Origin of the sequence: Citrobacter sp. wls710 (assembly GCF_005281115.1) — a bacterium.
GTDB classification, from domain to species: Bacteria; Pseudomonadota; Gammaproteobacteria; order Enterobacterales; family Enterobacteriaceae; genus Citrobacter; species Citrobacter werkmanii.
The window spans coordinates 1-114,405 of record NZ_SZXD01000003.1 but is presented as its reverse complement, the minus strand read 5'-3'; the positions used below and the strand labels follow the sequence as shown (position 1 = coordinate 114,405).

The following is a 114,405-nucleotide window of genomic DNA, read 5'->3' as shown; positions in this document are numbered from 1 at the left end:
AGGGCGGCGCGTTAGGTCTGTTTGGCTACGATCTTGGCAGAAGATTTGAATCGCTGCCCACGATTGCCACGCGCGATATTGCCCTGCCGGATATGGCCGTCGGCATTTACGACTGGGCGCTGATTGTCGATCATCAGTTGCAAACCGTATCCCTGCTCAGCCATACCGATGTCGAGGCGCGGCGGAAGTGGCTCGACGCACAACAACCGCCAACGCGTGAACCGTTTGCCTTAACCTCTGCGTGGCAATCCAATATGAGTCGCGCGCAGTATGGCGAAAAATTCCGCCAGGTACAGCGCTATCTGCACAGCGGCGACTGTTATCAGGTCAATCTCGCCCAGCGTTTTCAGGCGCATTATCAGGGCGATGAGTGGCTGGCATTTGTACGACTTAATCACGCTAATCGTGCGCCGTTTAGTGCGTTCATTCGTCTTGAGGAAGGCGCAATCCTCAGCCTTTCACCCGAACGGTTTATTCTGTTGGAAAACCAGCACATCCAGACGCGTCCTATTAAAGGGACGCTGCCAAGACGTGAAGATGCTGATGCCGATCGTGAGCAGGCCCAACTGCTGGCGAATTCACCAAAGGATCGTGCGGAAAACCTGATGATCGTGGATTTAATGCGCAATGATATCGGTCGCGTTGCCGTGCCGGGGTCGGTACAGGTTCCGGAGCTGTTTGTGGTCGAGCCGTTCCCTGCCGTTCATCATTTAGTCAGCACCATTACCGCACGTCTGCCAGAATCTTTGCACGCCAGCGACCTGCTGCGCGCCGCCTTCCCCGGCGGCTCCATTACCGGCGCGCCGAAGGTACGGGCGATGGAAATTATAGATGAGCTGGAGCCGCACAGACGTAATGCCTGGTGTGGCAGCATTGGTTACCTGAGCTTTTGCGGCAATATGGACACCAGCATCACCATTCGCACGCTGACGGCCACAAACGGACACATTTATTGTTCCGCAGGTGGTGGCATTGTGGCGGACAGTCAGGAAGACGCGGAGTATCAGGAAACATTTGATAAAGTGAATCGTATTTTGCACCAACTGGAGAATTGACACGTGGAATACAGCAGCCTGACGCTTGATGATTTTTTATCGCGCTTCCAACTCCTGCGCCCGCAGGTCAATCATGCCGCGTTAAACCAGCGTCAGGCGGCCGTACTGATCCCAGTCGTCCGCCGACCACAGCCGGGTCTGCTGCTAACCCAGCGATCCGTTCATCTACGCAAACATGCCGGCCAGGTCGCCTTTCCCGGCGGCGCGGTGGACAGCACCGATGCCTCGTTGATCGCCGCCGCCCTTCGCGAGGCGCATGAAGAAGTGGCAATTCCGCCGTCATGCGTTGAGGTGATCGGCGTCCTGCCGCCGGTCGACAGCGTCACCGGTTTCCAGGTTACCCCGGTCGTCGGCATTATCCCGCCTAATCTGCCGTATCGCGCCAGTGAAGATGAGGTTTCCGCGGTGTTTGAAATGCCGCTGGCGCAGGCTCTGCATTTAGGGCGTTACCATCCGCTTGATATTTATCGCCGTGGTGATTCACACCGCGTTTGGCTTTCCTGGTATGAGCAATATTTCGTCTGGGGAATGACCGCCGGAATAATTCGTGAGCTGGCTCTGCAAATTGGCGTCAAGCCCTGACTATACTTATCTTTACGCACGCCATAGACAACTTGAAACTCAGGTCACAACATTAGTAAAACCGCGGTTATCTATTAGTTTAATTCATGTGAATAGTTAAGCCGATCGCCGCGTTCCCTCTTACACTATGCGCAGTTATAACATCGTTACTGGAAAGCCCAGTCGCCCTGTAGGAGTATTATCGTGATTAGTCTATTCGACATGTTTAAGGTGGGGATTGGTCCCTCATCTTCCCATACCGTAGGGCCTATGAAGGCGGGTAAACAGTTCGTCGATGACCTGGTCGAAAAAGGATTACTGGACAGCGTTACTCGTGTTGCCGTCGACGTGTATGGTTCACTGTCGCTCACGGGTAAAGGTCACCACACCGATATCGCCATTATTATGGGTCTGGCAGGCAACGAGCCTGCTACCGTAGACATTGACAGCATTCCCGGATTTATCCGCGACGTAGAAACGCGTGGACGCCTGCTGCTTGCGCAGGGTCAACACGAAGTGGATTTCCCGCAGAATGACGGAATGCGTTTTCACAACGGCAACCTGCCACTGCATGAAAACGGCATGCAGATCCATGCGTACAATGGCGAAACCGTCATTTATAGCAAAACCTACTACTCAATCGGCGGTGGATTCATCGTTGATGAAGAACATTTTGGTCAGGATACCGCGGGCGAGGTCAGCGTCCCTTATCCGTTCAAATCCGCGACCGAAATGCTGGAATACTGCAACAGCACCGGCCTGTCTCTCTCTGGCATGGCGATGCAGAACGAACTTGCTCTGCACAGCAAAAAAGAGATTGAAGAGTACTTTGGCCATGTCTGGCAAACCATGCAGGCCTGTATCGATCGTGGGATGAACACCGAAGGTGTGCTGCCAGGTCCGCTACGCGTTCCGCGTCGCGCCTCTGCCCTGCGTCGTATGTTGGTCTCCAGCGACAAGCTCTCGAACGATCCGATGAACGTAATCGACTGGGTGAACATGTTTGCGCTGGCTGTTAACGAAGAAAACGCCGCGGGTGGTCGCGTTGTCACTGCGCCAACTAACGGTGCCTGCGGTATCGTACCTGCGGTCCTTGCTTATTACGATCATTTCATTGAGTCCGTCAGCCCGGATATCTACACCCGCTATTTCCTGGCGGCCGGTGCAATTGGCGCGCTGTACAAAATGAACGCCTCAATCTCCGGTGCAGAAGTAGGTTGTCAGGGTGAAGTGGGCGTGGCCTGCTCCATGGCGGCTGCCGGTCTGGCTGAACTGCTGGGTGCAAGTCCTGAACAGGTGTGTGTTGCGGCAGAAATCGGTATGGAGCATAACCTCGGTTTAACCTGTGACCCGGTTGCCGGTCAGGTTCAGGTTCCGTGCATCGAACGTAACGCCATTGCTTCCGTGAAAGCGATTAACGCCGCACGTATGGCAATGCGCCGTACCAGTGCGCCACGCGTCTCGCTGGATAAAGTCATTGAGACCATGTACGAAACGGGTAAAGATATGAACGCCAAATACCGCGAAACGTCACGTGGTGGTCTGGCAATCAAAGTTCAATGTGACTAATACTTAATTTTCGCCCATCTGCGACGGATGGGCGAATTTATCTCCCCTTCCTCGTCTACTGTAATTTTCCCCACTACACTTGCTCTGTTGCTTTTGGCTTTTGTGACCAACGGCTTATCGGGCGGCCCGCATGCATACAGCACAACGGATCATTAAAAACTATCGCCGGAATCGCTTAATTGTTTGCACACTATGTGCCCTACTGACGCTTATCCTCACTTTAACGGCCCGATTTATTTCGGAGCGTAATTTAAATCATCGGAATACCGTAACCTTTGCCAACCACGCCGTTGAAGAGTTGGATCATGTACTTTTGCCCCTACAGACCGGACGCGATGTGCTGTTGCCATTGATTGGTCTCCCCTGCTCAGTTGCGCGTTTACCGCTGAGCAAGCATGCTGCCAGGCTGCAAACGGTACGCTCTATCAGCCTTATTCAAAGCGGGATTCTGTATTGCTCCAGCATTTTTGGTTATCGCAATGTGCCTGTTCGTCAACTGGAGCCTGAATTACCCAGCCGGGAGCCGCAGCTGCTGCTGTCTACCGACCATTCGCTAATTAAAGGCAGCCCGATTCTGGCGCAATGGTATCCATCCTCTGCCGATGGTGAAGATGGCGTGCTGGAGATCGTTAATATTGATTTATTGTCGTCGATGCTGCTTGAACCCCAACCGCCACAAATCACCCATGCCAGCTTAAGCGTCGGCAATCGCCATCTGCTCTACGGACAAGGTGTTGTCGATACGCTACCTGAGCTAAAGAATGAAAAACGCTACCAGCTTTCATCACAGCATTTCCCGTTTACTATCAGCGTTACCGGTCCGGGCGCCAGCGAACTGGCGATTAAGCATCTGCCAACACAGCTGCCGCTGGCGGTGATCCTCAGTCTGTTAATGGGGTACCTGGCGTGGCTGGCAACCGCCAACAGAATGAGTTTCTCCTGGGAGATTAATCTGGCCCTTGCCGCCCGAGAATTCGAGCTGTTCTGCCAGCCGCTGCTCAATGCGCAAACGCAGCAATGCATGGGGGTGGAAATCCTTTTACGCTGGAATAATCCGCGTCAGGGTTGGATCTCTCCCGAAGTGTTTATTCCCATCGCCGAGGAGCACAACCTGATCGTGCCCCTGACGCGTCATGTCATCGCAGAAACCATTCAGCAGCGACACGTCTTCCCCATGAGCAGTCAGTTTCATATCGGGATCAATGTCGCCGCCAGCCATTTTCGCCATGGCACGCTGTTAAAAGATCTCAACCAGTATTGGTTTAGCCAGCATCCCATTCAGCAGTTAGTCATCGAACTTACCGAGCGAGATGCGTTACTGGATGTGGATTATCGGATTGTACGCGAGCTAAATCGCCTTGGCGTAAAACTGGCGATTGACGATTTTGGCACCGGCAACAGCTCGCTCTCCTGGCTGGAAAAACTCCGCCCAGATGTACTGAAAATTGATAAATCATTTACTTCTGCGATCGGTACCGATGCCGTGAACTCAACCGTTACAGACATCATCATCGCGCTGGGAAAAAGACTGAATATAGAACTGGTGGCAGAAGGGGTTGAAACGCAGGCGCAGGCACAGCATTTGCGCCGGCACGGTGTACATTTATTGCAAGGTTTTCTGTATGCGAAGCCAATGCCGCTACGAGATTTTCCGAAATGGCTGGCGGGCAGCACCCCGCCGCCCGCCCGGCATAACGGGCGACATAGTATGCCCGTTATGCCGTTTCGCTAGCCCGGTTACTCGTCTTCGTCGTGAGCGGGTTGTTCTTTAACAATGCGAACTAAATCCACACGATAGTCATTCGCTTCGACAATCGTAATGCTCAGCGGCGCAACCTCGATAACATCGCCGACGCGTGGAATATGACCGTTAGCCGCGATGACTAAACCTGCCACCGTCGCGATATCTTCGTCTTCATTCACCAGCGTATCCACGTCCAGCGCCTGTTGCAACGCATGCAGATCGGTACCGCCTTTCACCAACCAACCGCCTGCATCAGCAATAATTTCAGGCGTTTCATCGGCATCCGGGAACTCACCGGCGATAGCTTCTAATACGTCCAGCGGAGTAACCAACCCCTGCACGACACCAAATTCGTTAGTGACGATCACGAAACTGCCGCGGGCACGACGCAGAACACCTAACAGATTAATCGGGTCCAGCGTTTCCGGGACCACGATAGCCGGAGAAGCAGAGGCAATCGCCGCCACATCCACACCCTCTTCCAGCGCTACCAGCAGTTCTTTGGCACGGACGATACCGATAATTTCGTCCAGCTCACCGCGACATACCGGGAACAGGCTGTGCGGTGACGAAAGCAATTGCTCGCGAATTTCCGCTACACTCAGGTCCGCATCAACCCAGCTAATCTCGCCACGAGGCGTCATAATGCCACGTAATGAACGCGAGGCCAGGGAGAGTACGCCGTTGATCATATAGCGTTCTTCTTCCACGAATGCGCCTTCCGGAACGGGCACAGGTACTGGATTGTCGGATTCCATCTGCGCGCTGGCCTGACGTTTACCCCCCATCAGACGCAGGATTGCATCGGCAGTCCGCGCACGCAGCGGTAGTGCCGACTGGTGGCGAATAAAGTTACGACGCGCAATCTGGTTAAACAACTCGATAATGATCGAGAAGCCAATCGCCGCATACAGATAGCCTTTCGGAATGTGGAAGCCAAACCCTTCGGCAACCAGACTCAGACCAATCATCAACAGGAAGCTCAGACACAGCACCACCACCGTCGGATGTTGGTTCACAAATCGCGTCAACGGCTTGGACGCCAGCAGCATCACGGCCATAGCAATCACGACCGCCGCCATCATGACCGGCAGATGGTTGACCATACCGACCGCAGTAATCACCGCATCCAGCGAGAACACCGCATCGAGGATGACAATCTGCGTTACGACAACCCAAAAGCTCGCATACCCTTTCGTCTGCCCGGTATCATGTTCACGGTTTTCAAGCCGCTCATGCAGCTCTGTCGTAGCCTTGAACAAGAGGAAGATACCGCCCAGCAGCATAATCAGATCGCGCCCTGAGAACGCATAGTCCATTACCGTGAACAGCGGCTTTGTCAGCGTCACCATCCACGAAATCACGGACAACAAGCCCAGACGCATAATCAGTGCCAGTGATAAACCGATTAAACGCGCTTTATCTCGCTGTTTCGGCGGCAGCTTATCAGCCAGGATCGCAATGAAGACCAGGTTATCAATACCCAGAACAATTTCGAGAACGACAAGCGTGAGCAAACCCACCCAAATCTGCGGGTCCATTAATAATTCCATGACAAGCTCCTGCTTAAGGAATGACCAAACTGCGCGCTGAGGATCTCAGGCGTTAAAGCATTATGCAGAGAAAATTTGTGGCAAAAAGTGCCAATCTGACAGGCGCAAAGCGGCCTGAGGGTGAAATGACGTCGGTGACGATCCATATGGTGGGCTACTGCCCTATACTCCTGAGTAATTAAACAGATGCTAAACATAACAGAGACAACCGGTTTTTAGCAAAGATTTACCTTCCTTTGCAATAAGTTGTTTCGGAGATATTTTACCCTTCGAAATTTCTTTTCATCGGAAGTTAAATTACGGATCTTCATCACATAAAATATTTTTTTCGATATCTAAAATAATTCACGAAAATCATAGGTTTTTCTTTGTAACCCTTATCTGAATCGATTCGATTGCGGACGACGATTCAAATACATCTTCACGTTGATGTGTTAACGATAATAAAGGAGGTAGCAAGTGACCATTGCTATTGTAATAGGCACACATGGTTGGGCTGCAGAGCAGTTACTTAAGACAGCAGAGATGCTGTTAGGCGAGCAGGAAAACGTCGGCTGGATCGATTTCGTTCCAGGTGAAAATGCCGAAACGCTGATCGAAAAGTACAACGCTCAGTTGGCAAAACTCGATACCAGTAAAGGCGTGCTGTTTCTCGTTGACACATGGGGAGGCAGCCCGTTTAACGCTGCGAGCCGCATTGTCGTCGATAAAGAGCATTACGAAGTTATCGCCGGTGTGAACATTCCCATGCTGGTCGAGACCTTCATGGCGCGTGATGACAACCCGAGCTTCGATGAATTAGTGGCACTGGCCGTTGAAACCGGTAGCGAAGGCGTGAAAGCGCTGAAAGCGAAACCAGTGGAAAAAGCCGCTCCTGCCCCCGTTGCGGCACCCAAAGCAGCAGCACCGGCGAAACCGATGGGCCCCAACGATTATATGCAGATCGGCCTGGCGCGTATCGATGACCGTTTAATTCATGGTCAGGTAGCCACTCGCTGGACCAAAGAAACCAACGTAACGCGCATTATCGTCGTCAGCGATGAAGTTGCCGCCGATACCGTGCGTAAAACGTTGCTGACTCAGGTAGCACCTCCGGGTGTGACGGCGCATGTGGTTGATGTCGCGAAAATGATCCGCGTCTACAACAACCCGAAATATGCAGGCGAGCGTGTGATGCTGTTGTTCACCAACCCGACCGATGTGGAACGTATCGTTGAAGGTGGTGTGAAAATTACCTCTGTAAACATTGGCGGTATGGCTTTCCGTCAGGGTAAAACACAGGTAAACAACGCAATTTCTGTTGATGAAAAAGACATCGAAGCCTTCAAAAAACTCAACGAACGCGGTATTGAGCTCGAAGCGCGTAAAGTTTCAACCGATCAGAAACTGAAAATGATGGATTTGATTGCCAAGGCGAAATAATTCCCTGGCATTTACTTAGTTTTCACACTTAAGTCTGTATAGCAATAGGAGAAGTACAATGGAGATTACCACTCTTCAGATTGTGCTGGTGTTCATCGTCGCATGTATCGCGGGTATGGAGTCGGTACTCGATGAATTTCAGTTCCACCGTCCGTTGGTGGCCTGTACGCTTATTGGCGCCGTTCTCGGGGATATGAAAACCGGTATTATCATCGGTGGTACCCTGGAAATGATCGCCCTGGGCTGGATGAACATCGGTGCTGCGGTTGCACCAGATGCCGCACTGGCGTCAATTATCTCTACCGTTCTGGTTATCGCGGGTCACCAAAGTATTGGTGCCGGTATCGCGCTGGCTATCCCGCTGGCAGCAGCAGGCCAGGTTCTGACCATCATCGTTCGTACCATCACCGTAGCATTCCAGCACGCAGCGGATAAGGCAGCCGAAAACGGCAACCTGACGGCGCTCTCCTGGCTGCACGTATCCTCACTGTTCCTGCAGGCTATGCGTATCGCTATCCCGGCGGTAATCGTGGCGATTTCTGTAGGTACCAGTGAAGTTCAGAGCATGCTCAACGCCATTCCGGAAGTCGTCACCGGCGGCCTGAACATCGCAGGTGGCATGATCGTAGTGGTTGGTTATGCGATGGTCATCAATATGATGCGCGCGGGCTACCTGATGCCGTTCTTCTATCTCGGCTTCGTCACCGCGGCATTTACTAACTTCAACCTGGTTGCTCTGGGTGTGATTGGCGCTGTGATGGCAATCCTCTACATTCAGCTGAGCCCGAAATATAACCGCGTCGCCGGTGCGCCAGTTCAGGCAGCTGGTAACAACGATCTTGATAACGAACTGGACTAGCAGGTGAGCGAAATGGTTGATATGACTAAAACTACCACCGAGAAAAAACTCACTCCGAGTGACATTCGTGGCGTGTTCATTCGTTCTAACCTGTTTCAGGGTTCATGGAACTTCGAACGTATGCAGGCGCTGGGTTTTTGTTTCTCCATGGTACCGGCTATCCGCCGTTTGTACCCGGAAAACAACGATGCACGTAAGCAGGCTATTAAGCGTCACCTGGAATTCTTTAACACCCATCCGTACGTAGCCGCACCTGTGCTGGGCGTTACGCTGGCGATGGAAGAGCAGCGTGCCAACGGCGCAGAGATTGACGATGGTGCTATCAACGGTATCAAAGTGGGTCTGATGGGACCGCTGGCAGGCGTTGGCGATCCAATCTTCTGGGGTACCGTACGTCCGGTATTTGCCGCGCTTGGTGCAGGTATCGCGATGAGCGGCAGCCTGCTTGGGCCACTGCTGTTCTTCATCCTGTTTAACCTGGTGCGTCTGGCTACCCGTTACTACGGTGTGGCATACGGCTACCGTAAAGGTGTCGATATCGTTAAAGATATGGGCGGCGGCTTCCTGCAGAAACTGACTGAGGGGGCGTCAATCCTCGGCCTGTTTGTCATGGGGGCATTGGTTAACAAGTGGACGCACGTGAACATCCCGTTGGTGGTCTCCACTATCACCGGTCAGGATGGCCAGACTCGCGTTACCACCGTGCAGACTATCCTTGACCAGCTGATGCCGGGCCTGGTTCCTCTGCTGCTGACTTTCGCTTGTATGTGGCTACTGCGTAAGAAAGTGAACCCGCTGTGGATTATCGTTGGCTTCTTCGTCATCGGTATCGCGGGCTACGCTGTCGGCCTGCTCGGCCTGTAAGACTGTTGTACATCACCGGGGGCTTGCCCCCGGTTTTTCTATTTAGAGGGTTGAGGATTCATGACTATCACGGACCTGGTGCTGGTTCTTTTTATCTTTTCGCTGCTGGCGTATGCCATTTACGATCAGTTCATCATGCCCCGCCGTAATGGCCCTACTCTGCTGACGGTCGCCCTGCTTCCTCGCAGCCGTGTTGACAGTGTTATCTTCATTGGCCTGGTAGCTATTCTTATCTACAACAACGTCACTAGCCACGGGGCGCAATTCACCACATGGTTATTATGTGCACTGGTGTTGATGGGGTTGTATCTGTTCTGGATCCGTACGCCGAAAATCATCTTCAAGCAAAAAGGTTTTTTCTTTGCTAACGTCTGGATTGAATATAACCGCATTAAAGAGATGAATTTATCAGAAGACGGCGTGCTGGTGATGCAATTAGAACAGCGTAGATTGCTTGTTCGCGTACGAAATATAGACGATCTCGAAAAAATATATAAGCTTCTTATTTCAAATCAGTAAGTTAACAAGATAGCCTGAACTATGTTTTTCATATATTAATGAAAACAAAACATAGCTAAGGCTATATTACCCCGCCCGTAATGTTATTTATTTTAACGTTCTATTTATAAATAAATCTAAATGAAAATCGTTTTCAATTAAAAGTCAAATATTATTTCCCTGTTTCTTGTTTTATATTCTCAAAATATGTTAAGGTTGCGCCCGTCGTTGGGGAGTAGCCGATTTCCAGACTCCGGAAATGTACGTGTCAACATACTCGTTGAAAAACGTGGCGCGTACGGACTGAACATACAGTTTCAGTCAGGCGAGACCATAGGCACATCAACTGCAATGCATACCTGAATGGCACGATATATTTCGTGTTTTCAATCTGTATGCATGGTTACTGGGGGCAGTGATGTGTTTTATGGATACCCCGGTCAGGACGCTGTTATGAATCTCACCGCTACTGTACTTCTTGCTTTTGGCATGTCGATGGATGCTTTCGCTGCGTCAATTGGCAAAGGTGCCACCCTGCATAAACCCAAATTTTCTGAAGCGCTGCGCACCGGTCTTATTTTCGGCGCAGTTGAAACCCTGACCCCGCTGATTGGCTGGGGTATGGGTATGCTGGCCAGCAAATTTGTACTGGAGTGGAACCACTGGATCGCTTTCATTCTGCTGATTTTCTTAGGTGGGCGAATGATAATCGAAGGTTTTCGCGACAACGGTGATGAAGATGAAGAGCCGCAGCGCCGTCATGGATTCTGGCTGCTGGTCACCACCGCCATTGCCACCAGTCTCGATGCGATGGCCGTCGGGGTGGGTCTGGCATTCCTGCAGGTTAACATCATTGCGACTGCGCTGGCCATCGGCTGCGCCACGTTAATTATGTCCACGCTCGGCATGATGATCGGTCGTTTTATTGGTCCGATGCTGGGCAAACGAGCTGAAATTTTGGGCGGGGTGGTACTGATTGGTATCGGCGCCCAGATCCTCTGGGCACACTTCCACGCTTAATTCAGGCGCTGCCAGATATGAATACTAAAATCTGTCTGGCAGTCAAACTTCGTCTTTCCTGCCAGCGTTTCCCACACTTCCGGTTTTGCCCGCCAGGCGAACGGTGTCATTTGCAGTAATGCAACGGCTTCGCTGCCCTGGAGCTGCATCTGATAGCCCAGCGCAATACTCTGCTGCAGAACAAAACCTTCCAGCTGTTCGGTATGTGGCGCATGCAAACGCACCTCATCATAAATCAGCCCTTTCAGCTCCATTAAATGCCGCGGCCCTGGTGTGGCGGTGATTACCCATCCACCCGGTTTAACCACGCGAGCCAGCTCTTGCGCTTTACAGGGCGCGTAGATCCTGATGATGGCATCCATGGACGCATCGGCAAACGGCAAACGATGGCTGGAAGCCACGCAAAAGGTTACCTGCGGATAACGGCGGGCTGCGGCCTTAATCGCCACTTTAGAGACGTCGAGGCCAACGGTCTTGCCGCCAGTCAGCGTATCAGCAAAGGCATGGGTGTAATACCCTTCTCCACAGCCGATATCCAGAATCGCCGCGTTTTCTGAACCTGGCCTCTCTGTGAGCACCTTCACAATCGCGTCGCGCAGTGGTTGATAGTGTCCGGCATCAAGAAACGCCCGGCGCGCCTGCATCATCTCAGCGCTGTCACCCGGATCGCGCGACCGCTTATGCTGAACTGGCAGTAAGTTGACATACCCTTCTTTCGCCACGTCAAACTGGTGCCGCTCAGGGCAAATAAAACTGTTTTTCGTTTGAGTAAGAGGCTGGTGGCAAAGAGGACAGGAAAACGACATGACAACTCCGGCAGGTGATTTGAGGGCGCAAGTGTAACGCGAATTGCGCCCCGGGAAAATAACTTACAGCGCTGGCGAGGATCCACTGTCGCCATGCATCACCAGCAGATGATCGGAGTCGGCAGGCATGCCATCTGGCTTAACATTTTCCAGGCGCAGGACATCTCCCATAATCTGGCTGAATACCGGCGCGGAGACAGCCCCCCCGTAGTAAGCACCGTTTTGTGGATTATTAATAACCACGACTAACGCGAATTTCGGGTCACTCGCTGGCGCAACGCCTGCCGTATAGGCCACGTATTTATCAACATATTTACCATCATCACCGATTTTTTTCGCCGTCCCGGTCTTTACCGCAACCCGATAATCCCTGACCGCCGCCTTAGTTCCCCCACCGCCGGGTAACGCAACGCTTTCCATCATATGTTCAACCTGATGAACCAGTGCCTCCGGCATCACCCGCGTTCCTATTACCGGCGGATCAATACGCGTTATAGAAAGAGGCCGATAGATGCCAAAGCTACCGATAGTGGCGTAGACATGTGCCAACTGGAGCGGCGTCACCATCAGCCCATAACCGAATGCGAAGGTCGCGCGATCCAAATCGCTCCAGTAGCGGCGTTGGGGCATTAAACCACTGCTTTCACCAGTTAATCCCAACCCGGTTGGATCGCCAAAACCAAAACGCTTATAGGTATCCAGCAATTTCTGCACAGGCATAGCTAACGACAGGTGTGATACACCCGTATCGCTTGATTTCTGCAAAATGCCGGTAAGCGACAGCTCAGGGTAAAATCCGACGTCACGAATACGATGTCCGTCGACATTAAAAGGATGGGTATCAATTACGCTGTCCGGTTGCACAATCCCCTGCTGGAGCGCGGTCATAATCACCAGCGGCTTTACGGTTGAGCCGGGTTCAAAGGTGTCGCTAATGGCACGGTTACGAAAATCATCCAGTACCGCGCCGTCACGATTGTTGGGGTTAAAATCTGGGAAGCTTGCCATGGAGAGAATTTCGCCAGTAGCGATATTGACCAGTACAGCTGCCCCTGACTCCGCTTTATTCCACGTCACGGCATTATCCAGCGCGTCTTCGGTAACCGTCTGCAAACGCTCATCAATACTGAGTTGTAATTCGTGTGCAGGCACCGGCATTACTTCGGTGATATTTTCGATGACATGACCAAATTTGTCTTTACGGACCAGACGGGAGCCGGGTTTGCCCATCAACTGGCTATTGAAGCTTTTCTCCAGACCTTCAATACCCTGACCATCAATATTAGTGAAACCAATGAGATTAGCCGCAACATGTCCGGCGGGATAAAAGCGACGGGATTCTTCACGCAGATTGATCCCCGGAAGATTAAGGTTATCGACCCATTCAGCCTGCTGAGGTGAGATCTGGCGCGCCAGATAAATAAAGCGTCCCGCAGGATTACTGTTAACGCGCTCAGCCAGAGAACTGAGCGAAATGTTCAGAGTCTTTGCTAACGCCTGCCAACGTTCGTTGTAGCCCACGCCACCCTTGCTAATAATGGTTTTAGGATCTGCCCAGACGGCATTCACCGGGACACTTACTGCCAGCGGTCGCCCTTCTCTGTCGGTAATCATTCCGCGTGGCGAGGCTATAGTTACCTCGCGTAACGAACGCATGTCTTCCTGTTTTACCAGAGTTGTCGGCGTGACAATTTGTAGCCACGCCACCCGACCCAGCAGCAATCCCAGACTTAATAATATCGCCACACAAAGCAGGGCAAAACGTACGGGAGTAAAATTGCGCGCATCTATGTCGTTTTTCTTTTTCACCAGGACTCCCGCATGATAGTTTTTCAGGTGTCTGATTTAACGAGAAATGCTGCGAGAATGCGGGGAAAACTATGCTACGAACATCACGCCTTTGCAACAAAGCGCTAATGGATGGGCTTTCAGAAATATTTTGACGTAATTTGAATTAAAAAGCCCCGCATAAGCGAGGCTTTATATCTGAGATGGTTGCGCATGAGCGCATCAAATCAGTGGTGTCGATCAGATAGCTGTTACGTTAACAGCAGCCGGACCTTTCTGGCCGTCCTGAATTTCGAACTCAACGTTCTGGCCTTCAGCCAGAGTTTTGAAGCCGTTACCCTGGATAGCGGAGAAGTGTACGAACACGTCTTTGCTGCCATCAGCCGGAGTAATGAAGCCAAAACCTTTAGACTCGTTGAACCACTTAACTTGACCTTTAATCTTTGCCATTTGCAAAATTCCTTAGAGTATTTTCTTCGCCCGCGGGCATAACATAGATAAAACTGAGACATTACTGCTTGAGGCACTAATATAAGGTTCGGCAGAGAAGCGGTATTCAACGTCAACGTGTTTACTCAGGACTTCTTTACTGAAAATGCCACACATAAACAGAACTGTACCTCGTTTAACCCAAAACGTGTTATCACATACAACGTAAATAATGGCAAGCCATTTTTAAACGTGTCTCGATCGGTCGCACAAATCCTGTCTTTCATCAAACAACGACTGCACAGTTATGCGCCAGACCAAGCAGAGTTATATTGTCACCTCTCTCCCCTTGCCCCGTCAGGCTTGCACCGTCACAGGGACATTTCTACCATAGCTCAATAGCTTCGGTTGTTCCAGGTTATCTGTCACAGGGTCTGGCGGATATCATTTTTTATGCTTAGTAATGCATAAAATGTCACAAGCGTAAAAATGAGATCCGCCTTCTGTTTTTGCACTAAAATAATGAAAGAATGATGACAATGCACAAAAAAAGTAAGAGAAACGTTTCGCTGTTAATAAGACGATCGTTATCACAAAAATGACATAATCATATTTTTAACGTATGGGAAAATATATTTATAACAGACCGGACATAAGATATTAATTGGTTAGAGTATCTGAAAATACTCAGATTACAGGCGACTCCGGAACGCTAATTACGCGGGCAAAGCAGAAGAAAATGATCTGACATGTTGACGACAGGATGAAGTATCTGCGCACAGCATCAGCAGAGCTTCATCCTGACATACTGTTTTTAGCGCTCAGCTACCAGGCGGATGATATCATCATCGTCATCCTTCGCGGTGACCGCTGCAGGTTCTGCCGCTTTTTCTGGTTCGTTAGCTTCACAAAGGCGACGGAGTAATGCGTTCTGTCTTTTTTGCTGGTCTAACAATGCTTCAAGCAGTTCTATCTGCTCGTTAGTACGCGAACTTGCCCGATTAATGAAAAACCACAACACAAGCCCAACAACCAAAACCACCACCGATACCGCTAAAGACGCAAAACTCAACGCGCCAGAATTCAAAACTTCGTTCATTTCACCACCTCAATGTAGACAGCGTAGTTTACCACTGCCGCACAAGAAGGTAATCAACTGTTGTAAAAATGCGCTTACCAGGGAATAAATTTATTGATGGCACAAATACCGCTGAAAAATTGTACGTCCTGATCGCACATGATGTTAAACACCTGCGCCCACATCAATATGCATACCAGCACGACAACAATCAGTACCACCCAGCGTATTTTTTTCACTCCAGCTCCACTCTTCGACTCTACATCTTATGTCTATAAATTATCATGCGTTACCTAAACCCAGCGTTAACTGTAACGGCATTCCATCTTTTTAGGAATGATTGACTTGTTTCAGCCCATGTACAGGCTAATCTACTAATAACGAGAAAAGATAAGAGGTTGTAATGCGTCTGATAATCCGCGCTATTGTGTTGTTAGCTCTGGTTTGGATCGGTTTATTACTGAGCGGCTATGGAGTTTTGATTGGGAGTAAAGAGAATGCGGCCGGTCTGGGTCTGCAATGCCAATATCTGACCGCTCGCGGGACCAGCACCGCACAATATGTCCACACAAACAGCGGCCTTATTGGCCTTTCAGATTGCCCTGTATTACGCAAAAGTACTGTCGTTATCGATAACGGTTAAGATAGCGGTAGTACATTCTCTATGCTATTTACGCAAAATAGCGCTAATTTTATTCATTAAAAAACCCCAGGTACGCAATACCTGGGGTTTTGCACTTAGGCAATTTTTCTGATTAGAACGGATAGTCGTTATAGCCCATTTGTTCAGAAATCTTACGCGCTGCCGTATGCAGCATCGCCACATATTCGTGTAAACGTTCTTCCGAAAAGCGCAGCGTCGGGAATGAAATACTCAAGCCCGCGATCACCACGCCAAAACGGTCAAACACCGGAACACCGATGCAGCGCAGGCCTTCTTCCTGCTCTTCGTTATCTTCGCCGTACCCCTGTTCACGCACTTTATCTAACAGTACCAGCAATTCATCAGTATTCGTGATAGTACGGTCGGTGCTGCGTTTATACTCGATGCCGCCAAGAATTTCCTTCACTTCTTCGCGGTCACGCCATGCCAGAAGAACTTTACCAATAGCCGTGCTGTACAATGGGTTACGACGACCGACGCGGGAATACATACGCAGATTGTACATAGAGTCGATTTTATGAATGTAGACGATACTGTCTTCATCCAGCGCACCAAGGTGTACGGTCTCTTTGGTCAAACGTGAAAGTTCACGCATCTGGATGTCAGCACTACGGATCAGATCAACGTTTTGTAACGCGCGCGCACCCAGCTCGAATAATTTCAGGGTCAGAGAGTATTTCTCTGACTCTCCTTCTTGTGCCACATAACCCAGCGTTTTCATGGTCTGCAAAAAGCGATAAACGGTGCTTTTTGACATCATGACGCGTTGCGACAGCTCGGTAATACCAATTTCGCGCTCTTCACCCAGCGCCTGCAGAATGCCAAAAACTTTCAGCACGGAAGATACAGAATCGGGTTGCTTATCCAGATCTGCGATTGCCATTTATCACCCCTTTCGAGTGTTTTATAAAAATCAGAACCGGTTTTTATTATAATTTCACGTATCCCCCCTCGCAATCGCTCTTTGCTTACTTAGTTACAAATCTGCGACCTAACGCCTGAATATCAATGCTAAAATTATTATTCTCATCATAAATTCCGACAATATTGACTTCCTATGGAAAAAACTCAGACCGATGGTCTGCCATTGCCCCAGCGATATGGTGCAATTTTAACCATTGTTATTGGCATCTCTATGGCAGTACTCGACGGCGCAATAGCTAACGTGGCACTTCCGACGATTGCTACCGACCTTCAGGCTTCACCCGCCAGCTCAATCTGGATCGTTAACGCCTATCAAATCGCCATTGTCGTTTCACTGCTGTCACTCTCCTTTTTGGGTGATATGTTTGGCTATCGACGCATTTATAAGTGTGGTCTCGTCGTATTCCTGCTTGCATCGCTGTTCTGTGCTTTATCAGACTCGCTACAAATGCTAACTCTGGCCCGTGTGGCTCAGGGGTTTGGCGGTGCGGCGCTGATGAGTGTGAATACAGCTTTAATTAGACTTATTTATCCCCAGCGTCAGCTTGGCCGGGGGATGGGAATCAACTCCTTCATCGTGGCGGTCTCCTCAGCGGCAGGCCCCACCATTGCCGCGGCGATCCTCTCTATCTCGTCCTGGAAATGGCTGTTTCTGATTAACGTCCCGCTGGGGATTATTGCCCTGCTGCTGGCCATGCGCTTTCTGCCACCAAATTCATCCCGCAGCAATAAACCACGCTTTGACCTGCCCAGTGCGGTAATGAATGCCTTAACGTTTGGCTTGTTAATTACTGCCCTCAGTGGGTTCGCGCAAGGACAGTCGCTAAAACTGATTGGTGCCGAGCTTGTGGCGCTTATCGTGGTCGGTTTTTTCTTTATCCGCCGCCAGCTGGCGTTGCCGGTACCGTTATTACCGGTTGACCTGCTGCGTATTCCGCTGTTTTCACTCTCGATTTGCACGTCAATCTGTTCATTTAGCGCACAAATGCTGGCGATGGTTTCTCTGCCCTTCTTTCTACAAACCGTGCTCGGTCGTAGCGAAGTCGAAACAGGACTGCTACTGACCCCATGGCCGCTGGCAACCATGGTGATGGCGCCGCTGGCCGGATATCTTATCGAACGCGTCCACGCGGGATTGTTGGGTGCATTGGGTATGGGCGTGATGGCAAGCGGATTATTTGCACTGGTGCTACTGCCCTCTGCGCCCTCCGATTTTAATATTATCTGGCCGATGATATTGTGCGGCGCGGGTTTTGGTCTATTCCAGTCACCGAATAACCACACCATCATCACCTCTGCACCACGTGAACGCAGCGGCGGAGCAAGCGGGATGCTGGGGACCGCGCGATTGTTAGGACAAAGTACCGGCGCGGCGCTGGTGGCGTTAATGCTCAATCAGTTTGGTGACAGCGGAACACATATATCGCTGATAACCGCGGGTGTACTGGCAACGGCTGCCGCCATAGTGAGCGGCTTACGTATCACGCAGCCGCGCGTTCAGGCATAAAAAAAGCGCGTCTGGCGACGCGCTTCTTCTGGACTTCCGCAGGTTACTTCAGGTATTCCCCACTGCGCAGCGCTTCAATACGCTTATCCAACGGCGGGTGAGTCATAAACAGCTCACTCAATGATTTGGATTTACCGTTGATGCAGAACGCCATCATGCTGGTCGCTTCCTGCGGCTCATAGCTGGTTTTCAGACGCTGCAGCGCGGCGATCATCTTCTCACGGCCGACCAGTTTGGCAGAACCGGCATCCGCATGGAATTCACGGTGGCGTGAGAACCACATGGTAATAATGCTGGCCAGAATACCAAACACCAGTTCCAGCACCGTCGCCACCGCAAAGTAAATTAATGGGTTACCGTTGCTGCCCTCGCCCTCATCGCGGTTACCGCCCATAAATCCGGCGGCAATTTGCGCCAGAATACGGGAGATAAAGATAACGAAGGTGTTCACCACCCCCTGAATGAGGGTCATGGTCACCATATCGCCATTGGCAATGTGGCTGATCTCGTGCGCGATAACCGCTTCGGCTTCGTCCGGACTCATATTTTGCAACAGGCCAGTACTCACAGCCACCAGCGAAGCATCCCGGCGCGCACCGGTAGCAAACGCGTTAATATCTGGCGCATGGTAGATTGCAACCTGCGGCATAGCGATACCGGCCTGGCGGGCCTGATTCGCTACCGTATTCATCAGCCAGCGTTCTCTTTCATTACGGGGCTGTTCGATCACTTCCCCGCCAACGGACTTTAACGCCATCCATTTGGACATCAGCAGCGAAATGAAGGAACCACCAAAACCAAACAGCAGTGCCATGATCAACAAGCCTTGAACGCTGCTTGACTGAATCCCTGTCAGGCTCAATACCAGCCCGAAAACGACCATCACAGCCAGGTTCGTCAGCAGGAAGAGCGCGATTCGCATCATAATTTTCTTTTAACCTCAATTTAACAAAACGCACTATGCGATTACCCATATCGTATGGGTCTTATGGCTATTTTCAAGCATCCATAGGTGCTAAGTCACCAGAAAGACACAACTTTACATTTTATCGTATCAGACTGACGTCTTCATGCGCTTGTTAAAAAAACAGGCACAATTTCTTGTGCCTGTTGGAGGTTATTGACTGGTTGCGGGCTGTTCCGCTGGCTTGTCTTTTTCAAGATGCGCCAGGTCGAGCGCGATTTTTACCGTTTCATCCAGATACGGATCCGGCTCCTGGTAATCTTTGGGCAGATCGTCCAGTTTCTTCAGCAACGGTTTGCCTTCACGCTTAAACCGGTCGTTGATGCGCGCCAGACGCAGTGCATCATCTTCGTTATTCTCTTTCTCACGCTGAGCGTAATTCAGAGAAGCGATGCTGCGCTTATCCTTCATCGCATTGAATCGCGCAATGTCTTTCATGATGTACTGGAACTCAGGATCGTTCGCAATACGTGCATTGTGCTCTTTTAGCAATTCAGGTCCAAACGGCGTCAGGTTATCTGATTTAGTGTAGGTCGCAGCATCAATGCTATCCCACGGCAACGCGTTATCTTCAAACTTCTCACCGGTTTCAGTTTCTTCATTACCTGTCGGCATGATGATATCCGGCGTAACGCCCTTACGCTGCGTACTGCCACCATTTACACGGTAGAATTTCTGGATCGTGTACTGAACAGAACCCAGTGCTGGCCATTCCGGACGCAGCATCTGATCGTAAATACGGTTCAGAGAACGATACTGCTGTACGGTGCCCTTCCCAAAGGTCGGTTCACCGACGATCAACGCACGGCCATAATCCTGCATTGCCGCGGCAAAAATTTCCGATGCCGAGGCACTGAAGCGATCAACTAGCACCACCAGCGGACCTTTGTAATACACAACGCCGTCGGTATCGCTGTCTTCACGCACTTTGCCGTTATTGTCACGAACCTGAACCACCGGACCGGAAGGAATGAACAGACCGGAAAGCGAGACCGCTTCGGTCAGTGCGCCACCACCGTTGGTACGCAGATCGATAATCACGCTGCTGACATTCTGTTTTTCCAGTTTCTGCAGCTGAACTTTGACGTCATCCGTCAGGCCAACATAGAAGCCAGGAATATCCAGTACGCCGACCTTCTCTTTGCCAACGGTTTTCACGGACATTTTAACGGCGCGGTCTTCGAGACGAATGCGTTCACGCGTTAGCGTGACAATGCGCGTCTTGGTACCTTTACCAGCAGGCAGGATTTCGAGGCGAACTTTGCTGCCTTTAGGTCCTTTGATCAGCGCTACAACGTCATCCAGACGCCAGCCAATCACATCGACCATGCCTTTTCCGGTCTGGCCCACGCCGACAATACGGTCACCAACGCTTATCGCTTTGCTCTTGGCTGCCGGGCCGCCCGCCACCATGGAGTTAATGACGGTGTAGTCATCATCCATTTGCAGAACTGCGCCAATACCTTCCAGAGACAAGCTCATTTCAGTATTAAACTGTTCAGTGTTGCGCGGAGAAAGATAGTTAGTATGCGGGTCTATTTCACGAGCAAAAGCCGTCATCGCCAGTGAGAACACATCTTCACTGTTGGTCTGCGCCAAACGGCGAATGGCAAATTTATAGCGACGGGTCAGCGTTTCGCGAATTTCCGCATCGGTTTTACCGGTCAGCTTCAGGCTGAGTTCGTCAAATTTAACTTTGCCGTCCCACAGCGCATTAAGCTCTGCTTCGCTCTTCGGCCACGGAGCTTTGCTCCGGTCGAGGTTAAAGGTGTCGGTACCGGTGAAATCCATTGGACGAGCCAGTACGCTTAATGCGTACTGATAACGCTCAAATCGACGTTTTTGCGCCAGATTATAGAGATCGTAAAAGACATCCAGTTTACCGGTACGCAGTTCATCACCGAGGACAGTTTTCTTTTTTGCATACTGTTCGATATCGCTCGCCAACAGCACGTTATGGCTGTAGTCGAGCAGATTCAGATAGCGGTCAAAAATTTTTGCCGAAAACGCCTGATCCAGATCGAACTGGCGATAGTGTGAACGTGTAAAACGTGATGTTACACGTTCACTCACCGTCGCATGCTGGGTTTCTTCCTTTAAAACGGGGATTTGATCGGCACGCGTGATGTCTTCTACAGCAAGTGCCTGGCCTGCTAATGCAAGCAGACCAGCTAACGCAGTAAGCCTAAAAAAAGTGTTCATGCCAGGCCTGGCCTCCGTTTCAGAACACCAGGTGTTCTGCGCGTACAATCAAAGACATACCCGAATTCAGCTGTACACGGACGCCATCTTTGGTGATTTCTAATACGGTGGCATCCATCGCATTATTACCTGCTTTCACCTTCAAAGACTGCCCTACCGTCAGCACTGAAATATCAGATACCGGGGTATGCTGTTCTTCGCGAGGAGCACGCGGTGCTTTGGCTGCTGGTTTTTCAGCGCGAGGTTTACGTTCAGCCCCTTCTTTACGGCGCGGAGCAGGACGCGGCTTACGCTCGCGACGCGGTGCGTCTTCTTTTTCGCCGGCAGCAGCGGCCGCTTCGCGTTTTTTCGCCTGTTGCTCTGCACGTTGCGCCTGGACGCGAGCTTTAGCTTCTTCCAGCTGTTTGCGAGCATGTTCAACATGTTGCTCATCCAACTCACCACATGGGTTGCCGTCGAGATCAACACGCGTTGCGCCCAATTTTACGCCATACAGATAGCGCCAGCTGGAAGTATAGAGACGTAAGGCAGAACGGAGCTGTGTCTTGCTGAGGTTCATTTCCCCCTCAACACGCTCTACCAAATCCTGAAAAATGCCAATTTTCAGTGGGCGCGCTTCGCCTTCAGCACTAAAACACTGCGGGAAGCGTTCGGCCAGAAACGCGATGACTTCTTTACTGCTATTCAACTTAGGTTGATTTTCCATGAAATTTCCTGATTACAACGGACGTAGCCAACAAGCGCAGGCATGAACAGGCGACATTATAATGACGTCATCAGTAATTGCTACGTTATCCGTTGATTATCCTGCGACGCTCGCAAAGAATTTTTTGTAATCCGTCGTTGCAAGCACGGTTTCAAGCTGTGCCACAAGCGTACGCAGCCCCAGTTCGTCCTCTTCAGTGAAGCGACCAAACGCGGTGCTATCGATATCCAGCACGCCGATTATCTGATTTTCAACGGTGACAGGCAGAACGATTTCCGCATTGCTGGCGGCATCGCATGCGATGTGCCCGTCAAACGCGTGCACGTCTTCGATGCGCTGCACCTGATTGCGCGCCACCGCGGTACCGCATACGCCACGTCCTACCGGGATCCGCACACAGGCAATTTTGCCCTGGAAAGGACCAAGTACCAGAGTTTCGCCCTCAAGCAGGTAAAAACCGGCCCAGTTTACTTGTGCAAGACGCTCGTACAACAATGCGCTGGTATTTGCCAGCGTTGCCAGAAAACTGGTTTCACCTGCCATTAATGCCTGAAAATCACGGTTCAGATCCGTGTATAGCTCTGATTTGTTCATTATGTAATCACTTAGTTGTCTTACTTAAAACTGCAGCCTACTAAAATAAACATTAAATGCGTAAATGCTCAAGATCATTCCCGTCATGAGTTAAGATAACATTACTTCAACATTTTGATACGCGGTACATGGCCCTTACGACATCACGCATCACGCCCACTAAAAAAATCGCCATCAGATCCATCGGTGAGGCACTCCCGCGTGCACATTATCATCGTTGTCCTGAATGCGACCTGATTTTTAGCTTGCCTAAAATGCGCTCGCACCAAAGTGCATTCTGTCCACGCTGTCAGGCGAAAATCCGTGACGGGCGCGACTGGTCCTTAACGCGCCTGGCAGCAATGGCTGTCACCATGATGCTGCTGATGCCCTTCGCCTGGGGAGAACCGCTCTTACACATCTTTTTGCTCGGTGTACGCATTGACGCCAATGTGATGCAGGGTATCTGGCAAATGACCCGCCAGGGTGACCCTCTCACCGCATCCTTCGTGCTATTTTGCGTTGCGGGCGCGCCGATTATTCTCGTTACCTCAATCGCTTATCTGTGGTTTGGCAATATTCTCGGGATGAACCTACGCCCGGTGCTACTGATGCTGGAAAGGCTCAAAGAGTGGGTGATGCTTGATATCTATCTTGTGGGTATCGGCGTCGCGTCGATTAAAGTTCAGGACTATGCTTATTTGCAGCCTGGGGTGGGACTGTTTGCTTTTATTGCGCTGGTGATCCTCAGTATTTTGACGTTATCGCACCTCAACGTAGAACAGCTTTGGGACCGTTTTTACCCGCAAAGGCCTGCTCGTCGGCCCGATGAAAAGCTTCGCGTTTGCCTTGGTTGCCACTTTACAGGGTATCCGGATGCCCGCGGTCGCTGCCCTCGTTGCCATATACCGTTGCGCTGGCGCAGAAATCAAAGTATTCAAAAATGTTGGGCTGCTCTGCTGGCCTCGATTGTCCTGCTGCTGCCTGCTAACCTCCTGCCTATCTCGATTATTTATGTCAATGGCTCCCGGCAGGAAGACACGATCATGTCTGGCATACTGTCTCTGGCGAACAGTAATATCGGCGTGGCGGCGATCGTGTTTATTGCCAGTATTCTGGTGCCATTCACCAAAGTGATTGTGATGTTTACGTTGCTCATCAGCATTCATTTTAACTGTGAGCAAGGATTGCGTACCCGCATCAAACTGCTGCGCATAGTGACCTGGATTGGTCGCTGGTCAATGCTGGATCTTTTTGTTATCGCTCTAACTATGTCGCTGATTAATCGCGATCAGATACTTGCTTTTACTATGGGACCGGCTGCGTTTTATTTCGGCGCAGCGGTAATATTGACTATTCTTGCAGTGGAATGGCTGGACAGCCGCTTACTTTGGGATGCACATGAGTCAGGAAACGCCCGCTTCGCAGACTGAAGCGCAGATTAAAACAAAACGTCGTATCTCCCCGTTCTGGCTGCTGCCGTTCATCGCATTGATGATTGCAGGATGGCTTATCTGGGGAAGCTATGAAGATCGCGGGAATACCGTAACCATTGACTTTATGTCGGCGGACGGCATTGTACCTGGCCGTACCCCCGTTCGCTATCAGGGCGTCGAAGTGGGCACGGTGCAGGATATCAACCTCAGCAAAGACCTGCGCAAAATTGAAGTCCGCGTCAGCATCAAATCAAATATGAAAGATGCACTGCGCAAAGATACACAGTTCTGGCTGGTCACGCCGAAAGCGTCACTGGCGGGGGTTTCTGGCCTGGATGCGTTAGTTGGCGGCAACTATATCGGCATGATGCCCGGTACCGGCGAGCCAGAGGATCATTTCGTCGCGCTTGATACACAGCCCAAATACCGCCTGAACAACGGCGATTTGATGCTGCACCTGCGGGCCCCCGACCTCGGATCGCTTAACAGCGGCTCGCTGGTTTATTTCCGCAAAATCCCTGTAGGTCGGGTCTATGACTACACCATTAATCCAAATAATCAGGGCGTAACCATCGACGTGCTGATTGAACGCCGCTTTACCAATCTGGTGAAAAAAGGCAGTCGTTTCTGGAACGTATCAGGGGTCGATGCGGATGTCAGTCTCAGCGGCGCCAAAGTGAAGCTGGAGAGTCTGGCAGCGCTGGTTAATGGCGCCATTGCTTTTGATTCGCCGGAAGATTCGCAACCCGCCGTTGCCGACGATACGTTTGGTTTGTATCAGGATCTCGCGCACAGCCAGCGCGGCGTGATCGTGAAGCTCGATTTACCCAGCGGCGACGGACTTAAGGCTGGCTCAACCTCGCTGATGTATCAAGGACTGGAAGTCGGTCAACTGACCAAACTGGATTTAAATCCGGGCGGTAAAGTCACCGGCGAAATGACGGTCGATCCCAGCGTCGTAACGCTATTGCGTGACAACACGCGTATTGAATTACACAGTCCTAAATTATCGTTAAGCGATGCGAATCTCAGTTCGCTTCTGACGGGCAAAACATTCGAACTGATACCTGGCGAGGGCGAACCGCGTAACCAGTTTGCAGTGATTCCTGCAGAGCAATCCTTGTTACACGATCCGGGCGTCATGACGCTGACGCTGACCGCGCCGGAAAGTTACGGTATTGATGCCGGCCAACCGCTGATTCTTCACGGCGTACAGGTCGGTCAGGTGATTGAGCGCACGCTCTCCAGCAAAGGCGTTTCGTTTACCGTCGCCATCGAACCGCAGCATCGCGCGCTGGTACAAGGCGACAGTAAGTTCGTGGTCAACAGTCGGGTCGATGTCAAAGTTGGGCTTGATGGCGTGGAATTTCTTGGCGCCAGCGCCAGTGAGTGGATCAGCGGCGGCATTCGTATTTTGCCTGGTACAAAAGGTGAAATGAAAAAAAGCTACCCGCTGTATGCCAACCTGGAAAAAGCGATTGAGAACAGCCTGAGCGATCTGCCAACCACCACGGTCAGCCTGAGTGCCGAGACGCTGCCCGATGTGCAGGCCGGTTCGGTGGTCTTATATCGTAAATTCGAAGTCGGTGAAGTGATTAGCGTTCGTCCACGCGCCGATGCGTTTGATATCGATCTGCATATCAAGCCGGAATATCGCAACCTGCTGACCAGCAACAGTGTGTTCTGGGCCGAGGGCGGCGCCAAGGTTCAGCTTAACGGCAGCGGTTTAACCGTTCAGGCTTCTCCCCTGTCGCGAGCGCTTAAAGGCGCAATTAGCTTCGATAACCTGAGCGGCGCCAGCGCCAGCCAACGCAAAGGCGATAAGCGGATTCTGTATGCGTCAGAAACCGCTGCGCGTGCAGTGGGCGGCCAGATAACCCTGCACGCCTTCGATGCCGGTAAACTGGCGGCCGGTATGCCGATTCGCTACCTGGGAATCGATATTGGCCAGATCCAGACGCTAGAGCTGATCACTTCCCGTAATGAAGTTCAGGCCAAAGCGGTGCTGTATCCGGAGTACGTACAGACCTTTGCGCGTAGCGGCACACGCTTCTCCGTGATTACCCCACAAATCTCAGCCGCGGGCGTGGAGCATTTAGATACCATCTTACAGCCGTATATCAACGTTGAACCTGGCCGCGGTAACCCGCGCCGTGATTTTGAGCTGCAGGAAGCCACTATCACCGACTCTCGTTACCTCGATGGTCTGAGTATTGTGGTGGAAGCACCGGAAGCGGGTTCATTAAACATCGGTACGCCAGTTCTGTTCAGAGGTATTGAAGTCGGGACCGTCACCGGGTTGACGCTCGGCTCCCTTTCCGATCGCGTGATGATCGCTATGCGCATCAGCCAGCGCTATCAGCATCTGGTGCGTAACAACTCTGTATTCTGGCTGGCATCCGGCTACAGTCTCGACTTCGGCCTGACCGGCGGCGTCGTGAAGACCGGTACCTTTAATCAATTCATTCGCGGCGGTATCGCCTTCGCAACCCCGCCGGGTACGCCACTGGCCCCGAAAGCACAGGCTGGTAAACACTTCCTGTTGCAGGAAAGCGAACCGAAAGAGTGGCGTGAATGGGGAACCGCCCTGCCACGATAACCTCTCCCTTTGCTCCGGCGTACTCGCGCCGGAGCACTTATGCTACACTGCGCACCTGTTTTTTTGCCGGTGGTACCAAGTGGCTTATTTTCCCGACGCCTTTCTGACACAAATGCGTGAAGCAATGCCTTCCACGCTCTCATTCGATGATTTTCTCGCTGCCTGCCAGCGTCCGCTGCGCCGTAGCATCCGCGTCAATACGCTGAAAATCTCTGTTGCCGATTTCCTCACTCTGACAGCGCCATATAACTGGTCGCTCACCCCTGTTCCATGGTGTGCTGAAGGCTTCTGGATTGAACGCGATGATGAAACGTCACTGCCGCTCGGCAGCACCGCAGAACATTTAAGCGGCCTGTTTTATATTCAGGAAGCCAGCTCAATGTTGCCAGTCGCCGCGCTGTTTGCCGATGGCAATACGCCGGAACGCGTAATGGATGTCGCGGCAGCTCCCGGCTCCAAAACCACGCAAATTGCCGCCAAAATGAATAATCAGGGCGTGATTCTGGCGAATGAGTTTTCCGCCAGTCGCGTCAAAGTCCTGCATGCCAATATCAGCCGTTGCGGTATCAACAATGTCGCCCTGACCCATTTTGACGGGCGGGTATTTGGCGCGGCATTACCAGAAACATTCGATGCCATATTGCTGGATGCTCCATGTTCCGGCGAAGGTGTGGTACGTAAAGATCCCGATGCGCTGAAAAACTGGTCCATAGAAAGTAATCTGGAAATTGCCGCAACCCAGCGTGAGCTCCTCGACAGCGCATTTCACGCTCTGCGTCCCGGCGGCACATTGGTTTATTCAACCTGTACGCTAAACCGTGACGAAAACGAAGCCATTATGCAGTGGTTGATTGAAACCTACCCGGATGCCGTTGAATTTTTACCGCTGGGCGATTTATTCCCGGAGGCTGAACGCGCCCTGACGCCGGAAGGATTCCTGCATGTGTTCCCGCAGATCTACGATTGTGAAGGTTTCTTCGTCGCGCGTTTGCGCAAAACGGCCGCCATTCCTGCGCTACCCTCACCGAAATATAAAGTGGGTAACTTCCCGTTCAGCCCGCTGAAAGGACGTGAATCCGCGCTTGTTGCCCAGGCCGCTAACGCCTGCGGATTACAATGGGCAGATAATTTGCGCCTGTGGCAGCGCGATAAAGAGATCTGGTTATTTCCGACAGAGATTGAACCCCTGATTGGCAAAGTTCGCTTCTCACGACTCGGGGTTAAACTGGCTGAGACCCATAACAAAGGGTATCGTTGGCAGCATGAAGCCATCATCGCCCTCGCCGATCCAAGCCACAGCCATGCGTTCGAACTGAGCCTCGCCGAAGCGGAAGAGTGGTATCGCGGTAGAGATGTTTACCCGCAAACTTCACCCGCAACTGACGATGTGTTGGTTACGTTCCAGCATCAGCCGATTGGTCTGGCAAAACGTATTGGATCGCGATTGAAGAATAGCTATCCACGCGATCTTGTCCGGGATGGCAAACTCTTTACAGGATAACGCACGTTTTGACTGGCGCTTTTGCTAACGTTGACTACGCTGAAAAATGGACGGCCTAACTGGTCGTACCACAATCAGCAGATAAACGGAGAGCACGATGATGAAAACCAGTGTGCGCATTGGCGCTTTTGAGATCGACGACGCCGAGTTGCATGGCGAATCGCCGGGGGACCGAACGTTAACCATTCCATGTAAATCCGATCCGGATTTATGTATGCAACTGGACGCCTGGGATGCCGACACCAGCGTCCCGGCCCTTCTGAATGGAGAACACTCTGTTCTGTTCCGCGAGCACTACGATCGTAAGTCAGATGCCTGGATCATGCGCCTTGCCTGATTCAAAAAGAACCCGTCGCCAGACGGGTTATTTCTTGGTTAATTTCCCTCATCTATCAACATCTTCTACACTACAGGTATGGCTTTACCCTTTGAGGATGAAATGTTCACGCTGGTTCTTTTTGTGTGCTACCTTGACGGCGGTTGTGAAGATATCGTGGTTGATGTCTACAAAACTGAGCAGCAATGCCTTGTATCGATGGACGATCAGCGCATTCGTAACGGCGGATGTTTGCCTGCGGACGATTACATCGACAGCTTCTGGCGTCCAGCCCAGGAATACAGCGATTTCTGATTATTGCAATTGCACCAGCGTTAATTCGCCGCCAAATACCGCACCGGTATCAATATAGTGCAGATTGTCACGATCCAACCGATCCCGCAGTGGCGTATGACCAAACCAAAAGTGATCCGCGCCACGTATGCCGTTACCTTTGTTCATCAACCGCGTACGATCCCACAGCACCCGCTGTAAATCGACCTCTTTTTGCCACTGGTAATCATCATCCGGGTAATCCGCATGAGCAACAACGTGTATGCCACTCCGGCAGCGTAGTTCCAGAATCCAGGGTAACTTTCGACACGCTTTCAGTGCTAATCTCGCCGCAGACTGATCCGCGTGAGCAAACCACGCGCCGCCGTTCATAAACCACAAAAGTTGCTCCCCCGTCGCCAGTGCATCCAACGCCATCTGCTCATGATTGCCCCTGACTGCCACAATCCAGCTTTTAGGCAGCAGGCGCAGGCAACGCAGACTGTCAGGCCCACGGTCAATAACATCACCCACTGAAACCAGCAGATCTTGCCGGGGATCAAACTGGCACTGGCGCAATCTCGCCATTAATAAAGAGAAGCAACCGTGGATATCTCCCACGACCCAGACGTGACGCCAGTGTGAACCTTCGATTCGTTGGTAGATATTGTCAGGCTGTGCCATGCAACCTCCTGAGCACATTGAGACCTGGTTATAATTTTAGCAATGGCTGCAAAAAATCCTGGACGATCAAGGGGCGGAGTATGGTATGGTTTACGCAGAATGCAGCCTGTGATACGCAGTGTTTGGCCCTGGATGGCATAGCATTCACCACATAAAAAGAGACCGAATACGATTCCTGTATTCGGTCCAGGGAAATGGCTCTTGGGAGAGAGCCGTGCGCTAAAAGTTGGCATTAATGCAGGCTAAGTTACCCTGCCATTTAAGAATAGATGACAGCGCCAGGTTTTCCAGTCCGTGGTTAAAGTGGCCGGAAAAAAAGGCAGTTCGTCACACGACCAAATGCAAAAACCGCAAGTTCTTCTGTGAGATCCTGCGGTTTTTTTATTGGAAATCAGAACGCTACATCTGACAATTAACAGAGCTTTTCTGCGCGCTCCACAAACGGTGCCAGACTCATTTTTTCGCCAGGTTTCGTCGGGTCATCAATCTGGATAATCTCAATCGGCTTCGCCGTGGTTTTGCCGCTCTCAACCTGTTTTCTGGCAACATCATTCAATGGATATTGCACCAGCGTGCTGGGATTGATGACATACAACGCGTTACCTGCACGGCAGGTCAGCATCACCTCTTCCCGATTAAACGCCCACTTATCTTTGCCAACCTCAAAACGGCTGACGGTGATGACCTGTGGCGCTGCCAGCGCGGCCCCTGAACTTGCCAGTAGTAGTAAAGAGAGAATGATTTTTTTCATGCGTTTTGCCAGTCCATCAATCAAAAAGGTTCGAGGGTTGCAAACAGGCTGACAATCGCCAGCACTACGGCCCCTATTCCCCATTCCAGTTTTGTCATCCAAATGAAATAGAGCGTCATACAGTCATTATCCTGCATGCGTGGTACCAGAACATACCGATTCGCCAGGGCAATCGCCACCATTAGCATGACAAGGGCACCTTTTAACAAAAGGAGTTGCCCATAAGCCATATGCCAGGAGCCGGAAACACCGACAATAAACAGGGCATTCATAATCCCGGTAAGTAAAACCCCGGCAACGAAAAGATGCCCATAGCGGGAGAAACGCATCATGGTAGAGATCGCTTGTTCCCGCCAGCGGCCCTGCGCCATTCTCATACAGTAAAGTACGGGCAGCAAGCCACCAAACCAGGCTGCTGCACATATCAGATGCAAGGGATGGTTAACCTGTTGGATAGCCCCAGGGACGCCAGTATGCAGCGTTGCATGTCCAACACCTGCCAGCAAAATAAATTGGGCAATCGTCAGCATTAACAGCAGTCGCGACATGCTGCGCGGCACAACGATGGTCACTACCAGCGTGACCATTGCGAGGATAATCTGCCATAACCAGACGCCGCCAAATTGCGTCTGCAGAACGGCGCCCCAAACGTCTGTCGAGACGACATCCCGCCAGCCTGAGCCCATTAAGCCCCCCTGGATCGCCAGCATTAGCGTCGCGCTGATAAAACTCCACGTCGCGGCATGGCGTTGCAGACGTAAAAAACGACGCATCATTAAACGGCGAACTGAAACGGGAGCCAGCCACGCGCCGTAAAGCGCACAACCAAACACCAGCATCAACGCGGTAAAATGAATAAATCGCAGGGCAGCCCAGGTAAATGCCAGCATCGGTTATTTCACGCTAAAGGTATATTGTCCCTTTGTCTTGTGACCATCCACGGATACAACGTGCCAGTCCACCGTATATTTTCCGGCCTCCAGCGTTTGATCGAGCGGAATAATCAGTTGCGTTTTGTCCTGATCGCTGCGAGTCGCTTTACCCGTCTTGATTGATTCCTTTTGTGGACCTGTCAGCGTTGCGCCACTGAAAGCGGGTTCGACACCCTCAGAAAAATTCAGCGTCAGCGCCTGGGGAGAAGCGGTGACTTCCGCATTCGCCGCCGGGCTTTGTTTTGTCAGGTGGGCATGCGCCAATGCAGCGGGTGTTGCGAGGAGGCTGGCGAGTACGATGATAGTATTACGTAGCGAAGATGCAGATGAAGCCATTTCAACTATTCCTTTTTGTTATGTCTAATCTATAGAGAATAACCTTCTACAATGATCGAGTCGAGAATCATCAATTCTGTCTTGCCATTAATGCGCACTCTTAGTAACTTTGCGCGCCGGAAGACAGAGAAAAGGAGCAGCCTATGAACATCAATCTGGCCAAACTTGAGCAAGCTGAAATGGATAAGGTCAATGTTGATCTGGCCGCGGCGGGTGTCGCATTTAAAGAACGCTACAATATGCCGATCGTTGCCGAAGTGGTTGAACGTGAACAGCCCGAACATTTACGCGACTGGTTTCGTGAAAGACTCATCGCACATCGCCTGGCATCCGTCTCCCTTTCACGTTTACCGTACGAGCCGAAAGTTAAATAAAACTTATATTACGTTACGATTCCTTACATGATGCCTGCTACAGTATAAGTATATTCTTAATCTATACTTTAAAGATGGTTGTAGACACTATGAAAAGGAAATCATTATGTCACACTGGAAAATCGCAGCAGCACAATACGAACCCCTTCACACGTCAGTGACCGAAAACGTTGCCCATCACCTGCAATTCATTCAGGCAGCCGCACAATGCCAATGTGAATTGCTGGTCTTCCCCGCCCTCTCCTTGTTGGGCTGCGTTGATGAGAATGACTCCCTCCCAGCGCCACCTGATGAAGCGTTGCTGGAACCGCTGGCGCATGCCGCAGCGACTTACCGCATGACCATTATCGCGGGATTGCCGGTAGAGCATAACAATCGTTTTGTGAAAGGCATTGCGCTTTTCTCTCCCTGGATGACCTCACCATTAACGTTTCATCAGAGCCACGGGGCCTGTATTGCCAGACAGCGCAATACCATCAGCGTTGTGGATAGTCAGCCAGAAGGTATCGATATCGACCCGAATTTTTCGCTGTTTACCAGTAGCCAGTCCGTCAGCGAACCTGAATTGCTCTCCTCCACATCTCGTCTACAACGTTTCTCGCATAAATTCGCCATCGCAGTATTAATGGCCAATGCGCGCGGGAGTAGTGCGTTATGGGACGAGCGAGGCCAATTGATTGTCCGCGCCGACAGCGGTTCTTTGCTCTTAACCGGTCAACGCACGCCACGGGGTTGGCAAGGTGATATCATTCCATTACGCTAGTCGTTTTGGTCGGGAGCATGGCATGTTGCGCATAATAGATACAGAAACCTGTGGTCTGCAGGGAGGCATTGTTGAGATTGCTTCTGTCGATGTGGTTGATGGAAAGATAGTTAACCCAATGAGCCATCTGGTGCGTCCTGACCGCCCTATTAGTCCCCAGGCGATGGCTATTCATCGCATTACTGAAGCAATGGTGGCCGATAAGCCATGGATTGAAGATATCATTCCGCACTATTACGGTAGCGAGTGGTACGTGGCGCACAACGCAAGCTTCGACCGCCGCGTATTGCCAGAGATGCCCGGTGAGTGGATCTGCACCATGAAGCTCTCCCGTCGATTGTGGCCGGGAATCAAATACAGCAATATGGCGCTGTATAAATCACGTAAGCTGAGCGTTCAGACGCCCGCAGGCCTGCATCATCACCGTGCTCTGTACGACTGCTACATCACTGCGGCTTTGCTGATCGACATCATGCAAACTTCAGGCTGGACCGCAGAGCAGATGGTCGACATTACCGGTCGCCCCGCGTTACTCACGACCTTCACATTTGGTAAGTACCGTGGAAAACCGGTATCAGAGGTGGCTGAACGCGATCCGGGCTATCTGCGTTGGTTATTTAATAATCTCGACAGTATGAGCCCGGAGCTGCGATTAACGCTGAAGCACTATCTGGATAACGCCTGATCTGAAGCTTGCTCAGGCAGCGTTCCCTGTGCCAGCCCAATCAAAAATGCGTACTCAAGGGCCACGCCTTCGTAAGATTTAAAACGTCCGGACTTACCGCCGTGCCCGGAATCCATATCCGTGCACAGTAACAGCAAGCGATCATCCGTTTTTAACTCACGCAATTTTGCCACCCACTTTGCCGGTTCCCAGTATTGCACCTGGGAGTCGTGTAATCCTGTCGTGACCAGCAGATGTGGATAATCCTGCGCGGTGACGTTGTCATAGGGGCTGTAGCTTTTCATATACGCATAGTACTGCGGATCCTGCGGATTACCCCATTCCTCAAATTCACCGGTGGTCAGGGGAATTGACTCATCCAGCATCGTGGTCACCACATCGACAAACGGCACCTGGGCAATCACGCCATGGAACAAGTCCGGGCGTTCATTAATGGCGACGCCCATTAACATTCCTCCGGCGCTTCCCCCCATGCCGTAGCATAACGATGGCGCACCATAACCCATTCTTAGCAGCGCATCGCAGACATCGAGGTAATCATTGAAGGTATTTTTTTTGTGCAGAAACTTACCGTCTTCGTACCATTGCTGACCCAACTCGCCGCCGCCACGCACATGGGCAATGGCGTAAACAAAGCCGCGATCCAATAAGCTTAAACGGCTGCTACTGAAATCAGCATCCATGCTGGCACCATACGAGCCATAGCCGTAAACCAGTAGTGGGTTTTTCCCTTTCAGGAAATACTTTTGATGATAAACCAGCGAGACCGGAACCTCGGTACCATCGCGGACGGTGATCCAGACATGTTCGCTGCGGTAATTCGCCGCATCAAATCCGGGGACCTCCGTCTGCTTAAGCACGCGACGCTCCCCGGTGTCCATATCGAGTTCAAACAACGTGTCCGGCGTGGTCATGGAGGAATAGCCATAGCGCAGGCGCGATGTCTCCGGTTCCGGGTTATAGGCAAGCCAGGTCACATACGCCGGATCGTCAAAGGCGATACCGATCACTTCGCGCGTTTTGCGATTGATCTGACGCAGACTGGTTAAACCCTGCTGGCGTTCTTCCACCACCAGCCAGTCGGTAAACAGGGTAAACCCCTCCAGCATGACGTTCTCGCGCGGCGGGATCAGCACCTCCCACGCTTGTTCATTGCGTACGCGCGTGCGGTACAGACCAAAGTTTTTACCTTCACGATTAGAACGCAGATAAAACTTGTGCTGATAGTGATCGAGGCTGTACTCATGGTCTTTACGCCGCGCTAAAAAAAGCAAAGGTTCGGCGTCGGCCAGTTCTGCATCCAACAGCAGAACCTCACTGGTCGTCGCGCTGGCGATATGGATCACCACATAATGTAACGAGGTGGTTTTATGCAGACTGACATAAAACATGTCATCGGTTTCTTCGTACACCAATTCGTCCAGTGACGAGGGAGATCCAACGGTATGCCGCCAGACCTGGTACGGCAGTAACGTCGTGGCGTGTTTGCGAACGTAATAGAAGGTCTGGGAATCATTCGCCCAGACCAGATCCGCTTCAACGTTATCCAGTACTTCCGGATACCAGTTGCCGCTTTCCAGGTTGCGAAAGCGAACGCCATATTGCCGACGAGAGAGGTAATCTTCGGCCAGCGCCATAATGCTATTATCGGGTGATATCGCCAGCCCTCCCAGCGTATAAAATTCACTGTGGGCTGCGCGCTGGTTGCCGTCCAGCAGAATATTCCATTCATCCCACTCTTCGCTGAGAACCGACTGGCGCTGATAAATGGCATATTCACATCCCGGTTCATAAATATGGCGGTAACGATAACCATTTTTCACATAGGGAGCGGATGCATCCTGTGGGGGAATACGGTCGATAATTTCTTTCAGAACACGCTCCTGCAAAGCCTGCTGCGAAGCCATAACCTGATGGCCATACGCATTTTCCTGTTGCAGGTATTCGAGCACGTCCGGCTGCGAGCGGGTGTCGTCTCGCAGCCAGTAATAATTATCAACACGTGTATCGCCATGCTGCGTCATGGCGTGGGGAATACGAGAAGCTTTTGGTAGCATGTCATTGTTCTTTTGCTTAAACATCCTATAAGGGTGGCAAAAGACAGCGATGATGCAAGCGAAACATGCACCTTAGCGATAAGTAATTAACCCGGTAAAGCCTGTTTTTGCGCCTTGAGATCCTGTTCAATGCCGTCACGAACATCCTGTGGGATCTTCAACGCGTCACCCAGCGCATTCAGATAGCTGCGCTCCATAAAGTGGTCGATATCAATCGCCGCACAGCTCAGGAAGTATATTTCCAGCGCCTCTTCTTCGTTGCGGATCCCTTGCGCCAGGCGCTGAGGATCCAGCGGTTGTTCAATCGCCCGCTCAATCAGAACGCGGCCTTGTTCTTCAACACCCGCCTCACGAAGCTGCTGTTCAATGGCGGTACGCTCTTTAGCATCAATATGACCATCGCTTTTAGCCGCAAAAACCAGCGCCAGGATCAGGCGTTCAGTTCGCTCATCCAGCGGCGAGCTTTGTACGCCGAACTGCGGCTCATCCTGATGCGCGGCGCGAACTTTATCTTTGTATTTGTTCCACAGCACGGTTCCGGCAACTGCACCGCCACCCACCAGAAGCGCGCTGGTGCCATATTTACTCAGTAACTTACGTGAGGATTTGTTGGCAACCAGTAATCCCGCCAGACCGCCTAACGCGCCAGGGACCAGAAGTTTACTCAGCCCTTGCTCGCCGGAAGATGATGCGGAGGATCCTTTTTGCCCAAGAAGAGATTGTAGTTGGTTCAGCCAGTTAGCCATTTTGCCCCTCAAGTACAGACGAATAATCGTCAAAGCGTACCCGAGGGGATGTCAGGAAGTGTTCAGCTCATCAAAAGATGTGCAAATACGCTCGTTACTGCGGTTGATACTCCGCCGTTCCGGCTTTGCAGTCTACTTTTACCTGATAGTGAATATCCGCGCTTTTCCCACGGACCGTCAGCGGGACCGACCACTTGCCATCTTTGCCCGTAATATCGGGGGTATTAACCCAGGCAACAGGATCGGCTTGCCCAACACGCTTTTGATCGTCAGCCCAGCGCGCGATGCGATTTTGCTGATAATCACGTTTCACGCTCGCCGCAATACCATCAGCATTCAGCCCTTCACACTTGGGAAACTGAACATTTTTGCTTTCCATATTTGCCGCAAGTACAGATACGCTGGCAGATAACAACAGCAGGCTTAACAACGCTCTTTTTTTATACATTCTTTTCTCCTTTATCTCCCCTTCGTCCTTCCGGTTGCATGTAGCAACGCGAAAGAACGTCAGGGATTGCACAATGATTCAGGGAAAAGCATGGTACAAAACGTCAGGAGCGCAAGTCGTTTCAGGCAGCCTGGGTATCATCCTCAGCGTGTGCGTCATTTTCAACGACCTGCGGAGAAGGCAGTTTGCCGTTTTTCAGGATGGCGCTCAGCACATCTTTTTGCTCAGCCAGCCACAGGGAAAGCGCTTCACGCTGCTCGTCTTCAAGCGCTACCGGTGACTGCTCCAGCCATGTGTCGAGCAAATCCGCTGTATCAAGCATTTTGTCATACGCATCGGCTTCCTTTTTGCTGGTAAACGACATTTTTTCCTCACCTTCCCGAATGACTACGTATTTAACTTCAACCGCCATTTTTGCAGCCTCTTAAATTACCTGTATTTATGTACAGTATATTCTTTTTAAGCCCCAAAATCAACCTGGTAATAAAGACAGACGCAAACGTTTTCGTATATACTGCGCCCAGATAAAACAGGGGATTAATTTATGACGTTATTAGGAACAGCGCTGCGTCCCGCAGCAACGCGAGTGATGTTATTAGGTTCAGGTGAACTGGGTAAAGAAGTGGCGATCGAATGCCAACGCCTGGGTGTGGAAGTCATTGCAGTGGATCGTTACCCCGACGCGCCAGCCATGCACGTTGCCCATCGCTCATACGTTATCAACATGCTGGATGGCGAAGCATTGCGCGAGGTTGTCGAGCGCGAAAAGCCACATTATATCGTGCCGGAAATAGAGGCGATTGCCACGGATATGCTGGTAAAACTGGAACAGGAAGGGCAACACGTTGTGCCGTGCGCACGAGCGACCCAATTGACCATGAACCGCGAAGGGATCCGTCGCCTCGCCGCAGAGGAGCTGTCTTTACCAACCTCTTCTTTCCGCTTTGCAGACAGCGAAACTCGCTTTCGCGAGGCCGTCGCCGAAATAGGCTTTCCTTGCATCGTGAAGCCAGTAATGAGTTCCTCAGGTAAGGGGCAAAGCTTTATTCGTTCAGCCGATCGACTCACCGAAGCCTGGAACTATGCTCAACAGGGAGGCCGGGCAGGCGCCGGGCGTGTTATCGTCGAAGGCGTGGTAGATTTTGATTTTGAAATTACCCTGCTTACCGTTAGCGCCGTTGATGGCGTGCACTTTTGCGCGCCGGTAGGGCATCGTCAGGAAGATGGCGATTATAGTGAATCCTGGCAGCCTCAGCAGATGAGCGACCTGGCACTGGCGCGCGCGCAGGATATTGCCCGTAAAGTCGTGCTGGCGTTAGGTGGCTACGGTCTGTTTGGCGTGGAGCTATTTGTCTGCGGTGATGAGGTGATTTTTAGCGAAGTCTCCCCTCGCCCACACGATACCGGAATGGTGACCTTAATATCGCAGGACCTGTCTGAGTTTGCCCTGCACGTACGCGCATTTCTCGGTCTGCCCGTTGGCGCAATCCGTCAGTACGGACCTTCTGCTTCCGCCGTTATTCTGCCGCAACTTACCAGCCAGAATGTGACGTTTGATAACGTACAGTCTGCCGTGGGCGCTGGCCTGCAAGTACGATTCTTTGGTAAGCCGGAGATCGACGGGAGTCGTCGTTTAGGGGTGGTACTGGCTACAGCGCAGACCATTGAAGACGCGGTTGAACGTGCGAAAGACGCCGCCGCACAGGTGAAAGTTACCGGATAAAAACCAGACCCGTAGGCCGGATAAGGCGTTGATGCCGCATCCGGCAAAGCCCGATGTCGGCGCTGACGCGCCTTATCGGGCCTACGGTATACGCATTAACGGCTTACTGCTTCGCGCCTTCTACTGCTTCACGCGCCAGTTTAGTAATGCGATCGTAATCACCAGCTTCCAGCGCATCTGCCGGAACCAGCCAGGAACCACCGATGCACAGCACGCTTTTCAGGGCCAGGTAATCACGGTAGTTCGCCGGGGAGATACCACCGGTTGGGCAGAAACGCACCTGAGAGAACGGGCCCGCAATCGCCTGCAGCGCTTTAGTACCGCCGTTCGCTTCCGCCGGGAAGAATTTGAACTCTTTTAATCCGTAGTCCATACCCAACATCAGTTCAGAAACGGTGCTGATACCTGGGATCAGCGGAATAGTCCCTTCCGTTGCGGCTTTTAACAGCGGCTCGGTCAGACCCGGGCTGATAGCAAACTGCGCACCGGCTTCAGTGACTTCAGCCAGTTGTTGCGGATTCAGTACAGTACCTGCGCCGACGATGGCGTCCGGAACTTCTTTCGCGATCGCGCGAATGGCATCCATCGCACATGCGGTACGTAATGTCACTTCCAGAACGCGCACGCCACCTGCAACCAGCGCTTTTGCCATCGGCACCGCATGTTCCAGTTTATTAACCACAATAACCGGTACAACCGGGCCAGTGGTCAGGATTGCTTCTGCACTTGTCTTCCAGTTTTTCATCAGAGTTTTCTCTCGCCTGATTACAAAATAAGTCTTAAAAAGTGATACAGGTTGCGCCCTGCTCCGCGCCGGACAGCTTCTCACGCAACGCGCTGAACATTTCACGTCCAGTACCCACGCGCGATGCACTGAGGTCTGGAATGTGAGGCTGACGTGAGGCAAGTTCCTCTTCGTCAACCAGCAGCGTCAATTCACCTGTCTGTCCATTCACACGAATGATGTCGCCATCACGTACTTTTGCCAGCAGACCGCCATCATAGGCTTCTGGGGTTACATGGATTGCTGAAGGCACTTTACCTGAAGCACCTGAAAGTCGTCCATCGGTAACTAACGCAATTTTGAAACAACGGTCCAATAATACACCAAGTGGCGGCATGAGTTTATGTAATTCTGGCATTCCGTTCGCTTTTGGTCCCTGATGACGCACAACAACTACGCAATCGCGGTCAAGCAGACCCGCATCAAAGGCCGGTAACACATCGTGCTGACTTTCAAAAACAACTGCCGGGGCTTCTATAACCTGATTTTCGACCGGTACTGCCGACGTTTTCATCACTGCGCGCCCGAGGTTACCGCTCAGCACTTTGGTACCGCCGTGGTGGGAGAAAGGTTGGTCAAAAGAGGCAATCACGTTGCTGTCCAGCGATTTCGCCGCCCCTTCGCGCCAGTCCAGTTCACCGTTGTTGAGCCACGGCTCCATGGTGTAACGCGATAAACCGAATCCGGCAACGGTATTCACATCTTCGTGCAGCAAACCCGCGTTCAGCAGCTCACGCATTAGAACCGGTACGCCGCCCGCCGCCTGGAAATGGTTAATATCCGCCGGACCGTTCGGGTACAAACGCGCCATCAGCGGCACGATATCGGACAGATCGGAGAAGTCATCCCAGTTAATCAGAATCCCGGCCGCACGCGCCATGGCCACCAGATGCATCGTATGGTTAGTTGAGCCCCCGGTCGCCAGCAGCGCCACAATTCCGTTCACCACCACTTTTTCATCGATCATTTTACCGATCGGCATCCATTCATTGCCGTTCCCGGTAAGACGCGTAACCTGACGGGCTGCAGCAGCGGTCAACGCTTCACGCAGCGGCGCATCCGGATGGACGAATGAAGAACCTGGCAGTTGCATCCCCATGAACTCCACGACCATCTGGTTAGTATTCGCCGTGCCGTAGAACGTACAGGTACCCGGTGCGTGATAGGACGCCGCCTCGGACTCAAGCAGCGCCATGCGATCAACTTTGCCTTCCGCATAGAGTTGACGAATACGCACTTTTTCTTTGTTCGCCAGGCCACTCGCCATCGGGCCGGAAGGAATGAAGATTGACGGCAGGTGACCGAATGACAGCGCCGCCATTACCAGGCCCGGGACAATTTTATCGCACACGCCGAGGAACAGTGCGCCATCGAACATATTGTGAGAGAGACCTACAGCGGCTGACATCGCAATCACTTCACGACTCAGCAGCGAAAGTTCCATCCCATCCTGTCCCTGGGTAACACCGTCACACATGGCCGGCACACCACCGGCAACCTGACCTACCGCATTGGCTTCATGCAGTGCTTTGCGAATGATCGCCGGATAATGTTCATACGGTTGATGCGCGGAAAGCATGTCGTTGTAGGAGGTAATGATCGCGATATTGTTACGCAGCATGCTTTTCAGCGATGCCTTGTCGTCCGGCTGACACGCGGCAAAGCCATGCGCCAGGTTACCGCATGCCAGTTGCGAACGATGAACGGTGGTCGATTTAGCTTGTTCAATACGGGCGAGATAGGCAGAACGTGTGTCGCGAGAACGTTCGACGATACGTTGTGTTACGCGTAACAAATTCGGATTCATAGAGGCTCCTAAAATTTATCTGTCAGAGCGGTAGGATTAACAATGCTTATCAGTCAGATTAAAAGTGCTGAATCGCTTGTTTGCCGTAGCTCAGGGGCAAAATCGTTTCAGGCAGTGTAATAAAAAAAGCCCCGCGGGTGAATCCACGCGAGGCTTAAAAGTGCAAAAATTATTCTGCAATCTGTGTTAGATCATGTTACCGGTAAAATAACCACTATGGGCTAGATGATATTTTACTCGAATTCGTTCCAGGAACGGCCATCACGGGTGATCATTGCCACAGAGGCAACCGGTCCCCAGGTCCCTGCCTGATACGGCTTCGGCGCATCGTTGTCCATTGCCCATGCTTCGGTAATTGAGTCGACCCACTTCCAGGCTTCTTCAACTTCATCACGACGCACAAACAGTGCCTGAATACCGCGCATCGTTTCAAGCAGCAGACGCTCATAGGCGTCAGCCAGGTGTGTCTGGTTGAAGGTTTCGGAATAGCTCAGATCAAGCTTAGTAATTTGCAGGTTATGCTTGTGATCCAGACCCGGCACTTTGTTCAGCACCTGGATATCAACACCTTCATCAGGCTGCAAACGAATAGTCAGCTTGTTCTGCGGCAGATCCTGCCAGGACTCTCTGAACAGATTCAGCTCAGGCGTTTTGAAGTAGACCACGACTTCAGAGCACTTCGTCGGTAAACGCTTGCCGGTACGCAGATAGAACGGAACGCCCGCCCAACGCCAGTTATCGATATCCACACGGATCGCCACAAACGTTTCTGTATTGCTGCTCTTGTTCGCGCCCTCTTCTTCCAGATATCCCGGGACTTTTTTGCCCTGGGCAAAACCCGCGGTGTACTGACCGCGAACCGTTTTTTCACGCACGTTCGAGCGATCGATGCGACGCAGTGATTTCAGTACCTTCACTTTTTCATCGCGGATGCTGTCGGCGCTCAGGTCCGACGGCGGAGACATCGCGATCATGCACAAGATCTGCAGCAGGTGGTTTTGGATCATGTCGCGCATTTGACCGGCCTGGTCAAAATAGCCCCAGCGACCTTCAATACCCACTTCTTCCGCGACGGTAATTTCAACGTGATCGATCGTGCGGTTATCCCAGTTGTTTACAAACAGGGAGTTGGCAAAGCGCAGTGCCAGCAGGTTCAACACCGTCTCTTTGCCGAGATAGTGGTCGATACGATAAACCTGACACTCTTCGAAATATTCGCCGACCTGATCGTTGATCTCGCGGGATGTTGCCAGTGATGTTCCTAACGGTTTTTCCATCACGACGCGGGCAGGTTTAGCATTCAGCTTTGCTTCACCCAAACCTTTGCAGATTGCGCCAAAAGTGCTTGGCGGCATCGCGAAATAGTTAATAGTGGTACGTGATTTCTGATCCAGCATTTCACCCAGACGGCTAAATGCGGCGGTATCATTGACGTCCAGATTACAAAATTCCAGACGACCGCTGAGGGTCTCCCACAAACCTTCATCAATTTTTTCTTTCATGAAGGTTTCGAGCGCTTCGCGCACAACCTTGGTATAGGCTGCCTTGTCCCAGTCGGCACGCCCTACCCCGATAATACGGGTTTCCGGGTTAATCTGGCCGGCCTTTTCCAGTTGATACAGGGAAGGCAGCAATTTCCGCCGCGCCAGGTCACCCTTCGCGCCGAAAATGACCAGGTCACATGCCTGGGCTGTTTGCGTTACCGCCATGTCATTCTCCTCAATTAAGTGTCTGGTGCTTTTGCCAGACACTGGTTGTAATTTTATTACAGTGCACTGTACTGCTTTTACGTGAATCCGGAAACCGTAAACGCTTATCCAGCCGTGCTGTTACCGCGAACAGGCGTTTGATTGGCGTTTACCTCTGCAAAATGGATAAAAAAGTCGCTTTTTTTCGTACCTATGAAGAAGTAAGAAAACCAGACTCCGATCATGTAATGAAAAAAAACAACAACTATTCTGTCCATTTTGCCCCGTTCCTTCCTTAGCAGGGGTAATATCTAACAAATGTATCTCCCGATTTCCCCGTATCGCTGAAATCGCTTTTTCCCATGAGCCATGAGTCGACCTACATCATGAATATGCTGGAAAAAATCCAGTTAAAACTGGAACATTTGAGCAAGTCAGAACGTAAAGTCGCTGACATTATTCTTGCCTCACCCGACCGGGCAATCCATTCAAGCATCGCCGCGCTTGCGCTGGAAGCCAATGTTAGCGAGCCAACGGTGAACCGATTCTGTCGCAGTATGGATACGCGCGGCTTTCCTGATTTTAAACTGCATCTGGCGCAAAGTCTGGCAAATGGCACCCCATATGTTAATCGTAATGTGGATGAGGATGACAGCGTAGAATCATACACGGGAAAAATCTTCGAGTCGGCGATGGCAAGTCTTGACCACGTACGCCAGTCTCTGGATAACACCGCGGTAAACAGGGCGGTGGATTTGTTAACCCAGGCAAAGAAAATTGCCTTTTTTGGCCTTGGGTCTTCCGCCGCAGTAGCGCACGACGCGATGAACAAATTTTTTCGTTTTAACGTACCGGTGATCTATTCCGACGATATTGTACTGCAACGCATGAGTTGCATGAATTGTAGCGACGACGACGTTATTGTGTTGATTTCGCATACCGGAAGAACCAAGAGTCTGGTTGAACTGGCGCAGTTGGCGAGGGAAAACGACGCGATGGTTATCGCCTTGACCTCTCCCGGTACGCCGCTGGCGCGTGAAGCAACGCTGGCCATTACCCTCGACGTACCGGAAGATACTGACATTTATATGCCCATGGTCTCTCGACTTGCTCAACTGACCGTGATAGATGTGCTGGCTACAGGATTTACTTTGCGCCGCGGGGCAAAATTTAGAGATAACTTGAAGCGTGTCAAGGAAGCACTCAAGGAATCGCGTTTTGATAAAGAATTACTCATCAAGAGTGATGATCGCTAAAAGCAATAACAATGTTCTACCCTTTTATCATCCGGGTCGTTCATTTACCGTCAATGTTTGAGAACGGCCGGATTAATGTTCACGCAACACCTAGTTGTTTCAGTCAACGGAGTATTACATGTCCAGAAGGCTTCGCAGAACCAAAATCGTTACCACGTTAGGCCCGGCAACTGATCGCGATAACAACCTCGAAAAAATTATCGCTGCGGGTGCGAACGTCGTACGTATGAACTTTTCGCACGGCTCTCCAGAAGATCACAAAATGCGGGCGGATAAGGTCCGTGAAATTGCCGCAAAACTGGGACGTCATGTAGCTATTTTGGGTGACCTGCAGGGACCTAAAATCCGCGTATCAACCTTTAAAGAAGGTAAAGTTTTTCTTAATGTTGGCGACAAGTTCCTGTTAGACGCCAACCTCGGCAAAGGCGAAGGCGACAAAGAAAAAGTCGGGATCGATTATAAAGGTCTGCCTGCTGACGTTGTGCCAGGCGATATCCTGCTACTTGACGACGGTCGCGTACAGCTTAAGGTGCTGGAAGTTCAGGGTATGAAAGTCTTCACCGAAGTCACCGTCGGTGGCCCGCTGTCCAACAATAAAGGCATCAACAAACTGGGCGGCGGTCTTTCTGCTGAAGCCCTGACCGAAAAAGATAAAGCTGACATCGTCACTGCAGCGCAAATCAGCGTTGACTACTTGGCAGTCTCCTTCCCTCGCTGCGGCGAAGATCTGAACTATGCCCGCCGTCTGGCGCGCGACGCTGGCTGCGACGCTAAAATTGTCGCCAAGGTAGAACGTGCGGAAGCTGTCTGCGACCAGAATGCGATGGATGACATCATCCTGGCTTCTGACGTGGTGATGGTGGCGCGTGGCGACCTGGGCGTTGAAATCGGCGATCCTGAGCTGGTAGGTATTCAAAAAGCGTTGATTCGTCGCGCGCGTCAGCTGAACCGTGCGGTCATTACCGCCACACAGATGATGGAGTCGATGATTACCAACCCAATGCCGACCCGTGCGGAAGTGATGGACGTGGCTAACGCCGTTCTGGACGGTACCGATGCCGTTATGCTCTCTGCAGAAACGGCAGCAGGCCAGTACCCGGCAGAAACCGTCGCAGCAATGGCTCGCGTATGCCTGGGTGCCGAGAAGATCCCGAGCATCAATGTCTCCAAACACCGTCTTGACGTGCAGTTTGACAACGTCGAAGAAGCAATTGCTATGTCAGCGATGTATGCCGCTAACCACCTGAAAGGGGTAACCGCTATCATCGCGATGACTGAGTCTGGTCGTACCGCGCTGATGACCTCTCGTATCAGTTCTGGTCTGCCGATTTTCGCGATGTCTCGTCATGAACGTACACTGAATCTGACCTCTCTGTATCGCGGTGTCACCCCGGTTCACTTTGACAGCGAAACTGATGGCGTGGTTGCCGCCAATCAAGCGGTGAACCTGCTGCGCGATAAAGGTTATCTGGTCTCCGGTGATCTGGTGATTGTGACCCAGGGCGATGTCATGAGCACCATTGGCTCCACTAACACTACGCGTATTCTGACTGTCGAATAATGCCAGCGTTTGATGTAAAAAAGCCTCTCGTTTGAGAGGCTTTTTTTTATTTCTTCGGATAGAGATCTTTGCGTTTATATGGCTCAATTTCACCGGGTTTACGCGTCTTAAGCAGCTTTAAAATCCAGGTGTATTGCTCAAGGTGTGGCGCAACAAAAATTTCCACCTCTTCGTTCATTCGTCTGGCAATGGTGTGATCATCCGCAGTCAGAATGTCATCCATCGGAGGACGTACCTGGATCGTCAGGCGGTGCGTTTTACCATCATATACCGGGAACAGAGGCACCACGCGCGCATGGCACACCTTCATCAGACGGCCAATCGCCGGTAACGTTGCTTTATAGGTAGCAAAAAAGTCCACAAACTCGCTGTGTTCAGGACCATGGTCCTGATCCGGCAGATAGTACCCCCAATATCCCTGACGTACAGACTGAATAAATGGTTTGATACCGTCGTTACGCGCATGCAGGCGACCACCGAAACGACGGCGCACTGTGTTCCATACGTAATCGAATACCGGGTTTCCCTGGTTGTGGAACATCGCCGCCATTTTCTGCCCCTGAGAGGCCATCAACATCGCCGGGATGTCCACTCCCCAGCCATGAGGAACGAGAAAAATCACCTTTTCATCGTTGCGACGCATCTCTTCGATGATATCCAATCCTTGCCAGTCGACCCGACTCTGAATTTTCTCCGGGCCGCGTATCGCCAGTTCCGCCATCATGACCATCGCCTGAGGCGCGGTCGCGAACATTTCATCGACAATGGCATCGCGCTCGGCTTCACTACGCTCAGGAAAGCAGAGAGACAAATTGATTAATGCTCTGCGACGTGAGCTTTTTCCCAGTCTTCCGGCGAGCCGTCCGAGCTTCGCCAGAACAGGATCGCGGAATGATGCTGGCGTTAACGCAATCCCGGCTATCGCCGCCACGCCAAGCCAGGCGCCCCAGTAGCGCGGATGGCGAAATGATTTGTGAAACTCAGGGATATACTCAATATTCTTTTTTTTCGTTTCCATGCTCTTCCAGTGTCTGGTATCGCGAAAAGTAAATCTGCTGATAGTGTAGCGGCGCACCGTGCGCCGTACAAAATAAAAAAGCCGGCACGCATCGCGTACCGGCTCTGTCAGTGTGCTAATTAATCGAAACGCAGCTGAGGAACAACTTCTTTCACCTGTGCCAGGTAATCAGTGCGATCTGAGCCGGTCAACCCTTCTGTACGCGGCAGTTTCGCCGTCAGTGGGTTAACAGCCTGCTGGTTGATCCACACTTCGTAATGCAGGTGCGGACCCGTTGAGCGTCCGGTATTGCCTGACAGCGCGATACGGTCGCCACGTTTCACTTTTTGTCCTGGCTTAACCAACAGCTTACGCAAGTGCATATAACGTGTGGTGTAGGTGCGACCATGACGTACCGCAACATAATAGCCAGCGGCGCCGCTGCGCTTCGCGACAACCACTTCACCATCACCTACCGACAGCACTGGCGTGCCCTGCGGCATCGCAAAGTCGACACCTTTATGCGGTGCCACGCGTCCCGTCACCGGGTTCAGGCGACGCGGGTTAAAGTTCGACGAGATACGGAACTGTTTCGCCGTTGGGAAACGCATGAAGCCTTTTGCCAGTCCGGTACCATTACGATCATAGAACTTACCGTCCTCAGCGCGGATGGCGTAATAATCTTTGCCTTCAGAACGCAAACGCACGCCCAACAGCTGGCTTTGCTCACGTTTGCCGTCGAGCATTTCGCGAGACATCAGCACCGAGAACTCATCGCCTTTTTTCAGTTTGCGGAAATCCATCTGCCACTGCATGGCCTTGATCACCGCACTGATTTCCGAGCTGGTCAGCCCGGCATCTTTAGCACTGGCGACGAAGCTCCCACCGACTGTGCCTTTGATACGGCTGTTGACCCAATCGCCCTGCTGCATTTCGCTACTCATTTTGAAACCCGTCGCGGTGCGATCGTAAGTACGGGTTTCGCGACGAGAGACTTCCCAGGTCAGGCGTTGCAGGTCACCTTCCGCACTTAGCGTCCAGGAAAGTTGCTGACCAATTTTCAGGTTACGCAACTCTTTATCGGAAGCGGCAAGCTGGCTGATGTCACCCATATCGATGCCGTACTGATTCAGGATACTGCTCAGCGTATCGCCCGTAGAGACGACATACTCATGCACACCGGCCTCACCAGACGTTTTGTCATCCAGTTCATCCTGGGGGATAGCTTCATCTTCCTGAGCGGCCTGATCGATAGGTTCGCTGGCCTCAGGCAACAGTGAACGAATCTCGCTTTTTTCCAGCTCGATAGTTTTGACGATGGGTGCAGAATCGGGGTGGTAAACATAGGGCCGCCACACAGCGACGGCCAATGTCAGTACAGTAAGCGACCCCAGCATAACGCGATGGGGTCGAGGCAGATTATTAAATGCCAGAGCGACAGAGCGGGCTATCTGTTGCACGTATTCACTTCCTCATTAATCTCCTTTCAGGCAGCTCGCATACTGGTTGGCTAATTGGTTCAAAAACGCTGAATAGCTTGTTTTACCCAGTTTGATATTCGTTCCGAGCGGATCCAACGTTCCCATTCGAACGGTTGTCCCTCTCGCGACGGCTTCAACGACCGCTGGCCTGAACTGTGGCTCAGCAAAAACGCAGGTTGCTTTTTGCTCAACCAACTGTGTTCTTATTTCATGTAAACGCTGCGCACCAGGTTGAATCTCAGGGTTCACGGTAAAGTGACCAAGCGGCGTTAGTCCGTAGTGTTTCTCGTAGTAGCCATAGGCGTCATGAAAAACGAAATAACCTTTACCCTTGAGCGGCGCGAGCTCGTTACCTACCTGCTTATCGGTTGCGGCTAATTGTGCCTCAAAATCCTTCAGGTTGGCGTCAAGTTTGGCTCGACTTTGCGGCATAAGTTCCACTAATTTTTCATGGATTGCAACCGCTGAGGCCCGCGCTATCTCTGGGGAGAGCCAAAGATGCATGTTGTAATCGCCATGATGGTGATGCTCGTCACTTTTTTCACCACCAGCATCATTGTGTCCATGATCGTCATCGTCGTCGTCAGCACCTTTCATGAGTAACGGTTTCACGTCATTAAGCTGCGCAATCGTTACCTGTTTCGCGTTAGGAATATTCTTGACTGACTTTTCCATAAACGCTTCCATCTCAGGTCCAATCCACACGACTAAGTCCGCGCCCTGTAAGCGTTTTACGTCTGAAGGACGTAGTGAGTAATCGTGTTCGGAAGCCCCGTCAGGCAGCAGAACCTGGGTATCAGTTACCCCATCAGCAATGGCTGAAGCAATAAATCCCAGCGGCTTAAGAGACGCCACTACAGCGGCATTTGCCACCTGTGTTGCACTACCCCAAAGAGCAGCGGATAATGCTGCGAAAAGAAGCGTATTTTTATGTAACATAATGCGACCAATCATCGTAATGAATGTAAGAAATGTGATATTATAACATTCTATAACTTCTGCAAGACTAAAATTGATATGACGACTTTGGTTTCACTGGAAAATGTCTCGGTCTCTTATGGTCAACGCCGCGTCCTTTCTGACGTATCGCTTGAACTTCGACCCGGTAAAATTTTGACGCTTCTCGGCCCGAATGGCGCCGGCAAGTCTACGCTGGTGCGCGTTGTTTTAGGGCTGGTAGCGGCTGATGAGGGAGTTATCAAGCGTAATGGTCAATTGCGGATTGGCTATGTGCCGCAAAAGCTATACCTCGATACCACGCTTCCGCTGACGGTAAGTCGTTTTCTGCGCTTACGTCCCGGCACCAAAAAAGAGGATATCCTTCCGGCGCTGAAGCGCGTTCAGGCCGGGCATCTGATGAATGCACCGATGCAAAAACTCTCTGGCGGGGAAACGCAACGCGTCCTGTTGGCCCGGGCTTTATTGAATAAGCCTCAACTACTAGTCCTTGATGAGCCAACTCAGGGTGTGGATGTCAATGGTCAGGTCGCACTGTACGATCTTATCGACCAGTTACGACGCGAACTGGATTGCGCCGTACTGATGGTTTCCCATGACCTGCATCTGGTGATGGCTAAAACCGATGAAGTGCTGTGCCTCAACCATCATATTTGCTGTTCCGGCGCGCCGGAAGTGGTTTCCATGCACCCGGAATTCATCTCAATGTTCGGGCAACGCGGCGCCGAACAACTCGGAATTTACCGTCATAATCATAATCATCGCCACGATTTACAGGGTCGTATCGTCTTACGCCGGGGAAATGGTCACTCATGATTGAATTGTTATTACCCGGTTGGTTAGCCGGGATCATGCTGGCCTGTGCCGCTGGCCCACTCGGCTCGTTCGTCGTCTGGCGTCGCATGTCTTATTTTGGTGATACGCTGGCCCACGCCTCACTGCTGGGTGTCGCTTTTGGTCTGCTGTTGAATGTAAATCCTTTCTATGCCGTCATTGCCGTGACCCTGCTGCTGGCGGCCGGTCTGGTATGGCTGGAGAAGCGCCCTCACCTCGCGATCGATACCTTGCTCGGTATTATGGCGCACAGCGCGTTGTCATTGGGGCTGGTTGTCGTCAGCTTGATGTCAAACATCCGCGTGGATCTGATGGCCTACCTGTTTGGTGATTTACTCGCCGTGACGCCAGAAGATCTCATCTCCATCGCTATTGGCGTGGTTATCGTTCTGGCGATTCTGTTCTGGCAGTGGCGCAACCTGCTGTCAATGACAATCAGTCCGGACCTGGCCTTTGTTGATGGCGTGAAGCTGCAACGCGTTAAGCTGCTGCTGATGCTGGTTACAGCTTTAACTATCGGTGTGGCGATGAAGTTTGTCGGGGCGCTGATTATCACCTCGCTGCTGATCATCCCTGCGGCAACCGCCCGTCGTTTCGCCCGTACGCCGGAACAGATGGCCGGCGTCGCCGTTGGTGTGGGTATGATAGCGGTTACAGGGGGTCTGACCTTCTCAGCCTTTTATGATACTCCAGCAGGGCCATCCGTTGTGCTGTGTGCCGCGCTGCTGTTTATCTTCAGTATGATGAAAAAGCAGGCAAGCTAAACGTGTGTTGCCCGGTGGCATTGCGCTTACCGGGCCTACAAAATCGCCCAGGCCTGATGAATGTAGCGACTTCAGGCGTTAAGGCATCTCTGGCGGCGTGATCCCGAAATGGTTCCAGGCGCGCACCGTTGCCATTCTTCCGCGCGGCGTACGTTGCAGAAAACCTTGCTGAATCAGATACGGCTCCAGCACATCCTCAATGGTTTCACGTTCTTCCCCGATTGCCGCTGCCAGGTTATCCAGGCCGACCGGTCCACCGAAGAATTTATCGATCACCGCCAGCAGCAGCTTGCGGTCCATATAATCGAAGCCTTCCGCGTCGACGTTGAGCATATCCAGCGCCTGAGCGGCGATATCCGCCGAAATGGTGCCGTCATGCTTCACCTCGGCAAAATCACGTACCCGGCGTAATAAACGGTTGGCGATACGCGGCGTACCGCGGGCGCGACGCGCCACTTCCAACGCCCCTTCATCGCTCATTTCAAGTCCCATGAAGCGGGCGCTACGTCCGACAATGTGCTGCAGATCGGCAACCTGATAGAACTCCAGGCGCTGCACAATACCAAAGCGATCACGCAGCGGGGACGTTAACGACCCGGCGCGCGTCGTCGCCCCAATCAGGGTAAACGGTGGCAGATCGATCTTAATTGAACGTGCAGCAGGCCCTTCGCCAATCATGATATCCAGCTGATAATCTTCCATCGCCGGATACAGCACCTCTTCCACCACCGGTGACAGGCGATGGATCTCATCGATAAACAGCACATCGTGGGGTTCAAGGTTAGTGAGCATAGCCGCCAGATCGCCCGCTTTCTCCAGTACCGGTCCGGATGTGGTACGCAGGTTGACGCCCATTTCATTGGCAACAATATTGGCAAGCGTGGTTTTACCGAGGCCAGGAGGGCCGAAAATCAGCAGGTGATCGAGGGCATCACCACGCAGCTTAGCCGCCTGGATAAAAATCTCCATTTGCGAGCGTACCTGAGGCTGGCCAATATACTCTTCCAGCAATTTAGGGCGGATCGCACGATCCACCAGGTCTTCAGGTGTCGTGCTGACAGCCGAAATCAGGCGATCTGCTTCAATCATCCTTTACCTCACAATGCCGCGCGAAGCGCTTCACGAATCAGGGTTTCACTGCTGGCATCAGGGCGGGCAATTTTGCTCACCATGCGGCTGGCTTCCTGTGGTTTATAGCCTAACGCCACCAACGCAGCAACCGCTTCCTGCTCGGCGTCCTCCGTTGCCGGACTTGCCGGAGAGGTCAGGACGAGATCTGCCGCCGGGGTGAAGAGATCGCCATGCAGACCTTTAAAGCGGTCCTTCATTTCAACAATCAAACGTTCGGCAGTTTTCTTTCCAATACCAGGTAGCTTCACCAGCGCGCCAAGCTCTTCACGTTCAACGGCATTCACGAACTGCTGGGCAGACATACCGGAAAGGATCGCCAGTGCCAGCTTCGGGCCTACGCCGTTGGTTTTAATTAACTCTTTAAATAGCGTGCGTTCTTGCTTGTTGTTGAAGCCATACAGCAACTGCGCGTCTTCACGCACCACAAAATGGGTGAAGATAATCGCTTCCTGTCCGGCTTCCGGCAGCTCGTAAAAACAGGTCATGGGCATATGCACTTCATAGCCGACGCCGCCGGTTTCCAGAAGGACCAGCGGGGGTTGTTTTTCAAGAATGATGCCTCTGAGTCTGCCTATCACGTGACGCTCCTGCGTTAAGGGCTAAAAGGTAATGCGCTATCATAAAAAAAGGCTGGATAGATATCCAGCCTCATTTGTCACTAACGTAACCGACCTCGCGCCAAATTCAGCCTCGACTCGCTCATTTGCATGGCATTCTGACTGACATGGCAGTGGGTAATGGCAATCGCCAACGCATCCGCGGCGTCCGCCTGCGGGTTGGCGGGCAGCTTCAGCAGCGTACGCACCATGTGCTGTACCTGGCTTTTTTCCGCACTACCGATACCAACCACGGTCTGTTTTACCTGGCGGGCCGCGTATTCAAAGACCGGAAGATCCTGATTGGTCGCCGCAACGATTGCCACGCCGCGCGCCTGCCCCAGCTTTAGCGCCGAGTCGGCATTCTTCGCCATAAAAACCTGCTCAATGGCAAAATAGTCCGGCTGGAACTGGGTAATAATCTCCGTCACGCCCGCATAAATTAGCTTCAAACGTGACGGAAGATCGTCGACTTTGGTGCGAATACAGCCGCTGCCGAGGTAGGTCAGTTGCCTGCCGACCTGACGGATTACGCCATAACCGGTAATGCGTGACCCCGGGTCAATGCCGAGAATAATAGACATCACGCATCTCCTGTTACTTTATGGCTTAACCACATCATTCTAAGGTCGCAGCAACCTCATCGGAGATTTCACCGTTGTGGTAAACTTCCTGTACGTCGTCGCAGTCTTCCAGCATATCGATCAGACGCATCAGTTTCGGTGCCGTTTCAGCATCCATGTCCGCTTTAGTGGATGGGATCATCGTCACTTCAGCGCTGTCTGCTTTCAGGCCAGCCGCTTCCAGCGCGTCACGCACTTTGCCCATCTCTTCCCACGCGGTGTAAACATCAATCGCGCCGTCGTCGTAGGTCACTACATCTTCAGCACCGGCTTCCAGCGCCGCTTCCATGATGGTGTCTTCGTCGCCTTTCTCAAAAGAGATCACGCCTTTTTTGCTGAACAGGTAAGCCACGGAGCCGTCGGTGCCCAGATTACCGCCGGTTTTGCTGAACGCATGACGCACTTCAGCCACGGTACGGTTACGGTTATCAGACAGGCATTCAATCATCACGGCTGTGCCGCCAGGACCGTAACCTTCATAGATGATGGTTTCCATGTTCGAGTCTTCATCACCGCCCACGCCACGCGCGATGGCACGGTTCAGGGTGTCACGGGTCATGTTGTTGGACAGCGCTTTATCCACCGCCGCGCGCAGACGCGGGTTAGCATCCGGATCGCCACCGCCCAGTTTAGCCGCCGTTACCAGCTCGCGAATGATTTTGGTAAAAATTTTACCGCGTTTAGCATCCTGAGCGGCTTTACGATGTCTGGTGTTGGCCCATTTACTATGACCTGCCATAAATAATATCTCCAAAAAGCGCGCCTTCTCAGGCGACGTTAATCACAAATTCTTCAATCGCCTGCCGATTACTCCACGACTTGGTTAACTGGGCGGCTTCAACCGCATTAACCCAACGATAGGTCAGATGTTCGGTGAACACGATCTCTCGTTCTGAGGGAAGAGCCAGGCAAAACCAGGATTCAGTATTACGCTCAATTCCCGGCGCATAGCGATGACGTAAATGGCGAAAAATCTCAAACTCCACCGTGCGCTGACAGTCAATTAAGGTCAGTTGCTCAGTCGCAACATCAATGGCGACCTCTTCCTTTACTTCGCGCATGGCGGCCTGCGACGCGGTTTCACCCTCTTCCAGGCTGCCGGTGACCGACTGCCAGAAGTCAGGATCGTCGCGTCGCTGTAACATCAGCACTCTCCCGGTGTCCTTTGCATAAATCACGACCAACACCGAGACAGGCTGTTTGTACTTCATATCAGTTATTCTCGGCCTTCTTCACAACCTGAATGCTCAGTTCCGCCAGCGCAGCTTCGTTAGCGAAGCTTGGCGCTTCGGTCATCAGACACGCGGCTGCCGTCGTTTTCGGGAAGGCAATAACGTCGCGAATGTTATCCGTCCCCGTCAGCAACATGGTCAAACGATCCAGACCAAATGCCAGGCCCGCATGCGGCGGTGTACCATATTTTAGCGCATCCAACAGGAAACCGAATTTCTCGCGCTGCTCTTGCTCGTTAATGCCCAGAATACCGAATACGGTCTGCTGCATATCACCGTTGTGAATACGGACGGAACCACCACCTACTTCATAGCCGTTGATAACCATATCGTAAGCGTTGGCAACCGCATCTTCCGGCGCAGCTTTCAGCTCAGCAGCGGTCATGTCTTTCGGCGAGGTGAACGGGTGGTGCATCGCGGTCAGACCGCCTTCACCATCGTCTTCAAACATCGGGAAGTCGATGACCCACAGCGGCGCCCATTTCGACTCGTCGGTAATGCTCAGATCTTTGCCCAGTTTCAGACGCAGCGCGCCCATCGCGTCGGCAACCACTTTCTTGTTGTCGGCACCGAAGAAAATCATGTCGCCGTCTTGCGCACCGGTACGCGCCAGAATCGCTTCCACGATTTCTGCGTTCAGGAACTTAGCCACCGGGCTGGTGATACCTTCCAGACCTTTCGCGCGCTCGGTGACTTTGATGTAAGCCAGGCCTTTCGCGCCGTAGATCTTAATAAAGTTACCGTAATCATCGATCTGCTTACGGCTTAAGCTCGCACCGCCCGGTACGCGCAGGGCTGCGACACGGCCTTTCGGATCGTTCGCCGGACCAGAGAACACCGCGAACTCAACGTCTTTTACCAGATCGGCGACGTCAACCAGCTCCATTGGGTTACGCAGGTCTGGTTTATCGGAGCCGTAACGGCGCTCAGCCTCGGCAAAGGTCATGATCGGGAAATCACCGAGATCCACACCTTTCACTTCCAGCCACAGATTACGCACTAACGCTTCCATCACTTCTCGCACCTGCGGCGCAGTCATGAAGGATGTCTCCACATCGATCTGGGTAAATTCAGGCTGACGGTCAGCACGTAAGTCTTCATCGCGGAAGCATTTTACGATCTGATAGTAGCGGTCAAAGCCAGACATCATCAGCAGCTGTTTGAACAGCTGAGGAGATTGCGGCAGCGCGTAAAACTTGCCTTTATGAACGCGGGAAGGCACCAGATAGTCGCGCGCACCTTCCGGCGTCGCTTTGGTCAACATCGGGGTTTCGATGTCGAGGAAGCCGTGATCGTCCATAAAACGACGAACCAGGCTGGTAATTTTGGCGCGTGTTTTCAGGCGCTGCGCCATTTCAGGACGACGCAGATCCAGATAACGATACTTCAGACGCGCTTCTTCGGTATTGACGTGGTTAGAGTCCAGCGGCAGTGAGTCTGAGCGGTTGATGATGGTCAGATCGGACGCCAGTACTTCAATTTCGCCAGTCGCCATATCGGCATTGACGTTTTTCGCATCACGCGCACGCACGGTGCCCGTAACCTGGATGCAGAACTCATTACGCAGTTCGGAGGCCAGCTTTAACGCGTCCGCACGGTCCGGATCGAAAAATACCTGCACGATACCTTCGCGGTCGCGCATATCGATAAAGATCAGGCTACCAAGATCACGACGACGGTTGACCCAACCACACAGAGTCACCTGCTGCCCCTCGTGGGACAGACGTAGCTGCCCGCAATATTCTGTACGCATGAGATATCCCTTAACTTTGCCGCAGGCGGATTGTCACCTGTCTCGCAGATGACGAAGTCGCAGCTTTAGCTGAATGTCACAACTGAATGAAAAAAGGCGGCTATTATACTGGAAATTCTGCCGCACGATAAGTCCGGTACTGACTGTACGCCTGTTTCCTCGACGGGCATTGCGTAATCTCACAAAAAATAACAAAAATTGTCGCCCCTTTCACACTGATTCGCGATTAAGGTGTAACGGAATTCTTATTTTTTACTGGAGTGACCATGCTGGAACTGAACGCAACAACAACCGCCCTTGTCGTTATTGACTTACAGGAAGGGATCCTGCCTTTCGCTGGCGGACCACATACGGCACACGATGTGGTTACCCGCGCCGCACGGTTGGCGGAAAAATTTCGTGCTAAGGGTTCTCCAGTAGTAATGGTACGCGTTGGCTGGTCTGACGATTACGCCGAAGCGCTGAAACAACCGGTTGATGCCCAGGCTCCGGCCAAAGCGTTACCCGACAACTGGTGGGATTACCCGCAAGCTCTGGGCAAATGCGCCAGCGATCTGGAAGTCACCAAACGTCAGTGGGGAGCGTTCTACGGTACCGATCTCGAGCTACAGTTGCGCCGTCGGGGTATCAATACCATCGTTCTGTGTGGCATCTCCACGAATATTGGCGTGGAATCCACCGCACGAAACGCATGGGAGCTAGGTTTTAATCTGATCGTTGCGGAAGATGCCTGTAGCGCCGCCAGTGCTGATCAGCATCAGGGCAGCATGACACACATTTTCCCACGTATCGCGCGCGTTCGCAGCGTGGACGAGATCCTGCAAGCGTTATGATCTATATCGGCTTACCCCAGTGGTCGCACCCGAAATGGGTGCGACTTGGGATCACCAGCCTGGAAGAGTATGCCCGCCACTTTAACTGTGTGGAGGGCAATACCACGCTATATGCGCTGCCAAAAGCCGAGATTGTCACCCGCTGGCATGCACAAACCACCGATGCGTTTCGATTTTGTTTTAAGTTTCCGGCCACTATTTCACATCAGGCCGCGTTGCGTAACTGTGATGATTTGGTACAGGAATTTTTCACGCGCATGTCACCGCTGGAAGCGCGCATCGGGCAATACTGGTTGCAATTACCCGCCACCTTCGCCCCACGCGACCTGTCTGCTCTGTGGCCGTTTCTCGACGCGCTCCCCAAATCCTTTACCTACGGTGTCGAAGTTCGCCATCCGGATTTCTTTGCCAAAGGCGAAGCCGAGCAGCAACTGAATCGCGGCCTGCATGAACGAGGTGTAAATAGGGTTATCCTGGACAGTCGCCCAGTGCATGCCGCCATCCCGCATACTGAAGCGATACGCGAAGCACAACGTAAAAAACCGAAGGTTCCGGTTCATGCAGTGGTAACGGCCAATCATCCGATGGTGCGTTTTATCGGTAGCGATGATATGGCACAAAACCGGCAGTTATTTGCAGTTTGGTTAACCAAACTGGCGCTGTGGCAACAGTCCACAACGCCATATTTATTTTTGCATACGCCGGATATCGCGCAGGCCCCGGAGCTTGTAGACACGTTATGGGCGGATTTACGTAACGCCCTGCCAGAGATCGGATCAGCACCGTCTATTCCACAGCAATCTTCTCTTTTCTGAAATTGCCACCTATCATAGACAGTGCCATCTGCCATTTTAAAGGGAGTTTGTATGGTAAGCGCGCTTTATGCCGTATTGGGTGCGTTATTGTTAATAAAGTTCTCATTTGACGTCGTTCGCCTGCGTATGCAGTACCGCGTTGCTTATGGTGACGGTGGTTTTAGCGAACTGCAAAGCGCTATCCGCATTCATGGTAATGCGGTGGAATATATTCCCGTCGCGTTAGTGCTGCTGTTATTTATGGAAATGAACGGCGCAGAGACGTGGATGGTGCATATTTGCGGGCTGATGTTGATTGCCGGACGACTGATGCATTATTACGGATTCCACCACCGGCTTTTCCGCTGGCGGCGTTCAGGCATGAGCGCGACCTGGTGTTCGCTGTTGCTAATGGTGCTGGCGAATCTTTGGTATATGCCCTGGGAGTTGGTTTTCTCCCTGCATTAGCGCACAATACGCCACTTTATTTTTCCCGGATTTTTACGTTATGTCTCACCGCGACACGCTTTTTTCTGCGCCTATCGCCAGTCTGGGTGACTGGACCTTTGATGAACGGGTAGCTGAAGTCTTCCCGGATATGATCCAGCGTTCCGTTCCCGGCTACTCCAATATCATTTCGATGATTGGCATGCTGGCCGAACGTTTCGTACAGCCCAACACACAGGTCTACGATCTCGGCTGCTCTCTGGGCGCGGCGACGCTCTCAGTGCGTCGCAATATTCATCACGAGAATTGCAAAATTATTGCCATTGATAATTCCCCGGCGATGGTGGAGCGCTGCCGTCGTCATATTGACGCTTATAAGGCCCCAACCCCGGTTGAAGTCATCGAAGGCGATATTCGCGACATTACTCTCGAAAACGCCTCGATGGTGGTGCTGAATTTTACCCTGCAGTTCCTTGAGCCAGCTGAGCGCCAGGCATTGTTGGATAAGATTTATCAGGGACTGAATCCCGGTGGTGCGCTGGTGCTGTCGGAAAAATTCAGTTTCGAAGACGCTCAAGTTGGCGAGCTGCTGTTCAACATGCACCACGACTTCAAACGCGCGAATGGCTATAGCGAACTGGAAATCAGCCAGAAGCGCAGCATGCTGGAGAACGTGATGCTGACCGACTCCGTTGAAACACACAAAGCGCGCCTGCATCAGGCTGGTTTTGAGCACAGCGAATTGTGGTTCCAGTGCTTCAACTTTGGTTCCCTGGTGGCGCTGAAAGCTGAGGTCAGCGCATGATCGACTTTGGTAACTTTTATCAACTGATTGCCAAAAATCACCTTTCCCATTGGCTGGAAACGCTTCCGGCGCAAATCGCCGCCTGGCAGCGCGATCAGCATGGCTTATTTAAGCAGTGGTCGAACGCGGTAGAATTTTTACCGGAGTTAACGCCCTATCGTCTGGACTTACTGCATAGCGTCACCGCAGAAAGCGAACAACCGCTCAGCGACGGTCAGCTCAAACGCATCGACACTCTGATGCGGAACCTGATGCCATGGCGGAAAGGACCATACTCGCTGTACGGCGTCAATATCGATACCGAATGGCGCTCAGACTGGAAATGGGATCGCGTCCTGCCGCATTTATCGGATCTCACCGGGCGTACCATTCTCGATGTCGGCTGCGGCAGCGGATATCATATGTGGCGTATGATTGGCGCGGGGGCGCACCTGGCGGTTGGCATCGATCCTACGCAATTGTTCCTGTGCCAGTTTGAAGCGGTGCGTAAACTGCTGGGCAACGATCAGCGCGCGCATCTGCTGCCGCTGGGTATTGAACAGCTTCCGGCGCTCAACGCCTTTGATACCGTGTTTTCCATGGGCGTGCTGTATCATCGACGTTCCCCGCTGGAACACCTGTGGCAGTTGAAAGATCAGTTGGTTAAAGAGGGTGAACTGGTACTGGAAACGCTGGTAGTCGAGGGTGATGAAAATACCGTACTGGTGCCAGGTGACCGCTACGCGCAGATGCGTAACGTCTATTTTATCCCGTCTGCGTTGGCGCTAAAAAACTGGCTGGAAAAATGCGGATTTGTTGATGTACGCATCGCCGATGTCTGTGTCACCACCACCGAAGAGCAGCGTCGCACCGAGTGGATGATAACCGAATCGCTGGCCGATTTCCTCGACCCGAACGACCACAGTAAAACGGTAGAAGGCTACCCCGCCCCATTACGTGCGGTATTGATTGCGCGTAAACCGTAATGGATTGCCGAATGACCGTTACGTATAGCACCGTTTCTCCAAAATAGTTCAAGTTGCAGCAAGGCGGCCAACGCTGCAAATCCCCGGGAGCGTAGATAACTACGTGACCGGGGTGCGCGAGGCGGCCAACGCTGCTGCGGCTTGAAATATGAAGGAGAAAAAAAGGCCCCTGTTGAAATTGCAGGGGCCTGGTACGAGCAAGCATCATATTGGGCGACATGATGCAACGGTAAAAATCAGCTGGCCTGATGGCGTGCCATGATTGCTTTCATTTCAGCAACCGCCGCTCCGTCTACCGCATAGCGAGAATACTCATCCGCCTGCGTATCCGAAGACATCGACAACCCCGAATTGCGATAACGCATTGGGGAAGCCAGCCATACTCCGGCAGAACTATGGACTTCCTGCACTCCAGCATCCAGGAACAGGGACAAATTCGAGGCGCGAACCCCCGCTCCGGCCATAATGATTGGAGCACCCGCCAGCGCAATAAGTTCCATTATTTTTGTTAAACCTTGCACTGCATCTGATTTTTGCCCGGAAGTCAGCACTCTGGCAATGCCCAATTCAGCTAATTTTTGTAACGCATTGAGTGGGTTAGCACACATATCAAACGCCCGATGAAAAGTGACATTCAGCGGACCAGCAGCAGCCATTATTTTCTCCATGCGCGGCATATCGACATTGCCATCCGCATCTAAAATACCGGTCACCAGCCCTGAAAATCCCAGTTCTTTGACCATCGCAATATCATCCAGCATTGCCGCGAATTCACCGTCGGTATAACAAAAATCCCCTCCACGCGGGCGGATAATCGGGTTGACGGGAATAGCCACATGCTGGCGAACCGAACGTAATACGCCCAGTGACGGCGTTAAGCCCCCTTCTTTGGGCGCCGCGCAAAGCTCAATGCGATCCGCGCCGTTTTGCTGCGCCGTAAGCGCGCATTCCATGCTGTAACAGCAAACTTCCAGTAAGGCCATGTTCACTCCTGTCGCTCACTTGCCACAATGGTTTCAATCGACCACGGATGAAACTTTATCGTCACACTGCCATCGCTGACCGCCAGCGTAGGATTCGGTAAACGCTCCCGCTCTCCTTTCGGTGAGCTGGTTTTCACAAAGATGCCCGGCTGACTCAGTCCTTGATCGGAAAGCAGCGCCAACGCTCGCGCATTCAGCGTCTCCGCATCTCCCGGCAGGACAATCTCAATATGTTCCCAACCTTCATGTGGGTAACGCTTTTCTCCCGGCCACGGCAGCTCTACGATAGAAAATGTCCAGTGCAGGACGCAAACCGGCTCATGAAGTTTGAACAGGCAAATGGGTCTGCCATTGATGATGTTCTCTGACAATAATTCACCGCACTGCTCAAATCCACGACGCCAGCGCTCTGCGGTAGTATTTTGATGACAACGCAAAGAAATGTGATCGGCTTCAAGCGGTGTGACATCCAGACCAAGACGGGTGGAAAGTTCCGTTAACGCCTGCGCGAAATGCGGTAAATCTGCGGAAATATCATGCAGTTCTGCAACTGTTTGCCAGTTCGCCATAATAAAAGCTCATATCCATGTTCAAAGCCGCTAATTTACTCTGTTGCGCTGCGCCATCCAACCGCTGTTTTTTTCGAACGCAATATGCATAATTATACGTAATTGCGTTGCTTTCATTTCCGACAGCGCACAGTACTCGCGATGCTGACGACAACGGGCATTTGCAGTATACTCCCGCCCTAAATTCTTAAACTGGCGCGGTGAATTATATCCCGCTTCATAAATGTAAGGTATTCCGGTGAATATTCAGGCTCTTCTCTCAGAAAAAGTCAGTCAGGCCATGATTGCTGCAGGCGCGCCTGCAGATTGCGAACCGCAGGTTCGTCAGTCAGCAAAAATACAGTTCGGTGACTATCAGGCCAACGGCATGATGGCTGTCGCTAAAAAACTGGGTATGGCGCCGCGACAACTGGCTGAGCAGGTGCTGACTCATCTGGATCTCAACGGGATTGCCAGCAAGGTTGAAATTGCTGGCCCGGGCTTTATCAATATTTTTCTCGATCCGGCATTTCTGGCGCAGCATGTTCAGCAGGCGCTGGCCTCCGATCGTCTGGGCGTAACTCAACCGGCTAAACAAACCGTTGTTGTTGACTACTCCGCGCCTAACGTAGCGAAAGAGATGCACGTGGGTCACCTGCGTTCCACCATCATCGGTGACGCTGCGGTGCGTACGCTGGAGTTCCTCGGCCACAATGTTATTCGTGCTAACCACGTTGGCGACTGGGGTACTCAGTTCGGTATGCTGATCGCGTGGCTGGAAAAACAGCAGCAAGAAAACGCCGGAGAGATGGCGCTGGCTGACCTGGAAGGTTTCTACCGTGACGCGAAAAAGCATTACGACGAAGATGAAGCCTTCGCAGAACGCGCCCGTAGCTATGTTGTTAAACTGCAAGGCGGCGACGAATATTTCCGTGAGATGTGGCGCAAACTGGTCGACATTACCATGTCGCAGAACCAGTTAACTTACGATCGCCTGAACGTCACGCTGACCCGTGACGACGTCATGGGTGAAAGCCTGTACAACCCGATGCTGCCAGGTATCGTGGCCGATCTGAAAGCTAAGGGCCTGGCCGTTGAGAGCGAAGGCGCTACCGTCGTATTCCTTGATGAGTATAAGAACAAGGAAGGCGAACCAATGGGCGTTATCATTCAGAAGAAAGATGGCGGCTATCTCTACACCACCACCGACATCGCCTGCGCCAAATATCGTTACGAAACGCTGCATGCCGACCGCGTTCTCTATTACATCGATTCCCGTCAGCATCAGCACTTGATGCAGGCCTGGACCATCGTCCGTAAAGCCGGCTATGTGCCGGATTCCGTGCCGCTGGAACACCACATGTTCGGTATGATGCTGGGTAAAGACGGTAAGCCGTTCAAAACCCGCGCGGGCGGTACGGTTAAACTGGCCGATCTGCTGGATGAAGCGCTGGAGCGCGCACGTCGTCTGGTGGCTGAGAAGAACCCGGATATGCCTGCCGATGAGCTGGAAAAGCTGGCGAATGCGGTCGGTATCGGCGCGGTGAAATATGCGGATTTGTCCAAAAACCGTACCACTGACTACATCTTCGACTGGGACAATATGCTGGCGTTCGAAGGCAACACCGCGCCGTACATGCAGTATGCCTACACCCGCGTACTGTCCGTGTTCCGTAAAGCGGATATCGACGAGAACGCGCTGGCAAATGCGCAGGTCATTATCCGTGAAGATCGCGAGGCCCAACTCGCCGCTCGTCTTCTGCAGTTTGAAGAAACGCTCACCGTCGTTGCCCGTGAAGGTACGCCGCACGTGATGTGTGCCTACCTGTACGACGTAGCGGGTCTGTTCTCCGGCTTCTACGAGCATTGCCCTATCCTCAGCGCTGAGAACGAAGAGATTCGTAACAGCCGTCTGAAGCTGGCGCAGTTGACGGCGAAAACCCTGAAGCTGGGTCTGGATACGCTGGGTATCGAAACCGTAGAACGTATGTAAGTTCGCAAGGATTAAGGCCTGAGTCTGTAACGCGGACTCAGGCCTTTTTTATTTCCGTAACAGGCTATCTGTAACAACTCACAAGGAATGACACATTTCCGTAGAGATATGGAACATATTTGGCCTGTCATCCCGTTTGAGCCTCCGTATCATTAGGCGGCGAATTAATCGGGTACGGGTCAATGACATTCAGAGATTTTGAGGCGGAAGAAAAACTCTTCCAGCGGCGTGTAATAGTGGCCTTTGGCGTGGTGGTCATCTGTTTTGGCATCCTGATTTACAATCTCTACAACCTACAAATCCGTCAGCACCAGTATTACACCACCCGGTCGGATGCAAACGACATCAAAATGCTGCCAGTCGCCCCAACGCGAGGCATGATTTACGATCGCAACGGCATCCCGCTGGTGCGCAACGTAACCTGGTACGACATTTCCGTTACGCCTTATAAAATCAGCGATATGGATGCCCTAATCAGGCAGTTAACGCCGATCGTTGACCTTACCCCGGATGACATTGACCAGTTCCGCCATGAGCTAAAATCCAGCAGCCGTTATCGCCCGGTAGTGCTAAAAAATGCGCTGACCGATGTAGAAATCGCCCGTTTCTCGGTTAACCAGTTTCATTTCAGTGGCGTCAATATCAATAGCTATGAAGACCGCCAGTATCCCTATGGCGCCGCACTGGCGCATGTCCTTGGCTATGTTTCAAAAATCAACGACAACGATCTGAAAGCACTGGATAAAAAAGGTCTGGCAGAAAACTACGCCGCCGATCACAACATCGGCAAACAGGGTATTGAGCACTATTACGAAAACGAACTGCATGGAAAAACCGGTTATCAGGAGGTGGAAGTCGATAACCACGGACGCATCGTCCGCTTGATCAAGGATGTGCCGCCCGTTGCCGGAAAAGATATCCATCTGACGCTGGATTTACATTTACAGCAATACATTGAGAGTCTGCTGGCGGGCCAGCGTGCAGCGGTACTGGTGGAAGATCCGCACGACGGTTCCGTGCTGGCGATGGTCTCAAACCCCAGCTATGACCCCAATCCGTTTGTCAAAGGCATCAGCTATCAGGACTATAACAAGCTGCTGCAGGATAAAGACCTGCCTTTAATCAACCGCGTCACGCAGGGGCTGTATCCTCCCGCCTCCACGGTCAAACCTTACATGGCGATGTCTGCTTTACTGGACGGAGTCATCACCCCGCAGACCAGTTTCTTCGGTGCCCCCACCTGGACGCTCCCCGGCACCGAGCGGCATTATCGTGACTGGAAAAAAACCGGTCACGGTATGCTGGACGTCACCAAAGCGATTGAAGAATCCGCCGATACCTTCTTCTATCAGGTGGCGTATATGATGGGGATCGACCGGATTAACAGCATGCTCAGCCAGTTTGGTTACGGTAAACCGACCGGTATCGATCTTGATGAGGAGTATAACGGCCTGCTCCCGAGCCGCGAATGGAAGCAAAAAGTACATAAAAAAGCATGGTATCAAGGGGATACCATTTCTGTCGGTATCGGCCAGGGCTACTGGATTGCCACGCCAATCCAGATGGTAAAGGCTATGGTAGCACTGATTAACAACGGCAAAGTCATCGCCCCTCACCTGCTACTTGATGAAGAAAGCGGCAAAACCCACACACCGTACCAGGCTCCTGAAGCGCCGTCGCAAATCGCCTCTGCATCGTCACCCTACTGGGGGCTGGTGCGTCAGGCGATGTTCGGCATGGCGAATGAACCAAACGGCACGGGCTATAAGTTCTTTCACACCGCACCTTACGGCATTGCGGCGAAAAGTGGCACATCACAGGTCTTCAGCCTGAAAGAAAATCAGACCTACAATGCGAAAATGATTCCGGTCCGTTTGCGCGACCATGTGTTTTATACCGCGTTTGCGCCGTATAAAAACCCGAAAGTCGCCGTGGCGTTAATTCTCGAAAACGGCGGCAGCGATGGCGTCACCGCCGCGCCGGTTATGCGTCAAATCATGGATCATCTGTTTGCTCCGCAGGACAACGCCGCGCAAACAGAGACACCGGAACAATCAGGTCCGATAGCAGCTGCACCATCGGACGCCGATATCAAAAATACTTACGCAAGTATTCGGTAAGGCACAGCATCGCCATCGCTTGTCCGTAAGGCATGGAGGTCCGTGGGATATTGCGGTAAAAATCGAGATTGTGCCCCATTCCGGTACCAAACGAGGTGTGCAACAATTCTCCTTCTGGTGAGATATGTTGCACAATGCCTCTGATGGCTTTTTCGGCCACCGCAGCATACTCTTGGCCGACATAGCGTTTACGTACCGCTTTGAGGATCCCATACGCAAATCCGGCTGTGGCTGACGCTTCCAGATACGACTGCGGATCGTCCAGTAGCGTGTGCCACAATCCACTTTCATCCTGGCACTTAGCCAGCGCCGCGATTTGCGCGTGCAGAACCTGCATCAGATAGCGGCGAACGGCACTGTTTTCTGGTAAATCGAGCAGTTCGAGAAAGTCCGGGATCACGATAGTTAACCAGCTGTTGCCACGCGCCCAGCGAGCGTTGGCAAAATTATGCTGTCCTTCATAACTCCAGCCGTGGAACCACAGCCCCGTTTCTTTATCCATCAGGTTTTGCACGTGCAGCAGGAACTGATAGGTTGCCTCTTCAATATATTCAGGACGGTTGAGCAACTTGCCAATTTTCGCCAGCGGTAAAACCGTCATCATCAATGTGTCATCCCACATTTGCTGGTGATTCTCTTCCGCCAGCGTAATGTGCTGCATACCGCCATATTCTGTACGCGGCATCTCATGCATTGCCCACTCCGCCCAGCTATCGAGCCACGGCAGATACGCGGGGTTACGCGTCTCTTCATAGCGATACGCCAGCGTTAAAAACGGCGCCATCGTGTTGACGTTTTTGGTGGTTGCGCCTTCGGCAAAACGATCGGCAAACCAGCTGTCGATGATATCGCGCATCGTTTCATCGCCGGTTTGCTGATAATACTGATACATCCCATACAAGCCGACGCCGTGCGTCCACTCCCATCCCGCCCAACCTTTGGTATCAATAACGCGTCCATCGTCCAGACGTAGCAAGAACTCGCCGGTCTCGTCATGAATATTGACCAGGTTATGCGTCACCTTTTTGATCAACGCTTTTAATTCATCCCTGGCAATAAAATGTTCTGGTTGGCGCAACAATGGGCTATGTTTAACCGGGTAAACAATCATTTACTTAACCTCTGTCAATGTCGAATTCAATGCGGCGCCCTTTTCCAGTTTCGGTGCCGCTGGTTTATTACGATTCAGGTAACCAATATTGTTGTTACCCCAAAGTGATTCATATGGCATGCCGGACAGCATCTCTACGGTGGCGCGTCCTTCAGCGGAAAGTCCTTCCAGCACAGGCCGCCCGGACTCACGCATTTTTGCGGTCTCTTCACGCAGGGTGCTGTGGGTGTGCAGGTTTAGTTTGAAGCGCAGGGAAACCAGGAAACCCAGCGCCAGAACAATTAGCGTACCGCAGCTCAGAATTAACAAAATGGTATGGCTGACCGCCGCGGGCTGTGCGCTCTGGCCGGAGACAAAACCGGACAACTGCATGACAATCCCCACCAGCATCACCGCGCCCGCCTGCGACGCTTTGCGCGTTAACGTCATAATCCCGGCGAAGATCCCTTCCCGACGCTGACCGGTAATCACTTCGTCAACGTCCGCAATATAGGTATAGGTATTCCAGGGAACATAATTGATCCCTCCGCGTCCCAGGCCCGCAATGGCAGAGACCAGCAGCAACAGAGAATAAACATCGCTTAACCCGGCATAATAAAGCAGCGCATAAGAGAGAGAACTCGTGCCAAACAGGACAACGACCATCCGGTATGATGGCGCGGGTCCAAAGCGGATACACAATGGGATCATGGCGATAACGGCAATAAACTGGAAGATAGCCATCGTTCCCAGCAGGTTTGACGCCATCGAGGCTTCCTGCATCAGCACAAACACCACATAGTAGGTAAAGACGGCGTTAAAAACGTCCTGCGCTATATAGCCGCCGAGATACATTCCTAAATGCTGACGGAAGATACGGATGCGCAGTGTTGAGCTCAGTTCAACGAACAGGCGGTTCATGCTTTGGCTAAAGGTCAGCTTTTTCTTCTCTTCTTCGGCTCGCAGCGCGGCTTCAGTCCACTCAGCACGTGGGCGCTCCCAGGTAAAGAACCAGACGAAAGTCAGCATCAGCGCGCACAGCACAGAGAACACCAGGCTGGCATAGAAAAAAGACACCGGGTTATCTTTGCCAAACAGCGTTAGCAGAACGCCGGGTAAGAACGAGGCCAGAATAGCTGACATTTGCGCCATCGAAATACGTGCGCCAGAAAACTTGGTTTTCTGTTTAAAGTCATCGGTCATTTCGGGCACCAGCGTTTCATAAGGCACCAGAATCATGGTGTAGACCACGTCAAAAATCAGATAGGTCAGCAGGTAATACCAGAACCCCATGTCACCCACCCACATCAGCGAGTAGCTAAAGACGCAGGGGATCCCCAACAGAATAAAAAACTTACGTCGCCCGAAGCGTTTACCGAGCCAGGTGGAACCAAAGTTATCGGTTAAAAAACCCATTAACGGGCTAACCACGGCATCCAGCACCCTGGCGGTGGCAAAAATGAAGGTCGCCTCGATAGGCGTCAGACCACAAAACGTAGTGTAAAAATAGAGCAGCCAGGCGGCGGTTAATGCCGTGGTGCCTGCGCCTAAAAAATCCCCCGAACCGTAGGCAAAATAGTTAACCAATCCGATTTTACGTGTCTTCATTGCCGTTACCCCTGCACATTATTGGGAGGCCCCGCAATCCTCGCATTGATATTGGGCGTCCTTTCAGGGTCACAGTAAAAGCTAACAGCAAGTGAAACCTTTCTGTTTCTGCCAGGGATGTTCGCGAAATGGCAACAGCACAAAGAGTCCGGCAACGTATGTCACCAATTTTATAAAACAGCGTTTCTTTTTAATCAAAGCGGAGGGCTAAAATTGCGAAGCAGCCAGCAGTTTCTGCTGCTGGCCTAATGAAGAGAGGCGTTAACGATAGTTCACAATCACCTGATTGCTCTGTACTTGTAAGGCGGGGATCAGGCGACCGCCGCCAGGAACTTCCCAGACAAAATGCATAGGTTCAATGGCAGGAACATTATTGAACCCGTTGGTGGTGCCACTTTGCCCGTCCAGCTCGACACAACGAGACTGAGAGCATAAACGCACACGTAACCCTGCAGGAGTTGGGCCATTAAGCTCATAGCGCCACGCCACTAAGGTCATCAAACCCGAGACTGGTTGGCTCGGAACCAGAGGTGCAGACGAAGCTGACTGACCACGGTGGTTTAAGGTGATCCCCATCCCGCTTGCCTGCCATGCCCCTTCTCCGGCTGCCTGTACCGCCAGAGGAAACAACAACAGCCACAGTAAGTTACGCATTATTTACCTCCAATAGTCGCCGTCATGCGGATATGGCGGTTATCAGAAAGCTCCATGTTCGATAACACCACCAACTGCGGAATGCTGCGACGTAAAAAGCGTGCCAGTAACGGACGTAACGCGTGATTAACCAGCAATACCGGCGGCGCGCCCAACATTTCCTGGCGGGAGAGCGCTTCCTGGGTTTGGGCCAGCAGCCGGTCCGCCAGACCAGGCTCCAGACCGCCGCCGCCCTGTAATGCTTGCAGCAGCAGACGTTCAAGCGGGGTATCCAAGCCAATAACCTGAACCTCTTCATTACCCGGGAACCATTGCTGGGTGATGGCGCGCCCCAGCGCAACACGGACTACCGCAGTAAGCTCATGCGGATCGTTTTGCAGCGGCGCATGTTCAGCCAGCGTTTCGAGAATGGTGCGCATATCGCGAATCGGTACTTTTTCGTCCAGTAGGTTCTGCAGCACTTTGTGCAGTGTGGTCAGCGTCACAACCCCAGGGACCATATCTTCAGTTAGTTTTGGCATCTCCTGTGAGACGCGGTCCAGGAGCTGTTGCGCTTCCTGGCGCCCGAACAGCTCCGCGGCAAACTGACCAATCAGGTGATTCAGATGCGTAGCGACAACGGTACTGGCTTCAACCACCGTAAAGCCCTGAATCTGCGCCTGTTCCTTCAATGCGCTCTCAATCCAGATAGCGTCCAGACCGAAAGCCGGATCGACCGTTTTCTCACCCGGCAACGAACCTGCCGCCGTCCCTGGATTAATGGCCAGCCAACGTCCGGGATAAGCGTCCCCGCTGCCGATTTCCACCCCTTTCATCAGAATGCGATAGCGGGCGGGTTGCAGATCCATATTGTCGCGGATGTGGACCACCGGTGGCAGGAAGCCCATATCCTGGGCAAATTTCTTACGAATACTGCGAATGCGCCCCAGTAGCTCACCATCCTGCTGAAAATCCACCATTGGGATCAGGCGGTAACCCACCTCCATTCCCAGTGAATCCTCCAGTTGAACATCGTTCCAGGTGGCTTCCACCACAGAGTTATTTTCCGGCATTTTCACCGGCTGAGGCTCAGCAGGCGCTTTAAGTTCGCGACCACGCATCCACCAGGCCAGGCCGAGTAATGCAGCGGTAAACATCAAAAATACCAGGTTTGGCATACCAGGTACCAGGCCCAGCAAACCCAGCACCGCTGCACTAAGCAGCATAACGCTTGGATTACTGAACAGTTGGGTCACCATCTGTTCGCCTACATCCTGGTCGGTACTCACGCGGGTCACAATAACACCCGCCGCTGTTGAGATGACCAGCGCGGGGATCTGCGCGACCAGGCCGTCACCGATAGTCAGCAGGGTATAACTTTCCGCTGCGCTTCCCATACTCATGCCATGCTGTAACACCCCGACCAACAGGCCGCCGACGACGTTGATCACCATGATCAAAATACCGGCGATGGCATCTCCGCGTACGAATTTACTCGCACCGTCCATCGAACCGTAGAAGTCCGCTTCCTGCGTCACTTCCGAACGTCGTTTTTTGGCTTCATCTTCACCAATCAGTCCGGCATTCAAGTCGGCATCAATCGCCATCTGCTTGCCGGGCATACCATCCAGCACGAAGCGCGCGCCAACTTCAGCAATACGACCAGCGCCTTTGGTGATAACCATAAAGTTAATGATGACGAGAATAACGAAGACCACGATACCGATGGCAAAGTTACCGCCCACCAGGAAGTGACCAAAGGCTTCAACCACCTTCCCCGCCGCCGCCGCACCGGTATGTCCTTCCATCAAAATGATACGCGTCGACGCGACGTTCAGCGCCAGGCGCAATAATGTGGTGAACAGCAAAATCGTCGGGAATGCAGCAAACTCAAGCGTGCGCTGTGTAAACATCGCGACCAGCAGCACCATGATCGACAGCGCAATGTTAAACGTGAACAGCAGATCGAGGATGAAAGCCGGCAGCGGCAGTACCATCATCGACAGGATCAGCAGAATGAGGATCGGCCCGGCAAGAATTTGCCATTGTGTGGATTTCATGTTGCCGGGCAGGCGCAGCATCGCGACCAGATTAGCCATCAGTATTCTTCTCGTTCATAAAATCCAGTGCGTCAGGCACCGGAAGGTTTTCAGGTTGTGGTGGCGGCTTGCCGCCTGCCAGACGCCAGCGTTTTAACTGCCATACCCATGCCAGCACTTCGGCAACGGCGGCATATAATTGACCCGGTATTTGCTGACCAATCTCCGCATGGCGATATAATGCACGCGCCAGCGGTGGTGCTTCTAACGTTGGAACACGATGCTCGGCGCCAATCTCACGAATACGCAGCGCCACCAGCCCCGCGCCTTTGGCAACAACTTTCGGCGCACTCATTTTGTTCTCGTCATACTGCAACGCCACCGAGTAGTGCGTTGGGTTGGTCACAATGATGTCCGCTTTCGGTACATCCGCCATCATGCGACGCTGTGCCGCCGCGCGCTGCATTTGGCGTATTTTGCCCTTAACGTGCGGGTCGCCTTCGCTTTGCTTAAATTCGTCACGGATATCCTGACGCGACATGCGCAACTTTTTCACATGGCTATAAATCTGGAAAAAAACGTCGAATCCGACCATGGGAATGACGCCCAGCACCACCAACAGCGCGCACATACCGACTAAATCCAGGGCGTTGCCCATCGCCGTAATCGGAGATTCCGCCATCAGCCGCATCATCGCTGGCCAGTTATGCCAAAGATAAAATCCGGCCACGCTTCCCACCAACGTGGACTTCAGTATCGCTTTGAGTAGTTCGGCACCGGTTTGCGCGGAAAACATGCGTTTAATGCCCGGCAGCGGATTCAGCTTAGAGAACTTGGGTTGCAGAGATTTACCACTGAAGATCAAGCCACCAAGCATCACAGGTGAGATCAATGCCACCAGAACGACGCCAGTAATCAACGGCAACAGCGCAATCATCGCGTCTTTAATCAGCAGGATGATTTGGCTGAGGATCAGATTTGGGTCATTGACCATACTGTGGTCAAACCGTAGCCCAGCCGACAGCATGCCAGCCAGTCTGCGGGCCAGCGACTCCCCGCCAATCCAGATAATGCACACTCCCACCAGCAAAATAAGCAGTGAAGTCAGCTCTTTGGATCGGGGGATCTGCCCTTCCTCCCGTGCTTTTTCAAGTCGGTGGGGTGTGGGAGCTTCTGTTTTGTCGTCGTCGCTTTCTTCTGCCACGCATCAGACCCTGGATAGACATATAGGCGAGAATGATGCCAGAACAGCAATCCGGCAATGGGCAGAGTAAGCGGTAAAAAAGACGGGATTTATGGCTTTAAGCAGAATTGCGCGTAAGCCGGATGAGAGGTCACGCCCCACATCCGGCAAATACTCATCAGAAACCGAGGCTGTCCAGCAGGTCGTCAACCTGATCCTGACTTGCCACCACGCCAGCTTTTGAGGTGTCAACCTGCGGGCCGTTCAGCAAGCTTTCGTTTTCGCGTTTTGGACGAGTACCCTGCTCCGGAATGTTTTCCAGCAGAACCATCAGCAACTGACGTTCAATCTCCTGAATAACATCCATCATGCGCTTGATGACCTGACCAGTGAGGTCCTGGAAATCCTGCGCCATCATGATGTCCAGCAGCTGGGCATTAGTAAAGCTGGTATGTCCAGGCACGTCACCAAGGAACTGACGGGTGTCGGTAACCAGTTCACGGGCATCAGACAGCTCGATCGGATTTTCGAACCATTCATCCCAGCGTTTGGTCAGGTCTTTGGCACCTTTTTCCATCGCGTCCTGGTGCGGCTGCGAAGCTTCCACGCTGTTCAGCGCGCGCTCTGCCGCCTGCGCGGTCATTTGCACAACGTAATCGAGACGATCGCGGGCATCAGGAATCGCTTCCGCCGCTTCGGCAATAGCCTGATCCAGCCCCAGTTCGCGCAGGCTGTCGCGCAGCATTCGGGTCAAACTGCCGATGCGCGCGATGATGTCCCCTGCTGAGTGTTCGTCAGCAGGTTTAATTTGTGGTTGCATCATCATTATCACACCCTCACATGCCCAGTTTCTCAAAGATCTTATTGAGTTTTTCTTCCAGCGTCGCCGCCGTAAACGGTTTCACGACATAACCACTGGCACCTGCCTGTGCTGCCGCAATGATGTTTTCTTTTTTCGCTTCTGCCGTAACCATCAGCACCGGCAGGGAGGACATTCCGCCATCTGCGCGAATGGTTTTCAGCAGTTCCAGGCCGTCCATGTTCGGCATGTTCCAGTCGGAAATGACAAAACCAAATCCCCCAGCCTGCAGCTTATTCAGCGCATCCACGCCGTCTTCCGCTTCTTCAACATTGTTGAACCCCAGCTCTTTAAGCAGGTTACGCACGATGCGACGCATGGTGGAAAAGTCATCCACAACCAAAAACTTAAGCTCTTTATCCGCCATAAAAAATAGACTCCTGATTCAAATACGTATTGCCTGTCCGGCACTGATTTTCGCCAACATTTGCTGGCTTACCTGGCTAAGATCGACCACTTCGCTTACGCCACCCATATTGATGGCCTCGCGCGGCATGCCGAACACCACACAACTTGCTTCATTTTGCGCAATGGTCCAGGCGCCAGCCTGGTTCATCGCTAACATTCCGGCGGCGCCATCGTTGCCCATACCGGTCAGGATCACTCCCACGGCATTGCGCCCCGCATGTTTTGCCACCGAATGGAACAGCACATCCACTGAAGGCCGGTGTCGGTTAACCGGCGGGCCGTCATGAATTTTGATTTGGTAGTTCGCGCCGCTGCGCGCCAGTTCCATATGTTTGTCACCGGGCGCAATATACGCATGCCCCGGAAGCACACGCTCCCCGTCTTCTGCTTCTTTCACCGTGATCTGACACAGTTTGTTCAGACGTTCGGCGAACGAGCGGGTAAATCCTGGCGGCATATGCTGGGTGATAAGAATACCCGGACTTGAAAGCGGCAATGGCTGGAGTACATGGCGAATTGCTTCTGTTCCTCCGGTTGAGGCGCCAATCACCAGCAATTTTTCCGAACTGAGTAACGGCCCTGCCTTCAAGGTCGTCGGTGCAGCCATGGGCTTATGGGCCGCCAGTTTTGCCCGCGACGCGGTGCGGATCTTCTCCGCGATCATTTCGCTGTAGGCCAGCATCCCTTCACGGATCCCCAGTTGTGGTTTGGTGACAAAATCAATTGCCCCCAACTCCAACGCCCGCAGCGTGACCTCTGAACCTTTACCGGTCAGCGAAGAAACCATCACTACCGGCATCGGACGCAGACGCATCAACTTCTCAAGAAAGTCGAGGCCGTCCATGCGCGGCATTTCCACATCCAGCGTCAGGACGTCGGGATTGTATTTTTTGATTAAATCCCGGGCGACCAATGGATCCGGTGCCGTCGCCACCATTTCCATATCGCTGTGGCTATTAATAATTTCGGTCATGATTTGACGCATCAATGCAGAATCATCAACCGACAACACCCTGATTTTACTCATGCTTTATCCTTACCTGGCGCATGTGCATACACGGTCTGTCCACGCAGGCTAAACTCGCGCACGAGGTTGCTAAAGTTTTCTGAATGACCTGCAAATAGCAGCCCATCGGGTTTAAGAAGTGGAACAAAACGGTGCAAAATATCCTGTTGCGTCGTTTTATCGAAGTAGATCATTACGTTACGGCAAAATATGGCATCGAAGGGCCCTGGCACGTTGTACTGCTTATCCAGTAAATTCACGCTGGAAAATTCAACATGCCCCGCCAGCTCCTGCCGGACGCGTACCAGCCCTTCATGCGGTCCGGTGCCGCGCATGAAATAACGCTGCAACTGCTGGGGTGACAGCGTCTTCAGCTCATCAAGACGGTAAATGCCGCTTCTGGCCTTTTCCAGCACTTCGGTATCAATGTCGCTGGCAAAAACACGCCAGCGCCCCGGCGCCATACCTAAGGTATCGGCGAGCGTAATGGCAATGCTGTACGGCTCTTCTCCGGTTGACGCTGCCGCACTCCAGACACGATATTCACCGCTACGCCGACGAGCATGATCTGACAGCACCGGAAAATGGTGCCCTTCGCGAAAAAACGCGGTCAGGTTGGTGGTCAGAGAGTTAATAAAAGCCTGCCACTCAGCACTGTTCTGGTTAGCTTCCAGCATGCTGAGATAGCGACCAAAGTCATCCAGTCCCAGGGTTCGCAGACGGCGGACCAGGCGGTTATACACCATGTCCCGTTTATGGTCGGCCAGTACGATCCCCGCACGCTGGTAGATTAATTGACATATCCGACGAAAATGCGCGTCAGACAGCGCGAGGCGCTGTGTCATCTGTAACAATAATGACGTTTGCCCGGAGGGCAGAGATGATGTCATAGCGCCTTCTCAATCACATTCAGGATACAACGGGCACAACCTGCGGCTGCGCCAACTCTTGTTTTGCTACGTTTTGCTCTTCAAGCTTAAAAAATGCGACACAGGCAGAAAGATGATCGGCCTGCGTGGCGAGTTGTCCGGTGGCGGATGCGGCTTCTTCAACCAGCCCGGCGTTTTGCTGCGTCACGGAGTCCATCTGGCTGACGGCCTGCGCCACCTGTTCAATGCCTCTGCGTTGTTCATCGGACGCCGAGGCAATCTCCCCCATGATGTCGTTCACCCGGGTAACGGAGCTGACAATTTCTGTCATCGTGCGCGCCGCCATATCCACCAGTTGCGATCCCTGCTGAACCCGGGTGACAGACTCCTCAATCAGTCCCTTAATTTCCTTTGCTGCCTGTGCGCTCCGGCTGGCCAGATTGCGCACTTCTCCAGCAACAACGGCAAAACCGCGCCCCTGTTCCCCCGCTCGGGCAGCCTCTACTGCGGCATTCAGCGCCAGGATATTGGTCTGAAAGGCAATGCTGTCAATCACCCCGATAATGTCGCCAATTTTCTGCGAGCTGGCGGAAATCTCATGCATCGTACTGGCGACCCGCGAGGTCTGCTCCCCACCTTTATGCGCTGTATCTGCCGCACTTTTAGCAATTCCTGAAGCCTGGCGCGCGTTATCCGCATTCTGCCCAACGGTGGCAGTGAGTTGTTCCATACTGGCGGCCGTTTGCGCCAGTGCAGCCGCCTGCTGTTCAGTTCGTGAAGACAAATCGTTATTGCCCATCGCGATCTCTGAAATGCCACTGTGCATGGCTGAGCTACCCTGGCGAACTTCACTCACCGTTTCACGCAGCGCCTGCTGCATCTTCTTCAGGCTGGCAAAAATGGCCGAGATCTCATTGCGACCATAAACCGCTACCGGCCGTGCCAGGTTACCCGCGGCAATACTGTCAAAATGGCTGCCGATAATCGCCAGCGGCTGGACAATCATCTTGCGCGACCAGTACAACGCCGCACTGGTTAACAGCACCGCCAGTACCACCATGACAGCGAAAATCACCCCCGACATATGATAATTTCGCTGGCTGAGATCCCCTGCTGTTTGCAACACGCGGTCGATGTTGCTCTGCCACGCATTAACATTCGCATCAAAAGCAGCCTGCGAAGCCTGCACCGGCGCGGTCAGAAAATCCGACAATTGGTTGTTCTCAAGCCAGGTTGCCTGATGAACCAGATCGCTATGCCATTGGCTAAAGCTTTTCTCCGTCGCGCCAATCAGCGCCTTCCCTTGTTCTGTGGTATCCGACGTCGCCATAAAGCGTTTAAACATTGACTCGGACTGCGCCAGGCTATCGCGCGCAAGCGTCATCAAGGCTTTGATATCCTCTGGCGGATAGCTCAGGGCTGTCAGCGTTCCTGCCTTATTCAGGGCCGTACTGGCCTGTAATAACACAGCACGGGTTTGGGCCAGCGCAGCGCGTTGCTGGTTACTCCGTTCGACCTGATTCAGGTTTTGAAAACCGTCCCGAAATGCCCAGAAGGACAAGCCATTACTGCCAATCTGCAAAACACCGCAGAGGATTAAAATCAAAAACAGCGTGGTCGAAATTCGAATACGATTAAACATCAACGCTCCCATCAGGCGGCGCAGGCCGCGGTTTAACTACCAGTCAAAATGTTTCCCAATTCGTATCTTGTTCAATATTCTGGCGCGGAGATGATGCAGTCGCAGTCGCCGCCGCAGGTAACCGTGTATCACGGGGTTTAGCCGACGCCGGGCGTGACGCGAGACGGAAAATCGACACCGACTGGGTTAGGCGACTGGCCTGTTCTTCGAGCGCTGCCGCTGCGGCAGCCGATTCCTGAACCAGCGAGGCGTTCTGTTGCGTCACACGATCCATTTCAGATACTGCGAGCGCAACCTGATCTATCCCGCGGCTCTGCTCGTCTGAAGCGGAGGCGATTTCCCCCATAATGTCGGTCACCCGCGTCACCGCGTTGACAATGTCATTCATGGTTTCGCCTGCGCTTTCTACCAGAACTGAACCGGTATCCACTCGGGAAACAGAGTCTTCAATCAATGCTTTGATCTCTTTCGCCGCCTGCGCACTACGGCTCGCCAGATTACGCACTTCGCCTGCGACTACGGCAAAACCACGCCCCTGCTCACCGGCACGCGCCGCTTCAACCGCTGCGTTCAGTGCGAGAATATTGGTCTGAAAGGCAATGCCATCGATGACGCTGATGATGTCGGCAATTTTCTTCGAACTATCGGCAATTTCATGCATGGTGTTCACCACGCTATCAACCACTTTGCCGCCATGCTGTGCGGTATCGGAGGCGCTTTTCGCCAATTGAGAAGCCTGACGCGCGTTATCCGCATTTTGCTTCACGGTTGCGGTCAGTTGTTCCATGCTGGCTGCGGTCTCTTCCAGCGCAGACGCCTGTTGCTCAGTACGGGAGGAAAGATCGGTGTTACCACTTGCAATTTCGCTGGTACCGGAATAAATCGCATCAGAGCCTTCACGTACCAGGGTGACAGTTTCCGTCAGCGAACGTTGCATATGGTCAACCGTACTGGCCAGCTCACCAATCTCGTTACGTCCATGGACCGTCAGCGTCGCGGTTAAATTACCGCTGGCGATCTCACGGATATGAGCAATAACGCGCGCCAGAGGGTTGAGCAAGGTATGACGGATGCCGTACCACACCACCACCAGAATCAGCACCAGCACCACGGCCAGAATGCCGAGCTGCCATTGAGCGAAGTGGTAATCACGCGCGCTTTGATCGAATGCCTGCACGTAAAGCTTCTCGCTAACGCTGGCATACTTACCCAACGCCTCGCCGAGCGCGTTTTGCATTCCCTGAGTAGGTTGCGCGAAATAGGCGTCCATATTGCCGTTTTCCAGAAACTGGACCAGTTCTGATAAGGCCGCATGGTACTGCTGATACTTCTCATCGACACTGCCGCTGGCTTCTGCCATCTCCGGCAACGGCGTGATGTTTTTAAATTTTGCGTAATGCGTTTCTGCCTGCGCCAGCGATGCTTTCGCATTCTTCAGCAGATCGTTTTTCGCGCTGCTTTGCTGATTGGACGCATCCATCATCATACGCGCGGAAGAACGGCTTAAATTAATTCGTGTCTGCAGCATCAGATCCCATGTCGAGGTGAGTTCGCTTTGCTGCTGTCGAAGATCGTTAGAAATAACAAAACTTTGCTGATTCTGCTGCAATGAAGAAAACAACAGACCACCGGAAACAAGCTGTAGCAGTGCGAAAACCCCCAGCACCATCATCAGCATTGTGACAACGCGGATACGGTTAAACATAAGGCACCTTCCTGAAAACGAGTTATCAACGTTATCGGCACTCGCTGAGATAACTTTACGTTTGCGAAAGGGAAATACAGGAAGGAAATAAAGTCAGGCAGAACCACTGAACAGCAGTTGAACAGCCACCACAAGCCATTCACATAAAAACATCATAATTATCATGTAAATAACATTTATTTCTGCCTGTTCTTGTGGCCAGATGAGAACAATCATGCATTTTATCGTGACAGAGATCACATATTGACCTTGTAAATACCACAACAAAATGAATAAAAAATTAAAAAAAGTTGTATCCGCTTACGCTTTAATTCAATTTATATGATGAATATTTAGTTACCACTTAATAAGTATAAAAAATGAGTAACCGAACAATAAATGTTAAATCCTTACTGAGGGCTTTTTAGTGGCAAATGCAAACAAACTCACGTTGTTTATTGTGATCTTCATGCTGGCGGGGATCCTGTCGGGTGCAGTCATCCACTCTTATGCCTCCCCCGGCATTGTTACCGCCTGGGCTGATAATATTACGCTTCTCACTGACATCTTTTTACGCCTGATTAAGATGGTGATTGCGCCTTTAGTCTTCAGCACCCTGACCGTGGGTATTATGCGCCTGGGCGAAACCTCAACCATCGGGCGCGTGGGCGGCAAAGCGATGATCTGGTTTATCAGCTCTTCTATTCTGTCTATTCTGGTCGGTCTGTTTGTGGTCTCGCTCGAACAACCTGGCAGCGGCCTGAATCTGGCGATTCCGCTGGAAGCCACTGATACCGGCCTGGCTGTGGGCGGTATGAGCCTGAAAGGTTTTCTGACTCACACCATCCCCACCAGCATCGCCGAGGCGATGGCCAATAATGAGATCCTGCAAATCGTCGTGTTCTCGATGTTCTTCGGTATTGGTGGAGCATCGCTCGGCGAAAAATTTAACGCCCCGCTGGTTGCCGCGCTGGATGTCGTCTCCCACATTATGTTGAAGGTAACCGGTTACGTGATGTATGTTGCGCCGCTGGCTATTTTTGCCGCCATTTCCTCCGTTATCTCTACCCAGGGCCTGGGGATCCTGCTCAACTATGCGTCGTTCATTGGTGGTTATTATGTGGCCATTTTGCTGACCTGTCTGGTCCTGCTGGCCGTGGGTTATGTGATGCTGAAAAAAGAGGTGTTCCGCCTGGTCAGCATGCTGAAAGACCCGGTTCTGGTCGCCTTTACCACCAGCAGTTCCGAAGCCGCTTATCCGAAAACGCTGGAGCAATTAACCAAATTTGGTTGCTCGCCCAATATCGTGTCATTTGTACTGCCTATCGGTTATTCGTTTAACCTGGTGGGTTCTATGGTCTACTGCTCATTTGCTTCTATGTTTATCGCACAGGCCTACAATATCCATCTCTCCTTTGCAGAAATCACCGTCCTGATGTTGACCCTGATGCTGGCGTCCAAAGGGATTGCCGGTGTGCCGCGTTCTGCGCTGGTGGTGCTGGCGGCAACCATCCCAAGCTTTAATATTCCGGTTGCAGGAATTTTGCTACTGATGGGTATCGACCATTTCCTCGATATGGGTCGTTCAGCGATTAACGTATTGGGTAACGGGATTGCAACGGCGATGCTGGCACAGGATGAAGGTTTACTGGAAGAAGAACCGGAGCTGGTTGAGCGGAAAGCGTAAGAAGGAAAGTTGCCGGATGCGCTACGCTTATCCGGCCTACAACAGCAATTATTGTAGGCCGGATAATATGTTTACTTGTTTATGCCATATGAGCGGCGGCAATATCTAACAACGCCATCTCTTCACTGTTCAGCAGTTTCTCAATGTTGACCAGAATCAGCATCCGGTCTCCCAGCGCGCCCAGTCCCGTCAGATATTCCGTTGACAGCGTAACCGCGAATTCCGGTGCCGGTCGGATTTGATCGGTTGTCAGCGACAGCACGTCAGATACGCCATCCACCACAATCCCAACCACTCGTTGTCCCAGATTCAGCACAATCACCACGGTGTTTTCGTTGTAATCCACATCGCTCTGGCTAAACTTCACGCGCAGATCAACAATCGGCACAATCACACCGCGCAGATTCGTGACGCCTTTGATGAACGCTGGCGTGTTAGCAATGCGGGTTACCTGATCGTAACCACGGATTTCCTGCACTTTCAGGATATCGATACCGTACTCTTCATCCCCCAGCGTAAACACGAGGAATTCCTGACCTGACGGTTCGCCGGCCAGTTTAGTTACATTACTCATACCGGTCATATTATTCCCTTTCTTACTCAATCAGGCGGCTGTGATCGCCACACGTTGTTCGCGGTTTAAACCCTGCAATGCAGACACATCAACAATCAACGCGACGCTACCGTCGCCGAGAATTGTTGCAGCAGAAATACCTGGCACTTTGCGGTAGTTACTTTCCAGGTTTTTGACCACCACCTGGTGTTGGCCAATTAACTGATCGACAAGCAGCGCATAGCGACGACCTGCGCTTTGTAAAATCACCACGATGCCCTGCGTTGCTTCGGTTTTTGCGCCTTCAACTTCGAAGACTTTCCACAACTCAACCAGCGGCAAATATTCGCCACGCACTTCCAGAACGCGTTCTCCTCCGGCCAGCGGATGGAGATCTTCTTCGCGCGGTTGCAGTGACTCCATAACGGCATTCAGCGGCAGAATAAAGACTTCGTCCGCCACGCGTACGGACATCCCGTCAAGGATCGCCAGCGTCAGCGGCAGCAAAATTCGGATGGTCGTTCCCTGTCCTTGCTTCGACTGGATCTCAACATGGCCGCCCATCTCCTGAATATTTCGTTTCACCACATCCATACCCACACCGCGACCAGAGACATCCGTCACCTGTTCGGCGGTCGAAAAGCCTGGCGCGAAGATCAGCATACCCACTTCGTCATCGCTCATGTTTTCGTGGATCGGCATCCCCTGGGAAATCGCTTTGGCGAGGATGCGTTCGCGGTTCAGACCAGCGCCATCATCGGTAACTTCAATACAGATATTCCCGCCCTGGTGTTCGGCGGAAAGCGTCAGGTTACCGACTGGGCTTTTCCCCGCTTCCATGCGTTTTTCCGGCAGTTCAATGCCGTGGTCAAGACTGTTACGCACCAGGTGCGTCAACGGATCGATGATGCGTTCAATCAGGCTCTTGTCGAGTTCGGTTGAGCTACCGACCTGCGTCAGTTCGACCTGTTTACCCAGCTTACCGGCCAGATCGCGCACCAGGCGTGGGAAACGACTGAACACGTACTCCATCGGCATCATACGAATCGACATCACCGACTCTTGCAAATCGCGGGCGTTACGTTGTAACTGACCCATACTGGTGATCAGATCGCCGTGATTAACAGGATCCAGTTCATTAGAACGCTGGGCCAGCATTGACTGGGTGATAACCAGCTCACCGACCAGGTTAATGAGCTGATCAACCTTCTCAACCGCTACGCGGATACTGGTCGATTCACTGGCGCGGGCTGGTTTGTCACGCTCTGCGCGGGCGTGTGGCGCTTCACTGGCGGCGGCTTTAGCCGCAGGCGCAACGGCAACCGGCTGCGGCGTCGCAACCACGGCTACCGCTTCAGTTTCCGCTTTCGCATCAACCGCCACGGGCGCTGCGCTGACGGTTTCGAATTCAATCTGATCCGCTTCAATTACGAAGCAGAGCACCGCAATGATGTCATCTTCCGCGAGGTTGCCATCCAGCGTTGCTGACAACGTGTCGCTCCCTTTCACCACGTCGGTTAAGGTCGCCAGATTCCCCAGTTCCTCTTCCAGCAGGTCGACTTCACTGGATTTCAGTCGCGAGAGAATAATGCGTTTCTTGATCTCTTCGCTGGCCGCAGCGGGATTGGCAACGGCTTCTTCCTGTATCGCCGCGCTGTCAACAACGCTCAGCTTTGCGGTATTGACAAGCGCGGGTGAGGTTTCACCTTTTGCTTCAAGCGCTAACTGTCGTAACGCATTACAAATGTACTCAAAGCTGGCGGCATCCGGCTCTTCTGAGTTTTTATAGGCGTCGAGCTGTTCCTGCATAATATCTTTCGTTTCCAAAAACAGGTTGATAATGTCGGCATTAAGCTGCATCTCGCCACGCCGCGCTTCATCCAGCAGGTTTTCCATCAGATGGGTCGTTTCCTGCAAAATGGTAAAACCGAAGGTGCCCGCGCCGCCTTTTATCGAGTGCGCGGCACGAAAAATGGCATTCAGCTGTTCGGAATCCGGGGCTTCAGGAACCAAATCGAGCAGGTGTTGCTCCATGTCGGCCAACAGTTCGTCGGCTTCATCAAAAAAAGTCTGATAAAAATCGCTAATATCCATGCTCACGCTATCACCTCGGATTGGCTGGTGGCGATGTGGGAACGCTTGCCGGCGGAAGTTCCGCTGGCTGTTGTAAGACACTTACCGGCTCATTCTGGCTTTCAGCGTTTTCATGCAAAATGGCCTCTTCTGCCTGCTTATTGAGAACCAGCAGGCTAATACGGCGGTTGATGGCGTCCTCAGGACCGCGATCGCTCAGACGCATCGTGGCGGCCATGCCTACCACCCGTAATACTTTTCCATCATCCAGACCGCCGCTAACCAGCTCGCGACGCGACGCATTAGCGCGATCGGCAGACAGTTCCCAGTTGCTGTACCCTTTCTCACCGTTGGCGTAAGGGTAATCATCCGTATGTCCGGAAAGACTAATTCGGTTAGGGATGCCGTTGAGCACCGGCGCAATAGCCCGCAGGATATCGCGCATATACGGTTCAACTTCAGCGCTGCCGGTCTTAAACATTGGTCGGTTCTGACTGTCGATAATCTGGATCCGCAGCCCTTCCTGAACTAAATCAATTTTCAAATGCGGACGCAGCGCACGCAGTTTGGGGTCCGATTCAATCAGTTGATCGAGATCGCCGCGAAGTTTGCTTAAACGGCTTTGCTCCATGCGTTTTCTCAAATCATCAATATTCGGCTGCTTGTGCACCTCTCCCTGCTGCTGGGTGTAATCATCACCTCCACCTGGAATGGGACTTTCGCTATTCGAAATGCGATTACCACCAGTCACCGCGGTAGCCAGTGGGGTACGGAAATATTCGGCAATCTGGATCAATTCTTTAGGGCTGGAGATGGAAATGAGCCACATCACCAGAAAGAAGGCCATCATCGCGGTCATAAAATCGGCGTAGGCGATTTTCCACGAACCATGCGCCCCACCACCGTGACCTTTATGTTTGCGTCGCTTTACGACGATAATGGGATGGGCCTGATTTTTCATGCGTCCTCGGTCGTCTGCTGCGCCGCTGGATTTCTCACCGCACGAACATGCTCTTCCAGTTCGATAAACGAAGGACGTTCGCTGGAATACAATGTTTTACGACCAAATTCGACGGCAATCGGCGGGGCGTAACCATTCAGGTTGGAGAGCAGCGTGATCTTCACACACTGCATCATCTTGGTTGTTTCAGCACTTTTCTGACGCAGGACGCTGGCAAGTGGAGAAATAAAACCATAGGCCAGTAAAATACCGAGGAATGTCCCCACCATCGCATGCGCAATCAGCGAACCCAGCTCAGCTGCCGGACGATCGGCAGAAGCCAGCGCGTGGACAACGCCCATAACCGCCGCCACGATCCCGAAGGCCGGTAGCGAGTCGCCAACCATCGCCAGACTATTAGCCGGCACTTCGGCTTCGCTCTCATAAGTCTCAATTTCTTCGTCCATCAGCGCTTCAATTTCAAACGTATTCATGTTGCCGCTGATGATCAGACGCAGATAATCGACAATAAAATCAAGCATCACGGCATCCGCAAGAATGCGTGGATAGCTGGCGAAGATTTCACTCTCTTTAGGGTTTTCGATATCACGTTCGAGAGAGAACATGCCCTGCTGACGTGACTTAGCCATCAGGCGATAGAGCAGCGCCAGCAGATCCATATACATCGCTTTGGTGTATTTCGAACGGCGAAAAAGCATCGGGATCGCTTTCATCGTCCCTTTGATGGCTTTTCCGTTATTGCCGACGATGAACGCCCCAATACCCGCGCCACCGATAATCACCAGCTCAGCCGGTTGATAGAGTGCCCCAAGGTGTCCGCCGGTCATCATGTAGCCGCCGAAAACTGTACCAATAACAACCAGGTAACCTAATAAGATAAGCACGACATCATCCTTTCGCAATTGACTATGACAGGATGCGCAGTCGGGTAGTTAACTTGAGGTCAGGACAAAAAAAAGCAGCGGTAATCGCTTACCGCTGCTGGAGTGTTTATCCACACCGTATCAGTTAAACAGCCTGTTCGATCTGTTCATCCAGCAGTTGTGGAATAATATCGGCAGCATTCTGAGAAAGTTTACGTCTTTTTACGGCCCGTGATGGCGGCTGGCATAAACTGCAGGCAAAGCTGCCTGCGGGTTGATGTGCGTGAGTGATAAAGTTCCCGCCGCAGCAGTTGCATGTGGACAATTCCAGCAATCCGCTGTCTACAAAACGAACCAGCGTCCATGCGCGAGTTAACGCCAGCAGGGGGCCTTCTTCCGGCTGCGGACACTGCTCAAGATATAAACGATACGCTTTAATTACGGCATCCACACCGCTACACAACCCTGTTTTGAGCAAAAATTGCCAGGCATTGCAAAACATCGAAGCATGGATATTTTGTTCCCACGTCATAAACCAATCGGTGGAGAAAGGAAGCATCCCTTTTGGCGGAGGACTGCCGCGTAATTCTTTGTACAGCTTGATAAGTCGACCACGGCTTAATTGCGTTTCGCTTTCCAGCATTTGCAAACGGGCGCCCAATGTGATTAATTCCATTGCCAACTGGATATCACGCGCTTCCTGAACAATGCTTTTTTCGCTCATCATCAAGCCCTTTTCTTGCGCGCTGCATCATCGATGTCGCTTAACAGTCGCGTAGAAAGCATGATGCCGGTATGAATTTGCTGGAGATCGTCAACGCGGGAGTCTTGCGTCAGGCGAGTAACAGTCTGGTGATCGTCGAAACGGAAATGACACACCAGTTGGTTTGTTTCAGCCAGTTTGACCATTTGAGGAAGTGTTAATGTTGCCAACGTGTCCGCCATCTCTTCGCTGATACCAAGGCGAAACATCGCAGATGCTTTGTCCTGAACGATCAAACGCTGTGCAAGCAATAAATATGACAAATTGATGTCATAAATGTGTTTCAGCAACTCGGATGTATGCATTATTTGCATCCATAATAACCAACATTATTTTCATGCGGTAAAACCGCACCCCGTGATGTCGCCGGGAAGCCCCGGTAAAAAAAAGCAAAAGGTCAAATACATAGCAGCGTGATGACACATACACGTTGTGTAAACCAGCCCTTTTGAAGAATGCGCACTTCTTACAAGCTCACATCAATTCTTACAATTGTCTAAGATTTTTCCTAATTCGACGCAACTCTACCCGCCGCCAGTTACACATACAACGGAACCGTGCTGCGAATTTAAAGAATATGTGACACAGATCACATAAATCAATTAAACACTTAACATAAATCCATCAGCGTAGCTTTTACTTTGCTTATTTTTTAAACCAAGTTTCATCTTTTCAATTCCTGGCTAACGAATATTCTTGCAATAAAAGCGAATAGTATTTTGTTCACGAACGTTAATATCACACCATGAAATAGCGAGCTGGATCACATATTTCATGCAAAACACCTTTTCAATTAAATTGTTTATAAACAATAACTTAAATATTAAGGGCGATTAACTAATACCGCGTGGTGATAACTCGCCAAATGTTAATATTTGTTTGTTTTTTATTAACACATTGTTTTCATTAGCGACGAGTTTTACTTAAGTTCGCTGAACGTATTTGCAAACGATGTGAAGCAATTATTCTATTTATAAGAATAATTAATGAATAATCATGATGGCATTCACACTATGTGAAGAGGAAACGTTGCAGTATGGAGTAAGCTGAGTAAAGCAGAAAAGTTCTCTCATAATTCTTGAAAAAAAGGAGCGAGTTATGAGCTATGCGCACATTCTGGTGGCGGTTGCCGCCACCCCTGAAAGCCAGCAGTTGTTAGCCAAGGCAGTTTCTATCGCTCGCCCTGTCAACGCTCGTATTAGCCTGATCACATTGGTCTCAGACCCTGAAATGTATAACCAGTTTGCCGCCCCCATGCTGGAAGATCTGCGTGAACTAATGCAAGAGGAGACCCAAGATTTTATCGATAAACTCAGCAAAGAAGCGCAGTACCCCATCGAACATACTTTTATTACCTATGGGGCACTGAATGAACATATTCTCGACGTTTGCCGTAAACACGCAGTCGATCTGGTCATTTACGGCAACCATAACCAGAGCTTCTTTTCGCGCGCTTCGTGCTCAGCAAAAAGTGTGGTCGGTGCCAGCCTGGTGGATGTTCTGCTGGTTCCTCTGGCTGGAGATTAATACCGCCTTCAGGTCTTCACGCCAGTTTCGAACAGGGAGTCACATTGTCTGACAACTGGCGTTTGCTCTGGCGCGACGTAACTTTTCTTAGATCGCATATAAATCTCGCCTGCCAGTTGTCGATATCGTTTTTAACAATAGTCTCGAGCATTTCAGCATGACGAGACACACGTTCAGCAAGCGACATTGTCAGCGCCTGGTTTAGAGCGCCAGCCACTTCATCCCGATCATAAGGATTCACGATAAGCGCAGAAGTTAGCTCATTTGCTGCCCCGGCAAATTGCGATAACACCAGAACGCCAGGGTTGGCAGGATCCTGTGCAGCCACATACTCTTTCGCCACCAGGTTCATACCATCGCGCAACGGCGTTACCAACCCTACGTCCGAATAGCGGAATATTTTCATCAGCAATTTGCGGTCAAAATACTGGTTCAGATAGTAAAGCGGCGTCCAGCCCAACTGCCCATATTTACCGTTAATCCGCCCAGCCTCTGTCTCCAGTTGGTGGCGAATGTCCTGGTAGGCCTGCACCTCTCCGCGCGAGGTTGGCGCTATCTGCGTATAGCGAATTTTGCCATGGTGCTGCGGGTAATGCTCCAGCAATGCCTCATAGGCCTGGAAGCGCTCTGGCAAGCCCTTGGAGTAATCCAAACGCTCAACAGAGAATATATTCTTCACATTTTTAAGCTCATCCTTTAACTGCGCCATTTTCGGCGGCAAAGGACCAGAAGCCTGGCGTGCGATTTCCTCCGGCTCAATGCCGATGGGATACACTTCTGTGCGAAACGCTTTATCCCATGCTTTGTGGTGCTTATCGCTCCGGGTACTGACCTGAGTCTGGACTGCCAGACAATCCAGAAAAGCCTGGCGATCGTTTTCGGTCTGGAAACCCAGTAAATCAAAATCACACATCTGCTCAAGCAGGGCCTGATGTGGAGGTAGCGCGTTAAAAATTTCCGGCGTCGGGAAAGGGATATGCAGGAAAAAACCGATGCGATTATTCACTCCGCGTTTACGCAACTCATAGGCAAACGGTAACAGGTGGTAATCATGAACCCAAATAATGTCATCTTCGCTCAGTAGCGGCAGTAGCTTATCTACCAGCAAAGCATTAACCCGCTGATACCCTTCCCAGGCCGGGCGCTGAAACTGAACTAAATCCAACCGGTAGTGGAATGCAGGCCATAAAACGGCATTCGAAAACTGGCAGTAATACTCTTCGTAATCCTGCTCGCTCAAATTAAACGAGGCCCAGGTAATATTGCCACGAGTGACTTTTTTTAACGGTTTATCTTCATTACCGGTATCACCACTCCAGCCAAACCACAGTCCACCAGCAGTTTTTAATGCGCCCAACACACCGACCGCGAGCCCACCTGCGCTCCCTTTGTCATCTGGCGAGGCGATACGATTAGATACTACGACTAAACGACCCATAGTCACCTCTTCTGTTGTTTGTTGTATTCGATTGTTGCTGCGAAGAGTTAATTTGCTCCAGCCAACGCCAGACATCCCTGACGCCATCCAGACGCCATGTCGCCTGCGTCGCCCCGCTCCCCACCTTCACTGAAATACCGCCTGCGCGGTTAACTACCTCGAAACCTGTTTCATCCGTTAGATCATCACCGAAAAATACGGGGATCCGTCCGGCAAAAGGCGCTTCCTGCATAAATGCAGCAATCGCGTCGCCTTTATTCGTGCCTTTAGGTTTTATTTCAACGACACATTTTCCATGCTGCAATGCAAGCTGCGGCCATGTATGCGTGATGCATTCAGCCAGCGTTATCAGCGCCGCTTCATGCTCTGGCGCCTGACGATAGTGCAGCGCGAAAGCCATACCTTTTGCTTCCAGCGTCGTGCCAGGCAGCTTCGACAGCGCCGTCTGTAACAACGCGCCGGCTTCACGTTCAATACCTGCGGCCAGGCGTACTATATGGGTTTGACCATTGATGTCACGGCGTTCTGCACCATGCACTCCGGCGAGCGGAAAACGAAAGGGAGTGGTGAGACCGTCAAGCTCAGCCATCGAGCGCCCTGAAATCAATGCCAGCGCACCCGCGTTACGCGTCGCCAACTGATGTAATAATTGCAGGATTGTCTTAGGGACAACGACCTGGTCAGGATAGGGCTTGATCTCAGCCAGAGTCCCATCGAGATCAAAAAAATAAGCACAGTTTGCAGATTGTTCAGGGGGTAATGTCAGTGATGCTGTCACCCGGTTATCCTCCTCATCATGGTTTGTACGCCGCGCGGATCGCGCCGTATAGATGATGTATGACGGATATAAGTATAGACAGTGTGACCATGCTCGCCATTTGGTAGCGGCTGGCGATTAGCAGAAGCTAGACTGAAAAGTTAGGGCTTAAATCATCAAATGGTGCGCTTCGCTTTTTGCTTGTAACGGTCGAAGATTACCGCCGCCAGCAGGATGAGACCACGTACGACGTACTGCGCAAAAGGAGAGATGTTCAGCAGGTTCATCGCGTTCTCAACCGTCCCCAGAATCAACACCCCGGCGACCACATATGAGATTTTTCCGATGCCGCCTTTCAGCGATACGCCCCCTAAAACACATGCAGAAATCACGATCAGCTCATAACCAATTGAGGTCATTGGCTGGCCGCTGGTCATACGCGATGCGAGGATAATTCCCGCAATTGCAGATACCAGACCGGAAAGAATAAAGATAATAATCTTGGTGCGAACAACCGGAACCCCGGCCAGGCGCGCAGCCTCCTCATTACCACCAATAGCCAGCGTGTTACGACCAAACGTGGTTTTATTCAACAGTAAGCCAAATACGATGAAACAAACGATCGTTATCCAGATAGGTGCCGGCAGCCCAAACCAGTTAGCATAGCCAAGGGTGAAGAATCGCTCGTCTTCAATCCCGACCGCCTTACCGTCAGAGATAATGTAGGCCAGACCGCGGACAATCTGCATCGTCGCCAGAGTGGTGATCAGGGCGTTAATTTTTAAACGCGCAATCACAAACCCATTAACCAGACCACAGAGAATACCGAGCAGCAGCCCGGCAGCCACGCCAATCCACAGGCTTTCAGTCATGTTAATGACCACGGCAGTCGTGACCCCGGCGCAGGCAATCACGGACGCAACTGACAGGTCGAAGTCACCGGATGCCAGACAAAAGAGCATCCCACACGCGACCATACCCGACATCGATACCGCCAGCCCCAGCCCCTTCATGTTGATAAAGGTGGCAAAGTTTGGCACGAAGATGGCACACACCAGGAACAGCACGGCGAACACCACCAGCATCCCGTATTGATCCCAAATGCGGCCAAGATTTAGCGCCGACTTCGCAGCACCTGAACCCGATGTAGAAACGGAAGACATCATACTCTCCTTATTCAGGCCACAGCCTGGCTGACTTTAGGCATTGCAAGGCTCAACGCCTGGCGTTCATCCGCCTGTTCATGAAGTAACTCACCGGCAATCTCGCCTTCCCTCATCACCACGATACGATCGGCGACACCGAGAACTTCTGGCAGGTCACTGGATGCAAACAGCACGGCCACGCCGCGCGCCGCGAGGGCATAAATCACGTTATAAATTTCATGCTTGGCGCCCACATCAATGCCGCGGGTAGGTTCATCCAGCAAAATCACTTTCATCTCTTCCGATAACCACCGGCCAAGAATAGCCTTCTGTTGATTACCGCCAGAGAGGTTCATGATCAGTTGCTCCGCCCCCGGTGTTTTGATGTTGAGCGAACGAATATGGTGATCGGCATTGGTTTCTTCCCAGCCGTTATTGATCACGCATCCGCCCAAGACATGTTTACGACGCGCGCTAATGTTGATGTTGTTACGCACCGAATGAACCGGAATAATCCCTTCGGCTTTGCGATCCTCCGGACACAGCATCATCCCTGCTTCAATGGCGTGGCTCGGTTTGCGGATATCAATTGGCTGTTCATCAATAAACACCTGGCCTGCGGTGATACGCGTGCCGCCAAACAATCCTTTCATTAATTCGCTACGTCCGGCGCCCACCAACCCAAACAGTCCGACGATTTCACCGCTACGCACTGATAAACTGATCGGCGTCCGCACGCCGGGGGCTTTGACCTCATGCAAACGCAGACGCTCTGCGCCATAAGGCCTGGATTTCCAGCCATAAATATCACCCAGGTCACGCCCCACCATCGCCTGCACCAGCGCGTCGTGATCAACCTGCTGCATGTCCGTAAACGTTTTAACGTAATGCCCATCTTTAAATACGGTAATGGCATCGCTAAGGGCAAAAATCTCTTCCATACGGTGCGAGACATACAGAATGATGCGCCCTTCGTTGCGCAGCTCACGGATAACGCGAAACAGATTCTCAATCTCGCGTGCCGACAGGGAACTGGTCGGTTCATCAAAAGCGATAATTTTGGCGTTACGCGCCAACGCTTTTGCAATCTCCACCATCTGCCATTGACCAATGGAGAGGTATTTCAATGGCGTATCGGGATCGATATCCATGCCCAGATGCTTAAGCTGTAGCCCCGCTTCATAGTTCAACAGCGAGCGGTTCACAATGCCGCCTTTATGCGGCAGTTGCCCTAAATAGATATTTTCGGCAACGGTCATCTCCGGGACGAGATGCAGTTCCTGGTAAATAATGGCGACACCGGCGTTCAACGCGGCTGTGGTATCCGCAAACGAAACTTCTTGACCGCGGATTGCCAGAGATCCCGTCGTTGGCGCATAGTTACCGCTGAGAATTTTTAAGAGTGTTGATTTTCCGGCGCCATTTTCGCCCATCAGCGCATGCACCTGACCGGCATAGCAATCGAAACTGATATCCGTAAGCGCTTTAACGCCGGGGAACGTTTTGCCAATGCCGCGAAATGAGAGATACGGGGTAGACTGTTGCATAACGTCTCCGTGATTCAGATCTTTATACCGGATGGCGGCTTTGCCTTATCCGGCCTACTGAGTACGTAATTCGTAGGCCGGATCAGACGCTTTGGCGACGCATCCGGCATTGATGTTACTTACCGCCTAAACCTTTCTTCGCCAGTTCTTCTTTGAAGTTATCGCGGGTAATCAGCACCACATCCGTCACTTCAGTAAACGCCGGTGGCTCTGCACCTTTCGTCACCCAGTTGTAGAGCATTTGGCTTGATTTATAGCCGTGAACGTCCGGGCTTGGCAGCAGTGAACCATAGAACCCGGTCGCTTCGCCTTTGGAGAGTTCACTCACCGCGTCAACGCCGTTAATACCGATACCAATCACGTTTGGCGCTTTAAAGCCCTGCCCTTCGGTCGCACGCACGCCGCCCAGTACGGTGTTATCGTTCATGCCAACAATCAGCCAGTGTTTAACTTCAGGATGCTGAACAAGCATGGAGTTGGCGGCGTCGAATGCGCCGGGGATATCATTCGATTTGGTTGGGACCTGGTAGATCTGTTTTTCCGGGAAGCCTGCAGCTTTAAGCGCTTCCATTGAACCCGAAGTACGGCGACGCGCGGTATCCAGTTCGTTCGCAGTAATGGCCATTACCGCGGTAGATTTCACATCCCAACCGCGCTTTTGCATCTCCTTGTACAGTTCCTGGCCCTGGCGTTCACCAATTTTTGTTGCCGCCATCATTACCAGCGGCACGGTATCCATCGGTTTTCCTTTCGCGTTGGCAAACTGGTCATCGACGGCAATGACTTTCATATCGTAGCCGCGCGCCTTCGCCATAATGGCAGGCCCGAGTTTGGGATCCGGCGTACAAATCACAAACCCTTTCGCGCCACTGGCAGCCAGGCTGTCAATCGCGTTAAGGGTTTTCTCACCATCCGGGACGGCGATTTTAATCACCTCAAAACCAAGGTCTTTACCGGCCTTATCGGCAAATTTCCATTCCGTCTGGAACCACGGTTCTTCCGGTTGTTTGACAAGGAAACCGAGCTTCATGGACTCAGCGATAGCGGATTGTGACATAATGGCAGCCAGGCCGATGGCAGCCAGCGCTTTAGTGAATTTGTGCATGGTCAACTCCAGCTTTAACGTTCTTTTATGTAGGGTAAAATCAGACGATTTTTTGTAATTCGGACATAAAACAAGGCATTACCTTTTATTGATAAGATCAATGCCAGTGCTGGGAGTATTTTTAGCGGGAAATTGATTCTCCATAAGAGAGCGGCATCACACCACAGAATTACAGTAATTGCGTACATAAATTCAGCGAGAAATGACATAAAAAAACGCGATTTTGACGAAGAAGAAAAAGAGAAATAGCAGATTAGTCCATAACATCAGTCAGCAAATCCTTGTCCCCGAATGCTCAAGCATTCGGGAGAACAATGTTTACCATGGGTAATAAATGTGGTCGGCGTGATCGCGAACCGGAATATCATCTCCCAACAGACGAGCCGAAAGCGTAAACGCAAAATCAAAAATATGCCCTAATCCTTTGCCGCTAATAAGATTGCCATCCTCGACAACGGGCGCATCGATATATTCCCCATCCGTGACGTTTTGCCACAAATCTCCCGAGCACACGTAGCGACGCCCCTTTAGCAGACCGTTGCCACCCAGCACGCGCGCGGCCGCAGAGCACACCGGACAAATAAGTTTTCCCGCCTCATCATGGCGGGTGACTAACTGGATGACTGCCTCGCTGGCGGCAAGATTAACGCTACCTTGCGGCCCCCCAGGCAACACGACGGCATCGTAGAGATGCGCCTGACGCGCGGCCAACGTGCTGTCGGTCACCATCGGCACGTCATGATAGCTCACCACCGCACGTGACTCTGCGCAGGCCAGTGTTTCGACTTCGATATTCAGGCGACGCAGAATATCAATAGTAACTATCGCTTCCGCCTCTTCAAAACCGGGCGCCAGCAGCACCGCAACCTTTTTCATTTGTAATCCCTCGCTTTATCCACATAGAGCCAAACAATCAATGCTGAATCGTACAGGCCATTAAAGTTATTAATTTCGGCAAAAATGATCTGGCGCAAAAAATTAGCCATCTGGCAACTTTCAATTACCTCGCCAGTCGTGAAGTTTCTACAACCAGAGCGGGTCGAAAATCACCATAGACAAGACGATAACCGAGCGTTAAATTTTATTTTGTGATATGAAACACCATTTCATAAATGAAATTAAGATTTAACTTCATACATATCAAATAATTACATTAACAATCCCTATATTGAGGAATAACTGCATTAAGAATATTGCTATAACAATATGTAAAAAAACATAAATACGCAGATTTAAGGATTTTCTTATTCCAGGTCACGCGCTATGCTGATTCTCGATCGGAAGCGAATATAATTCGTGATCACTAAAGGACCGGCGGAACGGATCTATTCTGCTAACAGTTTTAATTGTACGTAGATGTGAAGTGCGGCGGCAGCCCGTTGCACTGACGTTAGTAACGTACACTCTCCTTTCTGGAAATAAGGATATTGATATGGCTGCTGTTGGAATTGTTCATAAACTCAACACACAAATGAATCTTGAGTTCTACGCATCGAATCTTTACCTGCACCTTAGCGAGTGGTGCTACGAACATAGCCTGACAGGCACCGCAACGTTTCTACGCACGCAGGCGCAGGGTAACGTAACTCAAATGATGCGTATGTTTAATTTTATGAAAAGCGCCGGGGCTAACCCCATCGTCAAGGCCATCGATGTTCCGGGTGATGAACTGACTTCCCTGGAAGAACTGTTTCAGAAAACACTGGATGAGTACCAACAGCGTTCGAGTAAGCTATCACGCTTAACCAATGAAGCAGAAGCATTGAACGATGAGCCAACCGTTGATTTTCTCCACGATCTGGAAAAAGAACAGCAACAGGATGGCGTGCTGTTACAAACCATTCTTGATGAAGTTCGCAGCGCGAAACGCGCGGGACTGTGCATGGCGCAAACCGATAAACATCTGCTGAACGTCGTAAACTACCAACATCACTAATCTTCAATTTTCATAACGCTCGCCGGATAGTCATGCCGTGTATCTTATCCGGCGAGCGCTCAATGATCTCTACGCTCGCGCCTCTCATTCTCAGAGACACAAAAAAGCCTTTCTAAAACCTGAAACAACGGTTTATTTTAGTGAGACTCATTCTGCGGCGTGAATTTCAACTCGATCAAGGCAACCGCTTTTTGGATTGCGCGCATAGTTACCGGATCGGCCCCCGCAGGGTGACTGGAAAAGTCGATGCTTTTCAGCTGGCTGGACATTTTTTCCCGAACTTCTACCGGGGCAATAACATCAATGACATCCAGAATTTGTTTGATTACTAACTGACAGGCAACAACGTCCGAGAGCAGTTCCTGATCGGCATTCAGTGTTTGGGACATAATGAGCTCCTTATAGAAAGGTCGTCATAGTACCCATTCAGCGATCGAAACGATAGCGGTGTACGCATAGCGGATACGCTGAAAATAAAAATAGTTCCAGTCAGTTTCTTTTGAGATGGCAAGCACAAATGAGTGAACATTTAGCGGTTGAGAATAAACGCGGTCTCTCCCCAGCGGCATTACTTGTTGCCGGCGCTTTCTTTATGGAGTTTATTGACGGCACGGTGATCGCCACCGCCCTACCCGACATGGCCAAAAGCTTTGGCGTACAGGCGGTTGACCTCAACATTGGTATCAGCGCCTACCTGATCACCCTCGCCGTACTTATCCCCGCCAGCGGCTGGATTGCGGACCGCTTCGGTGCCAGAAAAGTATTTACCCTCGCACTGGCGATATTTACCCTCGCCTCAATCTTATGCGGTTTGTCCACCCGTCTTGAGAGCTTTGTCGCCATGCGAATCTTACAGGGCGTGGGCGGCGCGCTAATGGTTCCAGTTGGGCGCCTTGCGGTACTACGCACCACACCAAAACATCAGTTAATCACCGCTATTGCGACCCTGACCTGGCCCGCGTTAGTCGCGCCCATCATCGGTCCGCCGCTTGGGGGATTCATCACCAGCTATGCCAACTGGCGCTGGATCTTTTTCATTAACGTCCCACTGGGAATACTGGCGATAGCGCTGGCGCTACGTTTTATTCCGGATATTCATGACGACGAGCGCCGTCCGTTTGATATAACGGGTTTTGTCGCCACCTCTGTTGCCATGGTGAGCCTGGTGTATGCCATGGAATTACTGGGAACCCAGCAGCCGCAGGGTTGGCTAACTGCCGGACTTCTCACGCTGGGAATAGCGACTTTCCTGTTTGCCCTACGCCATTTTCGTCGCGCCGCCTGGCCAATGATTCGTCTCGATGCCATGAGTGTCCCAACTTTTCGCGTCACGATGTACGGCGGGTCGCTGTTTCGCGCTTCTATCAGCGCCGTACCATTTCTGCTGCCGTTAATGTTTCAGGTAGGCTTTGGCATGAACGCTTTTCACGCAGGTTCGCTGGTCCTGGCAGTGTTTGTGGGCAATCTGACGATAAAACCTGCCACCACACCGTTAATACGCTGGCTGGGCTTTAAAAAATTGCTGCTGATCAACGGGGCGCTCAACGTCCTGGCGCTGCTGGCCTGTGCATTGATAACGCCGCAAACTCCCGTGTGGGTTATTTTGCTGGTACTGTATCTGGGCGGCGTATTCCGTTCAATCCAGTTTACCGGCGTCAGTACGCTTGCCTTTGCGGACGTCCCCGCGCCACAAATGAGCTACGCCAATACGCTGTTCAGTACGGCAACACAGTTAGCTGTGGGATTGGGGATTTCATTAGCCGCTATTGGGATCCGTATCGGCGATGAAGTCAGTGAATGGCTGGCACTGGGCAATATTCCGGGGATCAGCTTCCGTCTGGCCTTTGTGGTTATCGCCATAATTTGTCTGATAGGTATGGTCGATACGCTGCGGCTTACCCGTGATGCGGGAAGCGCAGTCTCTGATAAGAACAGATAGCCCGGCAGGTGAACAGCGCCGGGCCAGCAGGATTTAGCCAATAATCTCGCGCACGAACGCTTCGATAGACTTGTCCTGGCAGTTATCGAAGAAGCATTGCTGGAAGCGTGGACCCGACACGGCGGTTTTCACCAGTTCAGGATCGATAGCGCGCAGTGTATCCAGATAATTCTCTTTTACCACTGCCGCTTTCACCTGATTCAGAATACCGGCGTTACGCACCTGCGGTTCTTTACGTTCCGGTGGGTAACCTTCCCCGGTACGGCCAGTAAACGCTTTTTCAAACATATAGCGCACATTCAGCTCGGCGCCCCAGCCAAAACCTTTGGCGAAGGCCAGTGAAAGCGCGTTACCGTTGTTGATCTGAGAAAACAAGAATGCGTCCGCCGGATCAAGGCAGTACCCACACACCACTCCCGGATGGATATTCAGTGACATCATTGCGCCCTGACCCGTACCGCAGCCCGTGACCACAAAATCCACGGCTTTGGAATTAAGCAGAATGCTGGCCATAATACCTAAATGAATGTAGGTCAGATGATGGTCATTTTCATCGCTCATACCGACGTTAAAAACGGGAAAACCTTTCTCATCCGCAACGGCTTTAAGCTCGTTATGAATGATGGCGTTTTTGCTTGCCTGACTGTTTTCCATCATCAATGCAATTTTCATTCTGTCATCTCCTGAATGCGTAGCGGGGACTGCTGAAAGTCATAACATTCAGGCCACATTACTATTTTGCAAACTCACTTTCAAATTTAATGAACTTTTGTTTTATAAATTAATGGAGTGCTCACATTTTTCCCTCAGCAGCCCAGAATAGCCTCAAGAACCAGACGTCGTTGCGATTAATCGCAGGTGATTTTCAGGCTATTCAAGCCATTGATACGTCAACACGTATGCCATGATAGCCTATCTCCGAACTTTCAGAGCGATCACATGAAGACCTTTATCCTTGCCCTTTTGCCGCTCGTGCTGACAGGATGCACTATTACCAAACAGGCGCAGGTCAGCGAAGCCAGCGCTATCACCGGTGTGGTTCGACTGACCTACAACCAGGCCATGTTGCAAACGGCACGAACCGATGACTACGTAACCCAGGGAACAGCCACCAAAGAGTGCCAGCGTATGGGCTACGCCAGCGCCGCAGCATTTGGTCAACCGGTGTCAACCTGTAGCGTATATGCCGGTTCTTTGTGTTTGAATACCAAAATTACGCTCGCCTGGCAGTGTCACGGCGTCGCGGTATCTCAAGCGCCCTCATTCAATTATTAATATTTCGACCAGCATTTTTTTGCTGGTCATTAGTTACTTCGTTATTTATATCCTCCGCTTAATAGCGTTAATGCGTTTTATTCCCATTCGTATTTTTAATAAATAAATTTATTATTTTACCTTTTGCAAATAATTAAATAACAAATTATAGTGGCGCCACGTAATATATAATAACGTTTGTGGAGCAGAACCATGCTGAAAACAGAAATGATCGACCAACTGAATGAGCAAATGAATCTTGAGTTATATTCATCTCTGCTCTACCAACAGATGAGCGCGTGGTGCAGCTATCACAGCTTCGAAGGTGCTGCCGCGTTTCTGCGCCGTCACGCCCAGGAAGAGATGACGCATATGCAGCGTCTGTTCGACTACCTGACTGACACCGGTAGCTTACCGCGTATTAATGCCGTCTCTTCCCCTTTCGCTGAATATGCTTCTCTGGACGAACTGTTCCGTGTGACTTACGAACATGAACAGCTGATCACGCAGAAAATTAATGAACTGGCACACGCGGCAATGACCCACCAGGATTATCCGACGTTTAATTTCCTGCAGTGGTATGTTGCTGAGCAGCATGAAGAAGAGAAATTATTTAAATCTGTTATTGATAAGCTATCACTGGCAGGAAAAAGCGGTGAAGGTCTTTATTTCATCGACAAAGAGCTGGCTACGCTCGATACACAGAATTAATTCTGTTAGATAACGGTGGTGAGTTGCCACCGTTATTCGATAATCTTAATGGCGGCAGATCTTGCTTTCGTGCGTAGAGAAGCCGTCTTCTTTTGCAATAAACTTCCCCTTCGCCGCTAAAAATGCCACCAGCTCGGCCGCCGTCATACCTTGCGCAGAACAGGTGTGAAAACGTGCGTGCTCGCCAAAACGTGCCGTAATTGCCGCTTCAAGACTGCCATTTGAATACTGCTCGCCAGATTCAATCATCATATTGAGCACTTCATGACCGTGAATAGATTCCATACTACCTCCTCAATAAAGGGCATAGCCTAATGTGAACCGCAGGGCGCTGCTTTGCGCTAACACAGGTTTACCAGCAGATAAATGTTATTTCGCATGCATCTTAAAATATCAAACAATCGTAAAGTTTAATGTACACGTATTGTAACGGTGATTTGACGAAAATAACGTTTTGCCTTAACCTGCGCCGCAGATATAACCGTTGATTATCTCCGGGACAGAGGAAAGCGTGAAAAACAGAACCCTGGGTAGTATTTTTATCGTGGCGGGAACCACGATTGGTGCCGGAATGTTGGCAATGCCGCTGGCTGCGGCAGGCGTGGGGTTTAGCGTCACGCTGGTATTATTAGTCAGTCTTTGGGCGTTGATGTGCTACACCGCGCTGTTGCTGCTTGAAGTGTATCAACACGTACCGGCTGACACCGGGCTGGGTACCCTGGCGAAACGTTATCTTGGTCGTTACGGACAATGGGTAACGGGCTTTAGCATGATGTTTTTGATGTACGCGCTGACAGCGGCGTATATCAGTGGCGCAGGAGAACTGCTGGCCTCCAGCATAAGCGACTGGACCGGGACAGCTATCTCTCCAACCACAGGTGTGCTGCTGTTCACCTTTGTTGCCGGTGGTGTGGTTTGCGTTGGGACGTCGCTGGTCGATCTGTTCAACCGTCTGTTGTTCAGTGCCAAGATAATTTTCCTGGTGGCGATGCTGGCCCTGTTAATGCCGCATATCCATAAAGTGAATCTGCTTACGCTGCCGCTTCAGCAAGGGCTTGCGCTGTCCGCGATCCCGGTTATCTTCACATCGTTCGGTTTTCACGGCAGCGTTCCGAGTATCGTCAGCTATATGAACGGTAACATCCGTAAACTGCGCTGGGTATTTATCACCGGTAGCGCCATTCCTCTAATCGCCTATATTTTCTGGCAACTGGCTACACTTGGCAGCATTAACTCATCCACGTTCATAGGACTGTTAGCCAACCATGCTGGTTTAAATGGATTGTTACAGGCATTACGTGAAGTCGTGGCGTCACCGCACGTTGAACTGGCGGTGCATTTGTTTGCCGATCTTGCGCTGGCGACCTCTTTCCTCGGCGTCGCGCTGGGATTGTTTGACTATCTGGCAGACCTTTTCCAGCGCCGAAATACCGTAGCAGGAAGGATGCAAACCGGCGTGGTGACTTTCCTGCCGCCGCTGGCATTTGCGCTGTTCTATCCACGTGGCTTCGTGATGGCGCTGGGATATGCAGGCGTTGCCCTCGCGGTACTGGCGCTGCTGATCCCCGCCATGCTGGCGTGGCAAAGCAGAAAACATAACCCGCAGGCTAACTACCGCGTGGCAGGTGGCGCACCGGCGCTGGCGCTGGTGTTTATGTGCGGAATTGTGGTGATAGCGGTACAGTTTTCCATTGCAGCAGGGTTACTCCCCGAAGTGGGTTAAACAAAAGGGGCTTTACGCCCCTTTCTGTTAATGCAGACAGCACTGCTTGTATTTTTTCCCACTGCCGCACGGGCACGGATCGTTACGTCCGACCTTGGCATCCACTTTTACCGGCACCTTCACCGGCGTTTCCTGCGGATGCGCCATCCACCAGGCATGCAGATCCAATGCTGCCAGACGGATAGCGTCCACGCTTTCCTCAAACTCTTCTGGCGTCAGTTTCTCAACCACAGCAAAGTTTTCTTCCGTACCGTGCAGCGCAATAGCCTCGAGCGCCGGTTTTAAGGTATCCGGTAATGCGGACCAGTCCGACAACGCGACGCCGCGCATATAACCAAAGCACCACTCTTCAACGATGGTCAGTTCATGCTCGTCAATTTCACGCAGACCAAACAGCGGCTCAAACTGCTCAGGATATTCGTCCAGACGATCGGCCGTATCCGCCATGTGCTGAAACGCCAGGTTCATGAAACGCGTCATTTCTTTTTCGGAGGACCAGCGCGGCACATATTGCGCGCCACCCCAAATTGCAACCAGCCACTGCTCCGGTTCAATTTCATACGGTGAACTGAGCACCGCCGTCAGCAAACCATCCAGTTCTGACACATCCAGAATAGCTTTGTCCGTATTGTACTTAGTCAGTACATCATCCAGCCATTCCAGTTCGCTCTCGTTTAATGGTCCCGTTTTCATAACGCTTTTCCTTAGTCAAAAATTCTTGCCTGTGATCATCCTACATGGCTGGAGGGATAACAGATACAAATGGGCGTGGGCGGTTTACAGCTACCGCCAGTTCAGGTTAACAGGATACGAGGGGAATTCCGGTAGTTAACGCACAAAAGAGAACACCAGGCCGCCGGGCATCATACCGGGAAAACAGAACAAAACCACCCGTAGGTGGTTATTGTTGCTCAATACGGTTAAGCGTCGCGCTATACCCGGTTTTTGCTACCGCTTTAAGGAGAGTATCGGTAGGAAAACCTTCAGGTACGATCGCTTCTGCCTGCCTTGTCTTGAGAGAGGATTTCGCCTTAATGACGCCATCAGTTTCGCGTAACGCCTGATTGACAGAAATTACGCATAACGAGCAGGTCATATTTTGTATATCAAGCACCACTTTTTGATTGGCTGCCTGACCACATAACGGCAACAATAAGCCTGCCACTAACATGAAAACCTTCATTCAAACACCTCATAAAACCAGGCAACCAGCGTTGGGTAAAATAACACTGGTAAAATCAACGCCAGCGCACACCAGTAGAGAACGCGCGCCTGTTTCAGGGTTAGCCAGCCAGAACACCACAACCGCCTGGAGAAATAGAGTCGCCAGAAAACACGCAGTAGTAATCCCAATGACAGCAGCATAAAAGGAATTCGTAAAAACTCAAACCGGGTTAAAACAGCAAAGCTCGCCGCTGAGATACCAAACAGCAGAAATAACAGCGGCCCAACACAGCATAAGCCGGCAGTGACGGCAGCCGCAGCGGCCGTCAGCAGGGTCAGTCCCGCGCCTTTAGCGTTGTTCTGTGGCGACATAGCGGTAGGAGAACGCTTTAGGATCGTAGAAATTGATCGGGTCGCCATCGACTTCGGCGTAAGGATAACCAAAGTTGTTCATAGCTCCCTGCTCTGTCGCCGGATACAGCTCGAAATCACGTCCGTAGTTGAATCCTACCCAGTTCATTTCCCAGTTACCAAACAGGTAGGCGTTGACGGCCTGGACATCGGCATCCTGGTGCGATTTTTTCTCAGCCAGACGCATTTTGGTCACGTCAGCGGGATCGCACGGTAACCAACCGTAACCTGCGAGATAGAATTCGGCGCGACAGTGTTGTCCACCGCTGACATCGGCAACGCCTGCGCTGTCGGCTTTGCCAAAGGCGCTTGTCGAGTAACGCTCGAGCTTATTGGCTTTGCCCAGACGGATGCCAAACAATTCGCGTGCGGGAATACCGCTGGCGCGTGCCAAAGCAACAAAAACGGAGCTCATATCGGTACATTTTCCCTTGAGCTTGCCACTTTTTAAGATCTCTGCCACATCACCGGTACCACAGCCAATAACGTCATTATCCCGTTCCATATGGCTGCTCACCCACTCGTAAATGAGACGCGCTTTTTTCAGCGGATCTTGCTCATTACCGGTAATTTTGCGCGCAGTTTCCAGAACCACCCCATCCACTGGCGTATGTGCCGTCGGTAACAAGTAGGGTTTTACATCCAGCGGATAAATAATCTGCTCCGGTGCTTGCCAGGTTTTTAGCGCATCCTGCTGCAACGGCTCCCAGTCGGCGGTTTCAATATCGATATCAACGTTAATCAACAATTCGCCCTGGGAGTCTGGCCAGGTGGCGAACAGCGTCTTCGCGCCATAGGCATTGTTGGTGGTGACATACGCCCGCTGATAGTTCCCGCTAAAGGCAAGGGCTGTCATTTGTTGAAACACAGTATCTACAGGTAGCGGGATCCAGAGTTTCACCACCCCGCGCGATCCCTTAGGAGGATTGAGTTTATACGTTTGTGATAAGACAAAGCGTCGACGCGCGACAGACGCGACTGTTGGCTCTGCGGCATGTACCGTCTGGCTAACAATCGTAGGGCCGACTAAACCGGCGGCGGAAAGGAGAACGCTATTTTTGAGAAATTGGCGACGTTGCATTGCTGTCTGTCCATGTTGTATGAGTTGAGCTACGGCCCATTTGGAAACCGTATGCGATCATCACAGCAGACAGACGCTGACTTAAAAAGGCGAGCAGATGGAGGTTATTCATCAATAACAGACCTGTTAACTGTGAATGAAATGAGAAACTACAAGGCCGCTATTAAGCCATTTACAGGCAAAAAAGTACAGCAGTGAGAGCGCCTTCAAAATATATGCACATTGGTTGCCAGCTTACGGGCTAGCCCTCTGGCCCCCTCGCGCATGACCATATCGTGATTCCAACGAAATACAGGTGCTGCCAGCGGGGCAAGATAATTCATCCAACGGATCGTGGTACGGACATTCCAGTCATATTTGACAATAGTCTCTTTGCCACTCGCAATAAAAGACCACACGCCTCGCCCTTCTACCGCCCCGCTGGCTTGTCCTACAAGCAGAGAGCAAGGCAGAATATTCAATACGTTGATATCAAAGGTTAAGCGATAAGGTAGAACGCCTTTCCAGGTATAACGATGCAGCGCGCCAATGCCCTGTAAATCCCCCTTCTTGATCTCAACGATGCGTTCCAGACTTACCCACCATTCCGGCCACTGATCGGGATGAGAAAAAATATCCCACACCTCCTGAATAGAAGCCTCAACCCGCCAGACCGTGGAAAAATGATACTCAGCCATAGTACAGGCTCCCTCAAGGCGTGAAGAAATTAGCGGGAAAATGGATGTTAATAACCATCGCTTCCAGAAGATCGATTTCTAATCGCTGCCCATCTGGAGCATAGCCGATCACTTTGGCAGGGAGTCCGTGATAATTATCCAGTCAGACGTCATAGCGGGGAACGCCATCAACCGCCATTGTTCCCGACCTAACCACAGACACGCGCGTCGTCTCCCCCCCTCAGACTTAGTATGGACAGCTGGCTTAAATTGTTGGTTTTCTTTTCAGTTGGGATGGCAACAAAAAGCTATACTTTAATAGCCGTACTCTTAACAGGTATTAATCATGAAACTGCCATCGGTATTTTCATGCGCCGTTCTCATATTACTGCTATTGGCGTCATCATCTGCCACTGCCAACGCGTTACAAAACCAGGCCGCAAGAGAGCAAGAGTTAAGCGCAGCACTCCGTGCCGGTAATGGCATCATCATTATTGGCGGGACGGATGATTCTGCATTCACGTTGCGGGCACGAAACCGAATCCACAGACATTTAGCGATTCAGGATGACTTTGGCGATCCCATCATGATCAATGGTTTCCAGGACCACAACGATAATCCTGCCCGTAATGGTTTTATCAACAACCCTGCACAAGGGGGCTTTATGTTTAACGCACCGATTCGTCGATAGAGTGATTATCTATAGCAAGCAAGTGTTTGAAGGCGATTTTACGTATCACGCAGGATAAAACGATGGATTGCAGGCACAAAAAAACCACCCGTAGGTGGTTTCACGACACTGCTTATTGCTTTGATTATTCTATTCTTTCCCATGGTACCCGGAATGGGACTTGAACCCACACAGCGCGAACGCCGAGGGATTTTAAATCGTGCGCTTTCTTTCTTAATATCAGTGAGATAGCGCGATTTTTCATAACATCTATTGTTAACACCATTTTTATCATTCAGTTACTTACAATAAGTGAATAGCTAATATTACGTATCCATTGACCATATCCCGATCTCGTTTACTGTATATACATCCAGCACAAAAGGATTGTTTTATGGTAACCGCAAAAGAGTCGAATGCAGGAGCAATGCCTGAGTTAACTGATTTTGCTATCAGTTACTGCGCGCTCACTGAACATGTTCTGTTACACGCCAAATTCACAGACACTATGGTTTCTGTCCCATCATGGCCGTCGGTGCAATTCCTTGATCAAACGATCTGCTTGTCCCGTAGGCAAGCTGAAAATCTCCTGCGTGAACTAAAGAAAGCCGTCGATTACATAGATGCTGGCATTGATCATCCTTCCATTAAATTCATCGACTAAAAGGTGTGTCATGTTCGTTGAACTGGTTTATGACAAGCGTAATGTTGATGGGTTGGCGGGGGCCAGAGAGATCATCTCTGGCAGAGTTGACGAAGCGAGTGCACCAGATTTTCCCTGATGCCGAAGTGAAGGTGAAGTCGGTGCAGGCGAACGCCTTGAATAGCGATGCCAGCAAAAGCGATCGGGAAAAGCTGAACCGCATGCTGGAGGATATGTTTGAAAAGGCCGATATGTGGCTGGTGAATGGAGAAGGTTTTCGCTGATGATTTCAGAGATGATCACTACGCCTATCAATGTGTGCTGGTGAGGCAACAACCCATGCAGGTGGGAAAATACCTGCACTAAAGCGCGGTTAATGGTAATATTTTTCATAACTATTATTTGATAGCAATGAAGAGGCTGACCTTGATACCAAAAAAGATTCACTATATTTGGGTAGGTAATAAACCTAAACCTCCATTTGTTTTAGAGTGTATCGCTACATGGAAAAAATTCCTCCCAGATTATGAAATTATAGAATGGAGCAATGAATGTCTGGACTCCATTAAAAATACTTACGCGATTGAAGCGTATAAAAATGAAAAATGGGCTTTTGTGTCGGACTATATAAGGCTCCACGCCTTATACCATCACGGTGGTATCTATCTGGATACAGATGTCGAGGTAACAAAAGAATTTGATAACCTGCTATCACTCGATTTTTTTAGTTGCCATGAAGTGTTTAATGGCAAAACTCTCCCTATTACATCAGCGGTACTGGGTGCTTCTAAGGGAAATGGTATTATAAAAGATTTACTGGATACATATGAAAATAAAAAATTCATAATTAAAAACACTTTTGACCTAACACCAAACACACTGCTAATCACTGAGTTCCTTGTCAAAAAATTCAATATATCCCAACCATTTTTATCTGATAACACAATTCACCTAAGAGAAAAGGAAATAATTTTCCCATCAAATTATTTCTGCGAGAGGATTGATAATAAAACAAATTATTCCATACATCACTTCTCCGGCTCCTGGTTACTATCTCATAGCAGAAAAGATAAATTAAAAATTTTCAACAGGCTGATCGTTAGTCGATTAAAGAAAAAATCAGATAAAGGAGAATTCCCTATTCTATCTAATGAAAAACTACTTTTTTCAGTTAAGCTAACGAATAAAATCTCATATTTACTCTTACTTAGAGCCCCATGATCGCTCTACTCGACCTGATGCTGTTTACAATTACAGCGATTTTCCGGAGTCATTGAACGGGTTTACGATAAGCGAAATACCGGTGGGCTGGCGAGAGCCAGAGAATTTATTCTGGTTGGAATGACAAAGCGCGTACAATCCGCAGTTGCGTCGTCTGCAAGAGTGCAACTGCGGCAATTCGCTATTCTTTGCCCTTTTTCTGTCCGCATCATCCGCCAAAAATAACCCTTATAACCCCAAAAGGTATTGACACCAGAACGTGTGAGGGTAACTATAACCCCGTCAAAACAACACCAGAGAGCCGGAGGATGGATAGCAGGAATGCAATAGCAATGATAGAAGCCGATGGGTGGTATCTGGTGAGAGTAAAAGGCAGTCATCACCAGTTCAAACACCCAACGAAGAAAGGGCTGGTAACGGTGAAACATCCGCAAAAGACATACCGCTACCAACACTGAAAAGCATCAAAAAACAGGCGGGGCTTTAAGCCCCACCTACTGGAGGTTTTAATGTTATATCCCATTGCTATTGATAAAGGCGATTCATCCTTCGGCGTTCGCGTACCGGACATTCCCGGCTGCTTTTCTGGTGGTGATAACTACCAAGACGCAATTGAGAGTGTACGTGAAGCAATCGACGCACATATAGAATTGCTGGTGGAGGATGGCGAAGTAGTACCTGAAGCTACCAGCATTGAGAACTGGCTGGACAATCCTGATTACGCAGATGTGGTATGGGCGCTGGTGGATGTGGATGTTACGCGATTGATGGGGAAAGCGGAAAAAATCAATGTTACTCTTCCCTCTTTGTTGATCCGCCGTATCGACCAGTTTGTCGCCGCACACCCTGAGTACGGTAGCCGTTCTGGATTCCTGTCCCGTGTAGCTGCTGATAAAGTGATAGGACGAGAAAAACGATAAGCCTCACAAGAGGCTTTATTTACAAAAAGTTTCAGTAAAATAAGGACATATTCAATGAGTACCCCTTTCTTGTTGAGCGTCATAATTCCTTGCTACAACTGCCAAGATTATATTTATGAATGCTTGCAATCTGTATGCAGCCAGGTTGATGATAGTGTTGAAATCATTGTAATTAATGATGGTTCGACAGATAACTCGCTTAAAGAAATAGAATCTTTTATCAAAAAATCGACTCAGACTGTCAGAGTGATATCTCAAGTAAACCAGGGGATATCCATCGCAAGAAATAATGGAATAGAGGCATCATCTGGAAAATATATAGCACTATTGGATGGCGATGACCTTTGGGCGCCGTCCTTCTGGGAGAAAATCCGCCCAGTGATAGAGAATGACGGAACCGATCTAATCGAGTTTAATATAAAATTGATTTATGAATATGATAACAAAATGAAAGTCCCATTAATAACGTCATCTAATGGACACTTTAAAATAAACTCAATAAGTGATTTACGTGAAACTTTTCTAAGAAGTCAATGGTATGCCTGGGCCAGAGTTTACAAAAAGGATTTATTTAATAAATTTAAATTCCCTGCTGGAAGGCGTTACGAAGATGTTGCACTTTTACCAAAGATATACCTTTCAGCAAAAGAAATCCATCGTATAACTGATGAACTGGTGCTCTATCGCATCAGACAGGGAAGCATAACCACCTCCACGGCAAGTATGGATGTAGATGACATAATATATGCTTTGGGTGTTTTCAAAGAATTAGCTAATGGTAAAACTAAAGATGAGATTGAAATCATATCGCCATCTGTATACATTACATACAATTTTGCAAGAAAAATCAGCAAAAGAATTCATGGCTATTGTTTTTTTAACAATACGCAAATTAATGATATAAAGAAAGCACTCAAGCCATATTTCAAAACACAAAAAATAAGCCGCCGCATTAGATTGTGCTTTATCCGTGAGTTTTGCCTTGCAAATAAATTTAGATACAAGCTAACAGAGATTGCAGGCACAAAATAGTATAGAAGAAAGCTGCCAAGCATAGGCAGCTTTCTTCCCATAGGCTGAGACATCCCCACGACAAAATTCAGTACGTAAGCATATTTTCAGTTACACGGTTAATAGGTGTTAACCGTTGGCGGGAATGGCAACGTTAATTTCATTGCTGAAAACCTCTCGCTTCCAGCCATGACAAGGCGCGTTCTTTTGAATCACTATCACCGTTAATGAGTGACTTTATGATCGATATCGCGTCTGCCTCATCGTTTGCTGAAGTAACGGTAATCCCCCTGGATACCCAGGCGCAGGTATGGACAGCCTATGAAGCGTTGCTCAATGACATAAAAGACGACAATTCATTATCAGGGCTGGTAGAAGCATTTTTCCGTTCACCTGACTTCTCTGACCTTGCGGTTGATACGCGCAATGATTACCGAAAATACTCGGTCAAAGTTCTCTCTGTATTCGGCAAGATGTTGCCGGATGCTATAAAACCGGAGCACATCAGGAAATATCTGGATAAGCGCGGCCTACGCAGCAAAACCCAGGCTAACCGGGAGAAGGCTTTTTTATCCAAGGTGTACCGCTGGGACTTTGAGCGTGGGATGGTGAAAGGCAATCCGACCAAGGGTGTAAGGCAGTTCAAAGAAGTCGCTCGCGAACGGTACATAACTGATGAAGAATACGCGGCGCTTTACAGTGTTTCCCCTGTGATTGTGCAGGTTGCTATGGAATTAGCCTACCTGTGCTGTGCCAGGCAGAAAGACGTTCTGGAGATGAAGAAAAGCCAATTCGTCTCTGACGGCATAATGATTAAACAAAGCAAGACGCACGTCACTCAAATTAAAGGCTGGTCTTCCCGCCTGGATGACGCTATTCAGTTAGCAAAAACATTACCGCTAAATCCGGGGATGAGTTCAGTTTACGTCCTCCACCAGCAATCAGGCAGTGGTTATACAAGGGATGGCTTTAACAGTCGCTGGAGAAAAGCGAGAGAGTTAGCTATAGCTACCTTCCCCAACATCGACTTTAATTTTACTTTCCATGACCTGAAGGCAAAAGGCGTGTCTGACCTGGAAGGTAGCGTCTACGAAAAACAGGCCATCACCGGACACAAAAACGTTACGCAGACAGCCCGATATGATCGCAAAGTGAATGTTGTTCCAGTGGCGGGCGCTCAAAAATAATACGGCGCATGTTCTGAAGGCATGTTCTGAAGTGAAGCAAATGTTATAAAAAAACCGCCTGAAGGGGCGGTTTCACGACACTGCTTATCATTGATTTTATTAATTTTTTCCCATGGTACCCGGAGTGGGACTTGAACCCACACAGCGCGAACGCCGAGGGATTTTAAATCCCTTGTGTCTACCGATTCCACCATCCGGGCTCGGGAAGAAATTGGAGGCGCGTTCCGGAGTCGAACCGGACTAGACGGATTTGCAATCCGCTACATAACCGCTTTGCTAACGCGCCGAAATCTTCTGGCTTTTCAGCCAGACACCCGCTATTGCCGATGTCTTTAATTTGGAGCGGGAAACGAGACTCGAACTCGCGACCCCGACCTTGGCAAGGTCGTGCTCTACCAACTGAGCTATTCCCGCATCATCAAGTAACTTTGTTAATCACTTGATTTTGTTATCGTCTGGCAATCAGTGCTGCCGTTCGATGCGTTGCATTCTACTTACCTGACGCAATGAGTCAACGATATTTTTCACCACCGACGATCGTTTGCTGAAATTTGCGCCGAAACGATCACTGTTCAAGCAAATCTCCCCATGCAGCGCTCAAATACTGGAACATTGACCACAAAGTCAGTACCGCGGCAACGAAGAAAAGTGCGATCCCGGCATACTCTACCCAGATATTTGGACGCCACAGCAGCCACGCCAGTGCAGCCATTTGCGAAGTGGTTTTCACTTTACCGATCCAGGACACTGCAACACTGCTGCGTTTGCCCAGCTCAGCCATCCATTCACGTAACGCAGAGATGATAATTTCACGCGCGATCATCGTGGCGGCAGGAAGCGTCACCCACCAGCTGTGATAGTGCTCCGTCACCAGCACCATCGCGATAGCCACCAGCACTTTATCAGCAACGGGGTCGAGGAAGGCGCCAAAACGCGTGCTTTGGTTCCAGCGACGCGCCAGATAGCCATCAAACCAGTCGGTAACCGCCGCAATACAGAAGATCAGCGCACAAACAAAGGGAGCCCAGGTGAATGGCAGATAAAACGCCAATACAAAGAATGGGATCAGGATGACGCGAAACAGCGTGAGCAACGTAGGGATATTAAATTGCATATGACGGATAACTATCTGTTGTCAGTGAAATTACCCCTATGTTGCTACAGAGGGCCTAATGTTTCAACGAGTAGAAGATCTTTTCTGCCAGAGCTTGCGAAATACCCGGCACTTTTGCAATTTCTTCAATACTTGCGTTACGAAGACCTTGCAAACCGCCCATATATTTCAACAACATCTGCCGACGCTTAGGCCCAACGCCTTCAATGGTCTCAAGCGTACTGGTACTTTTCACCTTCGCGCGTTTTTTCCGGTGTCCGCTGATCGCATGATCGTGAGATTCATCACGGATATGCTGTATCACATGCAATGCGGGCGAATCCGGCGGCAGACTAAAGCCCTCTCCTTCCGGCTCAAAGAACAACGTTTCCAGACCCGCTTTACGGTCGGCCCCTTTCGCCACCCCCAGCAAAAGTGGGTGCTGTTTATCCCAGGGAACATCCAGCTCAGCAAAAACGGCTTTCGCCTGTCCCAACTGACCTTTACCGCCATCGATCAATATAACGTCCGGAACCTTACTTTCTTCTATCGCCTTACCGTAACGCCGACGCAGAACCTGATTCATTGCCGCATAATCGTCGCCCGGCGTAATGCCGGTGATGTTGTAACGACGATACTCTGCGCGCAGCGGGCCATTGGCATCAAAAACCACGCAGGAGGCGACCGTCTGCTCGCCCATCGTATGGCTGATGTCAAAACACTCCATGCGTTTTACAGCGGGTAACTTCAGTACCGACGCCAGCGCTGTCAGACGCTGAGTAATGGTCGACTGCTGAGAAAGCCTGGTGGTTAACGCCACCGCTGCGTTGGTACGTGCCAGCTTCAGGTACCGCGCACGATCCCCGCGCGGTTTCGTCTGGACATTAATCTTCCGCCCGGCCAGTTCAGACAATGAATCCGCCAGCAGAGTTTTATCAGTAAGATTAAAATCGAGCAGGATCTCACCGGGTAAGGTACGCATCTGACTTCCCTGCAAATAAAACTGCCCGACAAAGGTTTCCACCACCTCGCCGAGTTCTGTACCACCCGGTACTTTCGGGAAATAGCTGCGACTGCCCAACACTTTACCCTGACGAATGAACAGTACGTGCACACAAGCCATGCCGGCGTCAAATGCCACGCCGATAACGTCCAGATCGTCTCCGGAATTCGAGACAAACTGTTTTTCGGTGACGCGACGTACCGCCTGAATTTGGTCACGAATACGCGCAGCCTCTTCAAATTCGAGATTTTGGCTGGCCTTTTCCATCCGGGCAATCAGTTGGGTTAATACCTGATCGTCTTTCCCGGATAAGAATAAACGGACGTACTCGACCTGCTGTGCATACTCTTCCTCACTCACCAGGCCCGCTACACAGGGACCGAGGCAACGGCCAATCTGATATTGCAGGCAGGGTCGCGAGCGATTGCGATACACGCTGTTTTCGCACTGGCGGATGGGAAAAATTTTCTGCAGCAGCGCCAGCGTTTCTCGTACGGCATAGCCGTTGGGGAACGGTCCAAAGTACTCGCCTTTGGCATGCTTAGCCCCACGATGCATCGCCAGTCGTGGGTGAGTATCGCCGCTGAGGAAAATAAAAGGATAGGATTTATCATCGCGCAGCAATACGTTATAGCGCGGCTGATACAGCTTGATGTAGTTGTGTTCAAGCAATAACGCTTCGGTTTCGGTGTGCGTCACCGTGACATCAATCTGTTGAATTTGCGCGACCAACGCTTCGGTCTTACGCGATGCGAGATTGCTACGGAAGTAACTGGAAAGCCTTTTTTTCAGGTCTTTCGCTTTCCCGACATAGATAACCGTCCCGGCGGTATCATACATACGATAAACGCCGGGCTGACTGGTTACGGTTTTCAGGAACGCTTTGGCATCAAACTGATCGGTCACTGGCTTGTTAATGTCTCCGCATTACACAGGCCATGGCGAATTGCCAGGTGAGTCAACTCGACATCGCCGTGAATGTTTAATTTACTGAACATTCGATAACGATAGCTGTTCACTGTTTTAGGACTCAGATTCAGTTGTTCTGAAATCTCATTGACCTTCTGGCCTTTGGTGATCATCAGCATAATCTGCAACTCGCGTTCAGACAAACTGGCAAACGGGGTTTCCGTTTTCTCAGGTTCAATCTGGCTGAGCGCCATCTGCTGAGCGATATCGGAGGCAATATAACGTTGCCCGGAATAAACCGAACGAATCGCACTCACAACTTCCTGGGGGGCGGCTCCCTTGCTGAGATACCCCGCGGCACCTGCCTGCATGACCTTTGCGGGTAACGGGTTCTCGGTGTGTACCGTCAGCATAATCACTTTAATATCTGCCGTTGAACGCGCAATTTTGCGGGTTGCTTCGAGACCGCCAATACCGGGCATATTCATATCCATCAGCACAACGTCCACGGAATTTGAGCGGCACCATTTCACCGCATCTTCACCGCAGCACGCTTCGCCGACAACTTTTATGCCTTTTATATCTTCCAGAATGCGTCGTATCCCTGCGCGCACCAGTTCGTGGTCATCAACAAGAAAAACGTTGATCAAAGGAATATCTCCAGAATAGGGATAACGCTACCGATAGTTAATCGGTCCTATGTTAACGGGTTTTATCTCAACTTTGAAATGTAAAAAACGTCCGACTTTCGATTTTGCTCTCGTTTTTGGAAATTAGATTGTACGACGTGTGGAAACTTGCAGGCCAGATAGCCTGCTACCACGTTTATATCTGCGTAGCTGTTTCAGAATAGTGACAAAAAATTCATATTCCTGCGCTGAATGCAAAACCGGCAGCCAAACTTGTAACAATAATTAACGAGGAAAATACTCGAAATAAACAACAAGTGGAGAAAATATATGCACTGCAACATGTTGTTTATTTTAATGTCCCTCCCCCTTTGTTTGCACAAAAAACAACCACTGATATTTTTAGCCTCGCTTATGGTATACTCCGCCGCCTTAAGATTTGACATCGCACTTTTTCATTGAAACATAACGAGGAAAATAAATGAGTACGCCTGACTTTTCCACTGCTGAGAATAACCAGGAACTGGCCAATGAAGTCACCTGCCTGAAAGCCCTGTTAACACTGATGCTGCAGGCAATGGGTCAAGCCGATGCTGGACGCGTGATTCTTAAAATGGAAAAACAGATCGCGCTGATTGAAGATCAATCACAGGCTGCGGTATTTTCCAGCACTGTTAAGCAAATTAAACAGGCCTACCGCCAGTAATAAGAAACCGGCTGAGAGCAGTGCTATCAGCCGGTTTTGCGTCTGACACTCAGAACGATAATTTATTCAGATAAGCCCGGTCGCAGCGGCGTAACACGCTATCTGCGTTTTGTTTGGCGCATTGAATTTCTTTTGCATATTCTTCTGGTGAAAATTAACGGTATTTTCAGAGATCGACAGTATTATCGCTATCTCTGAAGACGTCTTCCCCTCTGCGGTCCATTTCAATATTTCTTTTTCCCGCTTGCTAAAGCGCATCTCTGGCGTCATGACCATGTCATCTTCCAGTCGCGTCAGCACCGACAGACTTTCCCGCACCAGAAGCTGCATTCTGAGCTCCACTTCATCATTCGCAAAACGACTATTACGGATACTCGCTCGCGATACCGATAAAAACCCCAGCGCCCGATTCGGCAACATCAGGCATTGCGTCATCCCTTTGCGTAAACCGTGATTGCGTGCGGCGTCCCACAAAGGTTGGGCATCACGAAACAAGGTATCGTCCCAGGGTAAATGCCCCTGACTGAAGTTTTCAGGCTTCAGCACCGGATCAATGGCGAAATAATTCTCGGACTGATAATGCGCCACCCATGCTTTGGGATAGGTCGTATGAAGTGACGTTTTAGGACGGGTAAAGGGTACGGGATGACGAACACAGAGTGCGTAGAAATCGAACTCTAAATGCTGCGTCTGTTGTTGTAATTCATTAGACTGGCCCCCTGAATCACCAGACAAC

116 protein-coding genes, 3 tRNA genes, 2 pseudogenes and 1 riboswitch (1 of these 122 only partly in view) are annotated in these 114,405 nt (G+C 51.2%); of the genes and pseudogenes, 48 read left to right on the top strand and 73 right to left on the bottom strand.

Features of this window, described 5'->3' with window-relative positions; translation table 11 throughout:
• The 4 genes from pabB to pdeD all read left to right on the top strand — a co-directional run.
• A protein-coding gene (pabB, locus tag FDX14_RS01605; RefSeq protein WP_170973567.1) for an aminodeoxychorismate synthase component 1 crosses the window boundary here: on the top strand, window positions 1-1,055 show its 3' portion. 307 nt of this gene lie to the left of the window's left edge; 1,055 of the gene's 1,362 nt are visible here — the last part of the coding sequence; its start codon lies off the left edge, out of view; the stop codon is at window positions 1,053-1,055.
• Window positions 1,056-1,058: 3 nt separating this feature from the next.
• A complete protein-coding gene (locus tag FDX14_RS01600) occupies window positions 1,059-1,637 on the top strand; it encodes a CoA pyrophosphatase (RefSeq protein WP_038641269.1) in 579 nt (192 codons plus the stop codon).
• Window positions 1,638-1,820: 183 nt separating this feature from the next.
• On the top strand, window positions 1,821-3,185 hold the full coding sequence (sdaA, locus tag FDX14_RS01595; protein ID WP_042307858.1) for an L-serine ammonia-lyase: 1,365 nt from the start codon (window positions 1,821-1,823) through the stop codon (window positions 3,183-3,185).
• 130 nt (window positions 3,186-3,315) lie between these two features.
• On the top strand, window positions 3,316-4,917 hold the full coding sequence (gene pdeD / locus FDX14_RS01590) for a cyclic di-3',5'-guanosine monophosphate phosphodiesterase PdeD (RefSeq protein WP_061381168.1): 1,602 nt from the start codon (window positions 3,316-3,318) through the stop codon (window positions 4,915-4,917).
• A 5-nt stretch (window positions 4,918-4,922) separates the two neighbouring features.
• Here pdeD and yoaE read toward each other — a convergent pair whose 3' ends face one another.
• Both yoaE and FDX14_RS25685 read right to left on the bottom strand, forming a co-directional pair.
• Complete coding sequence (gene yoaE, locus FDX14_RS01585; RefSeq protein WP_137348906.1) at window positions 4,923-6,482, bottom strand: CNNM family cation transport protein YoaE; 1,560 nt, start codon at window positions 6,480-6,482, stop codon at window positions 4,923-4,925.
• The gene (locus tag FDX14_RS25685; protein WP_371924024.1) at window positions 6,470-6,628 is read right to left on the bottom strand and encodes a protein YoaL; all 159 of its coding nucleotides are present in this window, start codon (window positions 6,626-6,628) and stop codon (window positions 6,470-6,472) included. Before FDX14_RS25685 ends, yoaE begins: the two co-directional genes overlap by 13 nt.
• A gap of 313 nt (window positions 6,629-6,941) precedes the next feature.
• Between FDX14_RS25685 and manX the strand changes: the two genes are divergently transcribed.
• From manX to mntP, 5 genes are all read left to right on the top strand, one after another.
• On the top strand, window positions 6,942-7,904 hold the full coding sequence (manX, locus tag FDX14_RS01580) for a PTS mannose transporter subunit IIAB (RefSeq protein WP_005122176.1): 963 nt from the start codon (window positions 6,942-6,944) through the stop codon (window positions 7,902-7,904).
• 58 nt (window positions 7,905-7,962) lie between these two features.
• Window positions 7,963-8,763 carry a PTS mannose/fructose/sorbose transporter subunit IIC gene (locus tag FDX14_RS01575; RefSeq protein WP_005122174.1) on the top strand — a complete coding sequence of 267 codons (801 nt, stop codon included), beginning with the start codon at window positions 7,963-7,965 and terminating at the stop codon, window positions 8,761-8,763.
• 12 nt (window positions 8,764-8,775) lie between these two features.
• On the top strand, window positions 8,776-9,627 hold the full coding sequence (locus FDX14_RS01570) for a PTS mannose transporter subunit IID (protein ID WP_003833769.1): 852 nt from the start codon (window positions 8,776-8,778) through the stop codon (window positions 9,625-9,627).
• A 60-nt stretch (window positions 9,628-9,687) separates the two neighbouring features.
• Window positions 9,688-10,146 (top strand): DUF986 family protein, encoded by a 459-nt coding sequence (locus FDX14_RS01565; protein ID WP_042307852.1) that lies wholly within the window; start codon window positions 9,688-9,690, stop codon window positions 10,144-10,146.
• Between the two features lie 197 nt (window positions 10,147-10,343).
• A riboswitch (yybP-ykoY riboswitch) is annotated at window positions 10,344-10,443 on the top strand.
• A 135-nt stretch (window positions 10,444-10,578) separates the two neighbouring features.
• Complete coding sequence (gene mntP, locus FDX14_RS01560) at window positions 10,579-11,145, top strand: manganese efflux pump MntP (RefSeq protein WP_137348905.1); 567 nt, start codon at window positions 10,579-10,581, stop codon at window positions 11,143-11,145.
• On the opposite strand, the gene rlmA is transcribed toward mntP, so the two are convergent.
• The 6 genes from rlmA to mgrB form a co-directional block, all read right to left on the bottom strand.
• Window positions 11,142-11,951, bottom strand: coding sequence for a 23S rRNA (guanine(745)-N(1))-methyltransferase (gene rlmA / locus FDX14_RS01555; protein ID WP_042307850.1), 810 nt, complete (start codon window positions 11,949-11,951; stop codon window positions 11,142-11,144). The genes mntP and rlmA overlap by 4 nt on opposite strands.
• A 63-nt stretch (window positions 11,952-12,014) precedes the next feature.
• Window positions 12,015-13,760 carry a peptidoglycan DD-transpeptidase FtsI2/PBP3(PARA) gene (gene ftsI2 / locus FDX14_RS01550; RefSeq protein WP_061381165.1) on the bottom strand — a complete coding sequence of 582 codons (1,746 nt, stop codon included), beginning with the start codon at window positions 13,758-13,760 and terminating at the stop codon, window positions 12,015-12,017.
• Between the two features lie 219 nt (window positions 13,761-13,979).
• Window positions 13,980-14,189 carry a transcription antiterminator/RNA stability regulator CspE gene (cspE, locus tag FDX14_RS01545; protein WP_001062678.1) on the bottom strand — a complete coding sequence of 70 codons (210 nt, stop codon included), beginning with the start codon at window positions 14,187-14,189 and terminating at the stop codon, window positions 13,980-13,982.
• Between the two features lie 12 nt (window positions 14,190-14,201).
• Window positions 14,202-14,345, bottom strand: coding sequence for a DUF2627 domain-containing protein (locus tag FDX14_RS01540; RefSeq protein WP_006684179.1), 144 nt, complete (start codon window positions 14,343-14,345; stop codon window positions 14,202-14,204).
• 637 nt (window positions 14,346-14,982) lie between these two features.
• Window positions 14,983-15,267, bottom strand: a complete 285-nt coding sequence (locus FDX14_RS01535) for a YebO family protein (RefSeq protein WP_061381164.1) — start codon at window positions 15,265-15,267, stop codon at window positions 14,983-14,985.
• A gap of 74 nt (window positions 15,268-15,341) precedes the next feature.
• The gene (mgrB, locus tag FDX14_RS01530; protein WP_003034977.1) at window positions 15,342-15,485 is read right to left on the bottom strand and encodes a PhoP/PhoQ regulatory lipoprotein MgrB; all 144 of its coding nucleotides are present in this window, start codon (window positions 15,483-15,485) and stop codon (window positions 15,342-15,344) included.
• 164 nt (window positions 15,486-15,649) lie between these two features.
• Between mgrB and FDX14_RS01525 the strand changes: the two genes are divergently transcribed.
• On the top strand, window positions 15,650-15,889 hold the full coding sequence (locus tag FDX14_RS01525) for a YobH family protein (RefSeq protein WP_061381163.1): 240 nt from the start codon (window positions 15,650-15,652) through the stop codon (window positions 15,887-15,889).
• 112 nt (window positions 15,890-16,001) lie between these two features.
• Here FDX14_RS01525 and kdgR read toward each other — a convergent pair whose 3' ends face one another.
• A complete protein-coding gene (kdgR, locus tag FDX14_RS01520) occupies window positions 16,002-16,793 on the bottom strand; it encodes a DNA-binding transcriptional regulator KdgR (RefSeq protein ID WP_137348904.1) in 792 nt (263 codons plus the stop codon).
• A gap of 174 nt (window positions 16,794-16,967) precedes the next feature.
• Here kdgR and FDX14_RS01515 point away from each other — a divergent pair, with 174 nt between their 5' ends.
• Window positions 16,968-18,341, top strand: coding sequence for an MFS transporter (locus tag FDX14_RS01515; protein ID WP_137348903.1), 1,374 nt, complete (start codon window positions 16,968-16,970; stop codon window positions 18,339-18,341).
• A 43-nt stretch (window positions 18,342-18,384) separates the two neighbouring features.
• On the opposite strand, the gene htpX is transcribed toward FDX14_RS01515, so the two are convergent.
• The 4 genes from htpX to msrC form a co-directional block, all read right to left on the bottom strand.
• Window positions 18,385-19,266, bottom strand: a complete 882-nt coding sequence (gene htpX / locus FDX14_RS01510) for a protease HtpX (protein ID WP_003034964.1) — start codon at window positions 19,264-19,266, stop codon at window positions 18,385-18,387.
• Window positions 19,267-19,458: 192 nt separating this feature from the next.
• Window positions 19,459-21,507 carry a carboxy terminal-processing peptidase gene (prc, locus tag FDX14_RS01505; RefSeq protein WP_079223750.1) on the bottom strand — a complete coding sequence of 683 codons (2,049 nt, stop codon included), beginning with the start codon at window positions 21,505-21,507 and terminating at the stop codon, window positions 19,459-19,461.
• A gap of 19 nt (window positions 21,508-21,526) precedes the next feature.
• Window positions 21,527-22,213 (bottom strand): RNA chaperone ProQ, encoded by a 687-nt coding sequence (gene proQ / locus FDX14_RS01500; protein ID WP_003833781.1) that lies wholly within the window; start codon window positions 22,211-22,213, stop codon window positions 21,527-21,529.
• 96 nt (window positions 22,214-22,309) lie between these two features.
• Window positions 22,310-22,807: a free L-methionine (R)-S-oxide reductase MsrC gene (msrC, locus tag FDX14_RS01495; protein WP_137348902.1), complete on the bottom strand. Its 498-nt coding sequence runs from the start codon at window positions 22,805-22,807 to the stop codon at window positions 22,310-22,312.
• A 128-nt stretch (window positions 22,808-22,935) separates the two neighbouring features.
• On the opposite strand from msrC, the gene yebS reads away from it, so the two are divergent.
• From yebS to FDX14_RS01470, 5 genes are all read left to right on the top strand, one after another.
• The gene (gene yebS / locus FDX14_RS01490; RefSeq protein WP_042307837.1) at window positions 22,936-24,219 is read left to right on the top strand and encodes a membrane integrity lipid transport subunit YebS; all 1,284 of its coding nucleotides are present in this window, start codon (window positions 22,936-22,938) and stop codon (window positions 24,217-24,219) included.
• Window positions 24,188-26,821, top strand: coding sequence for a PqiB family protein (locus FDX14_RS01485; RefSeq protein ID WP_042307836.1), 2,634 nt, complete (start codon window positions 24,188-24,190; stop codon window positions 26,819-26,821). The genes yebS and FDX14_RS01485 overlap by 32 nt, the downstream gene beginning before the upstream one ends.
• Window positions 26,822-26,900: 79 nt before the next feature.
• Complete coding sequence (gene rsmF / locus FDX14_RS01480) at window positions 26,901-28,322, top strand: 16S rRNA (cytosine(1407)-C(5))-methyltransferase RsmF (RefSeq protein WP_079223748.1); 1,422 nt, start codon at window positions 26,901-26,903, stop codon at window positions 28,320-28,322.
• 100 nt (window positions 28,323-28,422) lie between these two features.
• Window positions 28,423-28,659, top strand: coding sequence for a YebV family protein (locus FDX14_RS01475; protein ID WP_029139506.1), 237 nt, complete (start codon window positions 28,423-28,425; stop codon window positions 28,657-28,659).
• Window positions 28,660-28,761: 102 nt separating this feature from the next.
• Window positions 28,762-28,953, top strand: coding sequence for a YdfD/YebW family protein (locus FDX14_RS01470; RefSeq protein WP_032939629.1), 192 nt, complete (start codon window positions 28,762-28,764; stop codon window positions 28,951-28,953).
• On the opposite strand, the gene pphA is transcribed toward FDX14_RS01470, so the two are convergent.
• The 4 genes from pphA to yobA all read right to left on the bottom strand — a co-directional run bounded on the left by pphA (window position 28,954) and on the right by yobA (window position 31,614).
• Window positions 28,954-29,595 (bottom strand): protein-serine/threonine phosphatase, encoded by a 642-nt coding sequence (pphA, locus tag FDX14_RS01465; protein ID WP_137348901.1) that lies wholly within the window; start codon window positions 29,593-29,595, stop codon window positions 28,954-28,956. It abuts the gene before it with no gap.
• Window positions 29,596-30,007: 412 nt separating this feature from the next.
• Window positions 30,008-30,346, bottom strand: coding sequence for a YebY family protein (locus FDX14_RS01460; RefSeq protein ID WP_042307834.1), 339 nt, complete (start codon window positions 30,344-30,346; stop codon window positions 30,008-30,010).
• A 20-nt stretch (window positions 30,347-30,366) separates the two neighbouring features.
• Complete coding sequence (copD, locus tag FDX14_RS01455) at window positions 30,367-31,236, bottom strand: copper homeostasis membrane protein CopD (protein WP_137348900.1); 870 nt, start codon at window positions 31,234-31,236, stop codon at window positions 30,367-30,369.
• Window positions 31,237-31,239: 3 nt separating this feature from the next.
• Complete coding sequence (gene yobA / locus FDX14_RS01450; protein ID WP_137348899.1) at window positions 31,240-31,614, bottom strand: CopC domain-containing protein YobA; 375 nt, start codon at window positions 31,612-31,614, stop codon at window positions 31,240-31,242.
• 143 nt (window positions 31,615-31,757) lie between these two features.
• Here yobA and FDX14_RS01445 point away from each other — a divergent pair, with 143 nt between their 5' ends.
• From FDX14_RS01445 to exoX, 3 genes are all read left to right on the top strand, one after another.
• Window positions 31,758-31,988, top strand: coding sequence for a DNA polymerase III subunit theta (locus FDX14_RS01445; protein ID WP_038641397.1), 231 nt, complete (start codon window positions 31,758-31,760; stop codon window positions 31,986-31,988).
• A gap of 106 nt (window positions 31,989-32,094) precedes the next feature.
• Window positions 32,095-32,751 (top strand): carbon-nitrogen hydrolase family protein, encoded by a 657-nt coding sequence (locus FDX14_RS01440; protein ID WP_042307831.1) that lies wholly within the window; start codon window positions 32,095-32,097, stop codon window positions 32,749-32,751.
• Between the two features lie 22 nt (window positions 32,752-32,773).
• On the top strand, window positions 32,774-33,436 hold the full coding sequence (gene exoX / locus FDX14_RS01435) for an exodeoxyribonuclease X (RefSeq protein WP_042307829.1): 663 nt from the start codon (window positions 32,774-32,776) through the stop codon (window positions 33,434-33,436).
• On the opposite strand, the gene ptrB is transcribed toward exoX, so the two are convergent.
• The 4 genes from ptrB to yebG all read right to left on the bottom strand — a co-directional run bounded on the left by ptrB (window position 33,418) and on the right by yebG (window position 37,099).
• Window positions 33,418-35,493 carry an oligopeptidase B gene (gene ptrB / locus FDX14_RS01430; RefSeq protein WP_170973566.1) on the bottom strand — a complete coding sequence of 692 codons (2,076 nt, stop codon included), beginning with the start codon at window positions 35,491-35,493 and terminating at the stop codon, window positions 33,418-33,420. The two genes, exoX and ptrB, sit on opposite strands and share 19 nt — an antisense overlap.
• Before the next feature lie 86 nt (window positions 35,494-35,579).
• Window positions 35,580-36,239 (bottom strand): tellurite resistance TerB family protein, encoded by a 660-nt coding sequence (locus FDX14_RS01425; RefSeq protein WP_061381109.1) that lies wholly within the window; start codon window positions 36,237-36,239, stop codon window positions 35,580-35,582.
• 94 nt (window positions 36,240-36,333) lie between these two features.
• The gene (gene yebF / locus FDX14_RS01420; protein WP_042307823.1) at window positions 36,334-36,687 is read right to left on the bottom strand and encodes a protein YebF; all 354 of its coding nucleotides are present in this window, start codon (window positions 36,685-36,687) and stop codon (window positions 36,334-36,336) included.
• Between the two features lie 121 nt (window positions 36,688-36,808).
• On the bottom strand, window positions 36,809-37,099 hold the full coding sequence (gene yebG / locus FDX14_RS01415) for a DNA damage-inducible protein YebG (protein WP_042307822.1): 291 nt from the start codon (window positions 37,097-37,099) through the stop codon (window positions 36,809-36,811).
• Between the two features lie 132 nt (window positions 37,100-37,231).
• Here yebG and purT point away from each other — a divergent pair, with 132 nt between their 5' ends.
• A complete protein-coding gene (gene purT, locus FDX14_RS01410) occupies window positions 37,232-38,410 on the top strand; it encodes a formate-dependent phosphoribosylglycinamide formyltransferase (protein ID WP_137348897.1) in 1,179 nt (392 codons plus the stop codon).
• Between the two features lie 103 nt (window positions 38,411-38,513).
• On the opposite strand, the gene kdgA is transcribed toward purT, so the two are convergent.
• The 3 genes from kdgA to zwf all read right to left on the bottom strand — a co-directional run bounded on the left by kdgA (window position 38,514) and on the right by zwf (window position 42,710).
• A complete protein-coding gene (gene kdgA, locus FDX14_RS01405; RefSeq protein ID WP_003034901.1) occupies window positions 38,514-39,155 on the bottom strand; it encodes a bifunctional 4-hydroxy-2-oxoglutarate aldolase/2-dehydro-3-deoxy-phosphogluconate aldolase in 642 nt (213 codons plus the stop codon).
• Window positions 39,156-39,189: 34 nt separating this feature from the next.
• The gene (gene edd / locus FDX14_RS01400; RefSeq protein ID WP_061381106.1) at window positions 39,190-41,001 is read right to left on the bottom strand and encodes a phosphogluconate dehydratase; all 1,812 of its coding nucleotides are present in this window, start codon (window positions 40,999-41,001) and stop codon (window positions 39,190-39,192) included.
• Between the two features lie 233 nt (window positions 41,002-41,234).
• The gene (zwf, locus tag FDX14_RS01395; protein ID WP_003034896.1) at window positions 41,235-42,710 is read right to left on the bottom strand and encodes a glucose-6-phosphate dehydrogenase; all 1,476 of its coding nucleotides are present in this window, start codon (window positions 42,708-42,710) and stop codon (window positions 41,235-41,237) included.
• A gap of 365 nt (window positions 42,711-43,075) precedes the next feature.
• Between zwf and FDX14_RS01390 the strand changes: the two genes are divergently transcribed.
• Together FDX14_RS01390 and pyk are read left to right on the top strand one after the other, a co-directional pair.
• On the top strand, window positions 43,076-43,945 hold the full coding sequence (locus tag FDX14_RS01390) for a MurR/RpiR family transcriptional regulator (protein ID WP_042308002.1): 870 nt from the start codon (window positions 43,076-43,078) through the stop codon (window positions 43,943-43,945).
• Between the two features lie 118 nt (window positions 43,946-44,063).
• The gene (gene pyk / locus FDX14_RS01385; protein ID WP_042307816.1) at window positions 44,064-45,506 is read left to right on the top strand and encodes a pyruvate kinase; all 1,443 of its coding nucleotides are present in this window, start codon (window positions 44,064-44,066) and stop codon (window positions 45,504-45,506) included.
• 46 nt (window positions 45,507-45,552) lie between these two features.
• Here the strand turns inward: pyk and lpxM are convergent, their stop codons facing one another.
• From lpxM to znuA, 3 genes are all read right to left on the bottom strand, one after another.
• Entirely contained in the window at window positions 45,553-46,524 is a 972-nt protein-coding gene (gene lpxM / locus FDX14_RS01380) for a lauroyl-Kdo(2)-lipid IV(A) myristoyltransferase (RefSeq protein ID WP_137348896.1), read from the bottom strand.
• Between the two features lie 119 nt (window positions 46,525-46,643).
• Window positions 46,644-47,963, bottom strand: coding sequence for a murein DD-endopeptidase MepM (gene mepM / locus FDX14_RS01375; protein ID WP_050764953.1), 1,320 nt, complete (start codon window positions 47,961-47,963; stop codon window positions 46,644-46,646).
• 15 nt (window positions 47,964-47,978) lie between these two features.
• Window positions 47,979-48,923, bottom strand: a complete 945-nt coding sequence (znuA, locus tag FDX14_RS01370) for a zinc ABC transporter substrate-binding protein ZnuA (protein WP_042307999.1) — start codon at window positions 48,921-48,923, stop codon at window positions 47,979-47,981.
• Between the two features lie 78 nt (window positions 48,924-49,001).
• Here znuA and znuC point away from each other — a divergent pair, with 78 nt between their 5' ends.
• Entirely contained in the window at window positions 49,002-49,757 is a 756-nt protein-coding gene (gene znuC, locus FDX14_RS01365; RefSeq protein ID WP_006684140.1) for a zinc ABC transporter ATP-binding protein ZnuC, read from the top strand.
• Window positions 49,754-50,539: a zinc ABC transporter permease subunit ZnuB gene (gene znuB / locus FDX14_RS01360; RefSeq protein ID WP_042307812.1), complete on the top strand. Its 786-nt coding sequence runs from the start codon at window positions 49,754-49,756 to the stop codon at window positions 50,537-50,539. The genes znuC and znuB overlap by 4 nt, the downstream gene beginning before the upstream one ends.
• A gap of 78 nt (window positions 50,540-50,617) precedes the next feature.
• Here znuB and ruvB read toward each other — a convergent pair whose 3' ends face one another.
• The 6 genes from ruvB to aspS all read right to left on the bottom strand — a co-directional run bounded on the left by ruvB (window position 50,618) and on the right by aspS (window position 55,874).
• Window positions 50,618-51,628: a Holliday junction branch migration DNA helicase RuvB gene (gene ruvB / locus FDX14_RS01355; RefSeq protein ID WP_005120696.1), complete on the bottom strand. Its 1,011-nt coding sequence runs from the start codon at window positions 51,626-51,628 to the stop codon at window positions 50,618-50,620.
• Between the two features lie 8 nt (window positions 51,629-51,636).
• On the bottom strand, window positions 51,637-52,248 hold the full coding sequence (gene ruvA / locus FDX14_RS01350) for a Holliday junction branch migration protein RuvA (RefSeq protein WP_038641428.1): 612 nt from the start codon (window positions 52,246-52,248) through the stop codon (window positions 51,637-51,639).
• Window positions 52,249-52,328: 80 nt separating this feature from the next.
• Window positions 52,329-52,850: a crossover junction endodeoxyribonuclease RuvC gene (ruvC, locus tag FDX14_RS01345; protein WP_003034867.1), complete on the bottom strand. Its 522-nt coding sequence runs from the start codon at window positions 52,848-52,850 to the stop codon at window positions 52,329-52,331.
• 34 nt (window positions 52,851-52,884) lie between these two features.
• Window positions 52,885-53,628, bottom strand: coding sequence for a YebC/PmpR family DNA-binding transcriptional regulator (locus FDX14_RS01340; RefSeq protein ID WP_006684137.1), 744 nt, complete (start codon window positions 53,626-53,628; stop codon window positions 52,885-52,887).
• Window positions 53,629-53,656: 28 nt separating this feature from the next.
• The gene (nudB, locus tag FDX14_RS01335; RefSeq protein ID WP_042307807.1) at window positions 53,657-54,100 is read right to left on the bottom strand and encodes a dihydroneopterin triphosphate diphosphatase; all 444 of its coding nucleotides are present in this window, start codon (window positions 54,098-54,100) and stop codon (window positions 53,657-53,659) included.
• 1 nt (window position 54,101) lies between these two features.
• Window positions 54,102-55,874: an aspartate--tRNA ligase gene (gene aspS, locus FDX14_RS01330; protein WP_042307805.1), complete on the bottom strand. Its 1,773-nt coding sequence runs from the start codon at window positions 55,872-55,874 to the stop codon at window positions 54,102-54,104.
• 266 nt (window positions 55,875-56,140) lie between these two features.
• Between aspS and FDX14_RS01320 the strand changes: the two genes are divergently transcribed.
• Genes FDX14_RS01320 through cmoB form a run of 5 tightly spaced genes read left to right on the top strand, consistent with a single transcriptional unit; the run spans window position 56,141 to window position 59,718 of the window.
• Window positions 56,141-56,707 carry a hydrolase gene (locus FDX14_RS01320; RefSeq protein WP_079223715.1) on the top strand — a complete coding sequence of 189 codons (567 nt, stop codon included), beginning with the start codon at window positions 56,141-56,143 and terminating at the stop codon, window positions 56,705-56,707.
• Window positions 56,704-57,522, top strand: a complete 819-nt coding sequence (locus FDX14_RS01315) for a DUF72 domain-containing protein (protein ID WP_137348895.1) — start codon at window positions 56,704-56,706, stop codon at window positions 57,520-57,522. The genes FDX14_RS01320 and FDX14_RS01315 overlap by 4 nt, the downstream gene beginning before the upstream one ends.
• Before the next feature lie 51 nt (window positions 57,523-57,573).
• The gene (locus FDX14_RS01310) at window positions 57,574-57,969 is read left to right on the top strand and encodes an MAPEG family protein (protein ID WP_003833847.1); all 396 of its coding nucleotides are present in this window, start codon (window positions 57,574-57,576) and stop codon (window positions 57,967-57,969) included.
• A gap of 40 nt (window positions 57,970-58,009) precedes the next feature.
• The gene (gene cmoA / locus FDX14_RS01305) at window positions 58,010-58,753 is read left to right on the top strand and encodes a carboxy-S-adenosyl-L-methionine synthase CmoA (protein ID WP_042307799.1); all 744 of its coding nucleotides are present in this window, start codon (window positions 58,010-58,012) and stop codon (window positions 58,751-58,753) included.
• Window positions 58,750-59,718 (top strand): tRNA 5-methoxyuridine(34)/uridine 5-oxyacetic acid(34) synthase CmoB, encoded by a 969-nt coding sequence (gene cmoB / locus FDX14_RS01300; RefSeq protein WP_038641441.1) that lies wholly within the window; start codon window positions 58,750-58,752, stop codon window positions 59,716-59,718. Before cmoA ends, cmoB begins: the two co-directional genes overlap by 4 nt.
• 236 nt (window positions 59,719-59,954) lie before the next feature.
• Here cmoB and cutC read toward each other — a convergent pair whose 3' ends face one another.
• Together cutC and FDX14_RS01290 are read right to left on the bottom strand one after the other, a co-directional pair.
• A complete protein-coding gene (gene cutC / locus FDX14_RS01295) occupies window positions 59,955-60,701 on the bottom strand; it encodes a copper homeostasis protein CutC (RefSeq protein WP_137348894.1) in 747 nt (248 codons plus the stop codon).
• A gap of 2 nt (window positions 60,702-60,703) precedes the next feature.
• Entirely contained in the window at window positions 60,704-61,270 is a 567-nt protein-coding gene (locus tag FDX14_RS01290) for a VOC family protein (protein WP_042307793.1), read from the bottom strand.
• Window positions 61,271-61,508: 238 nt separating this feature from the next.
• Between FDX14_RS01290 and argS the strand changes: the two genes are divergently transcribed.
• On the top strand, window positions 61,509-63,242 hold the full coding sequence (gene argS, locus FDX14_RS01285; RefSeq protein WP_079223710.1) for an arginine--tRNA ligase: 1,734 nt from the start codon (window positions 61,509-61,511) through the stop codon (window positions 63,240-63,242).
• Window positions 63,243-63,424: 182 nt separating this feature from the next.
• Complete coding sequence (mrdA2, locus tag FDX14_RS01280; RefSeq protein ID WP_137348893.1) at window positions 63,425-65,362, top strand: peptidoglycan DD-transpeptidase MrdA2; 1,938 nt, start codon at window positions 63,425-63,427, stop codon at window positions 65,360-65,362.
• Here the strand turns inward: mrdA2 and bglB are convergent.
• From bglB to tar, 11 genes are all read right to left on the bottom strand, one after another.
• Window positions 65,334-66,473, bottom strand: coding sequence for a beta-galactosidase BglB (bglB, locus tag FDX14_RS01275; protein ID WP_137348892.1), 1,140 nt, complete (start codon window positions 66,471-66,473; stop codon window positions 65,334-65,336). The genes mrdA2 and bglB overlap by 29 nt on opposite strands.
• Window positions 66,474-68,060 carry an MFS transporter gene (locus FDX14_RS01270; RefSeq protein ID WP_137348891.1) on the bottom strand — a complete coding sequence of 529 codons (1,587 nt, stop codon included), beginning with the start codon at window positions 68,058-68,060 and terminating at the stop codon, window positions 66,474-66,476.
• Window positions 68,061-68,321: 261 nt separating this feature from the next.
• Entirely contained in the window at window positions 68,322-68,714 is a 393-nt protein-coding gene (gene flhE, locus FDX14_RS01265) for a flagellar protein FlhE (RefSeq protein WP_061381096.1), read from the bottom strand.
• Window positions 68,714-70,792 carry a flagellar biosynthesis protein FlhA gene (flhA, locus tag FDX14_RS01260; protein WP_137348890.1) on the bottom strand — a complete coding sequence of 693 codons (2,079 nt, stop codon included), beginning with the start codon at window positions 70,790-70,792 and terminating at the stop codon, window positions 68,714-68,716. Before flhA ends, flhE begins: the two co-directional genes overlap by 1 nt.
• The gene (gene flhB, locus FDX14_RS01255) at window positions 70,785-71,936 is read right to left on the bottom strand and encodes a flagellar biosynthesis protein FlhB (RefSeq protein ID WP_137348889.1); all 1,152 of its coding nucleotides are present in this window, start codon (window positions 71,934-71,936) and stop codon (window positions 70,785-70,787) included. The genes flhA and flhB overlap by 8 nt, the downstream gene beginning before the upstream one ends.
• Before the next feature lie 157 nt (window positions 71,937-72,093).
• Entirely contained in the window at window positions 72,094-72,738 is a 645-nt protein-coding gene (cheZ, locus tag FDX14_RS01250; protein ID WP_042307997.1) for a protein phosphatase CheZ, read from the bottom strand.
• 13 nt (window positions 72,739-72,751) lie between these two features.
• A complete protein-coding gene (gene cheY, locus FDX14_RS01245) occupies window positions 72,752-73,141 on the bottom strand; it encodes a chemotaxis response regulator CheY (protein ID WP_042307777.1) in 390 nt (129 codons plus the stop codon).
• 18 nt (window positions 73,142-73,159) lie between these two features.
• Complete coding sequence (locus FDX14_RS01240) at window positions 73,160-74,209, bottom strand: protein-glutamate methylesterase/protein-glutamine glutaminase (protein ID WP_038641470.1); 1,050 nt, start codon at window positions 74,207-74,209, stop codon at window positions 73,160-73,162.
• Complete coding sequence (cheR, locus tag FDX14_RS01235; protein WP_038641472.1) at window positions 74,206-75,078, bottom strand: protein-glutamate O-methyltransferase CheR; 873 nt, start codon at window positions 75,076-75,078, stop codon at window positions 74,206-74,208. The genes FDX14_RS01240 and cheR overlap by 4 nt, the downstream gene beginning before the upstream one ends.
• A 19-nt stretch (window positions 75,079-75,097) precedes the next feature.
• Window positions 75,098-76,699: a methyl-accepting chemotaxis protein IV gene (gene tap / locus FDX14_RS01230; RefSeq protein ID WP_042307774.1), complete on the bottom strand. Its 1,602-nt coding sequence runs from the start codon at window positions 76,697-76,699 to the stop codon at window positions 75,098-75,100.
• Window positions 76,700-76,742: 43 nt separating this feature from the next.
• On the bottom strand, window positions 76,743-78,404 hold the full coding sequence (gene tar, locus FDX14_RS01225) for a methyl-accepting chemotaxis protein II (RefSeq protein WP_137348888.1): 1,662 nt from the start codon (window positions 78,402-78,404) through the stop codon (window positions 76,743-76,745).
• 406 nt (window positions 78,405-78,810) lie between these two features.
• Between tar and FDX14_RS01220 the strand changes: the two genes are divergently transcribed.
• On the top strand, window positions 78,811-80,070 hold the full coding sequence (locus FDX14_RS01220; RefSeq protein ID WP_042307769.1) for a dicarboxylate/amino acid:cation symporter: 1,260 nt from the start codon (window positions 78,811-78,813) through the stop codon (window positions 80,068-80,070).
• 79 nt (window positions 80,071-80,149) lie between these two features.
• Here FDX14_RS01220 and cheW read toward each other — a convergent pair whose 3' ends face one another.
• From cheW to flhD, 6 genes are all read right to left on the bottom strand, one after another.
• Window positions 80,150-80,653, bottom strand: a complete 504-nt coding sequence (cheW, locus tag FDX14_RS01215) for a chemotaxis protein CheW (protein WP_042307767.1) — start codon at window positions 80,651-80,653, stop codon at window positions 80,150-80,152.
• Between the two features lie 21 nt (window positions 80,654-80,674).
• Window positions 80,675-82,723, bottom strand: a complete 2,049-nt coding sequence (gene cheA, locus FDX14_RS01210) for a chemotaxis protein CheA (protein WP_137348887.1) — start codon at window positions 82,721-82,723, stop codon at window positions 80,675-80,677.
• A gap of 4 nt (window positions 82,724-82,727) precedes the next feature.
• Window positions 82,728-83,657, bottom strand: a complete 930-nt coding sequence (gene motB / locus FDX14_RS01205; RefSeq protein WP_061381093.1) for a flagellar motor protein MotB — start codon at window positions 83,655-83,657, stop codon at window positions 82,728-82,730.
• Window positions 83,654-84,541, bottom strand: coding sequence for a flagellar motor stator protein MotA (motA, locus tag FDX14_RS01200; RefSeq protein ID WP_137348886.1), 888 nt, complete (start codon window positions 84,539-84,541; stop codon window positions 83,654-83,656). The genes motB and motA overlap by 4 nt, the downstream gene beginning before the upstream one ends.
• A 124-nt stretch (window positions 84,542-84,665) precedes the next feature.
• Window positions 84,666-85,244, bottom strand: a complete 579-nt coding sequence (gene flhC, locus FDX14_RS01195; RefSeq protein WP_042307995.1) for a flagellar transcriptional regulator FlhC — start codon at window positions 85,242-85,244, stop codon at window positions 84,666-84,668.
• Between the two features lie 2 nt (window positions 85,245-85,246).
• Complete coding sequence (gene flhD / locus FDX14_RS01190) at window positions 85,247-85,588, bottom strand: flagellar transcriptional regulator FlhD (protein WP_003034622.1); 342 nt, start codon at window positions 85,586-85,588, stop codon at window positions 85,247-85,249.
• 793 nt (window positions 85,589-86,381) lie between these two features.
• Between flhD and uspC the strand changes: the two genes are divergently transcribed.
• A complete protein-coding gene (gene uspC, locus FDX14_RS01180; RefSeq protein ID WP_042307761.1) occupies window positions 86,382-86,810 on the top strand; it encodes a universal stress protein UspC in 429 nt (142 codons plus the stop codon).
• A 16-nt stretch (window positions 86,811-86,826) separates the two neighbouring features.
• On the opposite strand, the gene otsA is transcribed toward uspC, so the two are convergent.
• From otsA to FDX14_RS01150, 6 genes are all read right to left on the bottom strand, one after another.
• Window positions 86,827-88,248: an alpha,alpha-trehalose-phosphate synthase gene (otsA, locus tag FDX14_RS01175; protein WP_079223701.1), complete on the bottom strand. Its 1,422-nt coding sequence runs from the start codon at window positions 88,246-88,248 to the stop codon at window positions 86,827-86,829.
• Complete coding sequence (gene otsB / locus FDX14_RS01170; RefSeq protein WP_137348885.1) at window positions 88,223-89,026, bottom strand: trehalose-phosphatase; 804 nt, start codon at window positions 89,024-89,026, stop codon at window positions 88,223-88,225. Before otsB ends, otsA begins: the two co-directional genes overlap by 26 nt.
• A gap of 155 nt (window positions 89,027-89,181) precedes the next feature.
• On the bottom strand, window positions 89,182-90,168 hold the full coding sequence (gene araH / locus FDX14_RS01165) for an L-arabinose ABC transporter permease AraH (RefSeq protein ID WP_061381090.1): 987 nt from the start codon (window positions 90,166-90,168) through the stop codon (window positions 89,182-89,184).
• Between the two features lie 14 nt (window positions 90,169-90,182).
• A complete protein-coding gene (gene araG, locus FDX14_RS01160; protein WP_038641495.1) occupies window positions 90,183-91,697 on the bottom strand; it encodes an arabinose ABC transporter ATP-binding protein AraG in 1,515 nt (504 codons plus the stop codon).
• Between the two features lie 115 nt (window positions 91,698-91,812).
• On the bottom strand, window positions 91,813-92,802 hold the full coding sequence (locus FDX14_RS01155; protein WP_042307751.1) for an arabinose ABC transporter substrate-binding protein: 990 nt from the start codon (window positions 92,800-92,802) through the stop codon (window positions 91,813-91,815).
• Window positions 92,803-93,120: 318 nt separating this feature from the next.
• The gene (locus FDX14_RS01150; RefSeq protein ID WP_137348884.1) at window positions 93,121-93,678 is read right to left on the bottom strand and encodes a DJ-1/PfpI family protein; all 558 of its coding nucleotides are present in this window, start codon (window positions 93,676-93,678) and stop codon (window positions 93,121-93,123) included.
• Window positions 93,679-94,234: 556 nt separating this feature from the next.
• On the opposite strand from FDX14_RS01150, the gene FDX14_RS01145 reads away from it, so the two are divergent.
• The gene (locus FDX14_RS01145; protein WP_038641501.1) at window positions 94,235-94,738 is read left to right on the top strand and encodes a non-heme ferritin-like protein; all 504 of its coding nucleotides are present in this window, start codon (window positions 94,235-94,237) and stop codon (window positions 94,736-94,738) included.
• Between the two features lie 137 nt (window positions 94,739-94,875).
• Here FDX14_RS01145 and FDX14_RS01140 read toward each other — a convergent pair whose 3' ends face one another.
• Complete coding sequence (locus tag FDX14_RS01140; protein ID WP_005127709.1) at window positions 94,876-95,127, bottom strand: DUF2766 family protein; 252 nt, start codon at window positions 95,125-95,127, stop codon at window positions 94,876-94,878.
• A gap of 128 nt (window positions 95,128-95,255) precedes the next feature.
• Here FDX14_RS01140 and FDX14_RS01135 point away from each other — a divergent pair, with 128 nt between their 5' ends.
• A complete protein-coding gene (locus FDX14_RS01135) occupies window positions 95,256-96,677 on the top strand; it encodes an MFS transporter (protein ID WP_079223696.1) in 1,422 nt (473 codons plus the stop codon).
• Window positions 96,678-96,710: 33 nt separating this feature from the next.
• Here FDX14_RS01135 and FDX14_RS01130 read toward each other — a convergent pair whose 3' ends face one another.
• The gene (locus tag FDX14_RS01130) at window positions 96,711-97,349 is read right to left on the bottom strand and encodes an RpiB/LacA/LacB family sugar-phosphate isomerase (RefSeq protein ID WP_061381085.1); all 639 of its coding nucleotides are present in this window, start codon (window positions 97,347-97,349) and stop codon (window positions 96,711-96,713) included.
• Between the two features lie 267 nt (window positions 97,350-97,616).
• On the opposite strand from FDX14_RS01130, the gene yecR reads away from it, so the two are divergent.
• A complete protein-coding gene (gene yecR, locus FDX14_RS01125) occupies window positions 97,617-97,952 on the top strand; it encodes a YecR family lipoprotein (protein ID WP_042307742.1) in 336 nt (111 codons plus the stop codon).
• 192 nt (window positions 97,953-98,144) lie between these two features.
• Window positions 98,145-98,642: a non-heme ferritin gene (ftnA, locus tag FDX14_RS01120; protein ID WP_042307740.1), complete on the top strand. Its 498-nt coding sequence runs from the start codon at window positions 98,145-98,147 to the stop codon at window positions 98,640-98,642.
• Between the two features lie 45 nt (window positions 98,643-98,687).
• On the opposite strand, the gene FDX14_RS01115 is transcribed toward ftnA, so the two are convergent.
• Window positions 98,688-98,927 (bottom strand): YecH family metal-binding protein, encoded by a 240-nt coding sequence (locus FDX14_RS01115; RefSeq protein WP_042307738.1) that lies wholly within the window; start codon window positions 98,925-98,927, stop codon window positions 98,688-98,690.
• Window positions 98,928-99,153: 226 nt separating this feature from the next.
• Between FDX14_RS01115 and tyrP the strand changes: the two genes are divergently transcribed.
• On the top strand, window positions 99,154-100,365 hold the full coding sequence (gene tyrP / locus FDX14_RS01110) for a tyrosine transporter TyrP (RefSeq protein ID WP_137348883.1): 1,212 nt from the start codon (window positions 99,154-99,156) through the stop codon (window positions 100,363-100,365).
• 27 nt (window positions 100,366-100,392) lie between these two features.
• On the opposite strand, the gene FDX14_RS01105 is transcribed toward tyrP, so the two are convergent.
• The 5 genes from FDX14_RS01105 to FDX14_RS01085 all read right to left on the bottom strand — a co-directional run bounded on the left by FDX14_RS01105 (window position 100,393) and on the right by FDX14_RS01085 (window position 103,698).
• On the bottom strand, window positions 100,393-101,058 hold the full coding sequence (locus tag FDX14_RS01105; RefSeq protein WP_042307734.1) for a YecA/YgfB family protein: 666 nt from the start codon (window positions 101,056-101,058) through the stop codon (window positions 100,393-100,395).
• Window positions 101,059-101,266: 208 nt separating this feature from the next.
• Window positions 101,267-101,548, bottom strand: a complete 282-nt coding sequence (locus FDX14_RS01100; protein ID WP_061381081.1) for a heavy-metal-associated domain-containing protein — start codon at window positions 101,546-101,548, stop codon at window positions 101,267-101,269.
• Window positions 101,545-101,901, bottom strand: coding sequence for a mercuric transporter MerT family protein (locus FDX14_RS01095; RefSeq protein WP_137348882.1), 357 nt, complete (start codon window positions 101,899-101,901; stop codon window positions 101,545-101,547). Before FDX14_RS01095 ends, FDX14_RS01100 begins: the two co-directional genes overlap by 4 nt.
• Entirely contained in the window at window positions 101,879-103,021 is a 1,143-nt protein-coding gene (locus FDX14_RS01090; RefSeq protein ID WP_137348881.1) for a transglutaminase-like domain-containing protein, read from the bottom strand. Before FDX14_RS01090 ends, FDX14_RS01095 begins: the two co-directional genes overlap by 23 nt.
• Window positions 103,022-103,227: 206 nt before the next feature.
• Window positions 103,228-103,698 (bottom strand): SRPBCC family protein, encoded by a 471-nt coding sequence (locus tag FDX14_RS01085; RefSeq protein WP_061381078.1) that lies wholly within the window; start codon window positions 103,696-103,698, stop codon window positions 103,228-103,230.
• A 325-nt stretch (window positions 103,699-104,023) separates the two neighbouring features.
• Here FDX14_RS01085 and FDX14_RS01075 point away from each other — a divergent pair, with 325 nt between their 5' ends.
• The 8 genes and pseudogenes from FDX14_RS01075 to FDX14_RS01040 all read left to right on the top strand — a co-directional run bounded on the left by FDX14_RS01075 (window position 104,024) and on the right by FDX14_RS01040 (window position 109,329).
• Complete coding sequence (locus FDX14_RS01075) at window positions 104,024-104,368, top strand: hypothetical protein (protein WP_137348880.1); 345 nt, start codon at window positions 104,024-104,026, stop codon at window positions 104,366-104,368.
• A 373-nt stretch (window positions 104,369-104,741) separates the two neighbouring features.
• On the top strand, window positions 104,742-105,011 hold the full coding sequence (locus FDX14_RS01070) for a hypothetical protein (protein ID WP_061381076.1): 270 nt from the start codon (window positions 104,742-104,744) through the stop codon (window positions 105,009-105,011).
• A 10-nt stretch (window positions 105,012-105,021) separates the two neighbouring features.
• Window positions 105,022-105,274, top strand: a pseudogene (locus FDX14_RS01065) (DinI family protein).
• 127 nt (window positions 105,275-105,401) lie between these two features.
• Window positions 105,402-106,211, top strand: a complete 810-nt coding sequence (locus FDX14_RS01060) for a glycosyltransferase family 32 protein (protein WP_252182511.1) — start codon at window positions 105,402-105,404, stop codon at window positions 106,209-106,211.
• A gap of 308 nt (window positions 106,212-106,519) precedes the next feature.
• Window positions 106,520-106,698 (top strand): annotated as a pseudogene (locus tag FDX14_RS01055) (type II toxin-antitoxin system HicA family toxin).
• A gap of 22 nt (window positions 106,699-106,720) precedes the next feature.
• Window positions 106,721-107,131 carry a type II toxin-antitoxin system HicB family antitoxin gene (locus FDX14_RS01050; RefSeq protein WP_061381075.1) on the top strand — a complete coding sequence of 137 codons (411 nt, stop codon included), beginning with the start codon at window positions 106,721-106,723 and terminating at the stop codon, window positions 107,129-107,131.
• 54 nt (window positions 107,132-107,185) lie between these two features.
• Window positions 107,186-108,163, top strand: coding sequence for a glycosyltransferase family 2 protein (locus tag FDX14_RS01045; protein ID WP_137348879.1), 978 nt, complete (start codon window positions 107,186-107,188; stop codon window positions 108,161-108,163).
• A 218-nt stretch (window positions 108,164-108,381) separates the two neighbouring features.
• A complete protein-coding gene (locus FDX14_RS01040) occupies window positions 108,382-109,329 on the top strand; it encodes a site-specific integrase (protein WP_061381506.1) in 948 nt (315 codons plus the stop codon).
• Window positions 109,330-109,442: 113 nt separating this feature from the next.
• On the opposite strand, the gene FDX14_RS01035 is transcribed toward FDX14_RS01040, so the two are convergent.
• The 6 genes from FDX14_RS01035 to uvrY form a co-directional block, all read right to left on the bottom strand.
• A tRNA-Leu gene (locus FDX14_RS01035) sits at window positions 109,443-109,529 on the bottom strand.
• Window positions 109,530-109,541: 12 nt separating this feature from the next.
• A tRNA-Cys gene (locus FDX14_RS01030) sits at window positions 109,542-109,615 on the bottom strand.
• A 52-nt stretch (window positions 109,616-109,667) separates the two neighbouring features.
• Window positions 109,668-109,743: transfer RNA gene (locus FDX14_RS01025), tRNA-Gly, on the bottom strand.
• Between the two features lie 151 nt (window positions 109,744-109,894).
• On the bottom strand, window positions 109,895-110,443 hold the full coding sequence (pgsA, locus tag FDX14_RS01020; protein ID WP_038641531.1) for a CDP-diacylglycerol--glycerol-3-phosphate 3-phosphatidyltransferase: 549 nt from the start codon (window positions 110,441-110,443) through the stop codon (window positions 109,895-109,897).
• A 55-nt stretch (window positions 110,444-110,498) separates the two neighbouring features.
• Complete coding sequence (gene uvrC, locus FDX14_RS01015) at window positions 110,499-112,331, bottom strand: excinuclease ABC subunit UvrC (protein ID WP_137348877.1); 1,833 nt, start codon at window positions 112,329-112,331, stop codon at window positions 110,499-110,501.
• Window positions 112,328-112,984: a UvrY/SirA/GacA family response regulator transcription factor gene (gene uvrY / locus FDX14_RS01010; RefSeq protein WP_006684079.1), complete on the bottom strand. Its 657-nt coding sequence runs from the start codon at window positions 112,982-112,984 to the stop codon at window positions 112,328-112,330. The genes uvrC and uvrY overlap by 4 nt, the downstream gene beginning before the upstream one ends.
• A 309-nt stretch (window positions 112,985-113,293) precedes the next feature.
• On the opposite strand from uvrY, the gene FDX14_RS25350 reads away from it, so the two are divergent.
• Window positions 113,294-113,425 (top strand): hypothetical protein, encoded by a 132-nt coding sequence (locus FDX14_RS25350; protein ID WP_439709009.1) that lies wholly within the window; start codon window positions 113,294-113,296, stop codon window positions 113,423-113,425.
• Window positions 113,426-113,444: 19 nt separating this feature from the next.
• Window positions 113,445-113,669 carry a DUF2594 family protein gene (locus FDX14_RS01005; RefSeq protein WP_006684077.1) on the top strand — a complete coding sequence of 75 codons (225 nt, stop codon included), beginning with the start codon at window positions 113,445-113,447 and terminating at the stop codon, window positions 113,667-113,669.
• Window positions 113,670-113,735: 66 nt separating this feature from the next.
• Here the strand turns inward: FDX14_RS01005 and sdiA are convergent, their stop codons facing one another.
• Complete coding sequence (gene sdiA / locus FDX14_RS01000) at window positions 113,736-114,404, bottom strand: quorum-sensing transcriptional regulator SdiA (RefSeq protein WP_252182510.1); 669 nt, start codon at window positions 114,402-114,404, stop codon at window positions 113,736-113,738.
• Window position 114,405: the final 1 nt, after the last annotated feature.

What these genes read in the sequence shown, in the direction of transcription:
- FDX14_RS01475 (WP_029139506.1), top strand. Translation starts at nt 28,423, where the DNA reads ATGAAAACCAGTGTGCGCATTGGCGCTTTTGAGATCGACGACGCCGAG.
- FDX14_RS01320 (WP_079223715.1), top strand. Translation starts at nt 56,141, where the DNA reads ATGCTGGAACTGAACGCAACAACAACCGCCCTTGTCGTTATTGACTTA.
- cheR (WP_038641472.1), bottom strand. Translation starts at nt 75,078, where the DNA reads ATGACATCATCTCTGCCCTCCGGGCAAACGTCATTATTGTTACAGATG.
- FDX14_RS01425 (WP_061381109.1), bottom strand. Translation starts at nt 36,239, where the DNA reads ATGGCTAACTGGCTGAACCAACTACAATCTCTTCTTGGGCAAAAAGGA.
- FDX14_RS01060 (WP_252182511.1), top strand. Translation starts at nt 105,402, where the DNA reads ATGAAGAGGCTGACCTTGATACCAAAAAAGATTCACTATATTTGGGTA.
- htpX (WP_003034964.1), bottom strand. Translation starts at nt 19,266, where the DNA reads ATGATGCGAATCGCGCTCTTCCTGCTGACGAACCTGGCTGTGATGGTC.
- FDX14_RS01460 (WP_042307834.1), bottom strand. Translation starts at nt 30,346, where the DNA reads ATGAAAAAAATCATTCTCTCTTTACTACTACTGGCAAGTTCAGGGGCC.
- cutC (WP_137348894.1), bottom strand. Translation starts at nt 60,701, where the DNA reads ATGGCCTTACTGGAAGTTTGCTGTTACAGCATGGAATGCGCGCTTACG.
- FDX14_RS01315 (WP_137348895.1), top strand. Translation starts at nt 56,704, where the DNA reads ATGATCTATATCGGCTTACCCCAGTGGTCGCACCCGAAATGGGTGCGA.
- motB (WP_061381093.1), bottom strand. Translation starts at nt 83,657, where the DNA reads ATGAAAAATCAGGCCCATCCCATTATCGTCGTAAAGCGACGCAAACAT.
- bglB (WP_137348892.1), bottom strand. Translation starts at nt 66,473, where the DNA reads ATGATTGTTTACCCGGTTAAACATAGCCCATTGTTGCGCCAACCAGAA.
- yoaE (WP_137348906.1), bottom strand. Translation starts at nt 6,482, where the DNA reads ATGGAATTATTAATGGACCCGCAGATTTGGGTGGGTTTGCTCACGCTT.
- FDX14_RS01485 (WP_042307836.1), top strand. Translation starts at nt 24,188, where the DNA reads ATGAGTCAGGAAACGCCCGCTTCGCAGACTGAAGCGCAGATTAAAACA.
- znuA (WP_042307999.1), bottom strand. Translation starts at nt 48,923, where the DNA reads ATGTTACATAAAAATACGCTTCTTTTCGCAGCATTATCCGCTGCTCTT.
- FDX14_RS01070 (WP_061381076.1), top strand. Translation starts at nt 104,742, where the DNA reads ATGGTAACCGCAAAAGAGTCGAATGCAGGAGCAATGCCTGAGTTAACT.
- FDX14_RS01575 (WP_005122174.1), top strand. Translation starts at nt 7,963, where the DNA reads ATGGAGATTACCACTCTTCAGATTGTGCTGGTGTTCATCGTCGCATGT.
- yecR (WP_042307742.1), top strand. Translation starts at nt 97,617, where the DNA reads ATGAAGACCTTTATCCTTGCCCTTTTGCCGCTCGTGCTGACAGGATGC.
- araG (WP_038641495.1), bottom strand. Translation starts at nt 91,697, where the DNA reads ATGCAACAGTCTACCCCGTATCTCTCATTTCGCGGCATTGGCAAAACG.
- cmoB (WP_038641441.1), top strand. Translation starts at nt 58,750, where the DNA reads ATGATCGACTTTGGTAACTTTTATCAACTGATTGCCAAAAATCACCTT.
- znuC (WP_006684140.1), top strand. Translation starts at nt 49,002, where the DNA reads ATGACGACTTTGGTTTCACTGGAAAATGTCTCGGTCTCTTATGGTCAA.
- FDX14_RS01140 (WP_005127709.1), bottom strand. Translation starts at nt 95,127, where the DNA reads ATGTCCCAAACACTGAATGCCGATCAGGAACTGCTCTCGGACGTTGTT.
- flhC (WP_042307995.1), bottom strand. Translation starts at nt 85,244, where the DNA reads ATGAGCGAAAAAAGCATTGTTCAGGAAGCGCGTGATATCCAGTTGGCA.
- mrdA2 (WP_137348893.1), top strand. Translation starts at nt 63,425, where the DNA reads ATGACATTCAGAGATTTTGAGGCGGAAGAAAAACTCTTCCAGCGGCGT.
- rlmA (WP_042307850.1), bottom strand. Translation starts at nt 11,951, where the DNA reads ATGTCGTTTTCCTGTCCTCTTTGCCACCAGCCTCTTACTCAAACGAAA.
- FDX14_RS01095 (WP_137348882.1), bottom strand. Translation starts at nt 101,901, where the DNA reads ATGTCGCCACAGAACAACGCTAAAGGCGCGGGACTGACCCTGCTGACG.
- pdeD (WP_061381168.1), top strand. Translation starts at nt 3,316, where the DNA reads ATGCATACAGCACAACGGATCATTAAAAACTATCGCCGGAATCGCTTA.
- FDX14_RS01005 (WP_006684077.1), top strand. Translation starts at nt 113,445, where the DNA reads ATGAGTACGCCTGACTTTTCCACTGCTGAGAATAACCAGGAACTGGCC.
- msrC (WP_137348902.1), bottom strand. Translation starts at nt 22,807, where the DNA reads ATGAACAAATCAGAGCTATACACGGATCTGAACCGTGATTTTCAGGCA.
- FDX14_RS01390 (WP_042308002.1), top strand. Translation starts at nt 43,076, where the DNA reads ATGAATATGCTGGAAAAAATCCAGTTAAAACTGGAACATTTGAGCAAG.
- exoX (WP_042307829.1), top strand. Translation starts at nt 32,774, where the DNA reads ATGTTGCGCATAATAGATACAGAAACCTGTGGTCTGCAGGGAGGCATT.
- cheZ (WP_042307997.1), bottom strand. Translation starts at nt 72,738, where the DNA reads ATGATGCAACCACAAATTAAACCTGCTGACGAACACTCAGCAGGGGAC.
- pgsA (WP_038641531.1), bottom strand. Translation starts at nt 110,443, where the DNA reads ATGCAATTTAATATCCCTACGTTGCTCACGCTGTTTCGCGTCATCCTG.
- kdgR (WP_137348904.1), bottom strand. Translation starts at nt 16,793, where the DNA reads ATGGCAATCGCAGATCTGGATAAGCAACCCGATTCTGTATCTTCCGTG.
- FDX14_RS01535 (WP_061381164.1), bottom strand. Translation starts at nt 15,267, where the DNA reads ATGAACGAAGTTTTGAATTCTGGCGCGTTGAGTTTTGCGTCTTTAGCG.
- araH (WP_061381090.1), bottom strand. Translation starts at nt 90,168, where the DNA reads ATGTCTTCCGTTTCTACATCGGGTTCAGGTGCTGCGAAGTCGGCGCTA.
- prc (WP_079223750.1), bottom strand. Translation starts at nt 21,507, where the DNA reads ATGAACACTTTTTTTAGGCTTACTGCGTTAGCTGGTCTGCTTGCATTA.
- FDX14_RS25350 (WP_439709009.1), top strand. Translation starts at nt 113,294, where the DNA reads ATGCACTGCAACATGTTGTTTATTTTAATGTCCCTCCCCCTTTGTTTG.
- cspE (WP_001062678.1), bottom strand. Translation starts at nt 14,189, where the DNA reads ATGGCAAAGATTAAAGGTCAAGTTAAGTGGTTCAACGAGTCTAAAGGT.
- FDX14_RS01240 (WP_038641470.1), bottom strand. Translation starts at nt 74,209, where the DNA reads ATGAGTAAAATCAGGGTGTTGTCGGTTGATGATTCTGCATTGATGCGT.
- FDX14_RS01570 (WP_003833769.1), top strand. Translation starts at nt 8,776, where the DNA reads ATGGTTGATATGACTAAAACTACCACCGAGAAAAAACTCACTCCGAGT.
- FDX14_RS01470 (WP_032939629.1), top strand. Translation starts at nt 28,762, where the DNA reads ATGTTCACGCTGGTTCTTTTTGTGTGCTACCTTGACGGCGGTTGTGAA.
- FDX14_RS01145 (WP_038641501.1), top strand. Translation starts at nt 94,235, where the DNA reads ATGGCTGCTGTTGGAATTGTTCATAAACTCAACACACAAATGAATCTT.
- FDX14_RS01100 (WP_061381081.1), bottom strand. Translation starts at nt 101,548, where the DNA reads ATGAAGGTTTTCATGTTAGTGGCAGGCTTATTGTTGCCGTTATGTGGT.
- cheW (WP_042307767.1), bottom strand. Translation starts at nt 80,653, where the DNA reads ATGACCGGTATGAGTAATGTAACTAAACTGGCCGGCGAACCGTCAGGT.
- uspC (WP_042307761.1), top strand. Translation starts at nt 86,382, where the DNA reads ATGAGCTATGCGCACATTCTGGTGGCGGTTGCCGCCACCCCTGAAAGC.
- FDX14_RS01310 (WP_003833847.1), top strand. Translation starts at nt 57,574, where the DNA reads ATGGTAAGCGCGCTTTATGCCGTATTGGGTGCGTTATTGTTAATAAAG.
- FDX14_RS01340 (WP_006684137.1), bottom strand. Translation starts at nt 53,628, where the DNA reads ATGGCAGGTCATAGTAAATGGGCCAACACCAGACATCGTAAAGCCGCT.
- ftnA (WP_042307740.1), top strand. Translation starts at nt 98,145, where the DNA reads ATGCTGAAAACAGAAATGATCGACCAACTGAATGAGCAAATGAATCTT.
- otsA (WP_079223701.1), bottom strand. Translation starts at nt 88,248, where the DNA reads ATGGGTCGTTTAGTCGTAGTATCTAATCGTATCGCCTCGCCAGATGAC.
- tap (WP_042307774.1), bottom strand. Translation starts at nt 76,699, where the DNA reads ATGTTTAATCGTATTCGAATTTCGACCACGCTGTTTTTGATTTTAATC.
- purT (WP_137348897.1), top strand. Translation starts at nt 37,232, where the DNA reads ATGACGTTATTAGGAACAGCGCTGCGTCCCGCAGCAACGCGAGTGATG.
- tar (WP_137348888.1), bottom strand. Translation starts at nt 78,404, where the DNA reads ATGTTTAACCGTATCCGCGTTGTCACAATGCTGATGATGGTGCTGGGG.
- zwf (WP_003034896.1), bottom strand. Translation starts at nt 42,710, where the DNA reads ATGGCGGTAACGCAAACAGCCCAGGCATGTGACCTGGTCATTTTCGGC.
- ptrB (WP_170973566.1), bottom strand. Translation starts at nt 35,493, where the DNA reads ATGCTACCAAAAGCTTCTCGTATTCCCCACGCCATGACGCAGCATGGC.
- yobA (WP_137348899.1), bottom strand. Translation starts at nt 31,614, where the DNA reads ATGGCTTCATCTGCATCTTCGCTACGTAATACTATCATCGTACTCGCC.
- FDX14_RS01150 (WP_137348884.1), bottom strand. Translation starts at nt 93,678, where the DNA reads ATGAAAAAGGTTGCGGTGCTGCTGGCGCCCGGTTTTGAAGAGGCGGAA.
- pphA (WP_137348901.1), bottom strand. Translation starts at nt 29,595, where the DNA reads ATGGCACAGCCTGACAATATCTACCAACGAATCGAAGGTTCACACTGG.
- FDX14_RS01085 (WP_061381078.1), bottom strand. Translation starts at nt 103,698, where the DNA reads ATGGCTGAGTATCATTTTTCCACGGTCTGGCGGGTTGAGGCTTCTATT.
- flhE (WP_061381096.1), bottom strand. Translation starts at nt 68,714, where the DNA reads ATGCGTAACTTACTGTGGCTGTTGTTGTTTCCTCTGGCGGTACAGGCA.
- FDX14_RS01565 (WP_042307852.1), top strand. Translation starts at nt 9,688, where the DNA reads ATGACTATCACGGACCTGGTGCTGGTTCTTTTTATCTTTTCGCTGCTG.
- FDX14_RS01440 (WP_042307831.1), top strand. Translation starts at nt 32,095, where the DNA reads ATGTCACACTGGAAAATCGCAGCAGCACAATACGAACCCCTTCACACG.
- FDX14_RS01075 (WP_137348880.1), top strand. Translation starts at nt 104,024, where the DNA reads ATGAAACTGCCATCGGTATTTTCATGCGCCGTTCTCATATTACTGCTA.
- FDX14_RS01270 (WP_137348891.1), bottom strand. Translation starts at nt 68,060, where the DNA reads ATGAAGACACGTAAAATCGGATTGGTTAACTATTTTGCCTACGGTTCG.
- FDX14_RS01105 (WP_042307734.1), bottom strand. Translation starts at nt 101,058, where the DNA reads ATGAAAACGGGACCATTAAACGAGAGCGAACTGGAATGGCTGGATGAT.
- cmoA (WP_042307799.1), top strand. Translation starts at nt 58,010, where the DNA reads ATGTCTCACCGCGACACGCTTTTTTCTGCGCCTATCGCCAGTCTGGGT.
- aspS (WP_042307805.1), bottom strand. Translation starts at nt 55,874, where the DNA reads ATGCGTACAGAATATTGCGGGCAGCTACGTCTGTCCCACGAGGGGCAG.
- lpxM (WP_137348896.1), bottom strand. Translation starts at nt 46,524, where the DNA reads ATGGAAACGAAAAAAAAGAATATTGAGTATATCCCTGAGTTTCACAAA.
- yebF (WP_042307823.1), bottom strand. Translation starts at nt 36,687, where the DNA reads ATGTATAAAAAAAGAGCGTTGTTAAGCCTGCTGTTGTTATCTGCCAGC.
- flhD (WP_003034622.1), bottom strand. Translation starts at nt 85,588, where the DNA reads ATGCATACATCCGAGTTGCTGAAACACATTTATGACATCAATTTGTCA.
- yebS (WP_042307837.1), top strand. Translation starts at nt 22,936, where the DNA reads ATGGCCCTTACGACATCACGCATCACGCCCACTAAAAAAATCGCCATC.
- ruvC (WP_003034867.1), bottom strand. Translation starts at nt 52,850, where the DNA reads ATGTCTATTATTCTCGGCATTGACCCGGGGTCACGCATTACCGGTTAT.
- FDX14_RS01050 (WP_061381075.1), top strand. Translation starts at nt 106,721, where the DNA reads ATGTTATATCCCATTGCTATTGATAAAGGCGATTCATCCTTCGGCGTT.
- copD (WP_137348900.1), bottom strand. Translation starts at nt 31,236, where the DNA reads ATGCTGGCATTTACCTGGGCTGCCCTGCGATTTATTCATTTTACCGCG.
- pyk (WP_042307816.1), top strand. Translation starts at nt 44,064, where the DNA reads ATGTCCAGAAGGCTTCGCAGAACCAAAATCGTTACCACGTTAGGCCCG.
- edd (WP_061381106.1), bottom strand. Translation starts at nt 41,001, where the DNA reads ATGAATCCGAATTTGTTACGCGTAACACAACGTATCGTCGAACGTTCT.
- flhA (WP_137348890.1), bottom strand. Translation starts at nt 70,792, where the DNA reads ATGGCTAATCTGGTCGCGATGCTGCGCCTGCCCGGCAACATGAAATCC.
- FDX14_RS01445 (WP_038641397.1), top strand. Translation starts at nt 31,758, where the DNA reads ATGAACATCAATCTGGCCAAACTTGAGCAAGCTGAAATGGATAAGGTC.
- mntP (WP_137348905.1), top strand. Translation starts at nt 10,579, where the DNA reads ATGAATCTCACCGCTACTGTACTTCTTGCTTTTGGCATGTCGATGGAT.
- FDX14_RS01540 (WP_006684179.1), bottom strand. Translation starts at nt 14,345, where the DNA reads ATGTGTGGCATTTTCAGTAAAGAAGTCCTGAGTAAACACGTTGACGTT.
- kdgA (WP_003034901.1), bottom strand. Translation starts at nt 39,155, where the DNA reads ATGAAAAACTGGAAGACAAGTGCAGAAGCAATCCTGACCACTGGCCCG.
- ruvB (WP_005120696.1), bottom strand. Translation starts at nt 51,628, where the DNA reads ATGATTGAAGCAGATCGCCTGATTTCGGCTGTCAGCACGACACCTGAA.
- FDX14_RS01090 (WP_137348881.1), bottom strand. Translation starts at nt 103,021, where the DNA reads ATGCAACGTCGCCAATTTCTCAAAAATAGCGTTCTCCTTTCCGCCGCC.
- FDX14_RS01045 (WP_137348879.1), top strand. Translation starts at nt 107,186, where the DNA reads ATGAGTACCCCTTTCTTGTTGAGCGTCATAATTCCTTGCTACAACTGC.
- FDX14_RS01515 (WP_137348903.1), top strand. Translation starts at nt 16,968, where the DNA reads ATGGAAAAAACTCAGACCGATGGTCTGCCATTGCCCCAGCGATATGGT.
- proQ (WP_003833781.1), bottom strand. Translation starts at nt 22,213, where the DNA reads ATGGAAAATCAACCTAAGTTGAATAGCAGTAAAGAAGTCATCGCGTTT.
- FDX14_RS01115 (WP_042307738.1), bottom strand. Translation starts at nt 98,927, where the DNA reads ATGGAATCTATTCACGGTCATGAAGTGCTCAATATGATGATTGAATCT.
- FDX14_RS01135 (WP_079223696.1), top strand. Translation starts at nt 95,256, where the DNA reads ATGAGTGAACATTTAGCGGTTGAGAATAAACGCGGTCTCTCCCCAGCG.
- FDX14_RS01040 (WP_061381506.1), top strand. Translation starts at nt 108,382, where the DNA reads ATGATCGATATCGCGTCTGCCTCATCGTTTGCTGAAGTAACGGTAATC.
- znuB (WP_042307812.1), top strand. Translation starts at nt 49,754, where the DNA reads ATGATTGAATTGTTATTACCCGGTTGGTTAGCCGGGATCATGCTGGCC.
- FDX14_RS25685 (WP_371924024.1), bottom strand. Translation starts at nt 6,628, where the DNA reads ATGGATCGTCACCGACGTCATTTCACCCTCAGGCCGCTTTGCGCCTGT.
- nudB (WP_042307807.1), bottom strand. Translation starts at nt 54,100, where the DNA reads ATGAAGTACAAACAGCCTGTCTCGGTGTTGGTCGTGATTTATGCAAAG.
- FDX14_RS01155 (WP_042307751.1), bottom strand. Translation starts at nt 92,802, where the DNA reads ATGCACAAATTCACTAAAGCGCTGGCTGCCATCGGCCTGGCTGCCATT.
- FDX14_RS01290 (WP_042307793.1), bottom strand. Translation starts at nt 61,270, where the DNA reads ATGGCGAACTGGCAAACAGTTGCAGAACTGCATGATATTTCCGCAGAT.
- FDX14_RS01130 (WP_061381085.1), bottom strand. Translation starts at nt 97,349, where the DNA reads ATGAAAATTGCATTGATGATGGAAAACAGTCAGGCAAGCAAAAACGCC.
- cheY (WP_042307777.1), bottom strand. Translation starts at nt 73,141, where the DNA reads ATGGCGGATAAAGAGCTTAAGTTTTTGGTTGTGGATGACTTTTCCACC.
- FDX14_RS01525 (WP_061381163.1), top strand. Translation starts at nt 15,650, where the DNA reads ATGCGTCTGATAATCCGCGCTATTGTGTTGTTAGCTCTGGTTTGGATC.
- yebG (WP_042307822.1), bottom strand. Translation starts at nt 37,099, where the DNA reads ATGGCGGTTGAAGTTAAATACGTAGTCATTCGGGAAGGTGAGGAAAAA.